Origin of the sequence: Sporosarcina sp. FA15, from assembly GCF_051550195.1 — a bacterium.
GTDB classification, from domain to species: Bacteria; Bacillota; Bacilli; order Bacillales_A; family Planococcaceae; genus Sporosarcina; species Sporosarcina psychrophila.
Genome location: NZ_CP188818.1, coordinates 1213602 through 1328944 on the forward strand (window position 1 = coordinate 1213602; position 115343 = coordinate 1328944).

The following is a 115343-nucleotide window of genomic DNA, read 5'->3' on the forward strand; positions in this document are numbered from 1 at the left end:
CGCAATGGACGTCATGCCTCCGTCAGTATAATCATGTGCAGATATTCGGACGAACAAGGGACCTTGCCAAACAGTGCGAACTACTTCGATAATTTCACGTAACAAGCGATAGCGGTTTACTGCAGAGCCGCCGTAATCATCCGTCCGTTTATTCGATAAAGGCGACAAGAATTCATTAATAAGATAGCCATGTGCACCATGGAGTTCAATGACGTCAAACCCGGCTTTCTTCGCACGAATTGCACCTTCCTTGAATGCTTGTACAGTCGTTTTTATATCGTCTATAGTCATTTCAACAGGAGATTTATACTTTTCATTGAATGCAATTGCGGACGGTGCATAAATATCGCCGTCGACTGTCGCTTTACGTCCAGCATGTGCGAGCTGGATGCCCGCTTTCGCGCCATGCTGTTGCATGAGATGGACCACTTCTGTTAATCCCGCAATATGGTCGTCGCTCCAGATGCCAAGATCTTGTGAAGAAATCCGTCCCGCAGGTTGTACTGCTGTAGCCTCAACAATGATAAGACCAACTTGACCGACTGCACGTGTGGCGTAATGAGTCTTATGCCAATCCTCAATCATTCCGTCTTCGTTATGGCTCGAATACATACACATCGGCGACATAACGATGCGGTTTTTAAATTCAACATCGCGTATTGTAACTGGTTCAAATAACTTTGCCATGTTTTTAACCCCCTAAATGATTAATACGATTAGTATAACAAAGGCGGGAATATAAGGCGGGGGTCCCGACTTGGAAAGATGATTGGCATTAACACGATTTCACAAAAAAGTGTCAGTGAATGGCCCCCTATATAGCAGGAGAAGTTATCATCATTCTAGAAGAGTTATCTATCAAAGGAAATTAGGTGGAAAATGGAGGCTTTATTAGTTATAGATGTACAAATGGAATTTTGAGTTTCGGTAATTTTTAAGAGGGCTGTCAATAATCAAGAATGTTATTAAGGATTTCAAGGAGAATGGAAAACCTGTTATTTTCATTAGGCATTGGTCAGACGTAATTGAAGTATTGGATTACGAGGAATTTGTCAAAGAGTATAAACTATCTAACTTACGTTGAAGCAAAGATATGACTTAAAACAAATACAGTGGGGGAATAAAAGTGAACATAAAAATTACAGAGCAGATTGCAAAAATTCAAAGTAGTAATCATTTCTCAGGTACTGTATTTGTTAAAGATGGGGAAAAGATTTTGGCAGATGTAAGCTATGGTTATGCCAATCGTTCTGAACAATTAAAAAATCAAAGAACATCTCGATATGGAATAGCGTCTGGATGTAAGCTTTTCACCTCAATTGCAATTTGTCAGCTTGTAGAAGAAGGAAAACTATCTTTTGATACGACTTTAGGAGAATGTCTTGATTTAGATTTTCCATATTTAGACGAAAAGATAACCATCCACCATTTACTGACGCATACTACAGGAATGCCAGATTATTTCGATGAAGAAGTCATGGATGACTTTGAGGAACTGTGGGTCAAAAATCCGATGTATCACTTAAGACGTTTGAGCGACTTTTTGCCACTTTTTCAAAATGAGCAAATGAAATCTCCGAAAGTAGGGCGGTTTCACTACAATAATGCAGGTTATATTTTGCTAGGTTTGATAGTTGAACAAGTAAGTGGACTTGTCTTTACTGACTACGTTGAAGAACGTATTTTTAAAGAAGTCGGCATGTTAGAATCAGGATACTTTGCGTTTGATGCTCTTCCGCAAGGGACTGCTTTAGGGTATATAGATAATTCAGACGGAACATGGAAAACGAATATTTATTCACTACCAGTAAAAGGCGGTTCGGATGGCGGAGCATATGTAACAGCAAAAGATATGGTTAGGCTATGGGAAGCCTTGATGAACCATCGACTTCTAAATGAGGTACTAACCAATCAGTTACTCACGGCTCATACTCAAGTCGATGAAGATAGCTTTTATGGATATGGCATATGGATTAAGAAAAATGAAAAAGGTGTATTTAAGTATCATGTAATGGGCTATGATCCTGGAGTTAGCTTTCACTCCGCTTATTTTCCCAATTCATCTCAAATAGTTGTTGTATGCTCAAACAAGTCAACAGGAGCATTTGACATTATGAATGGAATTGAAGAGGAACTGACAAGGTTCCAAGCCTTTAAATAAAAAATGACTTGAACCTTATTAAAATTGACGAAGAGGAGAGTGGGAAAGTTAGATATGGGGATTTTTTTGATTGGGGAATATCTTAAAAGTGAAAGAGTAATAATGCGAGAAATTGAAGAGAAAGATTGGGTAGATGTTCATAAATATGCATCGCAACAACTAGTGTGTCAGTACCAACCGTGGGGACCAAACTCTGAGGAGGAATCTGAAGAGTTTGTAAAACAAGTTATTGTAGATGCCAAAAAGAAACCAAGAAGTCGATTTGTATTTGCCATAATTTTAAGGGGAAACGGAAACATGATTGGGGCAGCTGAGTTAAATATCCAAGATTATAGCAATAAAATCGGAGAAATTGGCTACATTATAAATCCAGATTTTTGGGGAATGGGATATGCAACAGAGGCAGCGAAATTGGTAATTGAATTCAGTTTTAAAAATTTTAATCTCCATCGTATTTATGCGACATGCGACCCAAGAAATGTTGCTTCATCAAAGGTGCTAGAGAAAATAGGCATGACAAAAGAAGGTAGAATGCGTGAGGATTTACTACTAAAAGATGGATGGCGTGATTCCCTTTTATACAGTATTTTAGTTCATGAGTGGAGTGGAAAATAGAGTGCTAAATTTTCACCAAAAGATGATAAATAACTTTAATACCGAATCGATTTCTGTGCAAAAAAACGAGTGAAAGTTACTACTATATATAAATATAGTTTTGACTGATAGAAGGGGAAATTATGAATAGAGAACATTATTTATATGAAGAATTTATATGTATTTCTGGATTATTAAACCAACAGTTAGACATTGTACCCGTCTTATATGGTTCATTAGGTCTTGGAAAAGTAACAAATATCGACTTTTCTCCTCAAGATATTGATATACTTGTGCCCTTAACTTATTTAGAAGAAAAATGGAAATTTCTCCAACATACCATGGAACAGCTAGGCTATAGAATGGTTAACTTACAGGAACATGAATTTATTAAAAATGATATTAAAATTGGGTTTGCTTTTACGGAAGATTTATTGGAATTTGCGGATGTAGATTATACAAGTTTAAACCTATTTGAAGATGCTGGTTCAGAATACTATTTACCTACGATTTTGGATTTCGTTAAAGTCTATAATAAATCGCTAGAAGATGGCTATAGAAGAACAAAAAATAACAATAAGGACTTGGATAAATTAGAGATTTTAAATATAATTATACAGAATACATTATAATTACAATGAATATAAGTTCTCAAAATGGCATAGTCTAAATAAGGAAATAACTTACATAAAAGTAACTGGATTAAGTTTTACAATCGAAATAATTTTTGGGGCAACTCATTATTCACAAATCCCATATGTAATGCATGGTGACTCCTTTACTTGTAATAATCCACTGTAGTGTATCGCTGACGTTGTGATACAAGTATGGTTAACATGACCACGAAATACGTTTATTTATTATTTGCATTTACACACACACTTCTCTATAATCAATTCAAACCTTATATCAAACGGCAATGACGAGGAAAAGTAATGAGACGATGTTATATAGAGAGCTTCTGTTGGTGGAAATGAAGCAAACTAGTCTGATGAACATGATCTCCGAGCTTTGCACTGAAAATCCGCGGATGAGTAGGCTGCAACAAGATTTGGCACTTGTTACAAATGTCAAAGTATACTCGCAGGATTTGTAGCGACGTACTTACTAAGACAAGTGGCGTGAGCTATTTGTGAACTAAGGTGGTACCACGAGTGAAATATTAACCTCGTCCTTATCGATACGATAAGTGGCGGGGTTTTTTGTATGCCCTAAAAAGGAGGAATTCGTTTGAGCATTTTAATTGGGGGTGCGTGGCCATATGCCAATGGGTCATTGCATTTAGGCCATATCGCAGCGTTGTTACCGGGGGATATTTTAGCGAGGTATTACCGACTAAAGGGTGAATCCGTCTTATATGTGTCAGGTAGCGATTGTAATGGTACACCTATTTCGATTAGGGCCAATCAAGAAGGGCTAGCGATTCAAGATATCGCAGATCGCTATCATCAAGAATTTATAGAAAGCTTTGCGATACTGGGATTTAGTTATGATTTTTATTCCAGAACGGATAGTCAACAACATCATGAAGTTGTCCAGCGGATTTTCTTGCAGCTACTTGAGAATGGATATATTTATAAAAAAGAGATTGAACAAACGTATTGTGAGTTTGACCACCAATTTTTACCGGATCGGTATGTGGAGGGTGTTTGTCCGAACTGTGGACATCCATCTCGTGGGGATCAATGTGATAATTGTTCAACCATCCTTGATCCGCTTGATTTAATTGACCGTAAATGCAAAATTTGTGGCAATGAACCAACCACAAAGGCAACGGAACACTTCTACTTTTCATTAAGTTCATTTCAACATGAGCTAGAAGAGCAAGTTAAGAAGGTTCGGGCAAACAAAGCGTGGAGAGAAAATGCCATCCATTTATCAGAAAGATATTTGACAGAAGGTTTACATGACCGCGCTGTGTCCAGAGATTTACAAAATGGAGTTAGTGTCCCAGTACAAGGTTATGAGGATAAAAAAGTATACGTTTGGATTGAAGCAGTATCAGGTTATTATTCGGCCAGTCAACAATGGGCGATTGACACTAATCAAAGTGATGAAGCTTTTTGGAATGAAGAGACCGTATCTTACTATGTACATGGGAAAGACAACATTCCCTTCCACTCGATTATTTGGCCATCTATTTTATCGGGTATTGGAAAGGACGCTTTTCCAACACATATCGTTTCAAACGAGTACTTAACATTAGAAAAAATGAAACTATCAACGAGCAAAAACTGGGCTGTGTGGGTTCCCGCCATTTTGGAAAGTTATGATCCTGACTCCATTCGATACTTTCTAACTGCAAATGCACCTGAAAATAGAGACGCTGATTTTTCGTGGCGTGAATTCATTTTCAGTCATAATTCTGAGCTTCTTGGTGCTTACGGTAACCTCGTAAATCGGACGTTGAAGTTTATTGACAAATCATTTGAAGGGGCTGTTTCTGGTAACCTGGATTTAGATATTGTAGAAATGACTCAATCTAGATATGGTGAGATTGGTCACTTGATTGAACAAGGTCATTTCAAACAAGCGATTGAAACGATTTTTGAAACCATTCGCTTCGGAAATAAATACTTTGATACAAAACAACCTTGGAAAGAAATCCATGAGAACAGGGAAGAGTGCAAGAATATTTTACTTACATGTGTGCATATTATTGCAAATTGTGCTCAGTTATTATCGCCATTCCTACCTTTTTCAAGTGATAAAGTGAAAGCAATGTTGAATTTAGCACCATTTACTTGGGAACCCATAGAAAAATCAATATATCAAACCTTTCAAGTAAGTCCTTTATTTGAACGAATCGATTTAAATCAGATTGAGATCGAATTAGAAAAGTTGAAATTGAATGCAATATAAGTATAGACCAGAGAAAAATTACTAGACTAAACTGCGGGCATATTCAAAGTTAAACCGCTATTCCACTTTAAATAATCAGACAACAATGGCAGCATAAGTGTTTTCAAACATCTAAAATAAGGGGGATGTTCAATATGTATTCCTTGTTCTGAATAAAATTAATCAAGATTAAATTGTTACTATAATAAATATACGGACCAAGAGTGGCGTTATTATAGGGGGGGAATTCACATGATAGTAGAGGACCGGATAGCTAACTGGATTGAATCTTACGATCGAAATGGTTATTTGAATGGCTCCATACTAATTGCTTCTAACGAAAACATTCTTTTTAACAAAGGCTTTGGTATGGCTAATTGGGAACATAAAGTGCCAAATACGCCTACTACTAAATTTCGCATAGGTTCCCTTACTAAGGCTTTTACAGCAATGGGCATATTTCAATTACATGAAAAGCAGAAATTGAACATAAACGATTATGTTGGTAAGTATCTTCATGATTATCCTAATGGTGATCGAATCACGATTCTCCATTGCTTAACGAATAGCTCAGGCATTCCCAATTATACAAGTTTTGCGGATTTTTGGTCTAGTACTATGAGACTTCCTTCGACTTTAAATCAGCTTATTGACTCATTTAAAGACAGGGATTTGGACTTTGAACCTGGAAGGAGTTTTGGCTACTCAAACTCGGGCTACACGTTGCTAACGGCTATTATGGAAATAGTTTCAGGCATATCATATGCAGATTATATACAGGAGCAAATATGCCATCCATTGGGCATGTATAATACAGGCTGCGATGATGGAATAAGGGTCGTTCCTAGTTTGGCTTCTGGTTATTCATTCTGGGAAGAACCGATTCACCCAGCATATGCTGACTTGTCATTTCCATTAGGATCCTATGGTCTATATTCTACAACGGAGGATCTATTTATTTGGGATAAGGCATTAAAATCATTCAAAATACTTAACAAGGAACTAACAGAGAAAATGTTTACTCCAAATCTCAGTTCATATGCATATGGTTGGATGAAATCCGAAGTTTTTGGAAAAAACTGTGTGCATCATTCTGGAGATATCAGCGGTTTTTGTAGCGATTTTCTCAGATTTGTTGATGATCAAGTTACTATTATCTTTTTGAGTAATATGAATGTTACGCCTGTAAAACATTTAAGTCTGGAAATTGCGAAGACTATTTTTGAGGAAAAGACATCTTTACCGCTTCCTGCTGTACCAATTCCGTACACAAACGTAGAACCTATAGTAGGTAAGTATCTATTTGGAAATGAGGACAACAAAGTCCTAGATATATCTGTTGAGAAGGGAGAACTCTTTTTAACTGTCCCTAAAACGTACGGAGCGATTTATAAATTCAAACTGGTAGCAGTTAGCCACGACTCCACCAAAACAACTTTTTTAACTGAGATGATTAATGAGCAACTTGTATTTTATAATTCAATATCAGGTGAAATAGGGAGTGTGCAATATATGGATTGTACTGGGAAAAATCAAATGTTGAATAAGGCTGAGTAGTTTGTAGGTAAACATTAAAGGTTAATGTAAAGAACTCAGATTCTACTCGCGGCAGCAGGGTGCAATCTAAGTGCATATCATTGACTAGTTATTCCGTAAACAATTTTCCTGAAAGCAAATAATCTTCCGAAACACAAATGTGAATTTAGAATATTCATAGCAAAAAATGGACTTGCTATGCAGATATGATTTCAAAAAAAATCCGAGAAGTCGATTTGTCTTTGCAATACTTTTAAAGTAATACGGAAAGATGATTGGCGCAGCTGAGTTTAATATTCGAGATTGTGGAAATAAAACCGGAGAAATTGGTTATATTGTGAATCCAAATTATTTGGGAATAGGATATGCAACAGAAGTAGCGAAATTATTAATTGGATTTGGTTTTAAAGAATTCAATTTTCACCGTATTTATGCGACCTGTGATCCAAGAAATGTTGCTTCTTCGAAGGTGTTGGAGAAAATAGGAATGATTAAAGAAGATAGAATGCGTGAGGATTTAGTAATGAAAGATGGATGGAGTGATTCTCTTTTAGATAGTATTTTAGTGCCCGAATGGGACGGGAAATAAATAAATAACAGTTCATCAGTACTTCAATAGTGATGCTGCTTTTTTAAAATTGAGGGGATAGCAGAGCGGATCTATAGTTTCAACAGTGAAGCATCGTTAGAATGTACTGTGGTTGTATTCGGCCGGTATATTTTTTGCATACCTACTTTGTAAAGTCTTTATTGAAAAATAATCGTCAACTAATTCCCGCCTTGATTGAAAGGAAGGTAATAGTTGGCTTTTTCTACTATCGCATTAATTACTATCAAATTTTTTAGTATTGACAAAATGAATGAGACTGTTTAGACTGAAAATTAAGATTCAACTGGCATACCACATACCAGTGGGAGGAGATGGAGAATGAGCCTATTCATAGTACAGCAGTCCCTTTCTCTTAAGCAACAAGCATATGAAGGGATTAAAAATGCAATTGTTTTACACGAAATCCTTCCCGGCAGTGCATTGTTCGAAAGAGACTTGAGCGAAAATTTAGAAATTAGTAGAACGCCTGTAAGGGAGGCAATTCTATTATTAGAGATGGAAGGGTGGGTGAAGTCGATACCAAGAAAGGGGACTTTTGTAAGTAAAATAACGGCCTGGGATGTCGAAGAAGTGATTCAAATTAGGAAAGCGCTTGAAATTCTTGTTATAGAACTACTTATCTCCAAGATTACGGAGAAAGATATCGAACAGCTCAATCATATTTATGTGAAACAGCTTGAGCATGTAAAAGATAGTGGACAATTCATATCGGTGGATAAGGACTTTCATATCTATTTGGCTGAATTGAGTGGAAATCATCGCCTGGTAAATTTAATGAGCACAATTAGTGATCAAATAAGGTGGTTTGGTGTTAGTGCGTTGAATTTACCAAATCGAAAAGAACAGACTTTAAAGGAGCATGCCTGGATAATTGAGTGTTTGAGAAATAAAGAAGTTGAAAAAACAAAAGAGGCCGTGTTAGAGCATATCGAGCACACTCGGGTTGCTATTCTATCTAGTGTTAGTTTAAGTGATTAAGTAATGATTTGTATTCCAATTACTTTAGGATATAGGATTAAGATTTGAATAGTATGTAAGCACTTACATTAGGGGTGGAGGGGAATGTATGTCGAAAATTTCAGCAAATTTAATAGAAGATGGGGAGAGTAAAGAAATTGAAAAACCATCGCGTGTACGATGGTGGTTGGCTTTTATGTTTTTCCTTATTGGATTGATTGCTTATATGGATCGATCAAACATCGCAATTATTGCAAAGCCAATGATGGAAGATTTGAATATGAGCAAAGTTCAATTCGGTATGTTAGCATCATTATTCTCCTTAGGCTATGCACTCTCTCAAATTCCTGCTGGAATAATTGCGGAGCGTATTGGGGCAAGGAAGATTGTAATGATTGCCTTGATTTGGTGGTCAGTATTTACTGGGTTAACGGCGATTGTTAAATCTCATGGGTTATTAGCGCTCGTACGTTTTATGTTTGGGGTTGGGGAAGGTCCGATGTATCCGGGAAATGTAGTCTTTAATACGCATTGGTTTGCACAACAGGAAAAAGGGCGGGCTGCAAGTGCGCTGTTAGCGGGATCTTATTTTGGTCCAGTGATTGCACCCGTGATAACCGTGGCTATTTTTCAAGCATGGGGATGGCAAGCGGTTTTTTATATCTTTGGAGCGTTGGGCATTCTGGTCGCATTAATCTGGTATATAGTTGGTCGGGATAGACCGGAGGATCATCCTTTCGTGAACAAACAAGAATTGAAACAGATCATGGAGAATAGAACAGTTATGGGGGATAAAAAGACTCTTGCTCCTTGGAAAAAGTTCTTGAAAAATGGACGTTTCTGGGCGCTAGGTCTTCAATATTTTATTGTTTTGTATATTATTACTTTCTTCCTAGTCTGGTTGCCAACTTATTTGATGGAAGCTAGAAATTTTTCGCTAGGCGAAATGGGATTCGCAGCTAGTTTCCCTTGGTTAGGTATATTTATCACAGTTATGACGGGTGGCGCAATTTCGGATTTGTTAGTGAAGAAAGGGAAGTCAAAAATGATTGCAAGAGGTTCGCTTGCGATAGCTGGGTTAATCGTCTTTGCTGGATCAATGTATTTAGCAGCTTATGCTACTGTTCCGTGGATGAATGTATTATGGCTGACAATCTCTTTGGGAGCTTTAGGATTTCCAGTAATCGCTTCTTGGTCAGCAGTAATGGACTTGGGGAATGAATTTTCTGGTTCCGTGTCAGGTTGGATGAATCTTTGGGGAAATCTTGGCGCTTTTGCATCTCCCGTACTATGTGGCTGGCTTGCACAAAACATCGGTTGGGAGGCCACTTTGCTAGTGAGTATTGTACCTGTATTTTTTGCTATTCTACTTTGGTTTGGTATTCGTCCAGATCATTCGTTAACTTAATTATTTGCTATCTGTGGCATGCCACATACCACAGACTTAAAAGGAGGAAATAAAATTGAAGTATGCAATTTATCAAATGGAAATTGTAGCCGGAAAACCGTCTGAAAACAGAAGAAAAGTAATGGAATGGGTGGAAAAAACAATGGAATCCACATCCCCGGATATCCTCGTTCTTCCGGAGATGTGGACTACGGGTTATACCTTATCTATTTTGGAAGAAGTGGCAGAGGAAACGGGGCAGGATACAATTCCCTTCTTAACAGAGATTTCGAAGCGTTTCAATGTGAATATTATTGGTGGTTCAGTTGCGAATAAAAAGAATGGTTGTATTTACAATTCTTCTTTTGTCGTAAATCGACTAGGGGAACTAGTCTATGAATATGACAAAATTCATCTTGTCCCTATGTTGGATGAACATCTTTACTTAGAAGGAGGAAAGAAAAAAGTAAGCATCTTTGAATTGGACGGCATTAAGATGGGGCTCATTATATGTTACGATTTACGTTTTCCAGAACTCTCTAGAGAACTTGCGCTTAAAGGAGCTGAAGTACTTCACGTTGTAGCGGAGTGGCCAACAGTCAGAAAAGAACACTGGCATACCTTGCAAAAAGCGAGAGCAATTGAAAATCAAATGTTTGTCGTTTCATGTAATTGTGTTGGTACGTATAACAATGTTGAATATGCTGGGATGTCCATGATTATAGATCCCTGGGGAAGTGAACTTTCCATAGGGCAAGAACAAAGCGAGGAAACGATAGTAAATGATTTAGCTTTAGAACTTACCGCAAAAGTACGAAAAGATGTACCGGTATTTTCAAGCAGGGTCCCAGAACTATACTAAAGAAGAAAAGGACGTGACGAAAGATGGAAAATAAATTAATAATGAGCATTCAAAGTAGTGAGGAAAAATTAGAGATTTATGTAGAAAATATATTTAATGCAGGATATGCAGGAGTGGATCAGGAGAAAGTACAAGAACATATCGATGAATTGTCGAAGTTAGGCGTCGCAACCCCTACCACCATTCCTACATTGTATCCAGTATCAAATCAGCTGGCTACGTATGCAGACACGTTCCAAGTTCAACATCATGAAACAAGCGGAGAAATTGAGTATGTATTAATCTGGTCTAATGATGAAATGTATGTCACGGTAGGGAGCGATCATACTGATCGTAAACTAGAAACTTTCAGCGTTCCGATGTCTAAGCAAGCGTGTCCAAATATTTTAGCGCAGGATGTTTGGAAATTTGAAGATGTAGCAGATCATTGGAGCCAAATTGAGTTAACATGTTGGATAAAATCCGATGGCAAAGAAGAGCTATACCAAAAAGGTACTTGTGGTGATCTAATGTCACCACAAGCGTTAATTGAGAACTTTAAACAAATGAACATTGACCAAAATGGAAACATCTTTTATTCAGGAACAATCGGAACAGTTGGAAGTTCGTTAGCATATGGAGATGAATATGTAATCGAAATGAAAGATCCTGTACTTGATAGGCTGATAACACACCACTATCGGTTGGAGTATTTACTAGAAGAGATTGGATAAAACGGTGGAGCCCGAGAAATGGGCTCTTCTTTTTTTATATCCATTAAAGCTTTGTGAAGCGAATTTAACTTTACAGAAACCGTATGTTGAATAGGATTGCAAATCATACGGTACAAAAGGGGTAGGTTAAATTGGAAGGGGATTATTTCCGCGGCAGTTGTTCCAAAATACAAAAGGTTATGATAATATCTATGTATCTATGAAAGGTGGAGTTTATTATGAAAAAAACTACTATTATCTTTGGATTCAACGTCTTAAGGGAAATGATCGGCGACTAATCGGGTAAATCAAATTGTTTAAAAAGACTATTTTTAAATAAAAAGGAATGCTCGATTGCTCGTTCGAATTATAGGGGGAGCATTCATGTTAAATCAGCAAGGATTTAATTTATGGGCGAATGACTATGATCAAACAGTACAAGTGTGTGAAGAAAATAATTTGTATCCGTTTGCTGGATACAAAAAAATATTGAATACTATTTTTAATGAGGTCATGCAAAAGCAACAATCAACCATTTTAGATATAGGGTTTGGCACAGCGGTTTTAACGAGTCGACTTTATGAAAATGGGCATCGCATAGATGGTTTAGATTTTTCTACTCAGATGATTGCGGTAGCTCAGTCTAAAATGCCAATGGCAAATTTGGTGGAGTGTGATATTACCAAGGGCTTTCCTGATTCTTTTGAAGTCAATAAGTATGACTTTATTATAAGCACATATGCGCTGCATCATATTGCGGATGAAGAGAAAATCACCTTTATCAAGAGTTTGCTACCTCTACTTTCAGCGAATGGGAAAATATTCATTGGGGATATTGCATTTCATACACGTAAGGAGCTTGATATTTGTAGACATAATAGCATTGAATATTGGGATGAGGATGAGTTTTATTTAGTCTCCAATGAAATCAAATACTCGTTAAAAAACGTTTGTAAATGTGAATTTCATCGCGTATCGCATTGTGGCGGTGTATTCATGGTTACGAGGTAAATATAAAATTTATAGTCGAAATGATAAATTGAGTTGTTTCGGCAACTCATTTTTTCTGTAATTAATGAAGGTGGTTATTAACTTTGAACTCGTGTAAGAGTCAGTGGCATTTAATGGTTAATTTCGATTTTTCTACACTATAAAATAAGGAGGTTACACTACGTGAATATTTTAAAAGCGACTTTCAATTTAAAAGTATTCTAGGCGATAAATCTATCAATAAAGTATATTGATATGGGGGAAACATAATGAATGGACTAGCAGTATTAAAAAGATTCGGCTTTCAAACTCAAGAAGAACCGAAAAGTATTTATCCTTTCTCCCCGGTATATCGAGTTAACAGTGAAATGAATGATTTTATTGTTAAGAAAACACAGAGACCAATTGAGCGTGCACAAAGAATGATGAGGTATACGACCAACTTAAAAGAAAATGGAGTAAATGTGGTAACACCAGTTAGTTTAAGTGTGGAAAACCCTCAATCAATCGGAGAGGATACATATGTAGTTTATCCATTTATTAAGGGAGCGCAGTATTCCGGTAAAGATGACGAAATCATAGCAGCAGGCAAACTATTGGGGGAAATACACAGCCTTTCGCCCATGGAAAATACGTTTGAATTAGAAGAATATGATGTTTTTGATTTTAATGTGGACGAAGTGGCAGAGAGTGTTCAAAAGATAGAAAAATACGCTGCAGGTTATGATTTTAAAATTGAAGGTATTCAACTGAAAAAGAAATTAGTAGAAGTAGTTAATCAGCAAGAAGAATTGAAAAATAGCGGTTTGCAATTTGTACTCACTCCACATGACTTCAAAGCGAATAACTTAATCTATACACCAGATCCTTATTTAATAGATCCTGATAATGCCAGTTGGATTCCACGTATTTTTGATGTAGCATTAGCCCTACTTTTATTTCATAATGAATTATCAACCGCTCCAGACAAACCATTTACGCCTGAACAATGGCAATTATTCCTGCAAGGCTATAAAAAATATAGTAGTCTTACCGATCTAGATTACGTTTATTGGGAAAAAGCAGTAGAGCATGTTTTTCTAGATGAGGTTATGTGGTTAATGGCCGATGTAGAGGATGATTGGGCTAATCCATCCCAGAGACACCTTTTTGAAGGGCTTATCAAGATCGTATACGATCCTTCAAGCTATAGTCTAAATTGTTAGGTTAAGTCTGAATTTATTATGCGTATTTCAATGTTGCGGGAATTCTCGTTTGTGGAAAAGTAATTTTGAAGGTTGCTTTCCTATTGCTACACCATTGGAATATGCAATTGTGGAGGGAAGAATGTTTGAGTAGGAATGTATTTGAAGAAAAATTTGAGAAATATGCTGATTCTGAAATGTATGACCACTTATAAGTGGGGGAATATCAGTGAAACAGTCAGTGAGGGCATGAATCAAATCGTTTTCATGAAAGACGGAAAAGTGGTTTGTTATCTATATGGTTATCCTGAGAGTAATAAGTTTGGGATATTCTTTGAAGGTACAGATTCTGTAGACAACGTGAAAATTTTATATTCAGAAGATAACGAAGTTTTTGATGTGACGAAAAATGGAGATATTGTTTATTTAAAACACAGTAAATAGGATTCATTGTACTAGTGGAGAATTATGCATTTTTATTAAGGGGAGAACTTGATGCAGCAATTACCAGTTGTTGTACAGACCATTCTAAAGGACTACATCGCCTTGTTTCATGAGCGTTTACCAAACACACTCGAAGGATTTTATATCCAAGGATCAATTGCACTGAATGCCTATGTGAATGATTCAAGTGATATTGATTTTATTGCAATAATAAATCGCCGTTTGTCAGGAGAAGAAGTGGAAGTATTAGCCGAAATTCATAGTATTATTGCCAGTAACTATCAAAAACCAGAAATGGATGGAGTCTATGTTCTTTGGGAGGATATTGGTAAACTGGAAGCTGATGATAATATTTATCCTTTCTATAACGATGGTGAATTGAGTTATGGTGCTTATTTTAACTCTATCACTTGGTGGATACTGAAAACGAATGGAATTAGCATTTTAGGTCCAGAACCAACTGCGCTAAGATTTGAAGTTGATCCACAGCTCTTAGTTTCTTATGTACATGAAAATATGAATACGTATTGGGCACAACGGATCCAAAGAATTGAGAGTTCATTGGGACAGTTACTTCATCTATCAGCTGAAGAGATTGATTTTGAAATTGAATGGTCGATTCTCGGATTGTTACGCCAATATTATACCTTAAAAGAACATAACGTACTATCAAAACTTGGTGCTGGCGAGTATGGATTGCTGCATCTACCAGAGGAATGGCATCAGATAATTAAGGAAGCAATAAATGTTCGTAAAGGTGCTGGGATCGAGTTTTTCACTTCTGATGAGCAGAGAATTGAAATGGCTTTAAGATTTTCGAAGTATATCATTAGTTACTGCAACAGCAGCTTAATCCAAAAACGTATAGTATGATTTAATGTCAATTTTCTCGCTTTTCAACTTACTGCTACTGAAGGGGATTTTTATGGCTTACAAAATTGTGTTTTTCGATGTTGATGGAACAATAACGCACCATGAAGATGGGAGTATTTCAATTAATACTAAAGAAGCAGTCAAAGCATTAGTGAACAAAGGAATAAGGGTAGTAGCGGCAACAGGAAGACCATTATCTATGTGCGAAGAAATAAAAGCACTAGGAATAGATACGTTCATCACTGCGAATGGAGCGTATGTCAAACACAATCACCAGGTTATTCATAAAGTGCCGATGGATAAAAATGTGATTCAAGATGTCGTTGAATTTTCCTACACAGAGAATCAAGGTCTTTCATTCTTCACTGAAGATTTTAGCATGAATGGTGTAAAAGATACTGAAATAGTAAAAGCGTTGAAGGAAACTCTATCATTGAATAACTATCCTACAATAAATAAACTGATTTATAATCAAGAGGTTTACTTAATGTGTTTGTATGCAACTGACGAAATAGTTGAGAAATATATTCAAAATTTTCCGTATCTAACATTTAAGAGATGGCATCCTTATGTATTGAATGTACTACAAGAAGAAGTATCTAAATCATTAGCCATTATAAAAGTTTTAAAGTATTTCGACATTGATAAATCAGAGGCTATTGCGTTTGGTGATGGAGAGAATGACATAGACATGTTGGAATTAGTAGGACTTGGTATAGCTATGGGGAATGGGAATGAAAAAATAAAAACAATTGCAGATTTCGTAACTAAAAAGTCAAGTGAAGACGGAATTGAGTTCGCGTTGAAAAAGTTTGGAGTGATTTAATTGATAAATATGTTTCAGTATAATTGGCAAATCAGAGAAGACTGGTTTAAGTGGTGTGAAACCATTCCATACGAAGAACTCACTAAAAAACGTATGGGGGGTATGCAGAGCATAATACATAATCTATTTCATGTAATTGACTGCGAACAAATATGGGTTAATCAAATGCAAGGTACATCTGTCATCATTAAAGATATAAATAGAATATCAAGTCTTAATGATGTTAAGTCATTTTCTAATCTAACCAAACCAGCAACAGAGAGCTTCATAAAATCACATACGTCTGAATCTGAAGATAGAACTTTGGTAGTAAAGAGTAGAAATGGTACTACTAATTCATTCTCGTTTGATAAAATAATTACACATATACTATCACATGAAATTCATCATATTGGACAATTATCTGTTTGGTCTAGAGAAATAGGATTGAAACCTGTATCGTCTGATTTACTATTTAGAGATTTAATTTAGTTAACAATTAAATTCAACAAACTGTTAAAAAAAACGATTCCACCATGTTGAAATGGGGAATCGTTTTTTCGTTTAGTGAGTAACATAACTCGATCTATCAATATTTTTTATTAAGCATATGAATGCAGCCCAGCAATTACAAGGTTCACGAAGACTTGATTGAAAATAATTATTCCAAAACCAATGACTGCCATCCAAGCAGTTCTTTCTCCTTCCCATCCTTTCCCTACCCTTAAATGTAGCATTGTGGCATAAAATAAGAAGGTGATTAAAGCCCAAATTTCTTTCGGGTCCCACCCCCAGAAACGGCTCCAAGCAAATTGGGCCCAAATCATAGCGAATATCAGTCCACCAAGTGTGAACAAAGGAAAACCAATGATGACTGCTCGGTAAGTAATTTCATCCATAGAGTTCGCATTTACTTTATGAGTAAGTGGTTTGAGTAGAGAAATGATTTTTCGCTTCGTGAAAAGACGAATCACTGTGTAGAGCACAGTCCCTACAAGGAATGACCATATTATTGTATTCAATTTTAATGCATCAATCGAGTTTGGAATCTCTATAATACCGTTTTTTTGATCGACAGCCTCATAAGAATTCGCATCCACTGATTGGACAACCACTGAGTTTTTAGGAACGGTAATGGCTGGTAATTTATAGTTATAAACGTCCACCTCAGATTTATGATTTTCGAATTGAAGATTTTTAGTATAACCGACTGCATTAAATGTGCTAGTCATTAGAATGAAGCCCAATACAACTACCATAAAATACATGACGAGCTCCAAACAGAATGTATTCTTGCTTTTTTCAGTTGGATTAACTATTTTTAAAAGGTAGATAATACCTGTAACAAAAGATATGGACAATACCGCACTAGAAAAGGCTACTGTTAGTACGTGTATTGTTAACCAATTACTTTGCAAAGCGGGAATAAGGGGCGTTATATCTTTCGAAAATGCATTTGCATAGCCCAGAATTAGCAGTGCTATCGGAAGAGCAAAGAGTCCAATTACACTTTGGCGATATAAATAATACATAATCAGGAAACTTCCAACGAGCATAATGCCAAAGAAAGTCATGAATTCATAAAGGTTGCTAACTGGTGCATGTCCGGCAACAGACCATCTAGTTATAAAATAAACAATCTGTAAAATGAAACCTACCCAAGTCAGTGTTATTCCAAGTATTGAAAATATCTTTCTTTTCGACCTAACTGCTAGTCCTAAAGGAATAATTGCTAGTAAGTAGATAAAAAAGGATATATAAAGTGCTGTACTGCTTAAACTGATTAATGAACTTGTAGACAAGATGGAACGCCTCCTCTTACATGTTTTTAAGATCTCTTTAAACTACAACCTGAGTAGAATGACTGATGTTTATGCATAAGTCTGATTTTCAATACCGATAGTAACCTCCAACTCACTGTTAATATTGTTTATCTGATTTACTCAGATAAACCAATTTAATCCAGTGTAGCATTCGCAAATTCGAAATGGAGGAAGAGTTCCGACAATTTCATGACTTGAAGTCATCGTATGAATTAGGTTTTACCATTCGAGATGTATTATTGTTAATTTCGGCCCGAAAACCGGCTGATTATGTAGGTTCCTTGATTGCTAGATAGTCGACTTATCATATTTTAAACAACCGTATGATTTCATCGCCCCAATACAGTTTTAGAGCTATTCTATATAACGGTTGAAAAACAAGATATTGTATTAGAAGACTAATAGTAAGCCTTTTCGAAATAATGAGGGATGGACTTTTTATTTTTTGATTTACATACTGCATGGGGGTATGGTAAATTGAAAACATTAATAAAACAGGAGGTGTTCAAAATGAGGGGTCTAATGCAAGTACAAGGGATGTCTTGCACTAGTTGTGTCAATTCAATTGAGGGTGGTGTTGGCAAACTTATCGGTGTGTCTTCTGTCAAAGTCGATGTATGTGGTGATGAGGTTGTGGTGGAGTTTGATAATGCTCAAAGAACTGAAGAAGGCTATAACGTCATCTAATTTCAACATAAGTAAATCAACAGTTTCAAACGTCATGTACGGGTAGAAAGTAGTTTAGGGGATTATGCCTTTAGGTATAATCATTCTTTTTAAATAAATTATACCCCAATTATGTATATGGGTAATCTACATAATTATAGCCAAACATAAATGAGTAGCTCGACAGTTATACTGGAGAACGACTAAAAGATAAGGAGTGATTTATCATGCATGATCACGACCACGGACATCATCACAGTCACGCTAGAGAAGGAAATAAAAAAGGACTTGCGATAGCATTTATAATTACTGCCGGGATTATGCTGTTAGAGTTTTTTGGAGGTTTGCTGACGAACAGTTTGGCTTTACTGGCCGATTCGGGGCATATGTTGAGCGACGCGGGGTCATTGGCGCTAAGTTTAGTGGCAATTTGGTTTGCTGCGCGGGCGGCTTCACCTAAAAAAACATACGGTTATTATCGATTTGAGATTTTAGCGGCATTATTTAACGGGGGAACGTTGTTTGTCATCGCAGGAATGATTGTTTATCATGCGTATGGACGTTTCTTTGAGCCACAGACTGTTGCGAGTGGTTCGATGATTATCATTGCGTTCATTGGGTTAGCGGCCAATCTACTTAGTGCTTGGTTTTTAATTAGCAAAGGCGATGTGAAGGATAATGTAAATTTACGCAGTGCCTATCTGCATGTCCTTGGCGATGCACTTGGTTCTGTCGGAGCAATTATTGCCGGGATTGTTATGTACTTCTTTGACTGGTATGTTGCAGACCCAATTATCAGTGTTGTCGTGGCGTTGTTAATCCTAAAAGGTGCATGGGGGATTATTAAACAGACGATTCATATTCTAATGGAAGGGACACCGATTACAATTGATCAGCAAGAGGTCAAGCAGACATTAGAAGCGATCGAAGGAGTTATCAATGTACATGATTTTCATGTATGGACAATTACATCCGGATTGGATTCACTTACTTGCCACCTGCTAATAGAGGATAATCAAGATGAACAGCGCATACTTCAACAAGCGATTCAACAAATCGAGAAGCAGTTTAAAATCATGCATACAACGATTCAAATTGAAAAGTCTGATTTGCAACATGCAACACCTATCGTGTAACTAAAGAGATGAAGGAGGATTTAGTTTAGAGAAAATGGTTAAACTAGCAGGGAATGGTGGAATCGCATTTGGATCAATATTAAATTCCGAGCAACTAGCGGTAATGGAAGATTATGGGGGAAGGCGATGAACTGGAGTTGACGACGTCACAGCAACTGTACATTGAGGTAGTGGAAAGAAAAGTTGCAGGGATGACGGATCGATTTAAGGCAGCCGAAAAATATAGTGAACATGGCAAAAGAAGGGAATCTTTTTTCAAATTCGTGCATTATTTTGAGGAAAATAACCTAAAAAGCGAACTCGTTGACCCACACCAAGTAAAATGCTAATATAGGGGTACGGGGTATGCGCACCTGCTTAAGGAGGCAAAATCATGGAGGAATCAACCAAAACAACAGTCCAACCAAATAAACAACAGCTTCTTAACCGGTTAAAACGTGTAGAAGGACAAGTAAGAGGCGTTCATCAAATGGTCGAGAATGATCGCTATTGTGTCGATATTTTGCATCAGATTAGCGCGATTCAATCAGCCATGAACAAGGTTTCTTTAGCCTTGTTAGAAGATCATACACATCACTGTGTAGTCAATGCCATTAAAGGTCAGAATGGTGATGCGGCTATTAAAGAATTGATGGACGTTATGAAAACAATGACGAAGTAAAAATGCTCCTCGCTTGACATACCTAACAGGGGTATAGTAAGTTTAGGGTAATAACAAAAACAGGAGGTTTTTAATTTGAAAGAAACGTTAAAAGTAGAAGGCATGTCATGTAATCATTGTGTTAATTCAATCGAAACGAGCGTTGGGGAACTTACGGGTGTTTCAACAGTCAAAGTAGATCTTGGCAATAATGAAGTATCAGTAGAATTTGACAATGCAACTACATTTGCGCAAATCAAGGAAACGATTGAAGAGCAAGGCTACGAACTCGTTTAACGAATAGACTGTCAGCTTACACCACATGGGGGTATATAGTAGTAGAAACGATTATACTTTTTGGTATGATCCTTCTTTTTGAAATAAATATACCCCTACCGAGTATTGGAGGAGAGACAAATGGCTACTTCTGAAAAAACGTTACAAATTACTGGAATGACTTGTGCAGCATGTGCGAATCGCATTGAAAAAGGGCTCTCAAAAATAGAGGGTGTTGAGAAAGCAAACGTTAACTTTGCATTGGAAAGTTCAACAATCGTCTACGATCCAGCTAAAACGAATTTCAATGAGTTTAAGGCGAGAGTTGAAAAACTTGGATTTAACGTCGTTCAAGAAAAAGTAGCTTTTGACATTTCAGGTATGACTTGTGCGGCATGTGCGACGAAAATCGAAAAACGTATTGGCAAGATGGATGGTGTTTCCAACGCAAGTGTTAACTTTGCGCTAGAAACAATTGCAGTCGAATATGATAGTAAACAAGTTGAAACAACAGAGATGATTACGGCCGTTAAGAAAATGGGCTATGAATTAATTCCAAAACAAGATAGCAAAGACAAAATGGATCACAAGGAACAAGAAATCAAAAAGCAAGAGAAAAAGTTCATTATTTCACTGATTTTAACGATTCCATTACTATGGACAATGGTGGCGCATTTTGAGTTTTTATCATTTATTTATATGCCCCATATTCTAATGAATCCGTGGCTTCAGCTTGCATTTGCGACGCCTGTTCAATTTATCATTGGCGCTCAATTTTATAAAGGTGCTTTTAATTCACTACGGAATAAAAGTGCCAACATGGACGTATTGGTTGCTCTGGGTACGAGTGCGGCATACTTCTATAGCCTTTATTTATCGATTGAATGGATGAATAATGGCAAAGTTGGAAGTCCCGAGCTATATTTTGAAGCGTCCGCTGTCATCATTACATTAATCGTACTTGGTAAATTATTTGAAGTTCGTGCAAAAGGTAAAACGAGTCAGGCGATTCAAAAGTTGCTAGGTTTACAAGCTAAAACAGCGAGAGTCCTAAGAGGTAGCGTTGAAATGGAACTGCCGATTGAAGAAGTTATCGTGGGAGACACAATTCTTGTGAAGCCAGGTGAAAGAATTCCGGTGGATGGCGAAATTATTGAAGGACGTTCAGCCATCGATGAATCGATGATTACAGGTGAAAGTATCCCAGTTGATAAAGTTGCAGGTGATAAAGTCATTGGTGCGACAATCAATAAGAATGGTTCATTGCAAATCACAGCAACAAAAGTTGGAAAAGATACAGCATTGGCACAAATTGTAAAAGTAGTGGAAGAAGCACAAGGTTCGAAAGCTGAAATCCAACGTTTAGCAGACAAAATTTCAGGTATCTTTGTACCGGTTGTTGTCGTTATCGCAGTTGCAACGTTCCTAATCTGGTTTTTCATTGTAACACCAGGCGATTTCCGTTCGGCATTGATACCAACAATCTCGATTCTAGTTATTGCTTGTCCATGTGCGTTAGGTTTGGCAACGCCGACATCGATTATGGCAGGGTCAGGTAGGGCAGCTGAAATGGGCTTACTCTTTAAAGGCGGAGAACATTTGGAAAATACCCGTTCAATTGACACTGTCGTGTTGGATAAAACAGGTACAGTGACAAAAGGTCAACCTGCGTTAACAGATATTACAGTGACAGCAGGCTTTACAGAAGATGAAGTGCTGCAATTAGTTGCAACAGCTGAAAATCAGTCCGAGCATCCTTTAGCACAAGCCATTGTTTTAGGCGTCAAAGAAAAAGGGTTATCACTACTTGATGTGTCTGATTTTGAAGCGTTACCGGGCTATGGTATCCGGGCAAATGTTAGTGGTAAAGAAGTATTAGTCGGTACTAGAAAATTGATGAACGACTATAAAATCGCTATTTCAGACTCGAATGCTGCTATGGAAAAGTTTGAAAGTGAAGGGAAAACAGCGATGCTGATTGCTGTGAATCATAAACTTGCAGGTATTGTGGCAGTCGCGGATACAGTGAAGGAAACATCGAAAGAAGCCATTGCTAGAATGCAGGCATTGGGTCTTGAAGTAATCATGCTGACAGGCGATAACCAACGAACTGCGGAAGCAATAGCTCGTCAAGTTGGGCTATCTCATGTCATTGCAGAAGTGTTACCAGAACAAAAAAGTGATGAAATTAAAAAATTGCAAGACCAAGGTAAGAAAGTTGCGATGGTTGGGGACGGTATCAATGATGCGCCAGCACTTGCGATGGCGAATATCGGAATGGCTGTCGGAACAGGTACAGACATTGCGATAGAGGCAGCAGATATTACACTGATGCGTGGAGACCTTAATAGTGTAGCTGATGCGATTATTATGAGTCGCAAAACGATGCGCAATATTAAGCAAAACCTATTCTTTGCATTCTTCTACAACACAATCGGAATTCCTATTGCGGCAATTGGTTTATTAGCCCCTTGGGTTGCGGGGGCAGCGATGGCATTCAGTTCGGTGTCCGTTGTATTGAATGCATTGCGCTTGCAAAAAGTGAAATTGTAAAAGGAATGAAGCCATGCGGAAATTCTGCATGGCTTTTTTTAGTTTAGAGGGGGATTTAAGTGTAAAAATAGGTAACTGAAATTGTACACTAGACCTATGTGTTCAGATTGCCAAGATGCAAAATCTTATCTAGCTAAGCAAAAAAAGGATGTAATAATATGGGTTATGAGTTACGATAGGCCTTAAGATTATTCAATGATTGAAGCTGATAATGAGCAATATTTTGCATAGACTGATAACAACAGGGGAAAGTGGGGATTAGTTTGCTAAAAAAACCAAAGAAACTGCAACCAGGAGATAAAATTGCAACAGTAAGTCCTTCTTGGGGAGGGGCAGGTGATTCAGAACTTAGATGGCGTTATGACCAAGGGGTTAAAAGAGTAGAAAGTATTTTTGGCCTTGAGGTCCTCCCGATGCCGAATAGTTTGAAAGGTTCAGAGTACCTTTATGAACATCCACAGGCTCGTGCAGAAGATCTAATGACGGCATTTAAGGATAAGAGCATTAAAGGAATCTTTGCGAATATTGGTGGGGAAGAAAGTATTCGTTTACTTCCATATATTGATTTCAACATAATACGAAAAAACCCGAAAATATTCATGGGTTATTCTGATGTGACGATTACTCATCTGTTTTGCCATAAAGCAGGTATATCTTCTTTTTATGGTCCGGCGATTTTAACTGATTTCGCTGAAAACGTTGAGATGGATTCCTATACAATTGATATGTTGAAGCAGATACTTTTTTCTGATGATGTTATCGGTAAAATTAAACCCGCTCTAAAATGGACGAGTGAGCATTTGGAATGGCATGAAAGGAATAAGAATAGACGCCGGAAAATGCTACCAAATCATGGATATGAAGTGCTTCAAGGGTCGGGAGTTGTACAAGGAAGATTGATTGGTGGGTGTATCGAGGTACTAGAATTCGCGAAGGGTACAGAGATTTGGCCCGAACAGAAGCATTGGAAGGACAGCATTCTGTTCTTCGAAACATCGGAGGAAAAGCCCGAACCTAGTTTTATAAAATACTGGTTGCGTAATTATGCTGCACAAGGTATTCTTCAAATGGCAAATGGTATCGTTTTTGGGAAACCACAGGACGAAAAATATTATGAATCCTATAAAGAAGTTATTCTTCAGGTCATGAAAGAGTATGGCTTAGAGTATTTACCGATTCTCTATAATTTGAATTTCGGCCACACAGAACCAAAAATTGTTTTGCCCTACGGTGTGATGGCAAAGATCAATTGCGATAAGGGGACTTTTTCGATTTTGGAGAGCGGGGTAGAATGAGGTAAGTGGTACTATCATTGTTGGATAAAAGAGTTGCTGATCAATTTAATTTGATCGGTAACTCTTTTTTCATTAAAAGAGTTCGTTTCACTGTATTAATTCCAACAATTCATTCAATTAGGGTACAATAGTAAATAAGAGTTTGACTTTACGAGGATGAATTAGTGTGGGGACAGAGTATCTAATCTGGATTGGTAGTCTAGCCTTATATTTCGTGAAGATAAAAGAGGAATCCACGATATTATAGGTGGTACGTATGTTGCCACCGTTAAACAGGGCGAATAGTGGTGTGAAAATCGAATTGAAGGACGTGTTGATTATCAAAGCGATTATATTTGATTTTGATGGGACTTTAGCGAATACCTTACCCATTTGTTATTATGCTTTTCAGTGTGTCTTCAATGAGTTTGATAGTAGAGATATTTCCATAGAAGAAATAAAGGCAATGTTTGGCCCGTCAGAAACTGGGATTATTCGAGAGAACCTATCCAATAGTAATAAAGACGAAGCTATTGAGTTGTACTATGCAAAGTACTCTGAACGCCATAACCAATTAGTTACACCACATAAGGAAATTGTTGATCTAGTAAAGCACTTAAAAGAAGTAGGACTCAAAATTGGGATCTTTACTGGAAAGGCAAAAAGAAGTTTAGATATATCTTTGAAAGCTTTACAGATGGAGGGGCTGTTTGAAGTCATCATAACAGGGGATGATGTGAACAAACCAAAACCTGATCCAGAAGGGTTATTAAAAGCTTTATCTCTTTTAGGTGTCGAAAGCAGTGAGGCACTATTTATCGGAGATAGTGATGCAGACATAGATGCTGGCGTTCAAGCGAATGTACATACTGTAGGCGTTCAATGGTTACCTGATTATCATTCAATGGAATTTACGATTGAACCTGATGCTATCTTTAAAAGTGTAACAGAATTCATTGATTCTATGAAAATTGGTGTCACTAATGAGTACTAAATGGTTGGAATGGGCGAAGAGAATACAAGCAATATCTCAATCAGGATTAACCTTTTCAAAAGACATGTATGATATCGAGCGTTATGAAGAATTACGCATGATTAGTGCAGAAATCATGGAAGAACACACAGGGGTAGAAATGCAAAAAATCAAGGATTTATTTATGAATGAAACAGGTTATCAAACCCCTAAAGTCGATGTTCGTGGAGTAGTTTTTAAAGATAATACGATATTAATGGTAAAAGAAAATATGGATAATAGATGGTCTTTACCTGGTGGTTTTTGCGATATAGGGTTGTCGCCGTCTGAAAATATTATAAAGGAAATAAAAGAAGAATCTGGCTATGATGTAGTTCCTACGAAACTGCTTGCTTTGTTCGATAAAAATAAACATCCGCATCCTCCGCAACCGTATCATTATTATAAAGTTTTTATTCAGTGTGAAATTGTTGGAGGTATTCCAGCTACCGGAATCGAAACGAGTGGTATTCAGTTTTTCTCTGAAAACAATATACCAGATCTTTCTGAAGATAGAGTGATAGAATCACAAATAAAAACACTTTTTGAGTTTTCAAGGGACCCTGATAAAGAGACGTTGTTTGATTAAATAGGGGGATGGCAGGCTTGAAAATCAATAAAAAAAGGGTTAGTAAACTTTTAGAGATATCTTTTTTCACTGTTAGTGGAGTCTATTTACTAGTAGCAGGGTTAGGATTAATTATCATGATATTTTTTACTAATTCTTATTTTTCGCAATGAAGATGTGATTTATGCGGCTATTATTCTAATACTTTTTAGGAGAAAGAAAGAACTAGCTTTCGTTAACGGGGACTATAATTTTATAAATGAACAGATGAGCCCCTGTTATTATAATTCTTATACTGTTCATCAGAATAAACATCATCGTTTAATAAAGCTATAAAAAAAATGATTTATTGAACGACGGAAAGTGAGATTTAAATGAGAATAGTTGACGTTAAACCTTATGATGAACAATGGGTTTCAAACTTTGAAGAAGAGTCCCATAAATTGCATGAGATTTTCGGTTCTGAAATTATCGAGATACACCATATCGGCAGCACTTCTGTAATTGGACTGCTGGCAAAGCCCATTATAGATATAATGCCGGTAGTGAGGGACATTAATCGAATTGATGAATTTCACAAGGCAATGGTTGCCATTGGCTATGATCCAAAGGGGGAAAATGGTATACCCGAACGTCGATACTTCCAAAAAGGGGGAGATAATCGAACTCATCATGTTCATATTTATGAATCCGGGAATTCTGAAATTGAACGTCATCTTGCATTTCGGGATTACTTACGGGCACACCCAGATGTTGCTCAAAATTATGGGGATTTAAAAGAGAAGCTGTCTCAACGTTTTCCCTATGATATTGAATCATACATTAAAGGAAAAGAACAACTAGCATTGGAGATTGATAGAAAAGCGATAGCTTGGTATAGTTGATTATTTCACTTTGTTAATAATGACCAAGCATAAAGGTAGGCATGAAAATAATGAATTCCTCAGTAAAATATAAAATCAGAACGCTTTTAGGCTTCACTCTATTCATTATCATAGTGGGCTCTCTGTCATATCTTGCTGTCTACAAGCTTTCATTTTTACCAAATGGTTATGATATTGTTTCACAGCAAAAAGACAGTGTAATCGTAAAAAAATTTAATATAATTGGGTTAGAAAAGGATATCATTACCTTATCATTTTCTGAAAATAATTTGTGGAAAATTGAAGAATTGAACTATGGAATAAAGCGGCAGAAAGATTTTTGTTGGTTTCTATTTACTGCAAGTAGCATTTCGATTCTCATTCTTATTTTAAAATTGCGTAAGGGAGAGAAGTTTTGGAATGCAGTCTGGGGAAGTCGTATTTTTTTCGCTACACTGTTTCCGTTACTTATCCTCATGAACTCTTTGAATAGAATACAGGATTTTATTTCCTAAAGTCACTTACTATTTGAAAAAGCCAAATAGATTTATTTGGCTTTTTGTGAAGAACAACGATTTTCGAAGCTTTAATTACAATAAAATCGTTTATAACGATAATGATAATATGTAGACTAAAACAGAGCAGATTATTGATATGGATGAACAAATAAATGGTGAAGGGGAATACGCGATGAAAATTAACAAGCAAGAAATTAATGTTAACGGGGCGACCTATATAATTAGGTCTGCAATACATAAAGATGCTCGGGCTTTGTCTGAAATTAGATTACAGATTGATGAAGAAACTCAAAACCTTGACAGAGAAAAAGGTGAGGATTTCATAGATGTACAAGGTTTTGAACAATTAATCAAAGCAGACAGAGAAAATAAAAGGAACCTTTTTTTAGTTGCTGTAGTTCATGATAGGATTGTCGGTTTTTCAAGATGTGAAGGAAATCAATTGAAACGTTTTGCTCATAAAGTAGAATTTGGTGTCTGTGTTTTAAAAGATTATTGGGGCTATGGCATTGGCAAAAATCTTTTAAAAGAGTCCATCGCTTGGACTGACTCAAATGGAATTAAAAAAATAACCTTAAATGTTCTTGAAACAAATGAAAAAGCGATAAACCTTTATAAAAAGTTTGGTTTTAAAACCGAAGGCATTCTAGAAAATGACAAAGTCCTTTCCGACGGCCTATACTACAATACCTTAGTTATGGGAAGATTTAACGTATGATGACTTGTGCACAGTTCGTGTTTTAAAGTGAAAAATAGAATGAAACAACTTTACTGTTCAGGTGCACTAGTGAAAAAACGGTATGGCAACTGCCTGCCGTTTTTTTATGGAATTATTCAAGGCTTTTTAAAAACCTTCTAATAGGGCATCTCGTCTATTAATTAGGGAGGAGGGCTGAATATGGAAGAATTGATCGTTGGAGCGTTTGAAATAGAAGACAAGGAAGTACTAATGGATGAAATTATGAATCGGCATGGACAGGATATATTAAGGCTTGTTTATTCTTATGTCAGTAATAAAGAGGTAGCAGAGGATTTAACGCAGGATATCTTTATAAAATGTTATAAATCTCTTCATACATACAGTGGCAAATCAACGTTAAGAACATGGTTGTGGCGAATTGCTATTAATCATTGTAAGGACTTCCTAAAAAGCTGGTATAACAGGAATGTCATTATTACCGAAGATGAACCAACACATAATAGGACTACAAAAGAAATGATTGAAGAGGTCGTGATCCAGCAGGAAGAGGATGACCAATTAATCTCTGCAATCATGACACTGCCCATTAAATACCGAGAAGTGATTTATCTTTATTATTACGAGGAATTGCTAATCAAAGAAATCGCCTTGGTCACTGAAGTGGGCGGAAATACTGTTAAAACTAGACTTAGACGTGCTAAGGAACTTTTAAAAGAACGATTGGAGGAATAAGTAATGGATGATCGTTTAAAAGGGCTGAAAAAATCAATGGATGCTAGTACATTTAGCCAACTCAATTTTACCGAGCAACATCGCAAGGGAATTCGGGACAAAATCAGCAAAAGTGATGACAGTGAAGAAGACATCTTATTAGCAGTTATGCAACTGCTAGTTCATGAAAAAACGGGCTATGAATTGGTGAATTTCTTGCGCGGACGAGGAATTCGTAAATTTGAGGATAATGAAGGAAGCTTATATGCCTTGTTGCACAAGCTAGAACAGGATGGCAGTTTGCAATCCTGCTGGAATGAGTCGACTATTAAATATTATCAATTAAACAATAAAGGTAGGAAGTTATTACGAAAAACAGAGAAACAGTCTACAACTAAACGGTTTACTCGGAAAGGTTTAGTGGAGGGGTGACAAACGAGTGGGAAAAAGAAGACTATCATTTTTAAACGAAGTTAGGGATCAAATTAAATCCAGAGAGGCGAAGGATTTTGTAGAGATAGAATTAGATTATCACATAAAAGAAGCGAAGAGACACTTGTTAACGAAAGGGAGAGATGAGACAGAGGCAGAAGAAAAAGCTGTCGGGCAAATGGGGAGTCCGGTAATGCTTGGTCAACAGCTGAACAAGCTTCATCGGCCAAAGGTGGATTGGCTGACTGTCGTTTTATTGATAACCACTATGGGGATAGGGTTTTTGCCACTGTTTTCTCTTGGTTATATGAATAATGGACATTTTGCAATTTATAAGATCATCTTTGTCCTTCTCGGTGCTGGGGTAGCTTTAGGGTTAATGTTGATTAACTATAGGGAATTGGAAAAGTTAGGATGGTTGTTTTACACAATAGGAGTGCTTGTCCTCATAATGATAAAAGCTCTTTCTAAAGGCTTTGTATTTGGGACATCTGTAGTAGAGATTGGTCCAGTAACAATTGAAAGCGTAATGTCTATTCCGTTCTTTTTCATTGCATGGGCATCCTTTATCAATAACAAAAGGTTGAAAATTTGGCATTTGGGCATGTTGTTTGTCCTTTCTTTTTATTTACTCTTTACGATACCTAGTACTTCAACTGCCTATATATACACTGTCATGGTGTTTGCGATGGTTTGGTGGAGCAAATATAGTAGGAAAACTATTCTCGTAATTACGATACTAACGTCTAGTTCATTCATTATTTCTGGCTTAATCCTTTGGCCGTTATTAGCATTTTATCAGAAACTAAGGTTACTGGAATTTATCAATCCAGAAAAATATCCAACTGCTACGACATTGTACATTAAAGAGCGAATGTCCCAAGCAGGATGGTTTGGTAATTCAATGAATAAAGAGACCATAGTAGATGCTCACACCAATTTTGTTTTTGTGAGTTTTACTTATCATTATGGTTGGCTTTTTGGAATTGCACTTGTTGTACTTCTTTCGCTGTTTGCAAGTAGGATAGTGGTTGTCTTGCGTAAAATCAAGGATCCATATGGGAAACTTCTACTGATTGGTGCGATTGCTCTTTATACAATCCAGTTTGTTAGCAATATTGGAATGTCACTCGGATACTTTCCGATGATCTCTATGTCATTGCCATTCATCAGTTATGGATTAATGCCAATTCTATTGAATGCCTTTTTAATTGGGGTCGTATTAAGTGTCTATCGAAGGAAAGATTTGACGTCGAGTCGTTTTAGTCATATTGAAAGTGGGGAAATTTAGTTATATGTAAACTAGTTCGATAAGATAAAAGGCAAGCTTCTAAAACTTGAACGATAGCTCGAATAGTAGACACGTTTTATAAAAGTGACCTATTATTCGAGTTTTGCGTTCCACTATTTAGTGCAAAATGAATAGCTTTAAGACTGCGCCCCTAACTCACGAGAACGCGCCTCCGCTTTTCCGATACATTGCGCAATCGTTTCTTTGAACATTCCGTTCTCCAACGCATTCAATCCAGCTTCCGTAGTTCCACCTGGGCTCGTCACGTTTTTCCGTAATTCCACGGGCTCTGTACCTGTTTCTTTCAACATTGCCGCTGCGCCTTCAAGCGTTTGGATGATAAGCGCGCGCGCAATGTCTTTTGAAAGACCTTTACCGATCGCTGCTTCCTCAAGTGCTTCTGCTAAATAATAGACATATGCAGGGCCGCTACCGGAAAGAGCAGTGACGGCATGTAAGTCATCTTCTTCTACTTCTTTCACCATTCCGATTGACTCTAAGAGACCGAGGATATGTTTTTTCAACTCCTCGCTAATCGCATGATTCCACGCGATACCACTGGCAGATTTTCCGATTGTAGCGGAGGTATTTGGCATGGAGCGTGCGATAGGTCTTGCACCAAGACCATTTTCGATTGTCTGAATTGAAACGCCTGCAATAACCGACAAAACCGCTGTTTTATCGTCCAAATAAGGAAGTGCATCCGCCATCGCCTGATGGATATCTTTTGGTTTCGTCGCAAGAACGACGAGATCTGCATTTTTCAGCGCCTCTTTTTCCTTGCAGACAATGGATACACCATATTTATTGTGTAATGAAATTAGCCTTTCATCATCAGATCTATTCATAACAAAAACATTATGAGGTACCACTGCACCTTGTTCCACAATTCCTGCAATAACAGCTTCTGCCATAGAACCGGCACCTATAAATACAATCGTTTTCATTCAAATTACCCCTTTCATTCCATTAATAAAAACGTACGCACCTAGGCGCTGAAATCTGGACAATAAAAAAATGCGCTCTCGTCCCTACTAAATAAGGACGAAAACACATGTTTCCGCGGTACCACCTAAATTTACCGGCATAACACCGATACATCTCGTTCTTTCTTAACGCGAAAGGCACGCCTGTGTTTCCACAGCAGCTCAGAAGGAGGTTCGAAGCGGGAGAGGGGATGTGGCTTTCAGCCGGTGACCACATTTTCTGTTCTCCATTGCCGCAACTACTTGTCTTCGTCAACGCCTATATGTACTTGAATTAGACCGATTATTGCACGTCGTCTAAAAAAAGTCAACTATCTAATTTTTATCGAGTTATCGTTAGGTCATTTTCAAGATAAAGTAAATCGCAATCATAATCGCAATAACTATCCCTACGGCAATCGATACTTTCACGGCACTCACAGGGGATTTCCCGCTTACTTTGCCAGTTTGTCCATTGACGAGGAAGCGATAGACCTTATTGTTGAACTGGAATGATGAAATCCATAAAGGCAATAGAATGTGTTTGTAGGTAATGCTGTCATAGTCGGTGGAGACACTGACTATATTAACAACATCGCCATGAACTCTGCCGTGTATACCACTTGTAATTCCATCGTCTATGACAACTTTGGCATCATTCCATCCATCCTTCAATGGAATTGAATACTTTTCTGCCAAAAATCCAGATAAATAGTCCATTTTATAATCAACAAGTCCATTTAGATGAAAAGGTTCCACTTTATCAATCAATCCACTGGCCACATTACGTGAAGCTTTCACCAATACATCATCGAAGAACTTGCTATAATGACCATGTTCTGTACGCCACCTGATTTTTCTCACTTGTTCTGTTACTTGTTTGGGTTTGCCATCTTCAATTACAGTCCGTGTTTTTGTAACATAATAATACGTACCAATTTGTACGACGTAGGATGAATTCGTCTGAGAATCGAACGTCCAGTAAGGAATATAAGCACCAGCCAAATGGTCTAATTTATACGATTGGATCAGCTTGGAAGGAGCAAAATATTTCTTTTTCATCCACACCTTGAATTTTTCGACCGCTACGTCTTTTGTAATTTGAAAGGGGAGGACCAAAGCTGGTTTGATACCTGCGTGGTTTTCCGTTACCGCAATATGCGACGATCCACAAAACGAGCAAAAATCTGCTACCTTATCTTTATCTAAAAGGGTTTCGGCACCACAATTTCCACATTTGAAAACTCGCTTTTCATCATCCCAACTGTGGTCTTCTTTTTCTAGTGCCTGTAAGAAATCAAGTTCAATCGTGTTTTCTCGCGATGTCGTGATTTCTTTTTCACTCCCACAAAATGGGCATTTAAGTGTTCCACTTGAAGGGTCAAAAACTGTATTACCACCGCAGGAAGAGCATTTATTCACTTCCGTTTGTTCAACTATCATCGCTTCCACACGCTCATTGTTTTCTAAACTGGACACTCGAACACCTCTCTATCCATCACTGTTGCAGATTGTCGCCACAGTCCCCACAAAACTTTGTATTCGGGGCATTTACCTTGCCACATTTCGCACATGTTTTTTCGGTCACTTTTTTTGCGCCACATTCCCCGCAGAATTTTGCATCTTCATTTATTGCCGCCTGACAGCTAATGCATGGCACTTTTTGCTTTTGTACAGTTTCCCCACATTCGCCGCAAAACTTTGCGTTCGTATTAATGAGTGCCTGACAATGAGGGCAAGTCATTTTTTCTGGTTTCGGTGCTGAAGGCGAATTAGTTTGTTGATGGTTGCCTTGGAGAGCGTTTGCCATCACACTGCCAATCGCAGCCCCTGCACCAATGCCTGCACCTGCACCTGCTAATCCGCCGCCTTCATTTTGCGCCGCATCTCTAATTGCTTCTGCCGCCTGGTATTGCTGATACTGATTCATGTTACCAATAACACCCATTGCAGTTTTTCGATCCAATACTTTTTCCACTTCTTCAGGGAGTGATAAGTTTTCAATATACAACGAAGTGATTTCAAATCCGAATGTACTGAATCGTTGCTTCATCTTCTCTTTGCCTTTTTCACTTAATTCGTCGTAGTTCATCGCTAGATCTAGAGCAGCAATATTCGATTCAGCAAACAGATCTGTAAGTCCCGACAGCACCATTTTTTTCAACTGACCCTCAATGCTGCTGGTGTCATAGGATGCGCTCGTGCCAAACAGTTCTTTTAAGAAAACAACAGGTTCGGATACGCGATATGAGTATATGCCATAGCCACGTAATCGAATGACGCCAAATTCCGAATCGCGCATCATGATTGGATTCGAAGTGCCCCATTTCTGGTTGATGAACTGCTTCGTATTCACAAAATAGACTTCCGCTTTGAAAGGGGAGTCGAATCCAAACTTCCACGACTTTAATTTCGTTAAGATGGGCATGTTTTGTGTGTATAATAGATGACGTCCTGGCCCAAATACATCCGCAATTTCACCTTCATTGACGAAAATGGCAACTTGTGACTCCCTAACGGTTAATTCTGCACCCATTTTTATTTCGTTGTTTTGGACGGGGAAGCGGTAAACCATTGTACTTGCGTTTTGGTCCGTCCATTCAATGACTTCAATAAATTGACTTTTGAAAAATCCGAATAATCCCATGCTTAAGCCCTCCTAGTAATTCTATATCGTCGTAAATAACTGTTAAAATAGATACTTTGATTATACCATTTTAAAACTTCATGGTAGAGAATTGATTCAAAAGATGACGCTTGCTACTAAAAAAGGTACAATGGACTGAATACTCATTCATATTAATAAAGGGGATTTTACATATGATACAGAAAATTGTTATACCAACACCATTCGCAGTTGGCGATGTAAATGCATTTCTGATAAAAGGAGATACATTGTCACTCGTTGATGCGGGGCCGAAAACCCCTGAAGCATTTGAAGCATTGCAACAGGGCATCAAGGAAGCTGGGTATGCATTCAACGATATTGAACAAGTCATTTTGACACACCATCATCCTGATCATGCTGGCTGGATTGACGCGTTTGATAACGCTAAAGTTCTTGGTCATGTGTATAACGATTTATGGCTCAAACGGGATGAAGCTTTTTTCCGCTATCATGATGCGTTTTATCTCGATTGTCTTATCGAAGAAGGAGTGCCTGAGCAGTACCTTGGTTGGGTTAAGAAGATGAAACGATCCACTGCACTTATGGGGGAACGTCCACTGGACAGTATGCTTGCCGAGGGTGATGCGCTTCCGGGGCATCCTGGCTGGACAGTTATGGAAACACCTGGCCACGCTCAAAGCCACATCGTCTTATGGGATGAAGAGAATAGAACAATGATTGGTGGAGACTTAGTGCTTGAAAAAGTGTCTTCAAACCCGCTTATTGAACCACCACTTAATCCTGCACAGGGACGGCCGCATTCTCTATTGCAATATAACGAATCGTTGAAACGTATACTGACATTGCCTGTAGACATTATTTATACTGGGCATGGCAATGAAGTACGGAATGCTCACGAACTTATTGAAAGTCGACTAGTGAAACAGCGCGAACGTGCGTTAAAGGTACTTGCTATGATGAACGATGGCTCAAGGACAATTTTCGAATTAACCCGAGAACTGTTCCCGGCTGTCTATGAAAAAGAACTGGGTCTTACACTCTCTGAAACGATTGGGCAAACTGATTACCTTGTCAATGAAGGGCTAGCTCGCGAAACAAGGGATGAAGGCGGCGTCCTGCATTATGAACAAGCATAAATCGATACTCATAACAGGTGCGACTAGCGGGGTTGGGTACGCACTGACTAAACGGCTGTTGGCAGTAGGTTACGAGGTGTGGGCGACAGGTAGGGCACTTGCCGTTTTAGAGGAGTTGCAACGTGAAGGTGCGAATACGATACCTGCGGATTTTTCGAAAAAAGAAGATGTTGAGCAATTGATGGCAAAAATTGGTTCACCCGATGTCGTCATCTTTTCGGCGGGCGTTGGTTCATTCGATTTCGCTCACGAAACGTCTGATGAAGCAATTCAAAGCATGATGACAGTCAACGTAATCGCACCCATGCAGCTGACTAAACTTCTGTTGCCGAGCATGATGGAACGCCGCAGCGGACATTTGATTTTTCTAGGTTCACAAGCCGGAAAAGTGGCAACACCCAAGGCTTCTATTTATGCTGCGTCTAAGCATGCGATTATCGGCTATACGAACGCGCTTCGTATGGAAGTGGCTCCATTCGATATCCATGTGACAACTATTAACCCAGGTCCGATTGACACACCCTTTCTGGATCTCGCGGATGAAACAGGTACTTATCGCACATCACTTGGCAGGCATTTATTGACTGTGGAAACCGTGGTCGATGCGGTGTTTAAAACAGTAGGGAAACCAGTTCGCGATGTGAATTTACCTTGGTATATGGGTGTCACGAGTAAACTCCACGCAGTCGCTCCGACGCTTGTCGAACGGTTGGGGCGGAAGTATTTTATGAAGAAATAATAGGAATAAGCATTTTGCGAAAGCCGGCGTAATTGCCGGCTTTTTACCTTGAAAAACATATTTTTTGAAGAAAAATTTTCTGAAGCAACAAAGGATCGTGAACAACTTTAGAAGTTGTTAGAGTATCTACGAGGAAATTACATTATTTACGTTATAGACTTAATTCGGATCACTCGAAGTACGCAGAATTTATTTGAATTGATTGATTTAATACGAGGGAAAATGCAAGATTAAATCACTCAAGGATACAGGGCTAAATTTATTAGAAAATAATCCATACAGCCCAATTCCATTAAAGAACCGGATAATAGAATAGCAAGGGAATTTGACATGTCACCTTTAGGTGCCCTATAATAAATAAGACAACAAAAGGTGTCGTAATTATTATGAAGTTTAATCAGTGACGTTATAGGAAATATTAATGAAAAGGCGGGGCTGATTTTGAACGAAAAAAGTCAAGTGAGGGATGTTTATGACGCTGTTGCCGATCCAACAAGGCGAAAGTTAATTCAAATGTTGGCGGATGTTGAAGAATTACCCCTACATGAGATAACCGTTCATTTTCAAATGGGGCGTACAGCAGTATCTAAGCATTTATCGATCCTTAAAGAGGCGAATCTAGTAATTGCTCGAAAGGTCGGTAGGGAAACAAGATATCGGCTGAATGCAACCCCGTTGAAAGAAGTTCAAGATTGGGTATCCTTTTACGAAGGATTCTGGAATGAAAGAATTGCTAAATTAAATCTTTTATTGGAGGAGAAAAAATGAAATCAGATGTATCATTAGATTATCAATTTACAAGTTCTATCGAGCAGGTGTGGAATGCTTTAACGGATTCGGACACACTTGCGAAATGGATATGGGATAATGATTTTAAACCAGTCGTTGGACATAAATTCCAGTTTCGGACAGAGCCTAACGAATGGTGGGATGGCATTGTAGATAGCGAGGTGCTCGAAGTGGACGAGCCTCATAAATTATCTTACACTTGGCTAAGTGCCGGAGAAAGCACTACTGTTACATGGACTTTGAAAGAAGGTTCAGATGGAACTGTCCATCTACATTTCGATCAAACTGGATTTAGTGAAGCAACAAAAGCACAACCAGGAGCCATCGAGGGAGCTACATATGCTTGGACGCAAATGGGTGAGCAACTCAAAAAAGTATTAGCAGAACTGTAAAAATGATTTCTTCATCCTTTATGATGTCTGCTTTTCAGGACTAACTTTATTATAAAAATAATCCATTCTTCAACAATATGGCGCTTTTCCGGAACATGGAAAGCGTCATTTTTAATGGAAGTAAGGATTAAGTAATCTAACAATTTTTGTTTGAATTATAATTTAGCAAACGTGGCAAGACTAAATTTAGAGAATGGAGAGGACAATACTGTGAAAATAAATCAATTAATTGCGAACAATATTAACAACTTAGATGCAACACTACCAGTAGATAAATCGTTAGGAATTGCTGGTTTGTCTGGATCTGGCAAAACAACTTTTTGTCAAACAATTGGTGAAGAATCCAAGAAGCGTCTCGTTTCCTTATTGCCAAAGTCTGAATATCAGTATTTATTTCCCCGTATTATGGAAACCAATTTCAGTGCCATCAAGATGGAAGAAATGCCTTTAGTCCTTTTTCTCGGAAAATCAGCGATTTCTTCCAATCCACGTTCTACAATAGGTACACATACAGGCGTATTTAAAGACATTCGTGTTACCCTTGCTGAAAAATTTGAACTGTCTCCAGAAGTTTTTTCATTTAATAATGAGCTAGGCTGGTGTCCAGGTTGTAAAGGTCGCGGAACTACTAAAAATGTCGAATGTAAAAAGTGTGAGGGCAGGCGCTATAATCCTGAAGTTGAGCAATATAAGATAGATTTATTGGAGCAACCACAGAGCATTTCTGATATCAACAACTTAAGCATTGAATCAATTCTTTCTCTCGGAGAAGAATTACATATTAGTGAAGCGAAACAACATATTCTTAAAAATATTATCAATATGAATATTGGTTACTTAACTTTAAATCGCATTATGGGTACATTGTCAGGTGGAGAATTAACACGACTTTACTTGGCAGAATTCATGGCAACAAGTGAAAATACGGTAATTATAATTGATGAAATCTCCGTGGGTCTTGATCACCAAACACTATTGAAAATTTTAGCAGAGATTAAGCAATTGGGGTATAAGAATCAAATTTGGCTCATTGACCATTCTGACACGGTGCTCGATACAACGGATCAGCAATTGTTCTTTGGGCCTGGTAGTGGTAAATATGGCGGGAAAATTGTTGAAGAATCCCCACGTCCAAAACCAATCTCTTCGGAACGAAATCAAGCAATGCCAACGGAGTACTTTCAGTTTCATGATCTTTACTGTCGTAATATTCAAATGGCTGAAATTCAGATTCCCCAAAATAGACTTATAACCTTTACGGGTGAGTCTGGATGTGGTAAATCTACACTTGTCAATGAGTGTATGGCCAAAGATTTTCTGAAGCGATATCCAAAAGATAAATTGGTAATGGTGGGGCAAAATCGCAACCAATCGATTACCAGTCGGTCAACAGTTGCGACTTTTCTTGATATTAAAAGGAAACTCAAAAAATATAGTGAAGAAATTGATGATATTTTTCAGCGCTCGATTGAAGACATTATTGATGAACTGCCGAATGAAGACATCGCTTATAAACGCCTGAGCCTATTAATTAAACTTGGACTTGGTTATTTGACGTTGGAAAGAAAAACACAGTCTTTATCGAATGGTGAATTTCAATGTGTCCATTTAGTTTCTGAGCTGTTTGCCAACTCGAGAAACCCCCATACGCTTTTTATTTTCGACGAGCCTTCAAAAGGGTTATCACAAAATATTTTAAATCAATTCATTGATAGTATTAGGATCATTCTGCAGGATGAATCTGTCTCAATAATTATGATTGAACATAACTCTTATATGATGGAAAGCTCTGATTTTATCGTTGATTTTGGTAAAAGACAGCTTGCACCTGTTCAACACCTTGATATTGTGAGTCATGATGATTATTATCGTCAACAAAACAGGACGGATAGAGTTACTCCGTTGCAAATTTCTTCAACCATCCATCAACAAAATGGCGTAAACTACTTAAAAGAAAATCAAATTGCCTATTTTAAAAATGCAGAAAACGTCTATAAGGGCGGTATCTTAAAAAGCTTATCATCAATGGCACGGTTGATTTATGGTGAATACGAATCCGAAACAATTGCACCCGTAATCGCCATTGATTTGGAACGACATTTGTATAGTCAATATAGTTTTCTCTATGAAATGGGTGGATTGATCAACCATATTGTAGCAGCTCATCCGACCAATAAAAATACGCAGCGCTTCGATTTCTATAATCAAGACAATCATTGTCCAAGTTGCTCGGGCCGCCGAGTGATTGAAAAGTTTGATATAGATGTTGTGATTCAAGACAAAAACGCTCCGTTCTGGGATGGCCTATTGCATCCAGATGTGATGGAGGTATTAAAACATTATCAATATTCAAGATTGGAATTCATTTTTGATGAAATTAAGAATGAACTCGGTCACGATATGAGTAAAAGTTATAATGAAATGACAAAAGAAGAAAAGCATACCTTTTTATATGGGTATTTAGAAAAGTCGTTTTATGATAAAGCAGCTAAGGCACAGAGAACATGGCAAGGCTTCAATAGTATAATTGGGATGTATATGTTTATTTCGAAATCGATTATTAAAGAGCATATGAAAGCATCCAAAGAGATAATATCATGTCCGATTTGCGAAGGGTCTGTGTTAAACCATCATAATCAACTCAAGTTTGGAAATACGGATATTCGTGAGATTATAAACCAGCCGATTGATCAAGCATTGAAAACGGTAGGAGCGTTACCTGAACTGATAAAATTGAAATCTATTGTCGGCGGAGATATGACTTTGACTGAAGATGTCTCTTTACTGCCTAGGGAAACACAAGTCGCGCTGAAAGTATTTGAATTGGAAATGGCAAGCTTTGCTGGTTATGAAGTGGTGTTACAAAATGCCTTACCATTCTGGGATAAAATTAGCAGCAATATCGAATCCATCAGCACGAATAACCAGGTTACGATCTGCGATTTTGATAAGATCACTGAGACCAGAGAAACGATCATTGATAAGTATTTCACCAATGGAAAATATAAAAAGCTTGTCTATGTCTATGAAGCCTTTGGATATAAAAAAATTGTAACCCAAATTAATAAAATTAAAAAAAGTCATCCATGTCCATTCTGTAAAGGAAAGAAAGTCATTACAGAAGATAATCTCCATGATGGCGTATATAAATTAACGATCCCATGTGTGAGTTGTAATGAAAGTGGCATCACTGAAGAAGGACTTCAGGAAGTTGTCGAAGGTATAGCAGTTGAAACATGGCTTACTGGTAAAGTAAGTGATGTTGTTGAGAAAAACCTATATACTGAGGCCGTTGCAGATATTCCAATCTTCAATCGTATACGTGAGTTAAATAAACGTGATTTGATGGCGGTTTATCAATGCTTGGCTTAAAAGAATATTAAAAGTTTCAATCTAGATAGATGAAAGAACTTCATTAAAGCCCAATTTCTCTATTTTAATTTTCAGAGAAATTGGGCTTTTTAATTTATACTTTCCTTAACGTTGATAATCCATATTTTACTGCCAGAACCTCTAAAAATATAATTAACGGTTGCTTTAGATTATTTTGAATAGTGTATATACACCCGATAAACGAAACCTCGCTAGTGCATATAAAAATACAACGCTCGCTACTAGTTTGTTCTCCACTTATAAAACACTCCCGTATAAGTATTACTGACATCAACTAAGGAGGAGGGATAGCTTGAAATGATGAAGAAACATCGCAACCGATAATACTATTGATATATGTACTAGCGAGGTGTATGATTATTAAAAATATTAGGGGTTGTCTAATTATGAAGTTGCCTTCGTTTCAGCAAGCTGTTGGATTTAGTGTTGGTGATGCCCTATCCTTGTTCTTGTTAAGAACTATTCTTGAACGAGAAAATTATTCAAAAGCACTCTATGAACACTTCAACTTGGATTTCCCAGGACGTTCCATTTCCTATGAATATGTCGCACGTACTACCACCGCTTTAGAAAATAATGGTTTTCTTTTTTCCCGAACAGAAGGCCGCAAAAAGGTCTTTCAAATTACTGAAAAAGGAAAAGCTCGTCTTCTGGAATACGAAACTATTTATGCACTTCGCTTTAGTGAAGTTTCGACTGTTATAGATAGGTTCTATTACTTTTTAACTAAAAATGGATCGCTACCACAATCCTCGATTGAGCCACTACACGCAGACTTTAGATTATTTATATCAAAATTGCTATCTGTAAAGGATGTTGTACGATTTATGGCTCTGCGACTTAGCTTAAATCGTCAATCTTTTCATATGGCCGAGGTTCAAGAGCAATTGAATAGTTTGTTTGGTTGGTCTCCATCTAATGGCTATTTGTACAATATAGCACGTGAAATGGAAGAAACAAATTTATTGGTTGGTTTCTGGCCAGATGAAAGAAGAACTATTCGTAAATTATATAAAACGGATGAAAGTGAGCAATTCTACATAATCGTATCAGCTTCATTGACTGAACGAATCATCCAAGTTCGTAGATACTTACATTACGTTTTAAAAACGGTATGAATTACACATCTATTTAGCATATTTGTAATTGAAATAAACACAAGTAGTGTAGTTTTATGATAAAGTACTAGTAAGATATATCGGAAAATTCAATCTCGGGAAGGGTGTTTAATTTGAGTAATGTAGATTTGAAAGCACGGTCACCGTGGTCAACCTTAAATCAAGTTCAAAGTGTAAGTCTATCTCCACCTGAAGTGCAATCCATTAACGGTGAAATAAGCATACCAGGGAGTAAAAGTCTTACGAATAGAGCGTTGATACTAGCAGCTTTAGCTAACGGAACTTCAACATTATCCGGAATCTTAAAAAGTGATGATTCATATTGGTGTATCGATGTACTCAATAGCCTTGGCATCAAGACCGAACTAGAAGGGGATACGATTACCGTTCATGGCAATAATGCAGTTTGGCCAAATGAAAATGCAGACTTATACATTGGGGCTGCAGGCACGATTGCTCGTTTTCTTCCTGGTGCATTAGCAGTTGCGAAAAACGGAAATTGGGTTATTGAGGCAAGTAACAGTATGAGTGAACGGCCAGTAAAACCTTTAATAGACGTACTTACCGCAATGGGAGCAAAGATCGACTATCTGGATAAAGATGGTTATTTCCCTCTCCGTATAATAGCAAATGAACTCACGGGAGGTTCAGTTAGTATTTCTGGAAAGATTTCAAGTCAATTTATAAGTGGCGTGCTACTGGCAAGTCCGTATGCAAAAAAAGCTGTAACTGTAACGATCCCTGATCACATTGTTCAGCCAGACTACGTTGAAATAACACTAAATCTAATGGAGAAATTCGGAGTACAAGCCCAATTTACTGAAGACCTTAGGGAAATTGTTATTCCTCAATCAGAATACAAGAGCTGTGATCTCGATTTAGAAGCAGATGCTTCAACTGCAAGTTATTTTTTAGCCTTAGCAGCTATTACGAATGGTCGCATTAAGATTACCAATCTTTCACCCGAAAACAGTCAACCTGATATTAATATGATTAATGTCTATGAAAAAATGGGGTGCACTGTTACTAGAGGAGAAGGCTTTATTGAGTTAGTTGGAACACCTACGTTGAAGGGCGGGTTTGAGATTAGCATGCTCGATATGTCAGATCAGACGTTGACATTAGCCGCAATCGCTCCATTTGCAACGGGTCCGATTACTATACGAGATGTGGAACATATTCGCTATCATGAATCCGACCGAATTAGCGCTATTTGTACAGAATTACAAAAGTTAGGCATTAAAGTCGAAGAGTATAAAGACGGGTTAACCGTTTACCCAGGAACACCACAAACTGCAACATTGGATTCCTATGACGATCATCGAGTGGCAATGTCATTAGCATTGATTGGCGCAAAGGTTCCAGGGGTATTCATTAATGATCCAGGGTGTGTGTCAAAGACTTGTCCAACTTTTTTTGACTTACTGCAGCAATTAGGTGTGAATGTTGAGTATTCAAATTGATTGGTTGAATAAGGGCTTTTGATCAAGAGAGTATTCATGCAATCGAGAAAAGCATTGCTACGAACAGGGAATTAACCAGTTGAAAACAAATAGGAGATAATGAAAATAATATGATTAAAGGATTATACGAAGCCCATTTACCCGTAAGTGACCTAGAACGCTCAATTAAATTTTATGAAAGTTTAGGATTAGAATTTGACCATAGAATAGAGGCTCGAGTAGCATTCCTTTGGATAGAAAAAGACAAAAGTTGGTTAGGTTTATGGCAAACAGACAAAGTAAATCTCGACTATCACCCATCAATCCGACATATTGCTTTCCATGTAGAACTAGAAGATTTACGGAATTCGCGAAAATGGCTTGCAGAAAGAAATATCGAGGCTAAAAAAGCGTTTGGTTTTGAACCAATCGAACCATTCGTTATGCTTAACGAGAGATATGGCCATGCCAAAATACATTTTAATGATCCAGATGGAAACAGTTTAGAATTTATCTGTAAAGTTGAGAAAAACAATCCTAACGTAACCAGTAATATGTATTTGAGCGATTGGGAGAAAGCTAATTTCACTCCTAAATAAAAACAGTCCATTCTTAATCAAACAGTCCATCATTTTTATCCTAAAGGGGTAGCATTCAGCAAATCCAAATTAATAATTTGGATTTCTTAGTGTTGTCAGTGAGAAATAAACCTTTATTTACTTCTTAAAAGCATCAGATGGTATTAAATGAAAATGAATTGTCTACAAGGAGCGTTATTTAATGAACGAACAATCAAAGATTGATGAAATATGCATTGGCCTACAGGATAAAGGCATAATTAATCTCAATAAACAAAGAATTACTAAAATGAAGAGTGGAACGACTGATGGCCTTGTCTATAGCGTTTCGGAACATAACGTACCCAAATATGTGCTTAAATTGGATCATCCACAACAAATCAATTTTGCTAGTCGTTTTTTTCATACGTATCAAAATGTTCGTCTACTTCCTAAACTCTATTATACAGATCCTGAAAAAAAGTTTATTCTGTATGCGTATATAGAAGGTACTACTCATTATAATCGTGGTTCAAAAATAGAATGGATGACCCTTTTGGTAAATGAACTATTTAATCACTACGTCAAATACGATCAGAATGCCAGCTGGGGAAGACTAGATGGAATACCACAACAAACTTGGTATGATTTCAATAGAAGTAGTTTGGAATCAGCGCGTACAAATATAAGGGATTTATTGCCGAATGAAGATTATTTTAAGGTGGAATCAATAGTTGAACGAATAGCTTCGGTTGAAAAACAGGAAACTAAATACTTGCTTCACGGGGATACCGGAGTTCACAATCTTGTGTTTCAAAATAACACACTTAGCGGAATTATAGATCCATCACCTATGGTAGGTCCTATAATCTACGACTTTACCTATGCATTTTGTTCATCATCTGATGACTTGAATATAGAAACATTGCTTTCAACATTCTCATTACTTAAACAAGTGCCTATAGAGGAAACAAGACTTATAGAAGAAGTTATTTTCCAACTTTATACGCGGATCGGAATTTGTATTAGGGTCCATCCGCATGATTTAGAGGGCTATCTTAAAGCTTGGGAATACTCGAAACAACTGAGCTAGCAAGTGCTTTACAGATAAATAGAAAGCGTCACAAAGGGCAGCTCCATAAGTCGGAATTTCAACGACTTATGGGGCTGCCCTGATTTAATCTCTAAATATACTCCCCAAAACCTTCCGATTTCCACGAATGAATTGCATGACGTTCCTTCTCGAAGACCTTTTCCAAGTAAATCATTGTCGTTTCAATCTTCTCGTGTCCAAGGGATCGCATGATGTCGTAATTAACATGAATTTAATGTATGCCCAAAAAAGCCCTGAGTCCTTGGTATGTATAGGTTTCAAGGTTTTTTTATCATATCCGATTCACTTTGAAAGTGCGATTAACGCAATGCATTAACTGTTATATTCCTAGAAGTACCAGAAGCTGAAGATGCAACTTGAAAAACCATCTTACCAGTTTATCTATCATTCGGATTTTTATACCAATCTAATCATTTATAGTAAGCATATTCTTTTTCGACATTAACCAAAAAATCCAAGTCATCGTAAATTTTTAGAAGCAGTCGGGCTTGCTGGATACAAGTGGTTGCGTTGGTTCTTCCTAACTTATTATTGCAAATGGAAATTCTAGCAAAACAAACCGCAAGTGATTGGTATGACATCGATTTTTTATGCTTTTGAATAATTATAGTTAACATTTCTAACGCTTTTAAAAAGTCTCCCTCTTTAATAAGTAATAATGTGAGATTAATTTTAAATGAAATTATTAATTTTTGTGAATTCTGAAATCCATCATAAAGTTCAAGTCTTTCAATAATACGAGAAGAAATTGCAATTGCAGTATCATTTGGAAAGAAATATAAAATTGTATTAATTAGAAGAATATCACTTAAATACCATTGATTAAGTTTTGAAAGCCTATTCCAAACTGGTTCAACAATTATACGAACGATATTAATATCATTCTTAATATTAAGGGATATTAGTGCTTCACATATAAGTTTAATATCCAGTAATAAAATGTTTTGGTGTTTTTTTAAAGCATTATTAATTTCTATTTTTATCTTTTCCAATGCAGTTACATCATTATAGGGTAATGAAAAGAAGTTATTGATTATTTGCTGAACCTGTCCATGTTTGAAATCATTATTAATAAATCTTACTTCTTCCAAAGTCATATCTAATCTATCCAGAAAATTTATATAGGCAATAGAATGAACATCTGATAGTTCAGCTTCAAACTTAGAATATGATGACTGGGAGAGGATGTCTTTAGCAACATACTTTTGTGTATACCCTTTATTTATCCTTATTTTTTTTATTGTATTTCCATTCAGCAAACTATTTCACCTCAACAATATTCTTTTTTGAATATTATTTAGCTATTTAATATTCTTACTTTACTATAGATTCAGGGGGTGCACAATGGAATTTATACTAGTTTTGTTAGATATATGGATTATTGGAGGTGGTTAAAAGAATTGACCGGTAAACCAAAATAAATTAAATTTAGAAAGCAGGGTGCAAATTTCATGCGTAAAAAAATAATTTCTTTATTCGTAATACTTATTGTATCTCTTAATTTGGTATCCCAAAGTGCATATGCTAATAGCGATGGAGAAATATTAACACCTATTAGCAGTGAAGAAACATTAACACCTAGTGCTGTTATTAATCCTGGTTCTGCTGCGGTTGGCGTCACGTTAAAAACAAATCAATTTGTTGCTGTATCGGATAGTATAAAGATTATTGACGGAACAGGAAATGTGTACATGCAAGCAGAAAATGGAGCTGTTACAGTAGGTATTTATTACGTTTATGCTGGTGGTCCTGATAAATTACTTAAAGAATATGTAGTTCTACCAGGAAAAACTTTAAATACTACCATAAAAGACATGGTACCAGCAACTTATGTAATTAAAGTATATAGAGGAAACCCGGATATCACTAATACTTCGGCTTTTGGTTATCTTGCAGACTAATAATGAAAATAAAATTTACTCGCTTGATTTAGTGAGTACTGAATATGCCAAAAAGGGGAATGGAAAATATGTATAAAAAGAAAATCATGTTATCTCTAGCATTAGCAGTATCTTTTTTAGCAACGAATCAACAAAATAATGTCAAAGCAGAAGAAGTCAATGACCAAAATATTGAATTTAAGAGCACAATACCTGAGGGTTACTATGATGAAGTTTTGGAAGGACAAAAAGATACCGCTGAATACATTAAAAATATGCAGTTAGAAAATCAAAAACTAACTAACTCCGATGTAGAAACTTTTGCTGTACCTATACCAGATGGCTCTATGGGGAATACAGGCGATATTCTTTATACTCCAAGTGGATTTAGTTCTACATCCCTACCTGTAGGAGGCCACGCAGCAATTGTTGTTGATCGTTATTCAACAATAGAAGCTATGGGATTAAGGCAGGATACTGATGGGGTGAGATATTGGACGAATAACTTTAAAGAGCGATATAAAGATGCTCGGGCTTATACAGTAATTGGCGCAACTGCAAGTCAAAAGCAAAGTGCAGTTAACAATGCTAAATACGAACTTTATGATCCTTATAACTATTCATTCTATGAAAAAACTAGAACAGATGCTTTCTATTGCTCACAATTAGTATGGAGAGCTTGGTATGACCTAGGAGTCGAACTAGATTATAATGGAGGAACTGCAGTCTGGCCTATCGACTTAACTAAAGGCAGTAAAGTGAAAGCAATTTAAATAAGTGAAAAAGAAAGCAGAATTTGCTTTCTTTTTTTAATAGGGGAATGTGAAATGAAAAAATCTATCTTAATTACTGTAATCCTTTCTCTGCTATTTATGCTGGGGTGTAATCAGAAACAAAAAGAAGACTTTGTACTATTGGAAAGTAATTTAACAGATGAAGACAGTAAGTTGTTGTTCTTAGATTCTAATCTCAAGGAAATAGAAACAAAAGTGATTAAAAGTAATGGGTTAACGTCATTGATCAATGATGAAGAAAAATTGTTATCAATAAGCCCTTATAAATCTGAGTATATTACAGTTAGTAAAGATGAAATAGATATAACTGACTCTAAACTCCCTCACCCCTTATTTATGATTCCGTTTAATAATGAAAAAATGTTTGTCTATAATTATGATAAAGAAAATGATATGAATTATTATACTTATAAGATGGAAGGGCGAAAAGGTTCAGAGCCATTCAGACTAAAAGGAATTCCTTTTTCAATAACTTCTGATAAAAAATCATTATTTATTTACAGTAGAGATTTTACAGAACCTATTGAAAATCAATTTACATTAAGTGTTGTCGATACTATAGACAATAGCATAGTCAAAGAATTAGTAATAGATGGACCTTTGGTTTCGTCCGATTTGTCTGTTCATGACAATCAGTTATATATATCCCTGGTAGACATGGATAATGGTGATAGTTATATATATACATTGAACCTTGAAAACTGGCAGTTGGAAATAAAAAAATTAAAAGAAAAAATATTCTTGGAGTATATATACAGAAAAATAACGTTTATGCTATATATTCTAACTCTGGGAAGTCATTATTAATTAAATATAATAATGATTTTAGTAAATTACTAGAAAGTACGGAAATAGGGTATACTATTGAAAAACCGAAGTTTAGTAAAGATATGATGTATTTTATTTCAAATAAAGATGATAATTCTACTTTTTTTTCTTTTGATTTAAAAAAATTAAAAATCAATAATGTCACGGAAATCCCTAGTTCAATTATAGATTATGTTATTCTAAGTCAATAAAAGAGATACTAGAAGATTAAGTAAATAGAGAGGTTGATTACAAATGAAAAGGAAATTTAGTATTTATTCATTATTACTAATTATTATTGGTATTTTCATGTCGATTATGTCGTTCCCTCCATTGAATATAACTTTTCTTGGATGGACTGGTATCTTTATTGGATTTAGTATTTACCTACTTGGAATCGTACTAGGTTTTATAGCTATATATATAAAAGAAAAGGGTTTCTTGAAGTACATATCTGTAATCTCTATCTTATTCGGAATTGTATTTGTGACATTTATATTTGCTATTGTTGGTCAAGTATAAAAACAAAGAACTTTGACGGTAATTATTACTTGTTTACATTATTTATCGATGTTCTCTTAGGTTACGGGGCTAAAAAGGGAGAGGACAATAAGTAATTTGATTTTAAAACAATCTGGCGCGATTGTTGGACAAATGTTTTTTAAAAAAGGGTGGCTGCGGTTACTCTTTTTTTATTTCGCCAGTGGAAAAAATAACGGGAAGTGTCAACGATACATTCTTAAAGTTGAGTAATAAAGATGAATCTTTGTGGTAGAAATTGAAGGGTTACAAGGGCTTCTCACGATGTGAAGCCCTTGTAACCCTTTTTATATGTCTTGTTTTGTGATGACGACTTAAGAGGAGTACCTTCGCGCAACAGCTCTAAAACTACGGTTTTAGTTCTGTTATGTGAGTTTTTTTATGCTTAGATGTATTCCCCAAATAAGTTTGGTTTCCATGCATGAATCGCATGGCGTTCTTTCTCAAAGATCTTCTCCAAATAGTTCATTGTCGTTTCAATCTTCTTAGAACACGATTAAAAGGATCCAAGATACTCAAGCCTACCTCAAATGAGGGGAGTGAAGTAGGTCTGTTTTATTATGTTCAAGTTCCCAAGGAGTACACAACCTACTCTACACCTCTGCTATATAAAAAATATAGCAGTATAGACCAAGGCATTGGTCTGTACTGCTAAAATTGGTATGTATTGATACTTTTAAAAAACCTGTATAGCAAGGAATCAAAGTTATGAAAAAAATTCAGTCACAGGAGTATTTTTTATATTCAAGTTGAATCATCTGTTTAAACAACTCATCCTCATAGATTTCTAAGAGAAGTTCTATTTTTCGATTGATTGTGTTTTCTTTTCCCCTTGATGTATACGAATAACATATTGCCATACGATTATAACAAACTGCTAATGGTTTATAGGATAACTCTTGCAAATGTGATTCTATAAGTTTTTCCAATCTATTAAGTGCTTCCGAAAACATACCGTTTTTAATGAGTAGTAACGATAAATTGAGTGTAAGAGTTGATCTTAGCCTTATTGCTTCTTCAAAGTTTTTATAAATTTTAAGTCTTTCCAGAAGTTTATCTGTAATATATATAACCACATCATCATCAAAAAAGTATAAAATTACATTCATCATTTGTATATCCAATAAATACCATTGATCATAGTATGAGATTCTTTCCCATACTTTATTCACTTTTTCTCTTGCCTTCTTAAAATCACCAGTAGTCTCTATAATTAATAGAGATTCGCAGATACTTCTCAATTCCTCTAAGACAATATTTCTATTTCCAAAAAGATGATATTCATCTATTGAACTTATAACTTTAGAAATTTCAGTCTTATTATTATACGGTAAACGGAAAAAACTTTTGACTATTTCTGTGGGTTTATTGAATTGATAATCATTATGAATATAACTAAGTTCATCAGTGGTTAATTGGAGTTGTAACAAAAGGTGCATGAAATTTGTCGAAAGAATATCCGATTTGTCAGATTCGAAATTTGAATAGGTTGCTTGTGTGAATAAGTTTCCTGTAACCTCTTTTTGAGTATATCCTTTATTTTTTCTAATCTTCTTAATTGTCCCGCCATAATTCGACATAATTCCCTCCATTTATTATTTTTCTTATATTTTGTAATTATACCGTACTTTAGATTTATTATATAAGAAAGGAGGGAAATAAATTGGAAATTATTTTTATTATTTTAGATATTTGGTTGATTTCTGGAGGCTGAAAATTAGTTTAATTAATTTTTTCATTTGAAATAAGCTTGATAAACAAAAGTGAGATTCATCCACAATAAAAAGGAGTGAGAAAAATGAAAAAAAGCGTATTTGTATTTTTATTAGCATTAATTGCTTTAGTGCCTAACTCTGTATTTGCATCTAGTAACACAGGTAATTTTGAAGAAATAGTAATTTTTGAACAAGAGGAAATTACGGACAGAGACAAAATTGTAGAAAGGGCTATTAAAGGAGAGACAGATGTAAATGATTTTGATTTTGAAGTGGTGCCTTCTGTAACTGAAATCACTACCAAAGATGGCTTGAAAAATGCAATTGAGCCATCTTTAAGTAAAAGTGACTCGAAAGATATAAATGAAGAAGACTTTGAAGTGTTTAAAACTACACAGAAACTCAAAGAAACTCAATTATCAGACGGGTCAATAGTTACTGATTATGTAACAAATGCTGTAGTAGTATACGATGAAAGATCATCGGGTACCAAAACAGACGGTTCATATACCGTAAGTGGTGAAGTGTCTATCCGTTGGCAGCAAATGAATGACGGGAAAATCAAATGGAAAGTTTTTAGCACCAAAGGAAGTTGGACAGTATTAGATACAGCTTTTTCTCTATCAAATAGAAAAGTGCACTACGGACAAGTGGGATTAGAGGCATGCATCTATAATGATTGTAATGAAGTTAAATCCCCTACCTCAAATTCTTACCTATATCACGCTCCAACAACTTGGCCGTGGTTGAGCATGTTTACTGGAGCAGCCAGCGTGTCATCTAATACTTCAGTTAATGTGAATAGAGGGTCTTCTACATTTGTGTTCAACGTTCAAATAATAAAACATGGTAACTCGGCTGTCGATTAATCAGGAAAAAACCATTTTGAATATTGCATTCAAAATGGTTTTTTCTTTTGCTATTTTATTTTTTAAATTATAATTCAATATATTATGTGTTTTATGTTATAATTGCGAATATCTAGAGAGTTAACGCGTGTGAGAATTATAATCTTTAGCTTATTTCTATGAAAAGGTATGAATTTTCACCTTTGGAAAAGTAATGATTTTATATGATAATTAATTTTCTGTTCAGCATTAGGGACTAATTATTAATCTATTAATAAATACAGTAGAAAGGAGAATTTCATGAATAGAATAAATTTATTGATTTTAATAGTTTTCGTTTTATTAACAGGTTGTTCTAGACAAGAAACCATTCGAGCTGCTGGTGAAGGTGAATATTGGAAAGCGCATGTGGTATACGAAGTGTCCAATTCAGAACTCTCTGATAGAGGGGGGATTGAATATACAGGAGATGAAGAACTTATCTATGTCACTTTTGCGGTAATTACTAGCACCGGAGCTAACCGGAAGGGAGAACGATATCCTGAAGAAAACCAAACCGCTATATCTTTTGGAACGTCCGTAACTAATCATCCACCAACTAAAGATGAAGCAATTATTGACTTAAATCACACTTATATAGAAATTAAATGGCAGACTAAAACTGGAGATTATGAAGAGAAAGTAGAATTGAAAGTTAATTAATTCCGAAAATACTGTATAACAAAGCCTGGACTTTAATAGTCGAGGGGTCACAGGAGCAGAAAAAAATAGTTGTACAGTGAAGTAACTTAGCATAACCCGTCCTTAATTTAGAACGGGGTTATGCTTGTTTTATGTTTTGGTTTTAAATTTAAATACCATTATTTTTACAAATGGGTAGCAGTACGCAAATGATCTGGCTTGTTTTTTTAGGGTAAATTTGATTAGAACTTTTAGTCGAAAGTTGCGGTAACTGAAATGATGATTGATGACAATGGCGATTATGGTATAATAGACTCATAAATCATATGCGACTCAAGAGGAATACCCTCGCGCAACAGCTCTAAAACTACGGTTTTAGTCCTGTTGAGCGAGGGTTTTTTTATTAGATATAATCCCCAAATATATCTGGCTTCCATGCATGAATTGCGTGGCGTTCTTTCTCAAAGATCTTCTCCAAATAGATCATTGTGGTTTCAATCTTCTCATGTCCAAGACTTCTCATAATATCGTAAATATCTACGCCATTTAGCTTTGAGATGATTGCGAAGGCATGGCGGAATACGTGTGGGGTGATCTTCATCGTTTGATCCGATAACTTCAGCTGTTCTAAGCTTGTAATCTCCTTTTTCACATACTGCGATAAATAAGAGGGGGAATATGCTCGTCCTGTATTCGTTGTAAAAAGCGGATCATCCAGATGCGCTCGTTCGATTGGCAATAGGCCCCGTGCATTGCGAAAACTACGAATGCTATGGACCACTTTCTCTTTCAACGGAACATGCCGTCTCTTATTGCCTTTCCCCAACACATCCAAATAATAGCCGCTTTGAATAGAATCCACTTTTAAGTCTTTCACCTGCAAGGTACAAAATTCTTCATTCCGAATTCCGGTTGTTGTTAAGACGTGAATAATCGTAAACATGATTGGTTGCTGCATGTCTCTAAATGTATTCAGTAGCATTACGACATCGACTGGTCCTAAATCCCGATTAGGTCGATCATCTTTTCGAACGGTCGCAATCCGTAATCCCTGGTGAATCGGTTCCTGAATATAGCCCACACGATGCAGAAATGCAAAAAATGCTTTGAGTATCGTTGTTTTCCGTTCTAGCGTTGCAGGGGAGTATGCCCCTTTGCTCACCACATACGGACTTTCAGTTGCTAACCACTCTTGATACCTTCTTAAATGACGTGATTGAAGTGATTTAAACAGAGAACCTTCTATTATATAGGCGACATCTACATCAATTTCTGTACTGTATGTTAAGAGCTGTTCGATGAAGAGCAAAAGTTCACGCTCATACTCTCTAACTGTCCTCTCCGTCCGATCATTTTTTTGGTTCAAGTGGCGGCGTTCGTAAAGAAACCATTTCATCATGTCTGGATCCGTAAAATCATGAAAAGCCTTTTGTCCATCTTTCTCTGCTTCATCTAAACGATTTTGAAGAGCCGGCAAAGTTGATAGATCCTGTAGCTCCATTTTTAAAAAACTTATTTGCAACTGTTTAGTTACACTCACTGAAAATACGATAGACTTAACACCCCTTTATTCAATTCATCAAAATACGCATTATGTCTCTTTAGAATACAATCATTATTTTTATCGCTAATTCCACTTTTTAAGTCAAACTATTTATAATAAAACGAAAAGTTAGTGTGTCCTGTAAATAATTCGAAAATAGTCAGTTACAACTATTATATTTACCTTTAAAATAGTAAAGATTTAACACTCTTTATTCTAAATCTATATATTTCTAACAAGTCCCTATAGAAATACATTCAACATTTAATTAGATACTTTAATTTTCAATCAACCTATCTATTTTAACACAACTTTAATATAACATAAAAAAACAGTTCCTTTGTTTATGTATAATATTTTATTGATTAAATTCTATTGTATTTCGATATGATATTAAGTTGCTATTAAAGTTGAGTTATTTTATAGTATATAAGAATTGAATTTATTATTAATCGAATTATGTCACTGACTTTATCATTGTGAAATTAATTGAATTACTAAATATAATTTAGGCTATGTCAAATAAAGTAGTAACGCTCATTTAATTTTATTTATTAAGTTTATGCACTTAAGACAGGAGAGATTGAATTGAATGATTGGTACACAAGACTAGAGGTAGCGGATATACTTGGTATATCGAAGGCTACTGTCTACCACTATGCGAAACAAAAGAAAATCATTAAAATAGAAGACCCACATCGCCTGATACGAGAAGTGAGGTACAAACGGGAAGAAGTCGACACACTTGCTGCAGAACGACAACGCAATCAACCGATGGGGCTTCGGCCTTCTGAACTCGCTAAACAATTGGGCGTGACAACGCAGCGCATTTATGCCTTAATTCGAGAAACTGATTTACCCGTGGATGAATTGCCTGTTGGAGATGAACGCACAATCTATTCCATTCCAGATGAAACGGCGGTATGGATCACACAAGAAATCGAACGGACAGCGTCTGTGCGGGGGACACGGGTTGAATTTTATGATGCTAAATTTGACATCGTACTATACCAGCTTTTCCGTACTCAACAAGGACAAGATATGCGTGTATTGCGTAACGACAACCAGGAATGGGGCTTCTATTTACAATCGCGGACATGGATTCCTTTTACGAATGGTATCCATATTTATCAGTATGAAGCGGTGTATCCGATTCATCGTCCGAATAGTAGAGTTAAAGGGTATACAGACTTTTCACTACCAAAAGACTTACAGGAATCGTTTGATTTCCTTGATTTCGTCTATCAAATATGGGGGATTGAAAACATTCGCATCCGTGAGCACGACACACATATTGATTTGTCGATAAAAAGCGGAGAAATTGAGCTATCTATACCTGTTCCGGAGATACTTACAGAAAGTATTTTAAAGAGATTTCTCGTATTAGGCGATGTTGTAATTAAAGAAGGCGAGTGGACGCTTATTAGCGGATACAGGCGCACGACATTTGATTTACCAAACAATCTGCTGGATAAATTGCAGGAGATTGCCAAAGAAAAAGACCTGTCAATGAGTGAATATGTGGAAGAGGCAGTGCGGGAGAAATTTGAAAGGGAAGAGAAAATGGAATGATAAATATCTTTAGTAACCAAAAAACGAGCTGATATTTAGCTCGTTTTTTGGTTATGAGGATTATATAAGGAACAAAGTGTCAAGTTAAGTGGGATAGAAAGCTAAACAAATTCAAGTTACATAATATTATTATGTAAACTAATAATTATTTTCAACCTCGGATAACAGTTCAAAGAAAACAAGTCAAACTATTAGCTGGACAAAAAGAAAGGCTGGTTCGAGGACAATTACAAATCAATTTGTGGTAAAGTTGATTAATTCAGAAATATAATAATTATAAGGGGGATTCACGTATGAGCATTCTAAAAGCAACAGGAAATGACCTTGATTCATTAGCAGAACTATTGGACTTATACAGAGTATTTTATCAACAAAAATCAAATATTAATGGTGCAAAAGAGTTTATTAAAGACAGATTAAGCAACGAGGAATCTGTTATTTTTATAGCCTTTGATGAAAATAATCCTATTGGCTTTGTTCAATTATACCCTTCTTTTTCGTCTGTTAGTCTGAAGCGGACATGGATTTTAAACGATTTGTATGTAATGGAAAGTGTTCGTGGCAAAGGGTTTGGCGAAAAGTTAATTAAAAAAGCCATTTCATTTGCAGCGGACACAGGTGCAAAAGGAATATTACTTGAGACCAATGTAGAAAATATAACAGCACAAAAGCTTTATGAAAAAATCGGTTTCACGAAAGAAAAAAACTACTTCTATTTCTTTTCAATTTGAGAAAATACTAGTACCATTAAATATCTAACACAGAAAATCAAAAGAAGTTTTAGGAGGGACTTAATACAATCCGAAAGTCTTCATTATCAGCATCCTTATCTACGGAGGTTCTTACATGAGTAAACTACATAAACTAGATTATGAATCACCGATTGGAGTAATTGAAATAATAGGTACAGATGAGGCTATATATTCAATAATGTTTTCTGAAGAGGATAGTGTGACAAATAGGATGCAAGCAGAAACTCCCGCGTCTTTAGTGGATTGCTATGATCAAATTGAGCAATATTTTAAAGGTGAGCGTCACGAATTTACATTTCCTTATAACTTTGAAGGAACAGACTTTCAAAAATCAGTTTGGAGCGCTTTGACAAAAGTATCCTGCGCCGAAACGGTATCCTACAAAGATATTGCTGTTTCAATTGGGAATGAAAAAGCCGTCAGGGCAGTAGGAACTGCAAACGGAAAAAACAAGCTAAGTATCGTGATTCCTTGTCATCGAATTATCGGTTCTAATGGGAAATTAACAGGTTATGCAGGTGGTTTGTGGAGAAAGGAATGGTTACTTCAGCATGAGAGGACCTTTTACAAGGCATAACCCACATCCTCTAGGACAGTGTTGTTCGTGAACTCTTTCAAGCAATCGTCCTTATGATCGCTTCGCTATTCAAATCGCATTAGTACAAATGAAATAATCCGCCCTTGAGTCTCCAAGAAAATGAGCGGATTATTCTGTAGAGTTTGCTAATCGCCTTTGGAGCGATATTATGTTATTAAAGATCGTTTGGTAGTTGCACATCAAACGGTCTTTTTTACTGTGTATTACTTTACCAATGATATCCGTCGTACTCTTCGCATTTTGGTAAAAGAACTCTTAATCTGTTTTCTTTTGTTTCAGAATCAATACCAGAAGGAAGGGAGTACCAGATGTGGATGCCACTACAAGAAGTGTTGGAAAATCAGTCATTGTATAAAGTATCCATCAGCCATACCTAATGCACGTGTTCGTCCACATGCTCTTTCGACACGCTTAGAATCGTAAAGCTTTCAGCGGATGAATCACATCCTTTAAGTGTGTAGATAAATAATTGTTGCCCTTCCTCTTCTAGGAGATCCGTACATGTCATATTCGTTTTGACGGGATCCTTGCCTCTATTTTTATTTTTTGAACGATCTATCTCCAAGTGGATCGTGGAGTCTTGGAAAGAAAGATTATATAATGTTGGATCTCCTTCAAGCGTGTAATTCGCAATACGGACTGTAGCTGCTTCCTCCATCTCCATACTTTCCAAGAACGATTCAAACGCCGGATAGTTATAGACAGGCCCGTGCATATTGACGATATCACCGTTTAGAACAGCTTTTTCACTAGTATACGAACAAGCTGAACTGACTATCATGGCTATTAGTACAAGTAAATATAAGTGTATTTTGTTCCTCATATTTATTACCTCCTTACGATCCGCTAGCGTTTCACCTCAATTATATGAAGAAGCAGCATACATTATCCCATTTTGAAAACTAAAACTACTTCTGAATCCGAATTATTTGAATCTCGGACCTTTTATATTGTTCAGACTTTTGCTAAACTAATCAAAGGTCTAATTTTAATGAAAAGTAGGGGGAGTAGCGTGAAGGTTTTATTACAGCTTGGCTGGTTTTTTAAACAGCGCAAGAAGCAGTATCTTTTCGGGATTGCGATGCTTGTTTTCGTTTCCGTATTGCAATTGTTGCCTCCGAAAATTATCGGAATTATCGTCGATGATATTACAAAGGGTTCTTTAACAGCTGAAGGGCTCACAAAATGGCTTATTATCCTAGCTGTAGCAGGTATCCTCATGTACATTGCGCGCTATTATTGGCGTGTTATGATTTTTGGTTCAGCCGTTTTGTTATCCAGAACAATGCGTGAAAAGTTATTCAATCATTTCACGAGAATGTCGCCATCTTTCTACCAAAAAAGACGTGTAGGAGATTTAATGGCTCATGCAACAAACGATATAAATGCTGTGCAGCAAACAGCCGGTATGGGGATTTTGACACTGGTCGATTCCATCTCAACAGGTGGATTTGTCATTTTGACGATGGCCATCACCATCAATTGGAAATTGACATTAATAGCACTTATTCCACTGCCATTCATGATTTTCCTGACAAGCTATTATGGAAAACTATTGCGCAAGCGATTCCGGTTTGCCCAAGAAGCATTCTCGAATTTGAATGACAAAACGCAGGAAAGTATATCTGGCATTAAGGTCATCAAAACATTCGGTCAGAAAAACGAAGATATTGAAGATTTTACAAGCCTGTCTACAGATGTCGTTGGTAAAAATATGCGTGTCGCCAAAGTAGATGCATTATTTGATCCGACGATTACAGGGATATTTGCAATTTCATACATTTTGTCTTTCTATTTTGGAACGAAGTTTATTATTGCAGGCGACATGTCAATTGGAGACATGGTAGCGTTCAGTACATACCTTGGACTTCTTGTCTGGCCAATGCTTGCATTCGGCTTCCTATTTAATATTGTAGAGCGTGGAAATGCATCTTACAGCCGGATTACAGAATTGTTGTCCGTTGCACCAGAAATTAAAGACGTAACGGGTGCGATTGATAGAAGACCAGAAGGCGATTTACACTTCGATATAGACGAGTTTAAATTCCCAGGTGATGAACGCGCTGCATTGCACAATGTTCACTTCACGTTAAAACGAGGAGAAACAATGGGCGTTGTGGGTAAAACAGGATCAGGTAAAACAGCGATTTTAAAACTATTGCTTAGAGAGTTTGAAGGATACAAAGGAAGTATCGTCTATGGAGACAAACCTATCAATCAATATAAGCAGCAACGTTTAAGAGAGTCGATCGGTTATGTACCACAAGATCACTTCCTATTTTCAACGACACTTGCTGAAAATATAGCCTTTACAAACCCTAGAATTGGAACAGAGAAAATTCATGAAGCTGCACGGCTTGCGCATATCCATGAAGACATTTTAGGATTTACGGAAGGATATGGCACTATTGTTGGAGAACGTGGTGTATCGTTATCTGGTGGTCAGAAACAGCGAATTTCCATTGCCCGTGCATTAATTATGGAACCCGAATTACTGCTTTTGGATGATTCCTTATCGGCTGTCGACGCCAAAACGGAAGAAGCGATTTTACAATCACTCAAACAAACACGTACAGGCGAGACGACAATTATTACCTCTCACCGATTAAGTGCCCTCCAACATGCACATAAAATCATCATTCTGCATGAAGGTACGATTGTCGAAACTGGAACGCATGAAGAACTACTCGAAATGAATGGAAGATATAAAGAAATGTATGACCTGCAGCAACTCGAAGTGCTTGTCGAACAAGGAGGCGAGGAATAATGTCAGCAGAAAAACAACCAAAATTAACAGCGAAAGATCAATGGGTTGTCTTAATAAGATTGTTGCGTTATATCATCCCTCATAAAAAGAGCGTAATTATTGCGCTTGTCCTGCTTGTTTTGACGGTCGCGGGCAGTATCGTAGGACCCTTAATTATTCAACAATTCATTGATAACCATCTAGCTACCATGAGTTTTCAAAGGAGTCTCATCACGAATATCGCAATTGTCTATATAGCTATTCAGATATTCATGGTTATCGTCTCTTATTTTCAGTTGATACGTTTCCAAGATATTGCACTGAAAATCATTCAGCAAATGCGCATCGACGTGTTTTCAAAGGTACAAGGGCTCGGCATGCGTTATTTTGATAAAACACCTGCTGGAAGTATCGTGTCACGTGTGACGAATGATACGGAAGCAATCAAAGAAATGTTCGTCAGTGTCATTGTCACGTTTTTACAAGCTATATTTGTAATTATTGGCGTTTATATTGCATTATTTTCACTTAATGCAAAGTTGGCGTTTATTTCCTTGTTATTATTGCCTTTGTTTTTAGCCGTTATTGTCGTCTACAGACGCTATAGTGCTGATTTTTATCAAGATATTCGTGAGCGATTAAGTCAGCTCAACGCTAAAATAGCTGAATCATTATCCGGAATGGGGATGATTCAAGCCTTTAGACAGGAAGATCGGTTAGAGGCAGAATTTGATGATATTAATGAAAAACATTTCCGTGCGGGAATGCGTAACATCAAATTTGACAGTGTCCTGCTGGGCCCAGCAATCGATTTGCTGTACGCTGGAGCAATCATTTTTGTACTCGGATACTTCGGATTTTTATCACTTGCCAGTCCTGTGGAAGTGGGGATACTCTATGTATTTACAACTTTGATTGGCCGTTTATTCCAACCTGTTCAACAAGTAATGCAACGATTATCTATTTTCCAACAAGCGATGGTTGCAGCATCGCGAGTCTTTAAGTTAATGGATGATCCTGATATGGAACCGGAGCAACAAGATAATAAACAAGCCGAAATTCAAAATGGTAAAATCGAATTCCGTGATGTATCGTTTTCCTATGACGGACAAGCCGACGTACTGAAAAATATTTCATTCACCGCGAATGCAGGTGAGACTGTTGCCCTCGTCGGTCATACCGGTAGCGGTAAAAGCTCCATCATCAACTTGCTAATGCGTTTCTATGAATATGAGCGTGGTGGTATTTATATCGATGATGTTTCGCTGAAAGAATACCCGAAAGAAGAATTGCGGAAGAAGACAGGACTTGTCTTGCAAGACCCGTTTCTATTCTACGGGGACATCGAAAGCAACATTCGTTTACATGATAAGGAAATGACGTCTGGGGAAGTAAGAGCAGCAGCTGAGTTCGTCCAAGCAAATGAATTCATCGAAAAACTACCAGACAAATATGCTCAAAAAGTAACAGAACGTGGCTCCACATTCTCAAGTGGGCAGCGCCAGCTAGTTGCATTTGCACGTACAATCGCGACGAATCCTAAAATTCTCGTTCTCGATGAAGCAACTGCCAATATCGATACAGAAACAGAAGTGGCAATTCAATCGAGCCTTGAAAAAATGAGAAAAGGGCGCACAACAATCGCAATTGCTCATAGGCTCAGCACAATTCAAGACGCAGAACTAATTCTCGTCCTGCACAAAGGCGAAATCGTCGAACGTGGAACACACCAGGAATTATTACTGAAAAAAGGGCTCTACCATAAGATGTATCTCCTTCAAAACAATATTTTGGAAGATGTTATCTGATAAATGACTTGAGCTGCAGTGGGTGGCCCATGCAATGAGGAAGGGTTGAACTACCTCCTTCTATGCACCCGTAGCACGTGGCGAATTTAGATTGCCTTCATATTGTCACGAACTAAAACCGCCTGCCCATATTGGGTAGGCGGTTTTTAAGCCGACAGTATATAGGTTTTAAGCAGTCATTGCAGCGAGAGACAGAGACCTGTGACTATGTTCCGCGGAATTGTCATAAACTGTTCACAGACATATTAGACGTAATTTGACGCTTCTTTTGATACGATTGAGGAAGAAAAATTGAAGGGGAGAGAATAATGGCAACAGACTTAAATCTATTTCTCGCTTTCGGTGCCGGTTTCTTAAGTTTCATCTCTCCGTGTACATTGCCGCTGTACCCAGCATTCATTTCGTATATTACGGGCATGTCACTGGATGATCTAAAATCGGATTCGAAACGCATGAGCAGAAGCGGTACACTACATACACTGTTCTTTTTAATCGGATTTTCAATTATTTTTGTCGTACTTGGTTTCGCTACGTCGTTGGTAGGGACATTTTTTGTAGAAAATCAAGAAATACTAAGACAACTCGGGGCAGTCTTTATGGTGTTATTTGGCCTTATGATTGCAGGTGTATACACACCTAAGTTTCTTATGGGCGAAAAGAAACTACAGTTTAAAAACCGTCCTTCTGGTTATTTTGGGAGTGTATTAATTGGGCTTGCATTCGCCGCAGGTTGGACACCGTGCTCAGGACCGATAATCGGGGTAATCATGGGACTCTCTGCGACAAACCCAGGATCAGGAGTTATCTATATGCTGATGTATGTCTTCGGTTTTGCGATTCCATTCTTTGTTCTGTCGTTCTTTATAACGCGTCTCGGTTGGATTCGGAAAAATAGTGGCTTGATAATGAAAATTGGGGGCGCCGTCATGATTGCATTCGGAATTTTGCTGTTCTTCGATGGATTGACGTATTTAACAAGTTTGCTCAGCCCAATTTTCGGAGATTTCCAAGGTTTTTGAGTTGAATGGGAGGGATTCCGATGAAGCAAATCGGATCATTCGGTGAATGGATGGAATACGTTGAAAGAGAAAGCGCGTTACTCCTTTTCGTGAAAACCGATAACTGTTCAGTCTGTGAAGGACTATACCCACAAGTGAAAGCACTTAAAGTAGACTTTCCAATTCCATTTTATACAGTGAATGTGGCAGAAGTGCCAGAAATAGCGGGACAACTTTCGTTATTTACAGCGCCAGTTGTCCTCCTGTTCAATGAAGGGAAAGAGTATGCGCGATTTGCACGTTTTATTCGAATAGAAGAATTGAAGTATCGCTTGGGGGAAATAATATGAACGAACTAATTGAAACAGTTTTCACAAAGGTGCCCCCGGTTTACCTCATTATCGGTTCAACCGTACTTGCGCTAGTTATGGGATTGATTGCGCTGATTGTTAGGACGAAAGCGGCGAAGAGACCTGTTACCCCACTGAAGATCATCTTGCCGCCCCTCTTTATGTCGACGGGTGCGCTGATGTTCATATTCGAAGAATTTCGGGTGCCGCTGTCCCAGGTGCTAGAAGCCCTCCTTGTTGGGATACTGTTCTCAATTATCTTGATAAAAACGACAAATTTCGAACGTAAAGATGACGATATCTATATGAAACGGTCAAAAGCATTCCTATTTATTCTACTTGGGCTTCTTATTGTTCGGCTCGTCGGGAAACTGCTTCTAAGTAATACAATAGATGTAGGGGAACTGGGCGGCATGTTCTGGATTCTTGCATTTGGCATGATTATCCCTTGGCGGATTGGTATGCTTATCAAGTACAATAAAATAAAAGAAGGTAAACAAGTAAAAGGTGTCCGCAATTAAATGCGGACACCTTTTACTTGTTCCTTAGAAAATAATGAAATCTCGCACAGGGAATAATTTAAAACTCAGAGATTTTAGAAGCCCTTTGAGCCACTTTTGTTCAATCAAAATAAATGTTCATATGGTGTTAGATCAATCTTCATTTCGGCCATTTTCTTGCGCAAAAATTTATGGTCCCGTTTTGGCGTTGCTTGTATATATCCGCGGACAATAAGATCGGAATCAATTTTCTTCGCATTTTCCTCAAGTGCTATCTCGCCAATCTTACCCGCGATTTTTTGCTTCGCTACGGGGCGGAATAATTCCGGTACTGGGACAACTAGCTCATTCAACAAAAGTTTCGCCTCGTCATTCCAAAGGTGCAGAGAGCTCTCCACATAATGCTCTTCCCAGTCAAGTGTAGATTTTCCGTCCGCTTTTGGGAACACTTTCAAAAATTTCCGGAACATGAAAAAGCCGCCGATGCCGAATAGCCCTATGAGGACAACGCACCAGAAAATGATGAACCACATAAATAGATCTTGCTGCAACAGTCTTCACCTCTTCCATTCTATTCACCATTATAAGAGCTTTTGTAAAAAAACACACGGACAATGTATTCCTTTCTTTAATTTCAGACTATATAAGGACACAAAGAAGGTGATAGTCATGGCAACCCGCAAATTTAAGAATGCGGTTGGAGGAATTTATTCTGATGCTTTCGAGGTAAATGACTCTCCACTTTTTTTCATTTTATCCCGCATTAACGGGCAGTAAGACCCCCATTTCAAGTCTTCAAGGACACAAGAAGAATAAGTGGGGGATGAAGCCCCCCCTCTGATTGAAGATTAACTTTATCTCTTGCACCGAATCGAAACGAAACTTGTCGATATATACTATGTACTCTTTTCCTTAAAGATGAAGTGAACTTCACAAATAAGTCACGGATTCGTCATGGAAGCAATCAGCTCCTCGCTTGTTTGAAGCCATTACTTCCGATATGATGAACGTATCAATTGATAGTGGAGGAAGACAAATGAGAAAAAAACTTTTACTACCTTATGTATTACTTGTAGTGCTTATTTTAAGTGCGTGTTCTGCTGGTGGGTTCAAAGCGGAGCATAATTATAAAATTGAACCGTTTGAATTTACAAACCAGCACAATGAAAAGGTTTCATTGGATGATATGAAAGGGAAAGTATGGCTGGCACAATTTGTTTTCACTGTTTGTACAAGTGCATGTCCGCCGATGATGATGAACATGGCAGACCTTGACAAAAAACTTATTGATGAAGGCATTGATGATTACAAAATCGTATCATTCAGTATTGATCCCGATGTGGATACACCGGAAGCGATGCAAGATTACCTTGACTTGTATGACGTCCTGGATCAAAGCAGATGGGAAATGCTGACTGGGTATACACAAGAGAAAATTACTGACTTCGCTGCGAAGTCCTTCAAGACGCTTGTTGCTGATATACCTGATTCGGATCAGGTAATGCACGCAACTTACTTTTCTCTTGTCAATCAAAAAGGGGAAGTCGTCAAAACCTATGACGGTATGACAGATGTACCATTTGATGAAATCGTCAAGGATATGAAAGCACTTAGTAAAGAAGGTGCGTAACTAAACAAAAGCAATACTGGATCTAACGGGGTGGAAAGATGAAAAAACAAAAACGTAAAGGCTTATCTATAAAAATGAAAGCAATGCTTATCATCCTGCTTATCCCGATTACTGTTACTATCTTCATATTAACAGCTATTATTTGGACAGGTTTGAACAATCCAGAACTCATTCGGAAATCTGCAAGTGCATTGCTCGACATAGGGGAACGTCACACTGCAACGTCAATTCCGGAAGAGTACATTCCTATCTATAAAGAGGCGGCGGAGGTTTATGGTATCCCGTGGACACTCCTTGCAGCACATCACCGCATTGAAACGCGGTTTTCAACGATGGATCCGCTTCTTTCACCCGTGGGTGCAGAAGGACATATGCAGTTCATGCCTTGTACATTTGTCGGCTGGACTTACCCGGGATGTAGCGGTCTTGGAAAAGGCGAAATTCCTGAAAAAGACAAGACAAATCCCGCTATCATCAAAGAATACGGCGGATACGGTGTCGATGGGAATGGTGACGGCATAGCCGATCCATATGATATCGAAGACGCAATTTTTAGTGCCGCCAACTATCTTTCAAAAAGTGGCGCAGCAGATGGAGACTTGGAAAAGGCTATTTTCAATTATAACCGCAGTGAAAAGTACGTACAGGACGTATTGCGATTTTTCAATGAATTCGAAGTCCAACGAGTTGACATGGAAGCAGCCAATAAATAAAATTAAAAAGATGGACCGCCAGTATATTAGGGTCCATCTTTTTTTTGCTTTGTAAATTATAAAATTCTTGGCCTAGGGATCACCTATGAAAGGCGATATTTCACGTCTAGACGTGGCAGGCGTTTCCGCTTTTGTTCTTCGTTATTAATTGGAATTATGAAGATTTACGCATTGATTTCATAATAAAGCTCACAATGAACACAAGGATAATCGCTCCAATGAAAGCAGGGAAAATATAGAAGTCAGAAATTTTCGGACCCCATTGCCCAAGTAGCATTCCACCAATCCATGCACCAATAATACCAGCGATAATGTTACCAATAATTCCACCTGGGATATCTCTTCCCAAAATCATTCCTGCAAGCCAACCGATAATCCCGCCAATAATCAAAAACCAAATGAAACTCATACTGTCCATCTCCTTTTTAGTAATTTAAAATTTCCTCTATAGTCTTTGCAATAACCTTTATTACATGCCTTTAAACATCTTGAAGGAAAAAATTACCGAAACTTCAAGAGTGTTAGCGGACAACAGTAACACCTAGCGTATTTTCAAAATGACGAAGTGCCCATGCATGACCTGCAGGATCGAAGCTCGCAACACCTTTTTCGTGGACGACAATATCAAATCCGCGGTTGTATGCATCGACAGCTGTATGAAGGATGCAAATATCCGTACAGACACCAACCAGATGCAATTCGGTAATTCTGCGTGCTCGAAGAAGCAACTCCAAATCTGTGCCCGCAAATGCACTGAAACGTGTTTTGTCCATCCAATGGATTTCTTCTTTGCGCTCATCATACAATTGTTGAAGGGAACCATACAGATTCCTGCCGGTAGTCCCACGTATATTATGTGGAGGAAATTGTTTTGTTTCAGGATGGTACAAATCGTCTAAATCATGCACATCAACTGGCATCACAACGAAATGATTGTCGTCTAAAAATTTCCCCGTTAACTCGGTGATATATTTTTCCAAGTGAATTCCCGGTTCTCCGCATGTAAGCGCACCATCTTCAGCCACGAAATCCATTGTATAATCAATAACTAACAACGCTTTCTTCACTTTATAACACCCCTTTTCATTCCATCATGCCATAATTTAGTGACTACTTCATTAATTTCTGCTAAAAGTGTTCCAAACGCTCCAAAAAGGGGTATGTATTATTAAGTGCTCCCTTCACCGCAGCTCGTCAAATTCACAGAGACGAAATATGCGATTCCCTAGCGTACTTTTGAAGCTTGCATCGAAGAAATTCATGACTTCATGCATGCACATCCATTTTGCGTTCATCCCCCAATTGAATACATAGTCGCTACTGATGATGATGTTCTTCTCAGTCCCACGCAAGAAGAGGTAACGGAGTTCATCGTGTTTCTTATGTACAAAGAATTGGACGCTTGCCTCTAAATTTAATGGGTATACATGCTAATCGAGATATACAACGGGCGGCCACATTTCAAAAAAGTGAACGATTTGAAGAATGAACAAATGCGGAAACTGTCACCAAATCTCAAATGGTTCATGAACATATCCGACAGCAATATGATCCTTGTCGCGTTTTTATGACAAATTACTTGCAAACTATCTTACGTATTATGAAGAGTTCTTAAGAGGGAGGGGAGTCATAACATTAACTTATGATAGACTATAAAGTTAATGTATTTTACTTATGTGGGTTGATATTATATGATGAAGTAGAGAAAAGACGCTTATTTATAGCCTTTTCAGTAGTTTTCAGCAGATAGAAGGAGGAATTCAATAATGGCAAAAAGCAATTTGCACAACAGCCGTACGTCATTCGATCTGAACGGTAAGACATATAACTATTATCGTCTTGCCGCACTCGAAGAAGCCGGTATCGCTAAAGTTTCCAATCTACCTTACTCGATTAAAGTGCTACTTGAATCCGTCCTACGTCAACACGACGGCTATGTCATCAAAGACAATCATGTCGAAAACTTGGCGAAATGGGGGAAAGATGCGGACGCGGATGCAGAAGTACCATTCAAACCGTCACGCGTTATCCTTCAAGACTTCACGGGTGTACCTGTTGTTGTTGACCTTGCATCACTTCGTTCAGCAATGGCAGCAATGGGCGGCGACCCTAATAAAATCAATCCTGAAATTCCAGTTGATCTTGTTATTGACCACTCTGTACAAGTTGACCGTTATGGTTCGGCAGAAGCGCTTAACCTGAACATGGAACTTGAGTTCGAGCGTAACGCAGAACGTTACCAATTCCTAAGCTGGGCACAAAAAGCTTATGACAACTACCGTGCAGTACCACCTGCAACAGGAATCGTTCACCAAGTTAACCTTGAGTACTTGGCAAATGTTGTCCATGCAGTTGAAAACGAAGATGGCACATTCGAAACATACCCGGATACACTTGTAGGAACTGACTCCCACACGACGATGATCAACGGTATCGGTGTTCTTGGATGGGGTGTTGGTGGTATTGAAGCTGAAGCGGGCATGCTCGGACAACCTTCATACTTCCCGATTCCAGAAGTTATCGGTGTAAAACTTGTTGGTCAGCTTCCAAACGGAACGACAGCAACTGACTTAGCGCTGAAAGTGACACAAACACTTCGTGCACATGGCGTTGTTGGTAAATTCGTTGAGTTCTTCGGACCAGGTGTTGCACACTTACCACTTGCAGACCGTGCAACAATTGCGAACATGGCTCCTGAATACGGTGCAACATGCGGATTCTTCCCAGTAGATGAAGAAGCACTTGATTACATGCGTTTAACTGGCCGTGAAGATAGCGATATTGCAGTAGTTAAACAATACCTAGTTGAGAACGATATGTTCTTCACTGTAGAAAACGAAGAACCAACATACACTGATGTTGTCGAAATCGACCTTACTGGTATTGTAGCGAACCTTGCTGGACCGAAACGTCCACAAGATTTGATTCCTCTTACAGAAATGCAAAGCTCATTCAACGAAGCAGTTGTTGCACCTGAAGGGAACCAAGGTTTCGGATTCTCTCCTAAAGAGCTAACGAAAAAAGCTACAATCGAATTCGAAGACGGACGTTCTGTCGAAATTAAAACAGGTGACCTTGCAATCGCTGCAATCACTTCATGTACAAACACATCTAACCCATATGTTATGTTGGGTGCTGGACTTGTTGCGAAAAAAGCGGTTGAAAAAGGACTTACACCACCAGCTTACGTGAAAACATCACTTGCACCAGGTTCAAAAGTCGTTACAGGGTACCTGGAAGATTCAGGACTTAATGTGTTCTTGGATCAAATCGGATTCAACACAGTTGGATACGGCTGTACTACATGTATCGGTAACTCTGGACCGCTACTTCCTGAAATTGAAAAAGCAATCATGGGCAACGATATGCTAATGTCTTCAGTTCTTTCTGGTAACCGTAACTTTGAAGGACGTATTCACCCACTTGTGAAAGCAAACTACTTGGCTTCACCGCCACTTGTTGTTGCTTATGCACTTGCTGGAACAGTCGATATCGACTTCGAAAAAGATCCAATTGGTAAAGACAAAGAAGGCTTTGATGTCTTCTTCAAAGATATTTGGCCTACTACGGAAGAAATTCAAGCAGTTGTTAAATCAACAGTTACTCCTGAGTTATTCCGTAAAGAATATGCACGGGTATTCACTGAGAACGAAGCATGGAATGCAATTGAAACTACAGACGATTCATTGTATGATTTCGATGAAAACTCAACGTATATTCAAAACCCACCATTCTTCGAAGGACTTGCAAAAGAACCGGCTGACATTCAAGCACTTTCAGGGCTTCGTGTCATTGGTAAATTCGGCGATTCAATCACAACGGACCATATTTCACCTGCAGGCGCAATCGGTAAAGATACACCGGCTGGTAAATACTTGATCGACAATGGCGTAAGCCCTCGTTTCTTCAACTCGTACGGTTCACGCCGTGGTAACCATGAAGTAATGATGCGCGGTACATTCGCTAATATCCGTATTCGTAACCAAATTGCGAAAGGCACAGAAGGCGGATTCACGACTTACTGGCCAACAAAAGAGATTATGCCAATTTATGATGCTGCTATGAAGTATCAAGAAGAAGGCACGGGTCTTGCAATCATCACTGGTAAAGACTACGGAATGGGTTCTTCACGTGACTGGGCTGCGAAAGGTACATCACTTCTCGGTATCAGAACAGTTATCGCTGAAAGCTACGAGCGTATTCACCGTTCAAACCTTGTTATGATGGGCGTACTTCCACTTCAATTCATGAAAGGCGATAGTGCTGAAACACTTGGCCTTACTGGTGAAGAAGAAATCAACGTTAATATCGCAGAAGGCGTTAAACCACGCGACATTCTGAAAGTAACAGCAACTGCGAAAAACGGTTCTGTCAAAGAATTCGACGTACTAGCACGCTTTGACTCAGAAGTTGAAGTTGACTACTACCGTCACGGCGGAATCCTGCAAATGGTTCTTCGTGATAAAATGAAAACGAACTAATTTTAATAGGTAGAGGTGTCCGATTTAATCGGGCACCTTTTTTCTGCTTAGACTTCAGTTCAGCTTTTTCAGCATGGCTTTTGTATAATGGGTAGTGAGGTGATGGTAGTGTTTATCAGTGAAAAAGAAATTGAAATCAGATATGCAGAGACAGATCAGATGGGAATCGTCTATCACGCGAATTATTTAGTATGGATGGAGATTGGACGTACGAAGTTGATTGAGGACTTAGGCTATACATACGCGCAACTGGAGGCAGATGGCTTCTTGTCGCCGGTGACGGACTTATCTATTCAATATAAGGCAGCGATGAAATACGGACAGAAAGCGACTGTACGGACCTGGGTAGAGTCACACGGAAGGCTACGTACAACTTATGGCTATGAAATCCTCCATGAGGACGGCACAATTTCAGCAACAGCAAAATCGGAACATGTCGTCGTGAGAAAAGGCTCATTTCGTCCCGTTTCCCTAAAGAAAATCGCGCCAGATTGGGATGCTAAATATACAGAAGTGAAGCGATGTAAAGACTAATGGCATTTGGGATACAGCGTGTAGAACTGCAAGCTTGGAAAAAAGCAGTTAGTGAAGGGGAAATGGCATTTTTAACTCATTACTGGCTTGATGAACGCTTTCCAGGATGCAATACAGTAACCAAAGCAGGTTGCGCAGATATCAGCAAACTTGTCGAATGGGGCAAGCAATATGGATTGAAGCGGGAGTGGATCGATATGAGGGAAGATTATCCTCATTTTGATTTGTTTGGTAAGCACGAACGAGACATTTTACTTAAAGAAGGACTCCATAATCAATTAAAACGGTTCAATCTACTTTAATGAGTGTGTTGTATAACAGTTTCACGTTTTTTGGAGTTAATAATTGTCTATTGTCAGCAAAGCCTTACCTACTCATAAATAAATGAAGAAAAGCGTGAGGCATATGGCCATCACGCTTTTTCGTATGAATAAATAAGTTCATGCAGTTTAGGATCCACATTGACATGTAGGTCATGACCAAGGAAATACCATTTGTCTCGGCTTTCGATATAATAACGAACACTATTATGCTCTGTTTCAATGGCTACTTCATCCGGTTGCTCTTTCGTTACACCAAGTGAAAAGCCTGCCTGAATCGAACTGGATCCACCGTATCTTGCAAAAAAGCGGATAGCATCACCAGGTTCAGCTTCCATCTCCTCTTTAAACCACAAAAGCGCTTCTTTCGACAAAATAATCTTCATTGGAAACACCAGCCTTTCCGTTGCTACATCCATTGTATTATAACCACTTCACTTTTGGCTCGGTTCCTGCTTTGATCCGACCGATATTCTCCCGGTGACGATAGAAGATAAAGGCACCGAAAAGACCAATCATCACCATCAAATAAATATCGCCTGTTCGGAGGTAAAAATAGATACTGTATACAAATCCAACGACAGATACGATCATTGATGATAAGCTCACCATTTTCGTTACTTTTAAAGCGATGAAAAATGTTGCGAGCACAATGATGAAAACAGGCCATTCATAGGCAAGCAACACACCGCCGGATGTCGCTACAGCTTTGCCACCTTTGAAATGGGCGAAGACGGGATACATATGTCCGACGACTGCAAGAAGTCCTGGAATAAGAGGGTGGACGCTAACACTGTCGAAAATAGGCAAGAGCGGCAATAATGCAGCTGCAGTACCTTTTAAAATATCCAGAATAGTTACGGTAAGTCCCGCTGTTTTGCCGAGTACACGGAAGGTATTCGTACCACCTAGGTTGCCGCTACCATGTTGTCGGATGTCGGTCTTGTAAAAAAGTTTCCCAACCCAGAGTGCAGAAGGAATTGAGCCAATTAAATAAGCAAGTAGTAAAAGTATGATAAGTTCCATTGACGTACTCCTTTTTTAGTTTGTCTATGTATAGACCTAGTTTAGCAGAACCGTGAAGTTGCGACAATGGGCTTCATGTGAAGAATGAGCGAACCAAGTTAAGCAGTTATAGCCTAATTTCTGATTTTTGTACCCCTAACAGCTGATTTGAGAGACGAACAATTTCCTGTCTTCGTTGCAATAAAAGTCTATCTTCTATACAATTAATTGAGCAAGCTTCCGAAAACGTTGATTTGACAAGCTTTAAAGGAAGCAGTACGATTATATAATAGAGAACATTTGTTTGATGGAGGTTGCACTTTGACGAAAAACGTAGATAATTATACGTATGATGATGATTCGATACAAATACTTGAAGGCCTCGATGCAGTACGAAAAAGACCAGGTATGTACATTGGGTCAACTGATTCCCGTGGACTTCACCACCTTGTCTATGAGATTGTAGATAATGCGGTAGATGAGGCGCTAGCGGGATTTGGTAATGAGGTAGACGTTACACTTCATAAAGACGGAAGCGTCAGTGTGCGGGACTACGGGCGGGGGATGCCAACAGGAATTCACCAGTCGGGTAAACCAACGACAGAGGTAATCCTGACCGTTCTCCACGCAGGCGGCAAGTTCGGACAAGGCGGATACAAAACAAGCGGTGGACTTCATGGCGTTGGCGCATCTGTCGTAAACGCATTGTCAGAAAAACTCGAAGTCACGATTTTTCGTGACGGCAAAAAGTTCTGTCAACGCTTCGAAAAAGGTGGTAAGCCAGCCACTACACTTGAACAAATTGGAACAACACGTGAAAAAGGGACGCTCATTCATTTCAAACCGGATGCGACGATCTTCTCTACGTTAAAATATCATTATGAAACGATTAGTGAACGCTTACGGGAGTCTGCATTCCTGTTAAAAGGCTTGAAAATCGAGCTAAAAGAAGAAGGAACGGACAAGCATGAAATCTTTCAATACGAAACTGGCATTGAAGCTTTCATCTCTTATCTGAATGAAGAGAAGGACGTTTTGCATGAGGTAGCTTACTTGGAAGGCGAATCAGAAGGCATAGAGGTCGAATTTGCGTTCCAATTTAGTGATGGTTACTCAGAAACGATTTTATCATTTGTGAATAACGTTCGAACAAAAGACGGTGGAACACATGAAACCGGTGCCAAAACCGGTATGACACGTGTATTTAATGAATATGCAAGAAAAGCGGGTTTATTAAAAGAAAAAGACAAAAACCTTGAAGGTGCGGATATCCGTGAAGGTATTGCGGCAATCGTATCAGTCCGTATACCGGAAGAAATTTTGCAGTTTGAGGGACAGACGAAAGGCAAACTCGGGACAAGTGAAGCAAGAGGCGTAACCGATTCAATCGTTTCGCAAAAACTTCTGTATTTCCTTGAAGAAAATGCAGATTTAAGTGCGTCCCTCGTACGTAAAGCAATTCGGGCGCATCAAGCACGTGAGGCGGCGCGAAAAGCGCGCGAAGATGCGCGTTCAGGTAAAAAGAGAAAAAGATCAGATACACTACTATCGGGTAAATTAACACCTGCGCAATCCAGGAATGCTGCGAAAAACGAACTCTACCTGGTCGAAGGTGACTCTGCCGGCGGCTCTGCAAAACAAGGACGGGACCGTGTATTCCAGGCAATCCTTCCATTACGTGGGAAAGTACTCAATACTGAAAAAGCAAAACTCGAGGATATCATGAAAAACGAAGAAATCAATATGATTATCCATGCAATCGGGGGCGGCGTAGGATCAGACTTCCAAGTCGCAGACATCGCTTATGATAAAGTAATCATAATGACGGATGCGGATACGGACGGTGCACATATTCAAGTGCTGTTGTTGACGTTCTTCTACCGTTATATGAAGCCGCTAATTGAAGCAGGAAAAGTATATATTGCATTGCCTCCTCTTTACAAAGTTTTCAAAGGGACAGGGAAGAGCGAAAAATTTGCATATGCATGGACTGAAGGCACAGAACTTAATAAAGCGATAGAGAAAGTCGGCAAAGGATATATGCTCCAACGCTACAAAGGTCTTGGGGAAATGAATGCCGATCAGTTATGGGAAACGACTATGGATCCTGAAACACGTACATTGATCCGTGTAACGATTGAAGACAGCGCTACAGTTGAACGTCGAGTAACGACACTAATGGGCGATAAAGTAGAGCCAAGACGACGCTGGATTGAAGAGAACGTCGATTTCGGTACACAGGAAGAGCACAATATTTTAGACAACGAATTTTTGCACGTTGAGGGGGATTTTGAATGACACCATCAGAAAGCTACCAAGACCTTCCCCTGGAAGAAGTGATCGGTGACCGGTTTGGACGATATAGTAAGTACATCATCCAGGACCGGGCATTGCCTGACGCACGCGATGGCTTAAAACCCGTTCAGCGGCGTATTTTGTATGCGATGTTCCACGAAGGTAATACACATGAGAAAGCATTCCGGAAATCCGCAAAAACAGTCGGGAATGTCATCGGGAACTATCATCCACACGGTGACACATCCGTCTACGAAGCAATGGTACGGATGAGCCAAGATTGGAAACTGCGTCATATGTTAGTGGAAATGCAAGGAAATAACGGTTCAGTCGATGGAGATTCGGCTGCTGCAATGCGGTATACAGAAGCACGCCTTTCCACAATAGCAGGGCAAATGCTACGTGACCTGGGTAAAAATACTGTCGATTTCATACCAAACTTCGATGATACTGAACCTGAACCAACTGTTTTACCCGCAAGATATCCAAACTTGCTCGTCAACGGTTCAACAGGTATTTCTGCAGGATATGCGACGGATATCCCGCCACATGCGCTTCATGAAGTACTTGATGCGGTCCTTATGCGGATGGACAAACCGGATGTTACGGTCGATGAATTGATGACAGTTATCAAAGGACCTGATTTTCCAACTGGCGGTACTATCCAAGGAACAAACGGTATTAAAACAGCCTACGAGACCGGAAAAGGACGCTTTATCATCAGATCGAAGTCGTTCATCGAACCCTTAAAAGGCGGTAAATCGCAAATCGTTGTGACGGAAATCCCATATGACGTTAACAAGGCAAATATGGTGAGGAAGATGGATGAGCTTCGTCATGATCGAAAACTAGATGGTATCGCAGATGTCAGGGACGAATCGGACCGGACTGGCCTCCGTGTTGTCATAGAGCTAAAAAAAGACGTCGACGGTAATGCGATCTTGCAATATCTTCTTAAAAATACAGACCTGCAAGTGACGTATAACTTCAACATGATTGCCATCTCTGGGCGCAGACCGACATTAATGTCACTGCCGATGTTGCTTGATGCCTATATTGGCCATCAAAAAGAAGTTGTCACACGTAGATCCCAATATGATATCCAAAAAGCGCAAGACCGACTCCATATCGTCGAAGGGCTTATGAAAGCTTTATCGATTTTGGATGAAGTAATCAAAGCGATTCGCGCATCAAAAGACAAACGTGATGCTAAAAATAATATCATCTCGAAATTCGAATTCTCCGAAATACAAGCTGAAGCAATCGTTTCGCTACAGCTTTATAGACTGACGAACACGGATATTACTGAACTTCAGCAGGAAGATGCTGAACTCCGAAAACTGATTGAACAGCTTGATGCAATTTTGAAAAGTGATAAAAAACTTTCTGCAGTCATCAAAAAAGAGCTCCTTGACATCCGTAAACAATTTGCAGAACCAAGACGCTCTGTTATCGAGGAAAAAATCGAAGAAATTAAAGTCGATCTTGATATCCTTGTTCCAAGTGAAGAAGTTATTGTATCCGTCACAAAAGACGGCTATGTGAAACGCACTAGCGTCCGCTCTTACAGCGCTTCAAACGGCACGGGACAGGAAATGAAGGAATCCGATTATACGCTATTAGAAGCGCCAATGAACACGCAGCATCATCTCTTGCTGTTCACTTCTGCAGGGAACTATCTCTATCAGCCTATTCATGAGTTGCCAGATATTAGATGGAAAGATCTTGGGCAACATATCTCAAGTATCATCCCACTCGGGCAAAATGAAACGATTGTTGCAGCGATTGGCCTTGAAAACTTCGATGAAGAAGCGTTAATCGTCACAGTATCGCAAAATGGGCTAATCAAACAATCAAAACTTGCCGATTTTAAAGTCCAGCGCTATTCAAGGTTGTTTAAAGCGATGGGCGTGAAAAAGGATGATGTAATGATTGACGCAAGGCTCGTTAAGGGGGACGAAGATGTTATCCTCTTCACACAGCAAGCCTATGCGCTACGCTTCCCGCTTACTGAGTTATCAGTAACAGGTATTAGGACTGCCGGTGTACGTGGCATTAACCTTAAGGACGATGATCTGCTTGTTGCTATGGAGATTAATTCAGATGACGGGGCTTCCGTCTTAATCGCGACACAGCGAGGCAGCGTGAAAAGAATGGGCTTAAAAGAGCTCGAAAGTGCTTCCAGAGCGCAAAGAGGTATTGTTGTTCTGAAGGAACTGAAGTCAAATCCGTATCGTGTTAGCGGGGCGTTAATGGTGAAAAATGATGAAATTATTGTTTTAGCGACGGAAAAGGGAAGTAAAATCCCTATCTTAGCAGGATCATTGCGACCAGTTGACCGCTATTCAAACGGTAGTAGTTTAGTCGATGAGAAAAAAGATGGCAGCATAACACATATCTACAAGGATCCAAAAGCTGAAATTGAATAAATAACTTTAAAAGTCATGGGAGTATCTTCCCATGACTTTTAATTTTTTCTAACGTATAATAGTTCGATAAGCGAAACAAATTGCACGTTCAAAAAGAGAACTTGTACTAGATAGGTTGAATGATTGATTTCATTGAATTACGCTTCGGCTACCACTGTCAGGCGCCTACGCTAGTTTATATACCGCATTCAATTCTTCAACCTATATAGAATATGGCACACCCTATAAAAGTGTGAACTTTTTGAGTAATTATTAATAATAGAACGGGGATAGGGTATGTGGAAAAATAGAAACATTTGGATAATATTAACGGGGGAAATGATTGCAGGCTTAGGATTATGGACGGGAATAATCGGAAATCTCGAGTTTATGCAAGAAAAAATCCCTTCCGATTTCGTTAAAGCACTAATAATGTCAGCAGGACTTCTTGCGGGAATTATTGCGGGACCGCTAGCAGGGAAAATCATAGACCAATCAAAGAAAAAAACCGTACTTCTTATATCAGGCGCAGGGCGTATGCTCAGTGTTATCTTTATGCTGATTGCTATATCAACCGGATCTGTTTGGTGGATGGTTGCATTCATGGTTAGCATTCAACTATCTGCTACCTTTTACTTCCCTGCACTGCAGGCAACCATTCCGCTTGTCGTCAAAGATGATGATTTGCTGACGATGAATGGGTGGCATATGAACGTTGCTACGATCTCACGTGTGCTTGGCACGGCCTTAGCGGGCATTATGCTCGTCTACTGGTCGCTTATGTCGCTCTACTGGATATCTATGATTGCTTACGGGGCCCTACTACTATTTACAATGATGTTGCGCATCGATGAGGGAGAGGGAAGAGAGGCCAAAGTGAAATCGGTGGGTAACAAGGGTGGATTCATGGAAGTTTTTCCTGTGTTGAAAGCATATCCTGCTGTCGGCATGACACTCATTATGACGCTTATTCCATTGCTTTTCATCGGATCATTCAATCTAATTGTCATTAATATTAGTGAAATCCAGGATTCTGCATCGATTAAAGGACTTATTTATACATTTGAAGGGGTAGCATTCATGGTCGGAACATTTGCCGTGAAGTATATTTCTAAAAAATGGCGCACGACGACAATCTTATTTTCCTTTGCAACGATGGTAGCAGTAGCAGAATTCATGCTCTTTTTTGCAGACAGTATAGTAATTACGTTAAGTGCTTTTGCCGTACTTGGATTTGCCTTAGGTTGTTTTTTCCCAACAGCAATGGTTATATTTCAGAAACAGATGCCAAAAGAGTACCATGGCCGATTCTTCTCGTTCCGCAATATGTTAGAACGGGTTATGTTCCAGGTCGTTTTACTAACAGCAGGTGCATTTCTCGATATTATCGGATTGCAATCAATGGTTATCATTTTCGGATTAATCAGTTTAAGCATGACAGCAATTTTCTTTGTTCAGATGAAAAAAAGAAATATCATATTAGAACAACCCAAACAAATCGCCGCAAAAAGTATTTAACTTTTTGCGGTTTTTTCTATACATAATGTAAAAAACGAACTTTCCATTTTGGAAGTTCGTCGGCATTTAATCTATGGGTTTTAATGTATCTAGCAATAACTTTTCAAGGAAATCTTCACTTGTTACTGCACGTATCATAGCTCGCATGTATTCGTCACGATCGATTTTGTCATATGTCCATAGAAATCTTTTGGACTTCGCAAAGGCTTCTAGGAAAATACGAATTGTTCGACCATTGCCTTCACGAAATGGATGTAGCATATTCAGCTCTGATTTGAAATAAGCCAACCTTTTAACTGCATACTCTAGAGTATCCCAGTCAGGTTCATTGTCTAATTGAGTGAATAAACTAGACGCGTATGCCTCCATATATTGTACTTGGCAAAAACGCGTATTACCTTTCATCAATTGCACATCTCGGAATTGTCCTGCAAACGAGTAAATGTCTTGGAATAGATGGCGGTGAAGTCCGACAAAATTGGTGAGTGAAAAAGCCATGATGTTGTATGCACCTTGTTCAATTTGAGTTGCACGAATCGAGAAAGTAAACGCCTCAGCCTGCTCAAGCTCAGCAAAATTTGTCATACCTAACAAATTTGTCGTTAAAAGATAATCATCATTTTTAAATTCATTGTATTTCGCCATTTGCCAAAGCTTCCTTAATCAAAGCAGGCGTTACTGGAATACCCGAATTGACAATTTCAAGAGCTTTTTGTTGCAGCGAATGACTTAAATGTAAGTTTTCAAGCTGCATATTTTTCAATACGCGATTAAACTCAGGAGAATTTAATTGAATTTCCTTCACACTAAACGACTCCTTTCTATACTCTTTAATTATAAGCTTTTTAGCAGAATTTATCCACTTAATCAAGTGGGGTTCAACTTTTCACCCCATAATATCCACATTATTGCCCCAAAACTAACTATTTCTAACCACCCAAATTTGGTAAGCTTAAATTAGAAGTTTAGGGCATCGAAGAATACAGGGAGATTTCAATGAAAATTTGGAAGAAGTACTCACTTCTGTTAAGTGGTATAGGCGTTTCATTTTTTGGAAACTGGGTTTATTTAATTGCGTTAAATATTTTAGTACTTGATATGACTGGTTCAGCGGCTGCGGTCGCAGGGATTTACATTGTCGGACCAATTGCACGAATGCTGACAAATTTCTGGGCAGGTTCCATCATCGATCGTGTTAATAAACGAAAATTGATGGTCTTAGCAGATGTCCTAAGGGGTTCGCTTATTTTACTTGTTCCATTTCTTGATTCGCTGTGGATTGTCTACTCCATTCTATTTGCGACAAATATCGCTGGAGCATTTTTTGGTCCAAGTTCGACCTTTTATATCACAAAATTCGTGGTTGAAACCGATCGAAGAAGTTTTAACTCGATCATGAGTATGATGAATTCAGGTTCATTTTTAATCGGACCAGCACTAGCCGGTGTACTCATCGCCTTATTTGGTACAACTTGGTGTGTGATTTTAAACGCGGTTACGTTCTTTTTCTGTGCATTTTGTATTGCAAGGTTGCCTGACGTAGAAAATGAAAACTTAAATCAACGAGAGCCAATTACTTTGAAGATACTGATTTCTGATTGGCAAGTTGTAAAAGGGTTCATTAAGCAGGATCCTTATTTTATGAAGGTTTATTTGCTGTTCCAGACCTCGCTTATGATTGCTTTTGCATTAGATTCCCAAGAGGTCACATTTATCAAGCAGGATCTAGCACAGTCTGACCAATTATATGGCCTCATCGTCAGTATTGCAGGTGTAGGTGCATTAATAGGCGCAGCGGCTTCAGCCGCCTTTGCAAAGCGCTTCTCATTGCAATTGTATTTAGGTATTGGAATGGTCTTAACAGCAGTTGGCTATTTGTTGTTCTACAGTACAGTTGATTTTTTGACGGCAACAGTGGCCTTTATCTTTTTAGGATTCTTTATGGCATTTTGCAATGCAGGCTATGATACTTTTTACCAGAAAAACGTACCGACAGCGATCATGGGACGTTTTGGTAGTTTGGCGTCGATGCTCCAAAGCTTTATGCAAATTGTATTTACCTTTACCCTAGGACTGATGTCTGAGTGGTTCTCACTACAAACGGCAGCTATTGGATTCGCTAGTATCGCAGTAGTCATGACGCTGTTGCTTTGTATTCAAGTCTTTAGTCAGCGGCATAAACATTATTATGAAGAAGCAGATTGAGGGAACTAAGTAATGTAACTTAATCAATAGGGAAGAAGAGATTTATGTTGGTATTTATCGATGTAATAGGTGCAGGTTACTTTACTTTGAAAGGGGTGATTACATGGTATTAATACGATATGCACATGGAACAGATTTAGCTGATATAATTTCTCTTATGTCTGAATTAGGGTATGAAACAACCGAAAGGGAAGTAACTAAAAGATTATCGAAGTTAAATAGCAATCCTGATTATCATACTCTTGTTGCGGAAATTGATAATCAAGTAGTAGGACTACTGGGATTACACATTGGGCTATCATATGAATTTAGTGGTTGTTACGGTAGAGTTGTCTGCTTAATAGTGAATCAACACTATAGAAAAAATGGTATTGGTAAACAGCTCATCGCAAGAGCAAAAGAAATCATTATTGAAAAAGGTGGAAGTGCAATCACTTTAAATAGCGGAAATAGAGCTGAAAGGGAAGATGCTCACTCATTTTATTTGAAAAATGGTTTTACTGCTAAAAGTACAGGATTTGTAATGAAGTTCAGCTGATTTACTTTTTTAAATCAGCATAGAGTGACTTAAAAAACATTCATCAAGCATCGGTAAATGCTTGATGAACGTTTTTTAAGTTTTTTTACAAGGACAGGAACCTCTAAACACTTGGACACGAGGTCCGAGTTCACCACATATATTCCCCAATGACTAGTAAAATCCATCTTTTAATCTGTGCTACAGAATGAAATACAACATATCGGCATCCTGAATTTGTAGAGTTAACATTACAGACGCTTTAATCCTGCAATAACATACTATAGCCACTAAATATAAAGATGTATAGTTACATGAGAAAACGTGAAAGGAGTTTACTCATGAATATTACATCTTTTTTAATATACTGTTTTATTATTACTTTCACACCAGGACCGACTAATATCGACATACTATCCACTGTGAATAAGCATGGGACAAAAAGGGCAATGCAGTATACATATGGAGCAACGATTGCTTTTGATTTATTGCTTGCCCTATCTGCTATGTTGAATACAATGCTTATAACGGTAATTCCGAAAATTTTGATTGTTATGCAGATAATCGGAAGCATTTATATGCTCTTTCTTGCTTATCAAATCTGTAAAACGGATAAATCAAAACAAACCGTAAACCAGACTGGGACCTTTATGTCAGGATTTCTCATGCAGTTTTTAAATCCAAAAGTAGTAACATTTACAATGACTGTATTTCCTAGCTTTATTTTGCCCTATTATACCGCAATTCCTGCGGTAACAATAAGTGTTATAGTTATAACAGTTATTGGGTTTTTAGCATTTATGACATGGGTTCTTTTCGGTACAATCTTCAAGAAGTTTTTACAGAAGCATGAAAAAGTTGTTAATATTATTATGGCATTATTTTTAGTTTATGCTGCAATCATGATATGGTTGTAGGAATGCTAATGTTGAGGTGAATTAAATGGACAAATTTATCTATAAAAAATCGGCGGGTATTACTGCGTTGGCTGCAAGTATCACTGACTTTACATATAAAAAGCACTCTCACCAGGAGTATGCAATAGGGGTAACATTACGTGGTATTCAAGAGTACAATTTAGATGGCAGTTTACAATTATCCTATCAAAATGGTGTGATGCTTTTTAATCCAGAACAGGCACACGACGGAATGGCACATGATGAGACAGGCCTTGATTATGTCATGCTCTATATTGAACAACAACTGCTGTTGGAGGTCATTGAGAAAAAGGATTTGGTGCGTTTTTCAACCCCCATTGTGTATGATCATGGACTTGAACAAAGAGTATTACGTCTATCCCATGCGATATTAAATGAAAAAGACGAGACTTTGTGCAGTGAATTACTAATATCCCTCACAGATAGCCTAATTCAAACTAATCTTTCCACGGACACTAAAAAAGACGACTCTCTAATTAGAATAGCAAAGGATATGCTGCATACCAACTTGGAAACTGTCATTAAACTTGACGAGATCTGTGCAGAGCTTAATATATCGAAGTTCCAGTTTATCAGGTTATTCAAGGCTCATACTGGTATCACACCATACCAATACTTTCTTAACTGCAAGATAGAACATGCAAAGCAGTTATTAGGTAAAAATGGAGATATTTATTCAGCAGTAGCTGAATGTGGTTTTGTTGATTTAACCCATTTTAATAGACACTTTAAAAGCGTCTATGGAATAACGGCATTTGAATATATGTCTCATTTAAATTAAAGAAAAGATTTTCGTATTAATTATTATTTCATCACCAATGTTAATGGAATAGCATGCTGAAATACTACTAGACAGATATCATATTGTTAGACTTGGTTCTTGTCAGGTCGGTGTGTAAATAAGGTTAATTCAAATCTGATAGATGTGGCAGAAAGAATTGTTTAGTCATTGAATTTAAGGAGGAATGGCTTCTGAAAAAATCCAATATTATTTTCTTTGAAAGAAAATTTCCAAGTGCAAATATGATTCTTATTAAGGATCAGCTCCCGATTCTTATTGATACTGGTTTTGGAAGTGATGTGAAAGATACTGAGCTATTAATTAAAGAAGAAGGTGTTTCACCAGAAGAATTACATCTCATCGTTAACACGCACTATCATAGTGACCATGTAGGCGGCAATTATCAACTTCAAAAAAATTATGGCGTTAAGATTGCTGCTCATAAATGGGAAGCCGATTTAATTAATTCTTGTGATACTGAAGCATGCGGTTCAGAATGGTTAGATCAGCCTGTGGAACCTTATCGGGTCGATCTAAGGCTCTTGGATAACGATGAGATTAATACGGGAAGGAGAACCTTCAATATCCTGCATACACCTGGACATACGTTAGGGCATATTTCTTTATATGAACCTGAAGAAGAGATATTAATTTGCGGGGATCTCTTTCACAAAAATGATATCGGATGGTTGAATATCTTTCGCGAAGGTGTTTCATCTATCCAACGATCACTAGAAAGTTTGGATCGGTTGTCTATGCTCCGGATTCAGCAGGCATATTCAGGGCATGGACCTCAAATGGAGAATCCCCTGGCCGCCATTGATGCAGCGAGGAAACGGTTTGAAAAGTGGCTTAGTATGCCAGACAAAGTTTCATGGCATGCCTGCAAGAGGATTTTTTCATTCACACTAATCATTAAAAACGGATTGGCAAAAGAAGATATCGGTAACTATCTACTAAAATGTGGCTGGTTCCAAGATTTTGCACGCTACTCTTTCCAGCTTCAGCCAGAAGAATTTATTCAAATCCTGCTCGATGAAATGATTCGTTCCGGTGCAGCTAGCTGGCACAACAATTATTTAATCGCTACCGCGCCATACCAAGCACCACAAGAGAAATGGATGAATAAGAACATAAAACCTAAAGATTGGGAACCCCATTACTTTCTCACATAAATAAAATAGGTGGGAAGTGGATGGAAAACTGTTGAATCTTACCTGATAGTAATAGTCTCTTTTTATAACGAAGAAGGATAGTTGAATACCGCTCTCAATAGTCATAATATTCACACCTAATAAACGACACAGTATAAAACCTTCAGGGGGGAAATTTATATGCCATTAAAAGTAGGAGATATAATTACGTTTGAACGGTCATTTACAGTAAGGGATGTTGAATTATTTATAGAGATTTCAGGTGATGAAGGGATTCATCACTTGACCCCAGATGAACAAGGAAGACTTGTAGTTCAAGGGTTACTAACGGCAACTTTGCCAACAAAAGTGGGTGGAGACAATAATGTGCTAGCTCGTACGATGAATTTTGAGTTTTTAAGGCCTGTTTTTACTGGTGATACAATAATTTGTGAAGTTAAAATCGAAAAATACGAAAGGCAAGAAAATAAAAACAATAGAACAGCTATTACTGCATCTTTTGTATGTGAAAATCAGGATGAAAAAGAAGTATTAAAAGGGGACTTTTCAGGCGTAATACTTTAACATTTTCAACTTTCATGAAAACTCTCGTAACAGTCTGTGGTACAGTGTTTTTGCTGTATGGATGACAAATGGGTAGCGTTAGTAATTATCAGGGTCTTGTAATTAAGATGACGAAAGACGATTGAAAATTAAATGGATTAGCTAATATTTATTAGATGCCTGAATAAATAAGTGTTAACCAATGAATCCATAGGGTTTTGTACAAATAAACTAAACAAGAAAGTCTAATTAGTATAGGTTTTCTTGTTTAGTTAGTTTAAACATTCTTGTCATTGTACAATTTCCGTTTTATCTCACTGTTTCAAGTATACTTATCGAATGAAACGCAACTACCGATAATATATATTATGACCATGTAGTTCTATGAACTCGTAAATTCATAGCTCTATCCTGTATCTATGACTAGATTTCTTTGCATCTTCAACATCTATGAACTGAACGCTATATTCTATCACATCATTTAGGAATAACTTATGCGCTTTGGCAAACTGCTTAACCTCATTAAGCAATTCTTTATCACAGCTGTTATTGAATGCTATTCGATCTTTTGGCCGAGTATCTTTATTATATGAGATTTGATTTTCAGACAATAATGACTGTAATCCACTTTCAATTAAATAGTTAACATGCGTGTTATTTTCTTTTGCAACGGATCTAAGTTCTTCCAATATTGATTGACTAATATTAGTGACAAAATTGGTCCTTGCTGTATCCGTCGTTTGAATCAATCTGCCATCTACAAGCTTCCACATAATTAATTCACTCCTTATCAAATTTCAAATTTAATTCTGGACTCTTTACTTACTATATGAAATAACGTTGTGACATTCGCTGTCTTTTGTGTAAGATAAAATTATCAGATGCTGCATTATTATATATAATTTCCGCAAGTTTTGGAAGCTCGTATTTGCCTTTTACCCAAATACGATAAATATAATTTCCAGCCGGACTTACTGTTATCGTAATTTCTGAACGTAATTGCCATGATTGAAATACGAACAAGAGCCTAGCTGCAAAATCCTGACTGCCTGACGTAACATTCATAACGTAACCTGATTTTTGTACCCAGCCATCCCCATCAATAACGCCTCTTACAAACGACGCTAAATATTCTTCTGGCACATTGGGAAATGGAACTGATAATGATTTATTAGAAATTATCCCCAACATTTTAAGATCCTTTTTAATCTCTTTAGAATTAATGATTAAAGTTAGTGTAGTTTTTGTTGGCCCTGTAGCTGCAAGCACATAGTCTGCCTCCATGTACTTGGCAATCAATTGAAGAATACGTTCATCTTTTTGAGAAAAGTATATGCTATGGAGTTGTTTATTCACATGTCCATCTGTCACGAATAAACCTAACACCCAAGCCATTTCGTGTGTCCATACTTTAAAATAGTCTTCATTCACTTTATGCTTTCTAGGTTGGCCAGAGTATTGTTCTCGATTCATTGAAATCCCATGCTTATACATCACATTCCGAATTGCCCGATCGGACAGGCCGACGATTGGACCCATTTCTTTAAACGACATGCCACTTTTATACATTTTAATAATGGCTTCGTCTGTCATACCCGGATTTCTCGACACAGCCTTCACTTCCCTCCTATTAGCTTGATAGATGAGCCATTTCTTAATAAATGAACGATTTTTCGTTGATTACATTCAATACCCTCAACAAAATATGCTCATTTACAGGGTATAGAACTAGTGTTCTATTCGGGCTATATATACCCAAATTACGAGTTTTTAAACAAAAGAATCTAAAATAACTTTTTTCTTGGATAATATAGACTGGTTTTGTTTAAAATATCGTTTTGTTTCCACAATAAATTTCGAACATGGTTTCTTACCTCTCAATTATGTTCCTACCGATAGGAACATACGTTCAACCCTCGTGATTTCGGCACTTAAATTAGAATAATCCAATTTACCCCAAAACCAAAACCACGTGTGCTCTTGGTTTTTCCACAATGAATAGCCGTATAGACCAATGTTTTCGCCTGCAGTAGGATTGCTGAAAAAAATAGCATTCCCTTATTTAACAATTCTGCTTCGTTATTACGGACGACTTTCGCTTCCGCCGCCTTCTCATTAATTTGTACTCCTACGAGCTGTAGAGCATCTGATTCTTCGTAATAGGCTAACTATATTCTTTTTTGAGATCGCCTGCTTATACGAGCTTGTACGCTGGTCTGCGATGAAGATTTAACATCGTTTGAACACATTGTTAGTTAAAACCTTCAAAACTTAAATTTCCTCAACAGTTAACTTACTTTCAACCTCATTAAACAATAGTTGTTTTTCCTCTGCCGTTCAGTCACTTTGTGTTTTTAATTAGTGTTCTTTTAATTCGCTAATATAACAAACGCTTACTGCATTGGAAATGTTACATGATTGGTGTTAGTTGGATAAACGCTGTATGCTCCACTATTTTCATTTCCGCCCCCACTATATCCTGGTTCACAATATCAATACGCATTTTGAGTTGACCGAACTTAGCGCCTTATTTTTTTGATGATGTTAATAGAGTTAAGGTGCACTTAATTGATCGACTTCGAGACTTCATAAAGAGTCTGTTAGGCCGCCTTATCAAAATTCATTTTAATTGCCCAAAAGCGACTTCTCGATTGTCTTACGTGCCATTACCAATTAAGGCGTTGGATTGTATGAACTATTATCGACTTACTTAAACTCACAATAGCTCATTTATCAATATTTTATATATGGGGTTTCCAATTTATTGAGTACATTTCCCATGAAAAGAAGGTCCATTGCTATTTTATTAGCAATGGACCTTCTTTCTTTTATAATGCTTTTACCGATTTGACCTAAGTAATTGACAATAAAGCGGAATTCCTTAATAAGCGCATTCTCTTCCGCCGCCATTTGTATTTCCTCACTATTACTTAGTATCTATGTAGTCAATATTGAGATCTGCTTTTATGATTGAGTACATATATAAATCATCGAATTTACCACAAGTAAATTCATAATGTCTCAGTAATCCCTCTCTTCTAAATCCTTGCTTTTCTACTAGCTTTTGTGACGGGAGATTCGTCGGTTCAATTAAAGCCTCAATTCTTTCTAACTGATAGTGTTGATAGCCATACTTAACAACGGCTTCCAATGCTTCACTAGCAATCCCTGTACCCCAGTGATCTTTGCTTAATTCATATCCGACTTCAGCTCGATGATGTTTGGTAAGCATATTAAGAAAGCCACAACTTCCTATAACCTCACCAGAGTCTTTTAGCGTAATCCCCCATCTAATTCCTGTACCATCTTCGTATATCGATTTATACCACCTTATTTCATTCTGAGCATCTTCTACTGTTTGGCAAGGTGCTAACCCCATAGGTGTCACAACCTCTTTATCCGATAGATATTTAAACACATCATTAGCATCCTCTGCTGTTACTTCTCTTAAGATTAATCTTCTAGTTCCAATTATCGGAAATTCTTTTCCCATCAAATTTACCTCTTCTCCATAAAGTCTAATAGTTAATGCAAAATTTAATCCCATTCTGATAGATACGATAGATGGTCCAAGTATATCTAATGGGCTTAGGCAGTCTAAACGATTTTAACTTTCACCCCAAAAATAATATTCATATTTAGTGAAATCCATCTTATGTTTCAATGATCTTTGAAAGAAATCCTTTCGTTCTATTGTTATATCGAATCGACCAATCACCGGATGCTCTTCTGACAAATTAAAAATCCTACGATATTCATCCAAAGGCACCGCATTAAGCTCTTCCCCACCTACAATCAATTTACTATCAGCTGCAATTTCATTCCATTCAACCGACCTTATAGTATCTTCCTCGGATAAATTATAGGGTGAAGTAAATGGCTCAACAAATAAACCACTTCTTTTAGCAAAATCAATTGCAGACAACGAATTTTCGCTGGTCCCAATATACATATAATAATCCCAACCAAAATGAACAAAAAAGTTATCTTTAGAATAGAACTCGCAAGATGAAAAATTCCGTAAAATCATCTTACAAATAGTCCGAATTTCTTTTATGGTTACAACCGCATCTTCTTCTAATTTTACATCTTCGAATCCTAGCTCATACAGGTCAGAACATTTATCTCCCTGTGATATATCGACTTTATTTAACCGTAGAATTCTCAATGTGTTACGTTTACTATCGATTAAAAATCGTATAACCGTGTCCACATATGCAGCTTCGACCCGAAGATACTCCTCTAAAGTAAATTCATTCCCATTAATCGTCTTTCCTATTTCAGAAGGACAAGTCCACTCCTCTACTAATGTATAATAGCCATCCTTATCTCTAAAGTCAGGATTATACTTTGTAATGCGCCATTGGTGATTGATTTTAGTCATCAAATTTACTCCTCCTATTGTAGATTAACCCGATTAATTAGAGTATCTACTGTTAGACCATTCTGTGACTACTTCATATATAACGGCCACTCGTTGTTTGAACTGTAATTTCACTACCCACTAAAATTGCATATGATGTCTGCATAATATTGGATCATTTTAACGTATTGCCTTTTAAATAATTTTGCATTAATTCGTTCGGAATCTTCAAAGCTTCGCTCCTATTAACAGCAGGTGCGGTTAACATTTGACCATTTTCAGATGACCAACCACGATTAGATAGAACCGTCTCATTCTTTTGAAATGTGGCAACGGTAACTTCACTAAAGTTACTATTCGTATAAAGTACCCCATAACCATATGTGCCTGGACGTCCATTTTCGATATAACCATATACGATGTGTCCTCCACCGTTATCTAGAAACTTAATTTCTAACCCCCTTTGATCTTCCGGTACTGGTATCTTCTCGTCATCTATATCAATGGTTCCTTTGAAGGTTTTGGATCCTGTGATACTCTGATATAGTTTCCCGTCAATATGTATAGTTATAGGCTTCGTGAAGTAATTATTTTCCGCCCCCAACTGATATTTTACTCCTTCTAAATTAACCGTATATTGTTTTGGGAAAGCTTTCAAACTAAGGATTACACCGAACGTAACTGCAATTAGCAATGGAATCACGAAAAATTTATTCTTCAACAAATAGCCCCTTTCCTTTGTTATTATAATTAAATAGTTCGCTAACTAAAAATGAAAAAAGTCGCCTTTACATCATGTAAAGACAACTCTAATTCATTATTTGAATTGCGTTAAGGACATATAAAGGCTTTAACGTACGTGATTCTGGTAACTAACCCTATCCGTCTCTTTCAACTCAGCCAGCGAAGCCGACCCTATACCGAACATTGCCATCCGTAGTTCCAATTCCCTCGTTTCCATCACTTCCAAGACATCCTCCATAGACTGCGTGGCTTCCTTCAGAATCGATCTGCCGAATCCGACCATGTCTGCACCAAGTGCAATGGCTTTGGCTCCATCTAGGCCAGTATGCATTCCACCGCTTGCGATTATTGGTTGCTCCACAATTTTACCCCTTACCGAAGTAATGCATTCGACTGTTGGGATGCCCCAATCACTGAACGCTTCAGCTGCTTTTCTCTTTACTGTAGATGTTGAACGAAACTTTTCGACCTGACTCCATGATGTGCCGCCTGCCCCCGCTACGTCGATAAAGGAAATGCCTGCATCGCATAAACGTTTAGCTGTGGCCCCGTCAATTCCCCACCCAACTTCCTTCACACCAACTGGCACTCCCAACTCACTGCAAAGTCGTTCAATTTTCTCCAATAAATCTTTGAAATCCGTATTTCCTTCTGGTTGAATCACTTCCTGAATACTGTTCAAATGGAGGACAAGTGCATTCGCCTCTGTTATGTCAATGATTCGGCGACATTCATCTACGCCAAAGCCATAGTTAAGCTGAACCGCGCCTAAATTAGCGATTATCGGGATGCTCGGTGCATATTTCCTTACTTGAAAAGAAGCTCGATGTTCCGCACTTTCTATCAGCGCTCGTGTCGAACCCAAAGCTAATCCCCAGCCTCTTTGTTCTGCAGCTTCGGCAAGATTCCGATTAATTGTTTCTGCAAAGGCAGCCCCGCCCGTCATCGAACTGATAATAAATGGTGTTTTGCAATCATGACCTAAAAATGTCGTATCGATTGCGATATCATTGAAATTGATTTCAGGCAACGCATTATGGATAAATTTAACCTTCTCGAAGCCGGTTGTGATAGTGTCACCCGTTACGTGCTCATTCAACGTGATTTGAATATGCTCTGATTTTCTTTGGTTAATTGGTATAGTCATTTGAAAACACTCGCCTTTCTCCATGGTGTTAGTGATTACTCATTAATTACTTTAATTAGTAGAAGTCACTGTATTGCTCTGGTGCCTCTCCCCTTGTCTCTTGCACATAAGGATTAAGTATTTGTTCAGCATTCTCGTTTATGTCATCTACTTCTATTAAAAATGTCCATTCGTCACCATAATCGTAAATATACAGAAACTTTTGCCTCGTGATAAAACCAACAGCACAAATTTGTATTTTAGAAGCATCCGCATGACCAAAGTCATCATTAGGAGATGCGATACAATCATGTGACCATTTTTCACCATCCATGAAAAAAGAATACAGATGATCATCGTCAAATTCAAATGCTTTGATAATGATTTGATGGAAATCGTCCATTGTATGCTTAGCTGAAAAAGTTAGTTTTCTCCATATTTTATTTGTTAGTGAAACCTTAAACGTGTAACGACCATCAATGAATTGCTTTCGGTTTCTAGGCAAGGTATGCATCAATTCATCTTTTGAAAATAAATTTATAAAAGGTTGAAAAAATGGCTGGGCGCTTTGGTCTTCATCGGATAAATACGCACCGAATCTCCCATCTAATATTGAACCTGGTATAACATTGAACTCTCCATCTTCCCGACGCAACGCGATATTCCATGCACATACGTTTCGCGAAATAAGTAAAATAGGCATCATTTGAGTACCGAACTGCGTAACCTCAATCTTTTTGGCGTAATATACACTTTTGCTATCACGTTGTTCTTTACGTTCTACATCCTCTTCGCAAATCCATAAACCCAACCACTCAAAATAGAGATTGAAGTAATACCAATCATATGTACAACTTGCTAGTATCCGCCCGACATCGGTTTTGGGTTCTTCACTACCCAAGTTCGTCCTGGCTCATCCCGACTTAATATAGAAAACACTTCGGGGAGCGTTAAAGCTATTGAATTATGTTGTTTATCCTGAAGTCTCGCCCAATTCACATCGACCCAGAACGTTTCGAGTAAAAAAAGTATTTTTCTACATCTGTTAATTCTTTATACAAATCCATTCTTTCTGTTACTTTCAGTTGGAGCGGTCCCGATTTTACCGACACCTTTTCCAGCAAACATCCGCTTAAAGCCAAGTGATAGATGAAATGGATGAAAGAATAATAGGCCTGTTCAGTATACGATGTACAATCCTTGGTTCTTATGGTCATACGTTCATTAATCGCGGGCAGATGCTTTCTTGATATGTACTCTTTTGCCTTTGTTAGCTGAACTACATGTCCGCTTATATAGCTAACAAACTCATCAAAATCAGCTACTAAGTTGATTGGAATTGATTCATTATTCATAGCGTTCAATTTTATAACCCCTTTTCCCGTTGGATCAGATAGGATTATTATTATTCCAATAGACAATTCCTAAAATGCTTTCCTACGCTTTTGTCTAATTATACAATTTCCTCACTCGAAGTTGTAGTTTCGTCTCGCCTCTTAGAGTCATCACTGGTTAAGAATACGAAATGATGGCTGATAAAGAGGAAAGGCGATTACATATCTTATAAGGAGTGAATTTATATATAAGCGAGTACCTCTTTGAGATTGTCCAGAACGTAAATGTTTTTCATATTGGAAGATGAACCTACCCCTATTCCAAACCCCTTCATCTTCATGTTGATAGTTAGTTCTACATCAACGATTGAGTCGCCAATCATAAATGATTGATCAATATTAATATTTGGGTATTTCAGTATTGCATTCATAATCATCCCGGTTTGAGGTTTTATACAATCACAACCTTCATCCCTACTGTGAGGACAGTGAAATACATCCAGGATTTTTATTTTATGACATGATAATTCATATAGCATCTTTGCTGTAATGTCATGGTACTGCTCTAATGATATAAATCCTTCGTTTATTAGATATTGGTTCGTGATGATAATTATTTCATAGCCTCTTTGGTCAACGCTCTTTAAAGTCTGAACTGAATCGGCTAAAAACACAGGATTCTTTATATCCGTCCACTTGTGGTCAGGATAGTCTTCAATAATAGTCCCATCCCTATCAAAAAATGCGACCTTCAATTAAATCACTCCTTATTTTTTCATTGATTCATGGGTGATAACACCGCCTGCCTCGTCAACTTGCGTGAAGCTGAAAACTCAAGTAGATTTTAACAAGAAGCCAATTCGAGTATAAAAAATTTGGAAGTCGGCTAGTAAGCGATGTAAAATAATAAGTGAGTTTCTAGGGTGGTAAAGATCGGAACTATTCCCTTTAAGCTATTTACTTAAATCCAAATATACTAATTAGTTGTCAGGGGCGCAATTCAAACGTATAATGAGGATATAGCTTGACTAGAATAAAAAAAGATTGATCGATGTTGTCGCATCGATCAATCAATGCAATAGTCGGTTCCCTACAAGGGGATCAGCACTTACGGAGTGAGAATAACCCATCCCTATGAGCCGTTAACTCAAGGATGGGTTATTTTTTATGGTTAAATGACAGAATCAACACAATTAAAGTTGCGAAAGCTACAGCAAACATTAACGTTTCAAAAACTGACATCGACATCACCCCCTTTCATGGGGAGTGAGCCGACCACCCTTGAGTCACCTATTCTATTACCTCTTAATTATACCATACAGACGTTCTTAGATTAACTAATAGTTCATGATGAAATAACTCTTCCACTTTTGTCTGCCAGTACTTCCCCAACGATAGTCTCTTCAGATTTCATACTTCATACCGTCCCGCTGTTATTAAACCAGATGACTAACCATTCGTTATCCAAGTAATACACCACCTAACTTCCCTGTTTATCTTAAATATCTATTCTAACGACTTTTTTAATACATAACTCACTTTGTCATACTCCATTTTCTCTTCATAGAACCTATGTGCGTCTGTTCGTTGCAAGCCTGATGACAGCGCAACACTTTCATAGCCGTTGTCTTTTGCCCACTTATGGACATAGGTAAGTAACTTCTCCCCATACCCACTAGACCGTTTCGTGGTATCCGTCACCAAATCACAAATTCAAATGAATCGACCATAATAAAGTGTGATTATTGGCTTGAAACCGATTACTGCAACGATATCCCTTTCACTTTGTACACAGACAGTTGGTAACGATCTTTCTCTGTGCTTCACAGACTAATTCCAAGTAGGTATCTTCATCCAAATGTGTTCGCAACTGCCTCATAATCGGATATGCTTCAACAATTTCGTTACGTGTTTGAAGCTCCTTAATCGTTAATTCATTCCTCACGCACAGCAACCCCTTTTTCATAAATATACCATGCGGTTTCATTGCAACATGATTAAATTGTTTGCCGAGCTCATTCGAGAATACAAATATCCAAAAGCTTATTCGAATCAAACACTTGAAAGTTAAACCCCTCAAACGTATAATAAGAATAAGATTAGAATACAATAAAAAAGACCGCTTGGTGCGCTAACACCAAACGGTCAATGTAATAAGCAGGTTCCCTACAAGGGGATTGGCAAAATGACAGGGATAACCCATCGAGCCTTTAACTCAAGGATGGGTTATTTTTTATGGTTAAATGCAAGTACCAATACGATCAATGTTGCAAAAGAAATTGCAAACATTAACGATTCGAATACTGTCATTGGCACCACCCCCTTTCGTACGGAAGTGAGCCGACCACCCTTGAGTCACCTATTCTATTACTCTTCTATTATACCATACATACGTTCCTCCAAACCCAAATTCCACTATTCCTGTATGAAAGATTTATACCTCTATCATCATTTTTATGTAAATATAAAGGCATCTAAAAAGATGCCTTACATTTAAAATGAAAAAGTCGTTTAAAGTAGCCTTGTAAGCTTATCTATCCCTGCAGTTTTTACATACTTTAATGAGTTCTTTCGCTTCCGTTTTATGATTGTATAATAACTTAATTCTATTTCGAGTACACAACGGACAGTCTCCTCTTCCTTTTGAAGGGAGCTTTTTTATTGCTTTTCCTCGGTTTCTTTTCGCCATGACCATCCACCTCCAGAATGAAAATTCTTCTTTCTCTTTATCTAATGATGGCATGGGGAGATCTTATGGGTATTTTAATAATTTATTTATGAAAAACTATTCTTGATAATTAGATATCATGATTAGGAAGTCCGTTAATTGCCATAGTCCGTCCTTTTTTACTGAGATTATCTACAAGTAGTGACATATATATATTCAATCATTTAACAGCGGGAATAATACCTGCAAAAATACAAAAAGAGGTATTTCACACTCTTGCAATACTATCCCCCGTCCCTTTTGAATATCATAAAAGAGTTGAATATATGAGGAGAGAACTATATGCAAATTCATGTAGTACATCCAGGGGAAACATTATGGTTGATTGCACAACGTTACGGCGTCACCGTAACTCAAATCGTGACAGCCAACCAGTTGGAAAGTCCAAGCAAACTAGTAAGTGGGCTGGCTCTAGTCGTTCCAACACCTACTCAGACACATACTGTACAACCTGGTGAGAATTTAACACAAATTGCACAGCGTTATGGTACAACTGTCGAAGAAATTAGTAAGATAAATCAAATTCAAAATCCCAATATGATTTTATCCGAAACTATTTTAACCATCCCCGCCCATAAACCAGTTATTGATGTGAATGCCTACACAATCAATACTGGGGAAACAGGCGCTAGGGAAATTCAAGAAGTTGGCCAATATTTAACCTATTGGATGCCTTTTGTTTATACGATTCGTGAAGATGGTGGGCTAAGTACCATCGACGATACCGCTATGCTTCAATCTGCCGCTGCCGAAAGAGTTGTTCCTGTGATGGCCATTACAAATTTCAGTGCCACGGCCGCTGGATCTAGTCTGGCGCATTCAGTCCTTGCAAGTACTGATATTCAGGATGTTTTATTAACAAATATTTTAAAAGTCATGAAAGAAAAAGGCTATCAAGGATTAAATATTGACTTTGAAAATGTGTTGCCGGCCGACCGTGAAAACTATAACCAATTTTTGCAGCGTGCAGTGGATCGCTTGCATCCGGAAGGTTATTCCGTCTCAACAGCCCTTGCTCCAAAGATTAGCGATGAGCAAAAAGGGGTGTTATATGAAGCACATGATTACGCAGAACACGGAAGAATTGTCGATTTCGTCGTATTGATGACCTATGAATGGGGTTATCGATTAGGTCCTCCACAGGCAATTTCACCGCTAAATGAAATAAAAAGGGTGCTGGATTACGCTGTTACCGTAATACCAAGAAACAAAATCTTGTTTGGTTTTCAAATCTATGCGCGCGACTGGTTACTTCCTCATGTGCAAGGACAAGAGGCAGAAACATTTAGCCAACAGGAAGCAATTCGCCGGGCTATTCAATATGGGGTGGCCATTCAATATGACCCAATAGCGCAATCACCATTTTATCGCTACACGGATGCAGAGGGGCGTAACCACGAAGTCTGGTTCGAAGATGCCCGCAGTGCACAAGCAAAGTTTGATGTGGTAAAGGACTATAATTTACGCGGAATTAGTTACTGGGTTCTTGGTTACCCATTCCCGCAAAATTGGTTGTTACTGGAAGACAACTTTACTATCCGAAAAATACGCTAGTTTTCATTATCGATACTTCCAATAACCTTAACCGTACAGAGTCACTGAACATAGGATAGGATACCCGATACTTGGAATGGAGGCACTCTTATGCACTATAACCCTTATCCACACTGGGTCAATCCTTATTCTAATCCACGGTGGCTGTACAACGAGCATGTTCAACCACAGACCGTTTTAAGACCGCCAAGTCCTTTTCCATCTATAAATACGCAAGTGTTGAATACTTCGGCCCTAAGATTTCAAGAATTATTGAAACAAGCGGATTTATTAGCAAGCAAGATTGTTAACTCTAAAGAATTCGCACATGAGTTAATGGAAGCAGCACAACTATCAAATACAAAAAAGGTAGATGAATTAATTGTATCAACAGGCATCACATTAAAAATCAAAACATATTTTAGTCCAACTGGAATTCGTATTGAATTAAACAACGACGAAAATCCAGGTGAATGTTGTCATTTACTAATGACATTAAAGTGGTAAGGTTGAGGAATCTTTTTTGTATTCCGGACATAATTCACGCGAAATTAGATTGATTAGAATAAAAAAGACCACTCAATCAGCGTAACAACTGCTTACCAATAAGCTTAAATAACCCATCCTAATGAGCTATTTACTCAGGGATGGGTTATTTTTATATCGTTTTGAATTGTCAAATCTGTCCCTATAATCATTGATTAAAAAGGACTGATTTCACTAACACTAACGAGGACAAGTCTATTTCAAACGAAAGGAGTCTTCCTCTTGAAACAACAGTCTGATAAGAACCAAGCACATACGGAGCAACAATTCCAAGGTCAAAAGAAACAAGCACTACAAGCAATGCAACAGGCAATGCAAACGATTCAGTTGAGCACTTCATCGACTGACCTCCAATTGTTGCAACAAGCACAGCATCAACTTCAACAAGCATCACAGCTGCTGAATCAAATGCAAGGGACTGCGGTTACCAAATCGACTACCGCAGTTCAGCAACAATTGGAGCAAGTTCGGCAACAAATCGAACAGGCTGCGCAAACCTTACAGCTTATCCACTCGCTAAATAGTGGAAATAATAGCTTCAAAAAAGATTAAAAACCTGCCATCGACTCATTCAACCAGTCGAAGGCAGGTTTTTCTTTTCAAGTAACGCCGCTTTTACTGCTTCTTTAATCTCCTGATAGCCCGTACACCTGCATAGATTCGACTGAAGCCACTCTTCAATCGTCTCATCTTCAGCGTCAGGATGCTTTTCAATAAGGGCATGTGCATTGACGATAAACCCTGACGTGCAGTAGCCGCATTGAATGGCCCATTTCTCAATGAATGCTTTTTGAACCGGAGAATCCAACAACCCCTCGATTGTTATAATTGGTTCATTTACCGCTTCAACTGACAAGGATAGACATGAATGCATTGGTTCCCCGTTTACAAGGACTGTACAAGCCCCACAATCGCCGTTTTCACATGCTTTTTTTGCACCAGTTAAGCCAAGTTGCTCGCGTAATGTATGCAAAAGCGTATCGGCAGACCGGATGACCGCGTCATGGGTTTCACCATTCACAAGAAGTTGAATAATTGTTTTTGTTGTATCAATGGAATTGATCACTTTTTCCCCTCCAAAACTTCAAACGTATCTACTAACAGGTTTTTTAACACGAATCCACGGTAAGCTGCGGATGCATGCGAGTCATCCACAATTGATGCTGGAAGATGGGAGGCTATTTGTTCTATTCTTTCCCTCTCAGATAATGAATCATCATTAACAATCGCTTCTATCTTCTTTGAACGAAATGGAAAACTACACAACCCGCTAAAAGCGACACGGATTTGGTTCTCTTTCAACAAAGCCGCCAAAGTGACGACAGGATAACCCACTTTAGTCATTTGAGTCCGTTTCAAACTAAGATAAGGCAAATCGATAAATGATGCATCGACGATAATTTGAACAAGGAATGTGCCTTCATCTAAAGTCATCTTTCGATCGAATATTTTTTTCAATGAAACAACTTTTTCTTCTCCCTGTGAGGCAATCTTCACCTTTGCATCCGCTAATAGAAATGGTAAAACGCCTTCCCGATATATCAATTGACTATTTATATTACCGCCTATCGTAATTTTGTTTCGTGAAGAATGATTGGCAATTTGCTTAACAGTTTGGCTTAATAAGGGAAACAGATTTGTTTCCACCAGTTTATTTAACGAAATCGCCGCACCAATAATAAGCTGCCCTCCCTGGATTTCACATATATTGCATTCAGGAATCCCTTTAATATCAATTACCACATCGGCATGCATTTTATTCGTCCGTGCGAACGTAATGAATTCTGTTCCTCCTGAATAATAGATAACTTTTTTCCGGAGACTAGTCGCTGTAATATACGTCTCTATAGCTTCCGCAATGGTTGAAGGCTTATAGTAGTTAAAATCGAATGCAATCATTGTCCGCTCTCCTTCTTTGTTTTCCATATTAATTCTGGAATGAGCGGTAGTTCGTTCAATTCAACTTGCGCAGCCTCGGAAAGTCCATTCGCTAACGCCGGTGCCATACCGATTACTCCGTGTTCCCCGATTCCCCGTGCACCATACGGTCCGTCCGCAAATGGTGTTTCGATAAAATCGACCAAATACTCTACCGGCTGTTCCCCGTAACGAAGCATATGATAAGTGCGCAGATCCGCGTTTTCTACTACCCCATTTTCATCAAAATGAAACGATTCACTGCTAGCAAAACTTAACCCTAAATACATGCCGCCCCGCATTTGCTGCGTCGCCATCATGGGATTAATAATGGTACCGCCGTCAAGCACCGTGACAGCTTTAAGTATTTTGTACGTGAAATTACGTTCATCCAATTCGACTTCTACCGCCTGTGAACCGACAGACCACCATGACCCCGGTTTCCCGAAACCAGTCTCCTTATCCATCGGTGTCAAATGGCGCTGAATATAAGAACCAGTTCCTATAATCTGCGCGCCTACCGCATGGCCGCTAGGTAATGTGTAACCTAAAGCAATGTCCTTTATTTCGACTCCGTAAGCGGGGTCAGGTACTAAATAGACGCGTCCGCCTCCCACTTCCAAATCCTCTTCAGAACATTGCAATACGATGGAAGCCGTTTTTTTCATTTGCTTAATTGCACTTTCAGCGGCAGCTAGTACTGCACGTCCCGCCAAGAATGTCGTGCTGCTCGCTACGGTGCTCCATTGATGTGGATCATACTGTGTATTCACTTCCATGATCACGTGAATTTTATCCATCGGCATATTCAACTTTTCAGCAAGAATCTGTGCAAGGGTGGTTTTCGTTCCTTGTCCAAGCTCAATCGCAGCACAGTTTAAATTCACAGCTCCATCTGGTTCAAATGTGATAACTGCTCCTGCTTGGGCATTCGTCGCAGTCTTCGACGTTTTCCAAAACAAACTGATTCCCTTTGCGCGCACTAAATTTTCACCAACTGCGATTCTTTGCCCTTCATCCCAGCCAATCAATTCTTTTACTCGAATAATACATTTTTCAGTATCCCCTATATTATTTGTAGTGAGTACTGTTTGGGTAGGTGTTGTGTCTCCGGGTTTAATCACATTCAATATTCGTAATTCAATCGGATCCATATTCAATTGCTTAGCTAATATGTCCATCGTTCTCTCAACAGCAAAAGTCAGCTCGGGATGCCCATAGCCTCGGTATGACGTTGCGAACGGATGATTCGTATACATGCAGTAGGAGTCACACCATACATTTGGAACATTATATGGCCCCGTACAATCGAGTGCAATTGCCTGCGTTATACCCGCCCCATGGTCTGTATAAGCACCTGAATCAACGAGGAAGGTATACTGTCCCGCCATCAATTTCCCTTCTTTCGTCACACCCAGTTTTATCGTTGCATCAAGTCCGATATGACACGGGGCGGTTATCAAATCCTCTTCGCGCTCATACTGTAGCTTGACCATTTTCCCACCGACAGCTTTCGATGCCAAATAAGCAAGTGGCTCTAATTGAATAGCTCCTTTCCCACCGAAAGCACCACCAATCAACGGGATGTGAACGATAACATTACCTACTTCAATATTAAAAAACTGGTTAAATACCTTTTTTATCATATAGGGGGATTGAGAACAGGAATGGATAATCACTTTCCCGTCCGGATTGATCTCCACCCGGGTACTTCGCGTTTCCATCGCGGCATGATCGGAAAGGTTGAATGAATAAGAAGCCGATATCGTTTCTGCACAATTCGCCCAGATAGTTCCGATATCTCCTTTACGGATTTTAATGTGACTGCCGATATTTGTACCAGGAACAGGATAGACGTTATCGATTATTTTTGTATAGTCTCCGGAATTGTCATGTACTAATGGTGCGTAAGCTTGGAATGCCTGCTGGACTGAATTCACGACGGGGAGCGGTTCGTATTCTACTTTTACCTTGTTTGCCGCCAGTTTTCCTTGATGTTCAGAATCCGCCACAACAATTGCTATCGGCTCCCCATAATACCGCACCTTGCCGAATGCCAATGGTGGGCGGTCTGCAAGAATCGGGCCAATATGAAATGGGAAAACCTCTCCTGTCACGATTGCACGCACGCCAGGCATTTTCCACGCTTCAGTCGTGTCAATGGATTTGATCAAGGCATGTGCTTGAGTGCTTTTCACAAGTTTCGCGTGCATTAGGCCAGGTACCGAATAATCCCCAACATATCTAACTTTGCCCGTCGATTTTTCTACCACATCAATTCGTTGTTCAGACTTGCCAACCGTTGTCCATATTTTATTCGTCATTCACAAACGCCTCCTGGACAAAATTTAACGTGCAACAATAACAAGTGTATCCGTGTCAACTTCATGCGCTGAAGCATCCATTATCTTCTCTAGTGTCATGCTGATTTTCTGTAATTCCTTTTGATCTTTCACAATGAAAACAGGCGCGCCGCCGCCCTGTAGTGATTCTGGTTTTATCGTGATGATAGCGACAATCTCTGCATGCTGATTTTCCAAACCACTCAACTCCTTATAGTACAGACTCCAGATTACTGTCCTTTAAACGTCACGCATTTTAGATTTAGTTCCCCTATTTTCCTTTATCCGCTTCTTTAGGCATCCGGATTGCACTATCCAATACGGGGACATTGTCTAATACGGCCTTGATTTGATGGAAATCTTTTTCACGCGGCAAAAAGAACAATGCGATTCGCCCGTCCTCCATATCTCTTTTCGTAAGTGGAATCAATGCCGGTTCACCGGAATCTAGATAACTGCCCAGTACAGTAGCAACATGGTGCAACATTGCTTGTCGCTGCCCTAGGAAGGACAAAGTGACAATACTGTTTTGATTTTTCGGGATGATAATTGCACCAACTGCCTTTTCGGTAATTATTTTTCTTGTATCTTCCAGTCCTACATTTTTAATAAGGATATCACCCACAAAAAGCGTCGGACCTTCAAAACGAATCTCTGCTTCTGTAACATCCGCGATTGCATTCAATAACTGTCCTGACATATTGAACTTCACCATGACTAGCATGACAATCCCACCGATAATTCCCAACCAGAAGGAAAACACAGCACACAATGTAGTGATAAGAGCCGTGAACATCACTAAATAATTCCGACTTTCAAACGCTTGTGCCATCCCCTCAATAAATGGCGTCCCACGCTCTACAAGTTCGAAGTTATCGATATTTTGAAGTGACTCCCTTTCCATCTTCCGAACTTCACGAAACTGTGTAGCAGCAAGACCAAGGAATGTCACGGCAGTCCAATCAGATTCCAACACTGCTGGAATCGCTACGGCACCGATGAATGCCGCAATGAAACCAAAGGAAAGGTGAATGATTCGCCCTGTCGGATACGTTGGGTATTGCCGAAAATCAGTACGTAACAAGAGTGTTCGTGCCACAAATCCAAAAACAATTCCGACTACGACCGGAAGTAAATAGTTATCCAAATACTACACCCCCGAAAAGTTATATACTTCTCTCGCATTCTAACCAAAACAACGACAGATTATAATGTGGTAACGATATTAGAGAATGAATAGAAGGTTAGCTAAATGGCGACAGTGGGTGGAAAGAAATGAGGTGTGGATTTGCAATCGATTCAGCAAATGATTGAAATTGTTTTGATTGATACCCAACCCGTTGTACTTGCGATGATTATTCAGGTGGAAGGATCAGCTTACCGGAAAGAAGGTACTTGGATGCTCATTCAAGAGGATGGTACACATACAGGTATCATCAGCGGTGGTTGTCTTGAAAGTGATTTACATAATCGTGCCATAGAAATGTTTAATACAGGAAAAGTAGAAATTGTTCACTATGACTTAAGTGCTAAAGATGACCTTGGTTGGGGGCGTGGTGCGGGATGCAATGGAGTTGTCTCAATATTTGTGCGCGATATCGATAATGATTTCCGGCACTTTCTAACCTTAATGCACAAACAGTTCTTGGCCATGGAACCCGTTTTATTTATCCAATCAATAAGTGAGTTTGACAACTATGCATTTTTAAATGAAAGCAAAAACTGCCTCGACCACTGGCAAAGTGAAATCCCCTTCGAACTAGATGCCTTCACTCCGTTTCAAAACAAAGTAGGACAAAAAAGTAAGGACGACGAAGACGAAATGATGTATTTTCAACTTATATGGCCTCAACCTGCCCTTTATATAATCGGTGCAGGCGTTGATGCACGGCCGCTTGCACGACTTGCTGGAAACGTTGGGTATGCGGTTCATCTGCTTGATTCTCGGAGTGCACTTTGTAATGAAATTCATTTTCCTACTGCAGTATCTTTTCAGGTTGGCGACACCGAGAAACTAATTGACAATATCTCTTTAAGTCCACTCGATTCAGTTGTCATTATGACGCATGATTTCCAGTTGGATGCGAAACTAATGCATAGACTCCGCGACCATCAATTATTGTACCTTGGTATTTTAGGGTCAAAAAAACGAACTGAACGTTTACTAGGCGAAGAAATTCCCAATTGGATTCATTCACCTATAGGGCTTTCTATTGGTGCAGATGGACCTGAGGAAATTGCTGTTAGTATTGTAGCAGAACTTATAGCAGTTAGACGCGGGGGAATTTCATGAAAATCGCAGGTATTTATCTTGCCGCTGGAAACAGCAGCCGTATGGGGAGTAATAAATTAGCACTACCTGTTGGAACCATGACAGTAGGTAGCTTAGCGCTTGAAACAGCTTTGAAATCATCGCTCGATAAAGTCTATATCATTACAAAGGATAAGGACGATGCAGATTGGCTTCCCGCTGAAATGAAACTAGATGCGAAATGTTCATTCATAAAATGTCCAACTGCACATCATGGCCAATCCGAATCATTGCGCTACGGCATTCAACAGGCACAAACTGATCGCATGGATGCCATCATCGTCATATTGGCGGATCAACCTTTTATCACCGTCCAAATGCTCGAAGAAATGATTGCGTGCACGAAGAACAACCAGATGTGCAGATTCGTCGCTACCACATATGAACAGACAATCATGCCGCCTGTCCTTTTTTCGTCTTCCATGTACAACGAACTGATGGAGTTACGTGGAGATAAAGGAGCAAAAGCAATTTTACAAGGTGATTTTCTCCAAAAGGGAAAGCTATTACCCTGTGCTGATAAGAGGCTAGTATTCGATGTCGATACAGAGGCTGATTACGAAGCACTCCAATTAATAGAAAAAACGAAATGATAGAATGTATCCTATCATTTCGTTATCGTTATTCTTCCATTATCCGTTCTTAATTTAATTAAATTCTCACCATTTCCGAACTTCGTATGTTTGTTTTCATATCCAAAAACATTGATTCTTCCGTTGTCCGTTTTAACGTCAATCGTAGCATTCATCGGTTCCTTTTCAGTTTGAATCTCGATTTTACCGTTATCTGTCGTTAATTCAATCGGTCGATCTAAATTGTTTGTTACAAGGGAAATTCTCCCGTTATCTGTTCTTCCGACAATCGTACCGTCAACATGATCTAGTATAATTGCACCGTTATCAGTTTTAACATTGACAGCTGTAGCATCAATGGTTTTTAACTCAATCGTGCCATTGTCTGTCTCCAGTGCCAACTCTTTCGTTTGAATATTCTCCACTTTGATCCGCCCGTTATTGCTTTCCGCTTGAATTCGATCATACTGTTTTTCAGGCACTTTCACGATTAGCTTTAAGTTTAACGAGGATAAGCCAAAGTTAATGAAACTTCGCCGCTTTTCTTTGAACTGAACAGATAGTGTGTTTTCTTTTACAACAGCCTCGAAAATGAATTTCGACCTTTTCTTTGTCTTCCCTGAATACGACACTGTCGTTATCGAATCTTTGGTTGGCACGATCTCCACCATTGCATTGGTCGTCAAAATTTCAATACTCGTAAATGATTGATCATCAATCACTTTTTTCTTGGCGTTATTTTCAAAGTGATTCCCGGAATTGAACACCAATGCAATTCCACCAACAATAAGCAATACCAACGCTACGATAATGAACACTTTATTTCTAATAAACATTTTATGCCAAACCTCCTTATTTATGATTTTAAGTTTTTTCTGTATCCGAGGTTCTTTGCATTAAACGAAGCCGATATGAATTCATAGCCGCTTCCCCGAGCTGGTCGAGCAGATTATAGTTGGCAAACGCGCCGACAATCGCGCCGAAGCCAGGAATTAATTGAAACATTTTCACTAAATCAATGTAATCTCGGTATTCTTGCTGAAAGTCCCTCCAATCCATATCAGCAATTAACAGTTTCTCTTCTTCCCAATTCTCAATAATAGATAATGTCTCTTTCCTTGTTTCCTCACTTGAAAATGCAAGTTGGAACACATGTAAAATGAACAATCGCTCTTCATATTCATTCGTATCAAATCCATAAACCGCAGCGGCTTCAAACAGAAACTTCATTTTAATGGATAATAGCAGCGGAAAGTCGACAAGGCCAAGCATAATTCCCCCTGCTCCAGTTCCCGCACCTTCAATGACAGCAGTTTTGCGGAATGACGAAAGCTTTTCCTTAAATAACTCATCCCTCTCATATAGACTTAGCACGGTTGATTGCCTTTTTTTCGTCGTGATAGTAGAGCCGACCAAAGTGGCTTTCACCATGTTTTTTATGCTCTCTGTCATTACCTGATGAAACTTTTCTGGAATAAGACCATTCACTTTCATTTGCGCTTTTTTTGACGTACGGCTAATAATGCCTGATCGCTTTGTCATTTTCCGCTTCCAAAAATGCAACTCCTCTTGAACTTTCATCGTATAGTCAACCATAATTCTGTACCCTTCTCTCTGTTGCAATCAATTCACTGATTACAATTTAGTATAATGGATAGGATTTTAATTCAAATGGACCTGAGAAGTGATTGCAACTCAGTCTTAAGATGTAGTTAACGTGACCCATCACGAAAATGCCACTTTCTAAATAGTAGCCACAAACAGACGAAGATCAAAAATGCTACTCCTTCGAGCGCTATAATGTACCACGGATAGGGTCCTAAGTAGTCAAGCAAACTTCCGTTGACTGGTTTTTCCCTTAAGAACATATAGTTGCCTTGGAAAAACACATTAACCGCAAATATAAGTGGCAACAACAAGTTTAAAATAATCATTGTCTTGATAATTCCTATAAAAGTAGGTCTGTATCCTTTCATCCACGTAAAGTATAGTGCCGTTATTATGATTCCAATATGCGTGTAAAAAAAGTGGAAATACCTGAAATGCGGGAATCCAACATCTAATACAGGAGTCGCCATCGCTTGAAGCGCCCCTCCAATACCTGCAAAAAAGATGAAATCATACAAATGCCTATTCCCTGTCCATAAGAGAACAATCGCAACAAGTAAACTAATACTGCATAATTCTAGCGGCAACGAATCGCTAAATCCCCATCTCCCAGTTACAATCATCCAAACATGATAAAAGACTTCCATTACCAATAAAGTCAACGCAAAAAGGCGTTCATACTTCGACGACACCGACCATCGCCTTCTTAAAATAAATAACAATAAGATGGATAGGCACAACACGCCTATTGCCGCCATATGCTCCATTGAAAATAGTAAGAAGGAAGGTTCACTATAGCCAGCCATCCTTGTACCCCATTTCTGTAAGTCCTTTTATCTTGATCTATAAACAATATCCACTTTACCGACCTTATTATCCATTTTATACGTTTTTGCTGATTCCGGATAGCCTATCTTTATGTAAGATACCTTCATAGCGACAGGAAAACCATTGAAATACTCGGAGTTGCAAGTAGGCGTAGTCATCATGTATCCAAAGACTTCTCAGGATCCTTCAATATGTTTTGTTGACACATATGAATAGCTTTCAAAATTGGGCCGCTCATATTGTCGTTAGCAATTACGCGTATCTACATTTCATACACGATTAACTGTTCATTGCCGAATATTTCATCGAACGAAACGGGTTTTCCATTGATAAAAAGGTTTATCGTATCATATTTCTCTACCGTTTTGATTTTATATAATACTTGATATTTTAATTTGGTGTTTGAGTAGTCAGAATCATATTCTTGATTGATAAACACGTTCAATGTGTCTTGTTGAGCACTTACGTTAAAGTCACTAAAATAAACTGCATCATTTCCTTGAGTAACGTAAATTCCATTTATAAATACATACATATTTTTTTCACCATCAAGGTAGAGATAATTACCATTCTTCACTTCAGCATATTCAATAAATTCCTGTACAGCATCATTTGCATTACCTATGCTTATTTCTGAAAATGAAAAATCCGAATTGCACCCGGTTAATAGTAACATCAGAACAATTAACGATAATCGCTTTTTCACAACAGCGCTCCTTGTAATAATAGTTTACTTCCGTCTTATACCTATTTCGAAAATAGCATAGCCTAAATCATTTAATGCATCCTTTATCAATAATACGTTGTTAACGACGTAAAAATCTCATTACTCGAAAGTTATTTAATGTGGTTATAATACATAGTCCCATGGGATGTTCTTTTGTATAAAGTACATACTAATGAAACAGTCTGTAGAATGATTTCTGATGTGACCAGTTCTCAACTGGGGCTACCTATGATAAACTCAAGTTAAATTAACTTAATTTATTGAATAGATAAACAACTACATCATTCAACTTACTAGCAGAATTGATAAAGAAATCATTGAAGGGTGAGAGGTATTATGGGTTCAAGAATAATGCATTTGGTTATTGCTAATAAAATTGCAGAGCGTCTATTGATAGAAGATAGAACATCATTCTTACTTGGAGGCATTGCCCCGGATGCAGTTTCTCCTAAAGACTTGTCACATTTCTTTAAGGGTGAAGTACAAGATTATTCAAGATACATTGATTATAAAGGATTTCTATATAAATATAGTTCTAAAGCAGAAAGTCATTATTTATTGGGGTATTTCACACATTTAATCGCTGATGATATATGGCTGAAAGGTTTTTATCTTCCTTGGTTGAAAAACAGAATGGAAGCTAATAAAGAACTATTAAATTTATACCATAATGATTTTCGGCTACTGAATGGAAAATTACTAGAATACTATGATTTTACGGATGAATTGAGAGAAATGCTCAGTTATCCCCCTACAATCTTTGATTTGCAAGAGGTTAAGTCCAAAGAAGTTGAAGAGTTCATTCCTTATATATTAGGCGATATGGAGTACGATAAGGAAGTTATAAATGAAAAACTTAATGTATTTTCGTTTAATCAGATAGTTGGTTATATAGAGACATCAGTTAATAAAGGCTTATTGAATATAAGATCTATACTAACTTAATTTATTTTTAAATTACATTTGATTCATTATCAATAATATTGTTTAACTTTGCTTAAAAATTAAAAACAACGTCCCTTATGAGATTGCATGTTCTCATAAGGGACGTCGTTTTTATTATATTTCAAAGCCTAATTGTTAGATTGTTATTCAGCCTAATACGCATATTTTATCGACAAATCCGCCTCGAAGTAATAGACTCTCGAGCAATGGCAATTAATTTCCTGAACGGCTTGGCATCAAAGAAGCGAAATCACCTGGGTGTATCTGGTGTAACTCATGACGGGCACAATTTATTTGCTACACCACTTATCGATCCGGCAGATAAGTGTAACGATTCCATAAAGTTTAATTAAAATTGGTTCTGTTCGTCAAATTTCATATACGTATTGTATAAAAGAGTTTGATAAACTATCACACCATCGCTTGTACAAAAAGCAATTCCACTGTGAATGTATATTAATTCAATGGAATATCAATTTCCACCTTGCCGTCCAAATACAGCGGATAGCTATTAATATTCAGACGAATTGGATTCACTTCATTCTCAAAATCAAATGTAGAGACTGCTGTGATATAAGGTGCTTCTCTGTTAGCATGCATTTCGATTAAACTATTACTTAAATCATTGCCTTCTTTGTCAAATATTCCAGCCAATAGTAGCCAACCGCCAGGTGGATAAGTGACTTCCAATGTATTGCGGGATGGCACTTTCACAGCAATATCCAGTTCACTTGGCACATACAGCACTTTCTGTTGCTCAAAATCGACCTCGATATAATCCGAGCCTTTTGGAAGTGCTTCGATTCTTTCCATTACTAACGTTAGTTTTTTCGGCTGCCTGAAGTAATTGCTTTGCATGAATAAACCTACTTCGCCGTCACGCATTTGACCGCCTTCGCCATTTCTTAGTTGACCCCAATCTTCACCATTCTCATCAATCAAACGAACCGATGTAAATTTTAGTAAATGCATCGTGTTTTGTTCGTCAGTAGCTAGTCGGATTTCTGCGCGTAACGGCGAAATTTTCAACTGTTTAATGTCAATTGTTTGACCATCTACGACAACAGATTGGTTCACTTCATATATTTTTGGTTGTTTAATGGGCTTGGTGAGTGTGAATGGCACGGCGAACTTTGTCTCTGCTGGATCACTCAAGTCCAAATTAAATTCAAATGACCTATTGGCATACGATAATTCATCGGCAGACGTAATTTCAACTTTGTCTTCCTGTACAGTCCTTTCACCCGATCTAGAGACATTGTATGAACTTACGACACCAAATGGAATACCTTGTTGAGACACCTCTAAAGAAGTTATACTCACTTTGGAAAGATCAAAGCGGGATTCAAGCTTATAGAATATCGTCATGCCCGAATGATCAGCTACGACATTCTGTAAAGTCAAGGTATAGTCGCCTTGCGTTACCACAATTCCGAGTTCTTCATAGTAATTATTTTCTACAATGTCACTAATTCCTTTATCATAAGCAATCATGCCAACGACAGAAGAAAACCCTGGAATTTTGGCCACCGCCTGTGCAAACACAGGAGAAACGCGAATCGACGTCACAAAAAGTAGCAGTACAATAACAGCTACACTGGCGACTGAATACAGACGGCGCTTTCTCTTCTTGGTCAACCGATGCTGATGGATGGCCTTTGTACGTGCTTGATGCAATGCTTCTTTAGGAATTTCAATCGCTTCCAATTCCTCAGTTAGCTTCTGCCAGTCCTGCTCATTCAAGTTGGTCATTTATAGTTCCTCCTTTGCAATGAGTACGCGTAATCTTTTTAACGTCTTATGTAGCCTTGATTTCACAGTACCTTCGGGAATTTGCTTCAAGTGTGCAATTTCTCCGTTCTTCAGATCCTGGAAGTATTTTAAATAGATAAGTTCTTGTTGTTCTGTTGGCAGACTTGTGATAATATCGGCCATTTCAAATGGTTGATGATCTGTCGACGCTAGTTCAATTTCATGATTGTAGACTAATTTCTCTTGTTTCTTTTTCATATCTAGGCAAATATTGATGATAATTCGGACAAGCCAGGTTGCTATGTACGTTGGTTCTTTGACGGTATGCATCTTTTTTAAAGCTCGATACGTCAGCTCTTGCATAGCTTCAACAGCATCATGCTCATTTTTCAAATACGCATAAGCCGTACGATAGAGCGTATCTTCATGTTGTGCCAACAGCTTCACCAACGCCCGTTCATCACCCGCAATGGCCCTTTTCGCCAAATCCAGCTCCATACTCCCACCCCCTGTTACCTATTAGACAGCTCAAACTGGTAAATCGTTCATTTTATTTTTTTCAATAAAAAACGAGTTCAACTAAATTTAGTGAACTCGTTGCTTAACTCCTTCTATTAGTTAGCAAAATAATTGGTGAAACCTCATAACTTGAGTGAATTAACTCTTGTGACCATTTATCTTTTGGATTAAAGAGACATTCGCCAAGATTGAAATTAGGAATAAAAGCAATGATTCCATCGAATATTATATATTCTTTGTGGCAAGAAGGAAAACAACTATTCAGATTACCAAATTTACAAGAGAGTCCCCGTTAAGTGAAGTAATACAGACAAAATCCATGTTTCATTTCACCAATATGGATAAGTTATTTTTTTACCCGTCCTTTTTGCTCGAATTATTGTAATTAATTAATAACAATCTCAGCTCAATTATTGAGCGATATAAAATTTCTTATCGTATAGAGTACGATTGAATAACAATAACGAATTTTTAATTTAGCGAAAAAGACGGTAAGGCTACCTATCACTCTCCGCCGCTTTATCGGATGCTTTTTGGTACATCCATTAGAGATAATATGGAAAATTGCAGTGTTTGAATGAGTGACAGTCCCGCAAAATAGCTGCTCATCAATTTAACTTTCGTGATATATCAAGTTAGGTATTTTTCGATGATTAGTAGCCTGTTCAAATGCATAGGCAAGTTTTATTAATATCCCTTCATTAAAAGCAGTACTTGCCAAAGTTATACCAAAAGGTCGTCCACTTCTCATATAGCCCGCAGGAATAGCAATGGAAGGATACCCAGCTTTGGCGCAGATCGTTGAACCTATATAGGATGGAAAAAGAATAGCATCTAGATCATACTTTTTTAAAGCAGAATCAATTCCTATCTGAGAAAAATATAAATCATCCAGTTTTGCCTTCAAATATTCAGGATTCCTAAGCGTGTTAGGCAATCCAACCATTTCCTCCAACTTATTCTGTCCATATTTTAATGCTCTATCTGCAGCACTGTTATTAAACTGAATCAATTCAGTTATAGAGTGTACAGGCAAATGAGAGGGAAGCTTGGAAAGATAATTTTCTAAGCTATGTTTCAACTCAGATATTAATACCACCCTTTTCCACTCTCTATGAAAAGAAGGGATTTCGATATCCTTAATGACCATAGCACCTTCTTCACTTAAGATTTGAATGGCATTCTTAAATAATTCATCATCGTATTCCTCAGATTCATAAAACTTTTTAGAAGCGTTGGTGAATACACCTATTTTAGCACCCTTTAACCCCACAGAATCCAAGTAAATTGAATAATCCTGTTGTTGCCTTCCTTCACTTTTATGAGTTGCAGCGTCAAGTTTATCGACACCAGCTAAAGCTCCTAATAAAATTGCTGCGTCCGCAACCGTTCTTGCCATTGGTCCTGCCGTGTCTTGAGAATATGTGAAAGGGATTATTCCAGTACGGCTAATCAATCCAACAGTAGGTTTTATACCTACCACCGAGTTTGTAACCGCCGGACTTAGAATAGAAGCATCTGTTTCAGTGCCAACTGACAATACTGTAAAATTTGCCGCAACTGCCACAGCAGAGCCTGAGCTCGATCCACCAACATAAAGTTCAGCATCACCATATGGGTTCAGTACTTGCCCACCTCTGGAACTATAGCCTGCCCACATTGTATTCGACATCCCATTCGCTAATTCTGTCATATTTGCCTTACCTAAGATCACCACACCTGCTTTGCGAAGTTTTTCAACAAGGAATGCATCTTCACTACTACTATGACTTTCTAATGCGATAGTTCCTGCACTCGTATGCATGGAATCATTTGTTTCAATATTGTCTTTAAGTAATACAGGAATACCATGTAAAGGTCCTCTAACACCCTTTGTTTTTCTTTCGTAATCTAGTGCTTCAGCGATAAAGATTGCATCAGGATTTATTTCAAGGACAGAATTTATTTTTGTACCATCTTGATCATACTTTGCTATTCTATAGAGGTAATACATGATCAACTCTTTTGACGTTACTTCTCCGTTTTCCATAGCTGCTTGTATATCATTAATCGTTAATTCTTCTCTAAAAAAATTGTTGAAGTTAATTTCCACTTTACCCCTCCCTCAAACCATTTTCATTTCCCTTATTTAATTGTCATAAGTCATTTTTCTATTTTAAATCATATGTTCTTTTTTTGAAGACACTTTTCACGAATGCCTCTTTATGGTCATTTAGTTACTTGATAATATGCTTCAAGTAGTTCTTCAACTAGAATGCCATTGATTTTCATACCGGAAAACTCACTTTGTTGTATATCAATATTCTTAAGATTACAGTCAATAAACTTGCTTCCTTCGAGATCGCACCTCTCAAAAGATAGTGGTGCTTTTGTTTCACCAAGATTTGTATCAGTGAAATGAACCCCGCCCAATGTAACCAGCATAAATTCACTGTTTGATAGATTTAAATCAGCAATCAGAGTATCTCTTAGATTTATGTTTTGAAACTTTGAATGGCTAAGATTGCAATTGTTAAAATGGCTTTTCATCAGATTACTATTACCAAATGAACTGCCTGTTAGGTTAACCTGATAATAATCGGTTTCAACCATACCGCAATTTTCATACTGTATGTTAGAAAGGTCTTTATTTTGAACTTGAAAATTCCTAATTTCTAAACTTTGGCTTTGTATATCAACTCCTAACGAAACACTTTTTTTCCGCTTTTCGTAACCGTATTCCTCTTCCGTTTGAAAGGTTTTCTTAAAACCCAATTTTTCGTAAAAGTAGTGATTATTAAGTTGTCTACTAGAGGTTTCCAGGTCCCAAGTTAAAACATTAGGGAACGATTCTTCTAATAAACCAATGACTTTTGAGCCTATGCCTTTCCCTTGAAATGCAGGAATTATAAATAAACGGTCAATTCTCCCGTGAGTTTTCCCCGACAATGTAACAACAACACCACCGACAATCTCTCCATTACAGATAATCTTATAATAATTCAATTCTCTAATCATATATTTAGCAGCTTCGATTGAAGCATAGTTTGATGGTTGGATATTATAATCAATAATATCCTCTTGTTTTGTCAGCCATTTTCTAGCCTCTTCATCAAATGTTTTTTTCTTAATCTTCGTTAATAGTTCCGCATCAGCTATTGATGCCTTTTCAATAGTTAACATTGGCATTTTTAGGTTCTCCTCCATTTTCTTTTCCCGCTTCCATTTTATCATAATAATCCTAATGTTTTATTCAATTGAAGAAAAACACTGCATCCACGTAAAAACGACACGACTATAAGCGATCAATGCTCATAGTCGTGTCGTTTTTAGTTTAGATTAACGTGTAATAGCCGTAATCCTCTTCGTGAAGTCCATCTCAGGATAATATGCTTCTTTTACCAATAAATTAGGCCCTAAGCAGTTAACCGCGGGACAATGGCAACCAATCGTTTTTGCAAGTGGGCGCTCAAGCCAGCGGTCGAGCATTACAGGAAGCGATTCCGTTTGAATATTGCCCATTGGCGGTGTATCACCAAAATCCGTGACAATCACATCACCAGTGAAAATATTGACGTTCAGACGGGATCTGCCATCTGGGTCATTACGTACTGATACGTTTTTACTGTTGTAAATTCGTTTTAACAGCGCCAAATCATCTTCGTTATCACTGCACGCATAAAATGGCAATGTACCAAACAGCATCCAGACATCTTCGTCACGATGATCCAGTAGCTCATGAATCGCTTTCCGCGTTTCATCTAATGAAAGCACTTCAAGCTGAGAAGCGAAATCACTTGGATACATCGGGTGCACCTCATGGCGCGCACATTTCATTTCCTCTACGACTTGTCGATGAATATGTTCTAGATGCGGCAACGTCCGTTTATTCAACATCGTTTCCGCTGAAACCATGACACCTGCTTCAGCCAATGCTCGGCTGTTATCGATCATCCGCTGGAATTGCTCAGCGCGACGCTCTCGAGGTGGTTTACGTTCCATATTAGCGAATCCACCGTCCACGAAGTCGTCAACTGTGCCCCAGTTATGTGAAATATGTAAGACGTCCAAATAGGGTGCAATTGCCATATAGCGGTCGAGTGGCATCGTTAAGTTCGAATTCATTTGTGTACGGACTCCACGTTCATGCGCATACTTTAATAACGGTAGAACATAGTTCTCTACCGACTTTTTAGAGAACATCGGCTCTCCGCCTGTGATACTTATAGTTCGTAATTGTGGAATTTCATCTAGGCGAGACAGTAGCAATGCTACTTGTAATGCGTCAGGATCTTTATGCTGTAACATATACCCGACTGCACAATGTTCACAACGCATATTGCATAAATACGTCGTCGTGAATTCAATGCTAGACAATGTCAGTTTACCATGCTCCTGTACATCCAAGTATGCTTCCCATGGATCGTAAGCAGGCGTCATTTTTTTGAGTGTTGCTACATCAGTTTTCATTTTTTATTAACTCCTATACGTATAATAAGCTACTAAAATAGTATGCACCTCAAGTGGACCTTTCGCAAGGCATAAAAAATACCCTATCCAAGAAATCAATTCGTGGATGGGGTATTTCTACCTCGTCTAGACTTAAGTGCCTCTGAACAGGCGCTTCCGCTTTTGTCTCGTCCAGACTTCCAGCGCCTTGCCCCTCGAGTCACTTCAGTCTTGCTGATAAAGGCAAAGAGCGCCTTTATCTTCAAGCCTTCCAGTGCTAATCGGGGCAGAACAGACGCTTCCGCTTTTGCTGTTACACTGCAGGTTTATTAGAAAACTGGCTGTTGTACAAATCTGCGTAAAAGCCGTTCTCTTCCAACAGCTCGTTATGTGTTCCTTGTTCAATTACCTTCCCTTGATCCATTACGATGATTAGATCAGCATCCCGGATCGTTGAAAGACGGTGAGCAATGACAAAGCTCGTTCTCCCTTCCATTAAGCGGTTCATCGCCTGTTGAATGAGGAGCTCTGTCCGTGTATCTACACTCGACGTCGCTTCATCCAAAATCATAACAGGAGGATTTGCCAGAACGGCACGAGCTATCGTAATAAGTTGCTTTTGTCCTTGAGAAATGTTAGATGCTTCCTCATTCAAGACTGTATCATAGCCCTCCGGCAATGTTCGAATAAAGTGATCGGCATGAGCCATTTTGGATGCAGCGAAAATCTCATCATCCGTTGCGCCCTCTTTCCCGAAAGCGATATTGTCTTTAATCGTCCCATTAAAGAGCCATGTATCTTGTAGAACCATTCCAAAAGTCGTTCGAAGATCTTCACGTGACATATCACGTGTGTCGAGTCCGTCAATTGTAATCTTCCCGCCGTTCAGTTCGTAAAAACGCATTAATAAATTAATCAATGTCGTTTTCCCGGCACCAGTTGGCCCTACAATGGCGACTGTTTGACCTGGGCTCACGTCAATGTTCATATCTTCAATTAACAAATCGTCCCCGTAACCAAAGTCGACTTGTTCAAATGTCACTGTACCTTCCGCACGCGTTAAACTCGCTATTGTAACTTCTTTTATTTCTTCTCCCTCATCAAGAAGTTCAAAGACCCGCTCCGCTGCGGCGACAGTCGACTGAATGATATTCGCGATATTTGCCGTTTGCA

General features: G+C 38.1%; 118 protein-coding genes, 1 pseudogene and 2 other annotated features (2 of these 121 cut by a window edge). Of the genes and pseudogenes, 76 read left to right on the forward strand and 43 right to left on the reverse strand.

Annotated features, from left to right (window positions below; translation table 11 throughout):
- Positions 1–687 carry the 5' portion of an NADPH dehydrogenase NamA gene (gene namA, locus ACP8HG_RS05740; protein ID WP_438298325.1) on the reverse strand. It extends 333 nt beyond the left edge of the window, so the window shows 687 of its 1020 coding nt (coding positions 1–687); it begins with the start codon at positions 685–687; its stop codon lies beyond the left edge, outside the window.
- A gap of 439 nt (positions 688–1126) precedes the next feature.
- Between namA and ACP8HG_RS05745 the strand changes: the two genes are divergently transcribed.
- The 16 genes from ACP8HG_RS05745 (at position 1127) to ACP8HG_RS05820 (ending at position 16428) form a co-directional block, all read left to right on the forward strand.
- Positions 1127–2161, forward strand: a complete 1035-nt coding sequence (locus ACP8HG_RS05745) for a serine hydrolase domain-containing protein (RefSeq protein WP_438298326.1) — start codon at positions 1127–1129, stop codon at positions 2159–2161.
- Positions 2162–2215: 54 nt separating this feature from the next.
- Positions 2216–2776, forward strand: coding sequence for a GNAT family N-acetyltransferase (locus ACP8HG_RS05750; RefSeq protein WP_438298629.1), 561 nt, complete (start codon positions 2216–2218; stop codon positions 2774–2776).
- Positions 2777–2898: 122 nt separating this feature from the next.
- Positions 2899–3387, forward strand: coding sequence for a hypothetical protein (locus ACP8HG_RS05755; RefSeq protein ID WP_067209151.1), 489 nt, complete (start codon positions 2899–2901; stop codon positions 3385–3387).
- 278 nt (positions 3388–3665) lie between these two features.
- Positions 3666–3934 (forward strand) — a binding site (T-box leader).
- Positions 3935–3985: 51 nt separating this feature from the next.
- Entirely contained in the window at positions 3986–5617 is a 1632-nt protein-coding gene (gene metG / locus ACP8HG_RS05760; RefSeq protein WP_399632255.1) for a methionine--tRNA ligase, read from the forward strand.
- A gap of 231 nt (positions 5618–5848) precedes the next feature.
- Positions 5849–7153 carry a serine hydrolase domain-containing protein gene (locus tag ACP8HG_RS05765; protein WP_438298327.1) on the forward strand — a complete coding sequence of 435 codons (1305 nt, stop codon included), beginning with the start codon at positions 5849–5851 and terminating at the stop codon, positions 7151–7153.
- Positions 7154–7403: 250 nt separating this feature from the next.
- Positions 7404–7721, forward strand: coding sequence for a GNAT family N-acetyltransferase (locus tag ACP8HG_RS05770; protein WP_255428419.1), 318 nt, complete (start codon positions 7404–7406; stop codon positions 7719–7721).
- A gap of 339 nt (positions 7722–8060) precedes the next feature.
- Complete coding sequence (locus ACP8HG_RS05775) at positions 8061–8720, forward strand: GntR family transcriptional regulator (RefSeq protein ID WP_187044807.1); 660 nt, start codon at positions 8061–8063, stop codon at positions 8718–8720.
- Positions 8721–8808: 88 nt separating this feature from the next.
- Complete coding sequence (locus ACP8HG_RS05780; RefSeq protein ID WP_438298328.1) at positions 8809–10107, forward strand: MFS transporter; 1299 nt, start codon at positions 8809–8811, stop codon at positions 10105–10107.
- A 55-nt stretch (positions 10108–10162) separates the two neighbouring features.
- Complete coding sequence (locus ACP8HG_RS05785; protein WP_438298329.1) at positions 10163–10948, forward strand: carbon-nitrogen family hydrolase; 786 nt, start codon at positions 10163–10165, stop codon at positions 10946–10948.
- Positions 10949–10971: 23 nt separating this feature from the next.
- On the forward strand, positions 10972–11661 hold the full coding sequence (locus ACP8HG_RS05790) for a DUF2848 family protein (protein ID WP_438298330.1): 690 nt from the start codon (positions 10972–10974) through the stop codon (positions 11659–11661).
- A gap of 363 nt (positions 11662–12024) precedes the next feature.
- The gene (locus ACP8HG_RS05795) at positions 12025–12651 is read left to right on the forward strand and encodes a class I SAM-dependent methyltransferase (protein WP_187044810.1); all 627 of its coding nucleotides are present in this window, start codon (positions 12025–12027) and stop codon (positions 12649–12651) included.
- Between the two features lie 248 nt (positions 12652–12899).
- Entirely contained in the window at positions 12900–13835 is a 936-nt protein-coding gene (locus tag ACP8HG_RS05800; protein WP_438298331.1) for an aminoglycoside phosphotransferase family protein, read from the forward strand.
- Positions 13836–14015: 180 nt separating this feature from the next.
- Positions 14016–14258, forward strand: coding sequence for a hypothetical protein (locus ACP8HG_RS05805; protein WP_438298332.1), 243 nt, complete (start codon positions 14016–14018; stop codon positions 14256–14258).
- 51 nt (positions 14259–14309) lie between these two features.
- A complete protein-coding gene (locus tag ACP8HG_RS05810) occupies positions 14310–15131 on the forward strand; it encodes an aminoglycoside adenylyltransferase domain-containing protein (protein WP_067209169.1) in 822 nt (273 codons plus the stop codon).
- A 52-nt stretch (positions 15132–15183) separates the two neighbouring features.
- On the forward strand, positions 15184–15957 hold the full coding sequence (locus tag ACP8HG_RS05815; RefSeq protein ID WP_438298333.1) for a Cof-type HAD-IIB family hydrolase: 774 nt from the start codon (positions 15184–15186) through the stop codon (positions 15955–15957).
- A 9-nt stretch (positions 15958–15966) separates the two neighbouring features.
- Positions 15967–16428, forward strand: a complete 462-nt coding sequence (locus ACP8HG_RS05820) for a DinB family protein (RefSeq protein ID WP_338656851.1) — start codon at positions 15967–15969, stop codon at positions 16426–16428.
- Between the two features lie 110 nt (positions 16429–16538).
- On the opposite strand, the gene ccsB is transcribed toward ACP8HG_RS05820, so the two are convergent.
- The gene (gene ccsB / locus ACP8HG_RS05825; protein WP_187044816.1) at positions 16539–17738 is read right to left on the reverse strand and encodes a c-type cytochrome biogenesis protein CcsB; all 1200 of its coding nucleotides are present in this window, start codon (positions 17736–17738) and stop codon (positions 16539–16541) included.
- Between the two features lie 531 nt (positions 17739–18269).
- Here ccsB and ACP8HG_RS05830 point away from each other — a divergent pair.
- The 15 genes from ACP8HG_RS05830 (at position 18270) to ACP8HG_RS05900 (ending at position 30399) form a co-directional block, all read left to right on the forward strand.
- Positions 18270–18446 carry a cation transporter gene (locus ACP8HG_RS05830; RefSeq protein ID WP_082786565.1) on the forward strand — a complete coding sequence of 59 codons (177 nt, stop codon included), beginning with the start codon at positions 18270–18272 and terminating at the stop codon, positions 18444–18446.
- Positions 18447–18652: 206 nt separating this feature from the next.
- A complete protein-coding gene (locus ACP8HG_RS05835) occupies positions 18653–19561 on the forward strand; it encodes a cation diffusion facilitator family transporter (protein WP_187044817.1) in 909 nt (302 codons plus the stop codon).
- A gap of 113 nt (positions 19562–19674) precedes the next feature.
- Positions 19675–19890: a hypothetical protein gene (locus ACP8HG_RS05840; RefSeq protein WP_255428421.1), complete on the forward strand. Its 216-nt coding sequence runs from the start codon at positions 19675–19677 to the stop codon at positions 19888–19890.
- Positions 19891–19934: 44 nt separating this feature from the next.
- On the forward strand, positions 19935–20222 hold the full coding sequence (locus ACP8HG_RS05845) for a metal-sensitive transcriptional regulator (protein ID WP_067209184.1): 288 nt from the start codon (positions 19935–19937) through the stop codon (positions 20220–20222).
- A 75-nt stretch (positions 20223–20297) separates the two neighbouring features.
- Complete coding sequence (gene copZ / locus ACP8HG_RS05850) at positions 20298–20498, forward strand: copper chaperone CopZ (protein WP_082786566.1); 201 nt, start codon at positions 20298–20300, stop codon at positions 20496–20498.
- 120 nt (positions 20499–20618) lie between these two features.
- Positions 20619–23030 carry a heavy metal translocating P-type ATPase gene (locus ACP8HG_RS05855; RefSeq protein ID WP_438298334.1) on the forward strand — a complete coding sequence of 804 codons (2412 nt, stop codon included), beginning with the start codon at positions 20619–20621 and terminating at the stop codon, positions 23028–23030.
- Positions 23031–23293: 263 nt separating this feature from the next.
- Complete coding sequence (locus tag ACP8HG_RS05860; protein ID WP_438298335.1) at positions 23294–24325, forward strand: S66 family peptidase; 1032 nt, start codon at positions 23294–23296, stop codon at positions 24323–24325.
- A 316-nt stretch (positions 24326–24641) separates the two neighbouring features.
- On the forward strand, positions 24642–25298 hold the full coding sequence (locus tag ACP8HG_RS05865; RefSeq protein ID WP_067213942.1) for an HAD family hydrolase: 657 nt from the start codon (positions 24642–24644) through the stop codon (positions 25296–25298).
- Positions 25288–25905, forward strand: a complete 618-nt coding sequence (locus ACP8HG_RS05870) for an NUDIX hydrolase (protein WP_399632278.1) — start codon at positions 25288–25290, stop codon at positions 25903–25905. The genes ACP8HG_RS05865 and ACP8HG_RS05870 overlap by 11 nt, the downstream gene beginning before the upstream one ends.
- A gap of 353 nt (positions 25906–26258) precedes the next feature.
- Positions 26259–26768 carry a GrpB family protein gene (locus ACP8HG_RS05875; protein ID WP_399632279.1) on the forward strand — a complete coding sequence of 170 codons (510 nt, stop codon included), beginning with the start codon at positions 26259–26261 and terminating at the stop codon, positions 26766–26768.
- Positions 26769–26818: 50 nt separating this feature from the next.
- Positions 26819–27262 (forward strand): hypothetical protein, encoded by a 444-nt coding sequence (locus ACP8HG_RS05880; RefSeq protein WP_067209197.1) that lies wholly within the window; start codon positions 26819–26821, stop codon positions 27260–27262.
- 175 nt (positions 27263–27437) lie between these two features.
- Positions 27438–27983, forward strand: a complete 546-nt coding sequence (locus ACP8HG_RS05885; RefSeq protein ID WP_438298630.1) for an N-acetyltransferase family protein — start codon at positions 27438–27440, stop codon at positions 27981–27983.
- A 180-nt stretch (positions 27984–28163) separates the two neighbouring features.
- Entirely contained in the window at positions 28164–28697 is a 534-nt protein-coding gene (locus ACP8HG_RS05890; protein WP_438298336.1) for a sigma-70 family RNA polymerase sigma factor, read from the forward strand.
- A 3-nt stretch (positions 28698–28700) separates the two neighbouring features.
- Positions 28701–29108 (forward strand): PadR family transcriptional regulator, encoded by a 408-nt coding sequence (locus ACP8HG_RS05895; protein WP_438298337.1) that lies wholly within the window; start codon positions 28701–28703, stop codon positions 29106–29108.
- Between the two features lie 7 nt (positions 29109–29115).
- On the forward strand, positions 29116–30399 hold the full coding sequence (locus ACP8HG_RS05900) for an FtsW/RodA/SpoVE family cell cycle protein (RefSeq protein WP_438298338.1): 1284 nt from the start codon (positions 29116–29118) through the stop codon (positions 30397–30399).
- Between the two features lie 137 nt (positions 30400–30536).
- On the opposite strand, the gene proC is transcribed toward ACP8HG_RS05900, so the two are convergent.
- From proC to ACP8HG_RS05915, 3 genes are all read right to left on the reverse strand, one after another.
- Complete coding sequence (proC, locus tag ACP8HG_RS05905) at positions 30537–31346, reverse strand: pyrroline-5-carboxylate reductase (protein WP_438298339.1); 810 nt, start codon at positions 31344–31346, stop codon at positions 30537–30539.
- 90 nt (positions 31347–31436) lie between these two features.
- Positions 31437–31650, reverse strand: a binding site (T-box leader).
- 71 nt (positions 31651–31721) lie between these two features.
- On the reverse strand, positions 31722–32843 hold the full coding sequence (locus ACP8HG_RS05910; protein WP_067209211.1) for a Lar family restriction alleviation protein: 1122 nt from the start codon (positions 32841–32843) through the stop codon (positions 31722–31724).
- Positions 32844–32862: 19 nt separating this feature from the next.
- On the reverse strand, positions 32863–34011 hold the full coding sequence (locus ACP8HG_RS05915; protein ID WP_067209213.1) for an SPFH domain-containing protein: 1149 nt from the start codon (positions 34009–34011) through the stop codon (positions 32863–32865).
- Between the two features lie 173 nt (positions 34012–34184).
- Between ACP8HG_RS05915 and ACP8HG_RS05920 the strand changes: the two genes are divergently transcribed.
- The 10 genes and pseudogenes from ACP8HG_RS05920 to ACP8HG_RS05965 all read left to right on the forward strand — a co-directional run bounded on the left by ACP8HG_RS05920 (position 34185) and on the right by ACP8HG_RS05965 (position 44652).
- Positions 34185–35129, forward strand: a complete 945-nt coding sequence (locus ACP8HG_RS05920) for an MBL fold metallo-hydrolase (protein WP_067209216.1) — start codon at positions 34185–34187, stop codon at positions 35127–35129.
- On the forward strand, positions 35116–35868 hold the full coding sequence (locus ACP8HG_RS05925; protein ID WP_197485396.1) for an SDR family NAD(P)-dependent oxidoreductase: 753 nt from the start codon (positions 35116–35118) through the stop codon (positions 35866–35868). The genes ACP8HG_RS05920 and ACP8HG_RS05925 overlap by 14 nt, the downstream gene beginning before the upstream one ends.
- Before the next feature lie 54 nt (positions 35869–35922).
- Positions 35923–36151: pseudogene (locus ACP8HG_RS05930) on the forward strand (recombinase family protein); the annotation flags it as partial.
- 158 nt (positions 36152–36309) lie between these two features.
- Positions 36310–36636 (forward strand): ArsR/SmtB family transcription factor, encoded by a 327-nt coding sequence (locus tag ACP8HG_RS05935; RefSeq protein WP_067209217.1) that lies wholly within the window; start codon positions 36310–36312, stop codon positions 36634–36636.
- Positions 36633–37049 (forward strand): SRPBCC family protein, encoded by a 417-nt coding sequence (locus tag ACP8HG_RS05940; RefSeq protein WP_438298340.1) that lies wholly within the window; start codon positions 36633–36635, stop codon positions 37047–37049. The genes ACP8HG_RS05935 and ACP8HG_RS05940 overlap by 4 nt, the downstream gene beginning before the upstream one ends.
- A gap of 210 nt (positions 37050–37259) precedes the next feature.
- Positions 37260–40421: an ATP-binding cassette domain-containing protein gene (locus ACP8HG_RS05945; protein ID WP_067209221.1), complete on the forward strand. Its 3162-nt coding sequence runs from the start codon at positions 37260–37262 to the stop codon at positions 40419–40421.
- 407 nt (positions 40422–40828) lie between these two features.
- Positions 40829–41560 (forward strand): hypothetical protein, encoded by a 732-nt coding sequence (locus ACP8HG_RS05950; protein ID WP_438298341.1) that lies wholly within the window; start codon positions 40829–40831, stop codon positions 41558–41560.
- Positions 41561–41673: 113 nt separating this feature from the next.
- Complete coding sequence (gene aroA, locus ACP8HG_RS05955) at positions 41674–43023, forward strand: 3-phosphoshikimate 1-carboxyvinyltransferase (protein ID WP_438298342.1); 1350 nt, start codon at positions 41674–41676, stop codon at positions 43021–43023.
- Positions 43024–43133: 110 nt separating this feature from the next.
- On the forward strand, positions 43134–43601 hold the full coding sequence (locus ACP8HG_RS05960) for a VOC family protein (RefSeq protein WP_438298343.1): 468 nt from the start codon (positions 43134–43136) through the stop codon (positions 43599–43601).
- Positions 43602–43782: 181 nt separating this feature from the next.
- A complete protein-coding gene (locus tag ACP8HG_RS05965) occupies positions 43783–44652 on the forward strand; it encodes a phosphotransferase (protein ID WP_342538209.1) in 870 nt (289 codons plus the stop codon).
- 431 nt (positions 44653–45083) lie between these two features.
- Here the strand turns inward: ACP8HG_RS05965 and ACP8HG_RS05970 are convergent, their stop codons facing one another.
- Positions 45084–45932 carry an Rgg/GadR/MutR family transcriptional regulator gene (locus ACP8HG_RS05970; RefSeq protein ID WP_338652350.1) on the reverse strand — a complete coding sequence of 283 codons (849 nt, stop codon included), beginning with the start codon at positions 45930–45932 and terminating at the stop codon, positions 45084–45086.
- 192 nt (positions 45933–46124) lie between these two features.
- Here ACP8HG_RS05970 and ACP8HG_RS05975 point away from each other — a divergent pair, with 192 nt between their 5' ends.
- The 4 genes from ACP8HG_RS05975 to ACP8HG_RS05990 all read left to right on the forward strand — a co-directional run bounded on the left by ACP8HG_RS05975 (position 46125) and on the right by ACP8HG_RS05990 (position 48676).
- On the forward strand, positions 46125–46574 hold the full coding sequence (locus ACP8HG_RS05975) for a hypothetical protein (RefSeq protein WP_067209243.1): 450 nt from the start codon (positions 46125–46127) through the stop codon (positions 46572–46574).
- Positions 46575–46642: 68 nt separating this feature from the next.
- On the forward strand, positions 46643–47326 hold the full coding sequence (locus ACP8HG_RS05980) for a YiiX/YebB-like N1pC/P60 family cysteine hydrolase (RefSeq protein ID WP_067209245.1): 684 nt from the start codon (positions 46643–46645) through the stop codon (positions 47324–47326).
- Positions 47327–47380: 54 nt separating this feature from the next.
- Positions 47381–48154 carry a hypothetical protein gene (locus tag ACP8HG_RS05985; RefSeq protein WP_438298344.1) on the forward strand — a complete coding sequence of 258 codons (774 nt, stop codon included), beginning with the start codon at positions 47381–47383 and terminating at the stop codon, positions 48152–48154.
- A 255-nt stretch (positions 48155–48409) separates the two neighbouring features.
- Positions 48410–48676, forward strand: a complete 267-nt coding sequence (locus ACP8HG_RS05990; protein ID WP_067209249.1) for a hypothetical protein — start codon at positions 48410–48412, stop codon at positions 48674–48676.
- 737 nt (positions 48677–49413) lie between these two features.
- Here ACP8HG_RS05990 and ACP8HG_RS05995 read toward each other — a convergent pair.
- Positions 49414–50274: a helix-turn-helix domain-containing protein gene (locus ACP8HG_RS05995; RefSeq protein ID WP_067209252.1), complete on the reverse strand. Its 861-nt coding sequence runs from the start codon at positions 50272–50274 to the stop codon at positions 49414–49416.
- Positions 50275–50492: 218 nt separating this feature from the next.
- On the opposite strand from ACP8HG_RS05995, the gene ACP8HG_RS06000 reads away from it, so the two are divergent.
- Together ACP8HG_RS06000 and ACP8HG_RS06005 are read left to right on the forward strand one after the other, a co-directional pair.
- Positions 50493–51278, forward strand: a complete 786-nt coding sequence (locus ACP8HG_RS06000) for a hypothetical protein (RefSeq protein ID WP_354313049.1) — start codon at positions 50493–50495, stop codon at positions 51276–51278.
- A gap of 279 nt (positions 51279–51557) precedes the next feature.
- Positions 51558–51959 carry a hypothetical protein gene (locus ACP8HG_RS06005; RefSeq protein WP_067209255.1) on the forward strand — a complete coding sequence of 134 codons (402 nt, stop codon included), beginning with the start codon at positions 51558–51560 and terminating at the stop codon, positions 51957–51959.
- 382 nt (positions 51960–52341) lie between these two features.
- On the opposite strand, the gene ACP8HG_RS06010 is transcribed toward ACP8HG_RS06005, so the two are convergent.
- Complete coding sequence (locus ACP8HG_RS06010) at positions 52342–53478, reverse strand: tyrosine-type recombinase/integrase (RefSeq protein WP_338656711.1); 1137 nt, start codon at positions 53476–53478, stop codon at positions 52342–52344.
- Between the two features lie 591 nt (positions 53479–54069).
- Here ACP8HG_RS06010 and ACP8HG_RS06015 point away from each other — a divergent pair.
- The 3 genes from ACP8HG_RS06015 (at position 54070) to ACP8HG_RS06025 (ending at position 56382) form a co-directional block, all read left to right on the forward strand.
- On the forward strand, positions 54070–55053 hold the full coding sequence (locus tag ACP8HG_RS06015; protein ID WP_438298345.1) for a helix-turn-helix domain-containing protein: 984 nt from the start codon (positions 54070–54072) through the stop codon (positions 55051–55053).
- Positions 55054–55346: 293 nt separating this feature from the next.
- Complete coding sequence (locus tag ACP8HG_RS06020; protein ID WP_067209263.1) at positions 55347–55784, forward strand: GNAT family N-acetyltransferase; 438 nt, start codon at positions 55347–55349, stop codon at positions 55782–55784.
- A 115-nt stretch (positions 55785–55899) separates the two neighbouring features.
- Positions 55900–56382, forward strand: coding sequence for a methylated-DNA--[protein]-cysteine S-methyltransferase (locus tag ACP8HG_RS06025; protein WP_067209264.1), 483 nt, complete (start codon positions 55900–55902; stop codon positions 56380–56382).
- Between the two features lie 394 nt (positions 56383–56776).
- Here the strand turns inward: ACP8HG_RS06025 and ACP8HG_RS06030 are convergent, their stop codons facing one another.
- The gene (locus tag ACP8HG_RS06030) at positions 56777–57226 is read right to left on the reverse strand and encodes a DUF4362 domain-containing protein (protein WP_187044830.1); all 450 of its coding nucleotides are present in this window, start codon (positions 57224–57226) and stop codon (positions 56777–56779) included.
- A gap of 189 nt (positions 57227–57415) precedes the next feature.
- Here ACP8HG_RS06030 and ACP8HG_RS06035 point away from each other — a divergent pair, with 189 nt between their 5' ends.
- The 5 genes from ACP8HG_RS06035 to ACP8HG_RS06055 all read left to right on the forward strand — a co-directional run bounded on the left by ACP8HG_RS06035 (position 57416) and on the right by ACP8HG_RS06055 (position 62826).
- Positions 57416–59170, forward strand: a complete 1755-nt coding sequence (locus tag ACP8HG_RS06035; RefSeq protein ID WP_338656705.1) for an ABC transporter transmembrane domain-containing protein — start codon at positions 57416–57418, stop codon at positions 59168–59170.
- Complete coding sequence (locus ACP8HG_RS06040) at positions 59170–60957, forward strand: ABC transporter ATP-binding protein (RefSeq protein ID WP_067209270.1); 1788 nt, start codon at positions 59170–59172, stop codon at positions 60955–60957. The genes ACP8HG_RS06035 and ACP8HG_RS06040 overlap by 1 nt, the downstream gene beginning before the upstream one ends.
- Positions 60958–61265: 308 nt before the next feature.
- Entirely contained in the window at positions 61266–61976 is a 711-nt protein-coding gene (locus tag ACP8HG_RS06045) for a cytochrome c biogenesis CcdA family protein (RefSeq protein ID WP_067209272.1), read from the forward strand.
- Positions 61977–61996: 20 nt separating this feature from the next.
- Positions 61997–62305: a thioredoxin family protein gene (locus ACP8HG_RS06050; protein ID WP_067209275.1), complete on the forward strand. Its 309-nt coding sequence runs from the start codon at positions 61997–61999 to the stop codon at positions 62303–62305.
- Positions 62302–62826 carry a CcdC family protein gene (locus ACP8HG_RS06055; protein ID WP_187044833.1) on the forward strand — a complete coding sequence of 175 codons (525 nt, stop codon included), beginning with the start codon at positions 62302–62304 and terminating at the stop codon, positions 62824–62826. The genes ACP8HG_RS06050 and ACP8HG_RS06055 overlap by 4 nt, the downstream gene beginning before the upstream one ends.
- Before the next feature lie 104 nt (positions 62827–62930).
- Here the strand turns inward: ACP8HG_RS06055 and ACP8HG_RS06060 are convergent, their stop codons facing one another.
- Positions 62931–63338, reverse strand: a complete 408-nt coding sequence (locus ACP8HG_RS06060; RefSeq protein ID WP_156476164.1) for a DUF2621 domain-containing protein — start codon at positions 63336–63338, stop codon at positions 62931–62933.
- Positions 63339–63841: 503 nt separating this feature from the next.
- Here ACP8HG_RS06060 and ACP8HG_RS06065 point away from each other — a divergent pair.
- Both ACP8HG_RS06065 and ACP8HG_RS06070 read left to right on the forward strand, forming a co-directional pair.
- Positions 63842–64435, forward strand: coding sequence for an SCO family protein (locus ACP8HG_RS06065; RefSeq protein ID WP_438298346.1), 594 nt, complete (start codon positions 63842–63844; stop codon positions 64433–64435).
- A gap of 38 nt (positions 64436–64473) precedes the next feature.
- A complete protein-coding gene (locus ACP8HG_RS06070) occupies positions 64474–65148 on the forward strand; it encodes a lytic transglycosylase domain-containing protein (protein WP_067209284.1) in 675 nt (224 codons plus the stop codon).
- Between the two features lie 154 nt (positions 65149–65302).
- On the opposite strand, the gene ACP8HG_RS06075 is transcribed toward ACP8HG_RS06070, so the two are convergent.
- Positions 65303–65557, reverse strand: coding sequence for a GlsB/YeaQ/YmgE family stress response membrane protein (locus ACP8HG_RS06075; RefSeq protein ID WP_438298347.1), 255 nt, complete (start codon positions 65555–65557; stop codon positions 65303–65305).
- 112 nt (positions 65558–65669) lie between these two features.
- On the reverse strand, positions 65670–66215 hold the full coding sequence (locus ACP8HG_RS06080) for a cysteine hydrolase family protein (RefSeq protein ID WP_187044835.1): 546 nt from the start codon (positions 66213–66215) through the stop codon (positions 65670–65672).
- A gap of 180 nt (positions 66216–66395) precedes the next feature.
- Here ACP8HG_RS06080 and ACP8HG_RS06085 point away from each other — a divergent pair, with 180 nt between their 5' ends.
- From ACP8HG_RS06085 to ACP8HG_RS06100, 4 genes are all read left to right on the forward strand, one after another.
- Entirely contained in the window at positions 66396–66560 is a 165-nt protein-coding gene (locus ACP8HG_RS06085; RefSeq protein WP_438298631.1) for a D-arabinono-1,4-lactone oxidase, read from the forward strand.
- A 354-nt stretch (positions 66561–66914) separates the two neighbouring features.
- Complete coding sequence (acnA, locus tag ACP8HG_RS06090; RefSeq protein ID WP_067209291.1) at positions 66915–69629, forward strand: aconitate hydratase AcnA; 2715 nt, start codon at positions 66915–66917, stop codon at positions 69627–69629.
- A gap of 108 nt (positions 69630–69737) precedes the next feature.
- Positions 69738–70163, forward strand: coding sequence for an acyl-CoA thioesterase (locus tag ACP8HG_RS06095; RefSeq protein WP_067209295.1), 426 nt, complete (start codon positions 69738–69740; stop codon positions 70161–70163).
- A complete protein-coding gene (locus ACP8HG_RS06100; protein ID WP_067209298.1) occupies positions 70163–70465 on the forward strand; it encodes a hypothetical protein in 303 nt (100 codons plus the stop codon). Before ACP8HG_RS06095 ends, ACP8HG_RS06100 begins: the two co-directional genes overlap by 1 nt.
- Positions 70466–70575: 110 nt before the next feature.
- On the opposite strand, the gene ACP8HG_RS06105 is transcribed toward ACP8HG_RS06100, so the two are convergent.
- Entirely contained in the window at positions 70576–70869 is a 294-nt protein-coding gene (locus ACP8HG_RS06105) for a HesB/YadR/YfhF family protein (protein WP_067213944.1), read from the reverse strand.
- 37 nt (positions 70870–70906) lie between these two features.
- Positions 70907–71509 (reverse strand): glycerol-3-phosphate 1-O-acyltransferase PlsY, encoded by a 603-nt coding sequence (gene plsY / locus ACP8HG_RS06110; protein ID WP_067209301.1) that lies wholly within the window; start codon positions 71507–71509, stop codon positions 70907–70909.
- 300 nt (positions 71510–71809) lie between these two features.
- Between plsY and parE the strand changes: the two genes are divergently transcribed.
- From parE to ACP8HG_RS06125, 3 genes are all read left to right on the forward strand, one after another.
- Positions 71810–73786, forward strand: coding sequence for a DNA topoisomerase IV subunit B (parE, locus tag ACP8HG_RS06115; protein ID WP_067209303.1), 1977 nt, complete (start codon positions 71810–71812; stop codon positions 73784–73786).
- Positions 73783–76212 carry a DNA topoisomerase IV subunit A gene (parC, locus tag ACP8HG_RS06120; RefSeq protein WP_438298348.1) on the forward strand — a complete coding sequence of 810 codons (2430 nt, stop codon included), beginning with the start codon at positions 73783–73785 and terminating at the stop codon, positions 76210–76212. Before parE ends, parC begins: the two co-directional genes overlap by 4 nt.
- A gap of 276 nt (positions 76213–76488) precedes the next feature.
- Positions 76489–77709, forward strand: coding sequence for an MFS transporter (locus tag ACP8HG_RS06125; RefSeq protein ID WP_187044838.1), 1221 nt, complete (start codon positions 76489–76491; stop codon positions 77707–77709).
- 66 nt (positions 77710–77775) lie between these two features.
- On the opposite strand, the gene ACP8HG_RS06130 is transcribed toward ACP8HG_RS06125, so the two are convergent.
- Together ACP8HG_RS06130 and ACP8HG_RS06135 are read right to left on the reverse strand one after the other, a co-directional pair.
- The gene (locus ACP8HG_RS06130; RefSeq protein ID WP_438298349.1) at positions 77776–78354 is read right to left on the reverse strand and encodes a Fic/DOC family protein; all 579 of its coding nucleotides are present in this window, start codon (positions 78352–78354) and stop codon (positions 77776–77778) included.
- Positions 78338–78514, reverse strand: coding sequence for a Zn-dependent hydrolase (locus ACP8HG_RS06135; protein ID WP_149579513.1), 177 nt, complete (start codon positions 78512–78514; stop codon positions 78338–78340). Before ACP8HG_RS06135 ends, ACP8HG_RS06130 begins: the two co-directional genes overlap by 17 nt.
- Before the next feature lie 191 nt (positions 78515–78705).
- Between ACP8HG_RS06135 and ACP8HG_RS06140 the strand changes: the two genes are divergently transcribed.
- The 6 genes from ACP8HG_RS06140 (at position 78706) to ACP8HG_RS06165 (ending at position 83868) form a co-directional block, all read left to right on the forward strand.
- Positions 78706–79914 carry an MFS transporter gene (locus tag ACP8HG_RS06140; RefSeq protein WP_399632328.1) on the forward strand — a complete coding sequence of 403 codons (1209 nt, stop codon included), beginning with the start codon at positions 78706–78708 and terminating at the stop codon, positions 79912–79914.
- Between the two features lie 103 nt (positions 79915–80017).
- The gene (locus tag ACP8HG_RS06145) at positions 80018–80452 is read left to right on the forward strand and encodes a GNAT family N-acetyltransferase (RefSeq protein WP_438298350.1); all 435 of its coding nucleotides are present in this window, start codon (positions 80018–80020) and stop codon (positions 80450–80452) included.
- A gap of 320 nt (positions 80453–80772) precedes the next feature.
- A complete protein-coding gene (locus ACP8HG_RS06150) occupies positions 80773–81348 on the forward strand; it encodes a LysE family translocator (RefSeq protein ID WP_438298351.1) in 576 nt (191 codons plus the stop codon).
- Between the two features lie 25 nt (positions 81349–81373).
- Positions 81374–82150 (forward strand): helix-turn-helix transcriptional regulator, encoded by a 777-nt coding sequence (locus tag ACP8HG_RS06155; protein WP_187044844.1) that lies wholly within the window; start codon positions 81374–81376, stop codon positions 82148–82150.
- Positions 82151–82392: 242 nt separating this feature from the next.
- Positions 82393–83325 (forward strand): MBL fold metallo-hydrolase, encoded by a 933-nt coding sequence (locus tag ACP8HG_RS06160; protein WP_438298352.1) that lies wholly within the window; start codon positions 82393–82395, stop codon positions 83323–83325.
- Between the two features lie 159 nt (positions 83326–83484).
- Positions 83485–83868, forward strand: coding sequence for an FAS1-like dehydratase domain-containing protein (locus ACP8HG_RS06165; protein ID WP_187044846.1), 384 nt, complete (start codon positions 83485–83487; stop codon positions 83866–83868).
- A gap of 377 nt (positions 83869–84245) precedes the next feature.
- Here the strand turns inward: ACP8HG_RS06165 and ACP8HG_RS06170 are convergent, their stop codons facing one another.
- From ACP8HG_RS06170 to ACP8HG_RS06225, 12 genes are all read right to left on the reverse strand, one after another.
- Complete coding sequence (locus ACP8HG_RS06170) at positions 84246–84620, reverse strand: rRNA methyltransferase (protein WP_438298353.1); 375 nt, start codon at positions 84618–84620, stop codon at positions 84246–84248.
- A 52-nt stretch (positions 84621–84672) separates the two neighbouring features.
- Positions 84673–85458: an LAGLIDADG family homing endonuclease gene (locus ACP8HG_RS06175; protein WP_438298354.1), complete on the reverse strand. Its 786-nt coding sequence runs from the start codon at positions 85456–85458 to the stop codon at positions 84673–84675.
- A 1122-nt stretch (positions 85459–86580) separates the two neighbouring features.
- A complete protein-coding gene (locus tag ACP8HG_RS06180; protein ID WP_156476021.1) occupies positions 86581–86757 on the reverse strand; it encodes a hypothetical protein in 177 nt (58 codons plus the stop codon).
- A 16-nt stretch (positions 86758–86773) separates the two neighbouring features.
- Positions 86774–87340: a GNAT family N-acetyltransferase gene (locus tag ACP8HG_RS06185; protein ID WP_067209327.1), complete on the reverse strand. Its 567-nt coding sequence runs from the start codon at positions 87338–87340 to the stop codon at positions 86774–86776.
- Between the two features lie 114 nt (positions 87341–87454).
- On the reverse strand, positions 87455–88231 hold the full coding sequence (locus ACP8HG_RS06190) for a DUF7683 domain-containing protein (RefSeq protein ID WP_338656686.1): 777 nt from the start codon (positions 88229–88231) through the stop codon (positions 87455–87457).
- Positions 88232–88385: 154 nt separating this feature from the next.
- Complete coding sequence (locus ACP8HG_RS06195) at positions 88386–88931, reverse strand: hypothetical protein (RefSeq protein WP_187044849.1); 546 nt, start codon at positions 88929–88931, stop codon at positions 88386–88388.
- 129 nt (positions 88932–89060) lie between these two features.
- On the reverse strand, positions 89061–90101 hold the full coding sequence (fni, locus tag ACP8HG_RS06200) for a type 2 isopentenyl-diphosphate Delta-isomerase (RefSeq protein WP_187044850.1): 1041 nt from the start codon (positions 90099–90101) through the stop codon (positions 89061–89063).
- Between the two features lie 55 nt (positions 90102–90156).
- Positions 90157–90981, reverse strand: coding sequence for a plasmid pRiA4b ORF-3 family protein (locus tag ACP8HG_RS06205; RefSeq protein ID WP_438298355.1), 825 nt, complete (start codon positions 90979–90981; stop codon positions 90157–90159).
- A gap of 94 nt (positions 90982–91075) precedes the next feature.
- Positions 91076–91444, reverse strand: a complete 369-nt coding sequence (locus ACP8HG_RS06210; RefSeq protein ID WP_187044852.1) for a hypothetical protein — start codon at positions 91442–91444, stop codon at positions 91076–91078.
- Between the two features lie 212 nt (positions 91445–91656).
- On the reverse strand, positions 91657–92169 hold the full coding sequence (locus tag ACP8HG_RS06215; protein ID WP_438298356.1) for a D-glycero-alpha-D-manno-heptose-1,7-bisphosphate 7-phosphatase: 513 nt from the start codon (positions 92167–92169) through the stop codon (positions 91657–91659).
- A 751-nt stretch (positions 92170–92920) separates the two neighbouring features.
- Positions 92921–93115, reverse strand: coding sequence for a GNAT family N-acetyltransferase (locus tag ACP8HG_RS06220; protein WP_370569869.1), 195 nt, complete (start codon positions 93113–93115; stop codon positions 92921–92923).
- Between the two features lie 79 nt (positions 93116–93194).
- Positions 93195–93359, reverse strand: a complete 165-nt coding sequence (locus tag ACP8HG_RS06225; protein WP_370569870.1) for a hypothetical protein — start codon at positions 93357–93359, stop codon at positions 93195–93197.
- 1065 nt (positions 93360–94424) lie between these two features.
- Between ACP8HG_RS06225 and ACP8HG_RS06230 the strand changes: the two genes are divergently transcribed.
- The 3 genes from ACP8HG_RS06230 (at position 94425) to ACP8HG_RS06240 (ending at position 96773) form a co-directional block, all read left to right on the forward strand.
- Positions 94425–95696, forward strand: a complete 1272-nt coding sequence (locus ACP8HG_RS06230) for a LysM peptidoglycan-binding domain-containing protein (protein WP_438298357.1) — start codon at positions 94425–94427, stop codon at positions 95694–95696.
- 90 nt (positions 95697–95786) lie between these two features.
- Positions 95787–96182: a hypothetical protein gene (locus ACP8HG_RS06235; protein ID WP_255428426.1), complete on the forward strand. Its 396-nt coding sequence runs from the start codon at positions 95787–95789 to the stop codon at positions 96180–96182.
- A 261-nt stretch (positions 96183–96443) separates the two neighbouring features.
- On the forward strand, positions 96444–96773 hold the full coding sequence (locus tag ACP8HG_RS06240) for a hypothetical protein (protein WP_255428427.1): 330 nt from the start codon (positions 96444–96446) through the stop codon (positions 96771–96773).
- 19 nt (positions 96774–96792) lie between these two features.
- Here ACP8HG_RS06240 and ACP8HG_RS06245 read toward each other — a convergent pair whose 3' ends face one another.
- The 5 genes from ACP8HG_RS06245 to ACP8HG_RS06265 all read right to left on the reverse strand — a co-directional run bounded on the left by ACP8HG_RS06245 (position 96793) and on the right by ACP8HG_RS06265 (position 101627).
- Positions 96793–97284: a (2Fe-2S)-binding protein gene (locus ACP8HG_RS06245; RefSeq protein ID WP_082786816.1), complete on the reverse strand. Its 492-nt coding sequence runs from the start codon at positions 97282–97284 to the stop codon at positions 96793–96795.
- Positions 97284–98147, reverse strand: a complete 864-nt coding sequence (locus tag ACP8HG_RS06250; RefSeq protein ID WP_438298358.1) for an FAD binding domain-containing protein — start codon at positions 98145–98147, stop codon at positions 97284–97286. Before ACP8HG_RS06250 ends, ACP8HG_RS06245 begins: the two co-directional genes overlap by 1 nt.
- Positions 98117–100462, reverse strand: coding sequence for a xanthine dehydrogenase family protein molybdopterin-binding subunit (locus ACP8HG_RS06255; protein ID WP_438298359.1), 2346 nt, complete (start codon positions 100460–100462; stop codon positions 98117–98119). Before ACP8HG_RS06255 ends, ACP8HG_RS06250 begins: the two co-directional genes overlap by 31 nt.
- Before the next feature lie 24 nt (positions 100463–100486).
- Complete coding sequence (locus ACP8HG_RS06260) at positions 100487–100678, reverse strand: capping complex subunit for YIEGIA (RefSeq protein ID WP_067209356.1); 192 nt, start codon at positions 100676–100678, stop codon at positions 100487–100489.
- A gap of 73 nt (positions 100679–100751) precedes the next feature.
- Positions 100752–101627 (reverse strand): YIEGIA family protein, encoded by an 876-nt coding sequence (locus tag ACP8HG_RS06265; protein ID WP_067209359.1) that lies wholly within the window; start codon positions 101625–101627, stop codon positions 100752–100754.
- A 141-nt stretch (positions 101628–101768) separates the two neighbouring features.
- Between ACP8HG_RS06265 and ACP8HG_RS06270 the strand changes: the two genes are divergently transcribed.
- Both ACP8HG_RS06270 and ACP8HG_RS06275 read left to right on the forward strand, forming a co-directional pair.
- Complete coding sequence (locus tag ACP8HG_RS06270; protein ID WP_187044855.1) at positions 101769–102773, forward strand: XdhC family protein; 1005 nt, start codon at positions 101769–101771, stop codon at positions 102771–102773.
- Positions 102770–103384 (forward strand): nucleotidyltransferase family protein, encoded by a 615-nt coding sequence (locus tag ACP8HG_RS06275; RefSeq protein WP_067209363.1) that lies wholly within the window; start codon positions 102770–102772, stop codon positions 103382–103384. The genes ACP8HG_RS06270 and ACP8HG_RS06275 overlap by 4 nt, the downstream gene beginning before the upstream one ends.
- A 14-nt stretch (positions 103385–103398) precedes the next feature.
- Here the strand turns inward: ACP8HG_RS06275 and ACP8HG_RS06280 are convergent, their stop codons facing one another.
- From ACP8HG_RS06280 to ACP8HG_RS06295, 4 genes are all read right to left on the reverse strand, one after another.
- Positions 103399–104199: a DUF4097 family beta strand repeat-containing protein gene (locus tag ACP8HG_RS06280; protein WP_438298360.1), complete on the reverse strand. Its 801-nt coding sequence runs from the start codon at positions 104197–104199 to the stop codon at positions 103399–103401.
- 28 nt (positions 104200–104227) lie between these two features.
- Positions 104228–104959, reverse strand: a complete 732-nt coding sequence (locus ACP8HG_RS06285) for an EcsC family protein (protein WP_067209368.1) — start codon at positions 104957–104959, stop codon at positions 104228–104230.
- A gap of 116 nt (positions 104960–105075) precedes the next feature.
- Entirely contained in the window at positions 105076–105777 is a 702-nt protein-coding gene (locus ACP8HG_RS06290) for a YwaF family protein (RefSeq protein ID WP_438298361.1), read from the reverse strand.
- Positions 105778–106061: 284 nt separating this feature from the next.
- On the reverse strand, positions 106062–106475 hold the full coding sequence (locus ACP8HG_RS06295) for a hypothetical protein (protein ID WP_438298362.1): 414 nt from the start codon (positions 106473–106475) through the stop codon (positions 106062–106064).
- Positions 106476–106862: 387 nt separating this feature from the next.
- Between ACP8HG_RS06295 and ACP8HG_RS06300 the strand changes: the two genes are divergently transcribed.
- A complete protein-coding gene (locus ACP8HG_RS06300) occupies positions 106863–107471 on the forward strand; it encodes a zinc dependent phospholipase C family protein (protein ID WP_438298363.1) in 609 nt (202 codons plus the stop codon).
- A 456-nt stretch (positions 107472–107927) separates the two neighbouring features.
- Here the strand turns inward: ACP8HG_RS06300 and ACP8HG_RS06305 are convergent, their stop codons facing one another.
- The 6 genes from ACP8HG_RS06305 to ACP8HG_RS06330 all read right to left on the reverse strand — a co-directional run.
- Positions 107928–109223, reverse strand: a complete 1296-nt coding sequence (locus ACP8HG_RS06305; RefSeq protein ID WP_438298364.1) for a DUF4179 domain-containing protein — start codon at positions 109221–109223, stop codon at positions 107928–107930.
- Complete coding sequence (locus tag ACP8HG_RS06310) at positions 109224–109721, reverse strand: sigma-70 family RNA polymerase sigma factor (RefSeq protein ID WP_438298365.1); 498 nt, start codon at positions 109719–109721, stop codon at positions 109224–109226.
- A gap of 634 nt (positions 109722–110355) precedes the next feature.
- Positions 110356–111834, reverse strand: coding sequence for an amidase family protein (locus ACP8HG_RS06315; RefSeq protein WP_438298366.1), 1479 nt, complete (start codon positions 111832–111834; stop codon positions 110356–110358).
- A gap of 116 nt (positions 111835–111950) precedes the next feature.
- On the reverse strand, positions 111951–112910 hold the full coding sequence (locus ACP8HG_RS06320) for a GNAT family N-acetyltransferase (RefSeq protein WP_438298367.1): 960 nt from the start codon (positions 112908–112910) through the stop codon (positions 111951–111953).
- A 150-nt stretch (positions 112911–113060) separates the two neighbouring features.
- A complete protein-coding gene (gene yfkAB, locus ACP8HG_RS06325) occupies positions 113061–114191 on the reverse strand; it encodes a radical SAM/CxCxxxxC motif protein YfkAB (protein ID WP_067209383.1) in 1131 nt (376 codons plus the stop codon).
- A gap of 292 nt (positions 114192–114483) precedes the next feature.
- Positions 114484–115343 carry the 3' portion of an ABC transporter ATP-binding protein gene (locus ACP8HG_RS06330; RefSeq protein WP_438298368.1) on the reverse strand. Its footprint extends 1003 nt past the window's final position, so 860 of the gene's 1863 nt are visible here — the last part of the coding sequence; its start codon lies off the right edge, out of view — the gene reads right to left on this strand; it ends in the stop codon at positions 114484–114486.

What these genes read in the sequence shown, in the direction of transcription:
- ACP8HG_RS05750 (WP_438298629.1), top strand. Translation starts at nt 2,216, where the DNA reads ATGGGGATTTTTTTGATTGGGGAATATCTTAAAAGTGAAAGAGTAATA.
- ACP8HG_RS05755 (WP_067209151.1), top strand. Translation starts at nt 2,899, where the DNA reads ATGAATAGAGAACATTATTTATATGAAGAATTTATATGTATTTCTGGA.
- ACP8HG_RS05765 (WP_438298327.1), top strand. Translation starts at nt 5,849, where the DNA reads ATGATAGTAGAGGACCGGATAGCTAACTGGATTGAATCTTACGATCGA.
- ACP8HG_RS05770 (WP_255428419.1), top strand. Translation starts at nt 7,404, where the DNA reads ATGATTGGCGCAGCTGAGTTTAATATTCGAGATTGTGGAAATAAAACC.
- ACP8HG_RS05775 (WP_187044807.1), top strand. Translation starts at nt 8,061, where the DNA reads ATGAGCCTATTCATAGTACAGCAGTCCCTTTCTCTTAAGCAACAAGCA.
- ACP8HG_RS05780 (WP_438298328.1), top strand. Translation starts at nt 8,809, where the DNA reads ATGTCGAAAATTTCAGCAAATTTAATAGAAGATGGGGAGAGTAAAGAA.
- ACP8HG_RS05790 (WP_438298330.1), top strand. Translation starts at nt 10,972, where the DNA reads ATGGAAAATAAATTAATAATGAGCATTCAAAGTAGTGAGGAAAAATTA.
- ACP8HG_RS05795 (WP_187044810.1), top strand. Translation starts at nt 12,025, where the DNA reads ATGTTAAATCAGCAAGGATTTAATTTATGGGCGAATGACTATGATCAA.
- ACP8HG_RS05800 (WP_438298331.1), top strand. Translation starts at nt 12,900, where the DNA reads ATGAATGGACTAGCAGTATTAAAAAGATTCGGCTTTCAAACTCAAGAA.
- ACP8HG_RS05805 (WP_438298332.1), top strand. Translation starts at nt 14,016, where the DNA reads ATGACCACTTATAAGTGGGGGAATATCAGTGAAACAGTCAGTGAGGGC.
- ACP8HG_RS05810 (WP_067209169.1), top strand. Translation starts at nt 14,310, where the DNA reads ATGCAGCAATTACCAGTTGTTGTACAGACCATTCTAAAGGACTACATC.
- ACP8HG_RS05815 (WP_438298333.1), top strand. Translation starts at nt 15,184, where the DNA reads ATGGCTTACAAAATTGTGTTTTTCGATGTTGATGGAACAATAACGCAC.
- ACP8HG_RS05820 (WP_338656851.1), top strand. Translation starts at nt 15,967, where the DNA reads ATGTTTCAGTATAATTGGCAAATCAGAGAAGACTGGTTTAAGTGGTGT.
- ACP8HG_RS05830 (WP_082786565.1), top strand. Translation starts at nt 18,270, where the DNA reads ATGAGGGGTCTAATGCAAGTACAAGGGATGTCTTGCACTAGTTGTGTC.
- ACP8HG_RS05835 (WP_187044817.1), top strand. Translation starts at nt 18,653, where the DNA reads ATGCATGATCACGACCACGGACATCATCACAGTCACGCTAGAGAAGGA.
- ACP8HG_RS05840 (WP_255428421.1), top strand. Translation starts at nt 19,675, where the DNA reads ATGGGGGAAGGCGATGAACTGGAGTTGACGACGTCACAGCAACTGTAC.
- ACP8HG_RS05845 (WP_067209184.1), top strand. Translation starts at nt 19,935, where the DNA reads ATGGAGGAATCAACCAAAACAACAGTCCAACCAAATAAACAACAGCTT.
- ACP8HG_RS05855 (WP_438298334.1), top strand. Translation starts at nt 20,619, where the DNA reads ATGGCTACTTCTGAAAAAACGTTACAAATTACTGGAATGACTTGTGCA.
- ACP8HG_RS05870 (WP_399632278.1), top strand. Translation starts at nt 25,288, where the DNA reads ATGAGTACTAAATGGTTGGAATGGGCGAAGAGAATACAAGCAATATCT.
- ACP8HG_RS05875 (WP_399632279.1), top strand. Translation starts at nt 26,259, where the DNA reads ATGAGAATAGTTGACGTTAAACCTTATGATGAACAATGGGTTTCAAAC.
- ACP8HG_RS05880 (WP_067209197.1), top strand. Translation starts at nt 26,819, where the DNA reads ATGAATTCCTCAGTAAAATATAAAATCAGAACGCTTTTAGGCTTCACT.
- ACP8HG_RS05885 (WP_438298630.1), top strand. Translation starts at nt 27,438, where the DNA reads ATGAAAATTAACAAGCAAGAAATTAATGTTAACGGGGCGACCTATATA.
- ACP8HG_RS05890 (WP_438298336.1), top strand. Translation starts at nt 28,164, where the DNA reads ATGGAAGAATTGATCGTTGGAGCGTTTGAAATAGAAGACAAGGAAGTA.
- ACP8HG_RS05895 (WP_438298337.1), top strand. Translation starts at nt 28,701, where the DNA reads ATGGATGATCGTTTAAAAGGGCTGAAAAAATCAATGGATGCTAGTACA.
- proC (WP_438298339.1), bottom strand. Translation starts at nt 31,346, where the DNA reads ATGAAAACGATTGTATTTATAGGTGCCGGTTCTATGGCAGAAGCTGTT.
- ACP8HG_RS05915 (WP_067209213.1), bottom strand. Translation starts at nt 34,011, where the DNA reads ATGGGATTATTCGGATTTTTCAAAAGTCAATTTATTGAAGTCATTGAA.
- ACP8HG_RS05920 (WP_067209216.1), top strand. Translation starts at nt 34,185, where the DNA reads ATGATACAGAAAATTGTTATACCAACACCATTCGCAGTTGGCGATGTA.
- ACP8HG_RS05925 (WP_197485396.1), top strand. Translation starts at nt 35,116, where the DNA reads ATGAACAAGCATAAATCGATACTCATAACAGGTGCGACTAGCGGGGTT.
- ACP8HG_RS05940 (WP_438298340.1), top strand. Translation starts at nt 36,633, where the DNA reads ATGAAATCAGATGTATCATTAGATTATCAATTTACAAGTTCTATCGAG.
- ACP8HG_RS05950 (WP_438298341.1), top strand. Translation starts at nt 40,829, where the DNA reads ATGAAGTTGCCTTCGTTTCAGCAAGCTGTTGGATTTAGTGTTGGTGAT.
- ACP8HG_RS05960 (WP_438298343.1), top strand. Translation starts at nt 43,134, where the DNA reads ATGATTAAAGGATTATACGAAGCCCATTTACCCGTAAGTGACCTAGAA.
- ACP8HG_RS05965 (WP_342538209.1), top strand. Translation starts at nt 43,783, where the DNA reads ATGAACGAACAATCAAAGATTGATGAAATATGCATTGGCCTACAGGAT.
- ACP8HG_RS05975 (WP_067209243.1), top strand. Translation starts at nt 46,125, where the DNA reads ATGCGTAAAAAAATAATTTCTTTATTCGTAATACTTATTGTATCTCTT.
- ACP8HG_RS05980 (WP_067209245.1), top strand. Translation starts at nt 46,643, where the DNA reads ATGTATAAAAAGAAAATCATGTTATCTCTAGCATTAGCAGTATCTTTT.
- ACP8HG_RS05985 (WP_438298344.1), top strand. Translation starts at nt 47,381, where the DNA reads ATGAAAAAATCTATCTTAATTACTGTAATCCTTTCTCTGCTATTTATG.
- ACP8HG_RS05990 (WP_067209249.1), top strand. Translation starts at nt 48,410, where the DNA reads ATGAAAAGGAAATTTAGTATTTATTCATTATTACTAATTATTATTGGT.
- ACP8HG_RS05995 (WP_067209252.1), bottom strand. Translation starts at nt 50,274, where the DNA reads ATGTCGAATTATGGCGGGACAATTAAGAAGATTAGAAAAAATAAAGGA.
- ACP8HG_RS06000 (WP_354313049.1), top strand. Translation starts at nt 50,493, where the DNA reads ATGAAAAAAAGCGTATTTGTATTTTTATTAGCATTAATTGCTTTAGTG.
- ACP8HG_RS06005 (WP_067209255.1), top strand. Translation starts at nt 51,558, where the DNA reads ATGAATAGAATAAATTTATTGATTTTAATAGTTTTCGTTTTATTAACA.
- ACP8HG_RS06020 (WP_067209263.1), top strand. Translation starts at nt 55,347, where the DNA reads ATGAGCATTCTAAAAGCAACAGGAAATGACCTTGATTCATTAGCAGAA.
- ACP8HG_RS06025 (WP_067209264.1), top strand. Translation starts at nt 55,900, where the DNA reads ATGAGTAAACTACATAAACTAGATTATGAATCACCGATTGGAGTAATT.
- ACP8HG_RS06030 (WP_187044830.1), bottom strand. Translation starts at nt 57,226, where the DNA reads ATGAGGAACAAAATACACTTATATTTACTTGTACTAATAGCCATGATA.
- ACP8HG_RS06040 (WP_067209270.1), top strand. Translation starts at nt 59,170, where the DNA reads ATGTCAGCAGAAAAACAACCAAAATTAACAGCGAAAGATCAATGGGTT.
- ACP8HG_RS06045 (WP_067209272.1), top strand. Translation starts at nt 61,266, where the DNA reads ATGGCAACAGACTTAAATCTATTTCTCGCTTTCGGTGCCGGTTTCTTA.
- ACP8HG_RS06050 (WP_067209275.1), top strand. Translation starts at nt 61,997, where the DNA reads ATGAAGCAAATCGGATCATTCGGTGAATGGATGGAATACGTTGAAAGA.
- ACP8HG_RS06055 (WP_187044833.1), top strand. Translation starts at nt 62,302, where the DNA reads ATGAACGAACTAATTGAAACAGTTTTCACAAAGGTGCCCCCGGTTTAC.
- ACP8HG_RS06060 (WP_156476164.1), bottom strand. Translation starts at nt 63,338, where the DNA reads ATGTGGTTCATCATTTTCTGGTGCGTTGTCCTCATAGGGCTATTCGGC.
- ACP8HG_RS06065 (WP_438298346.1), top strand. Translation starts at nt 63,842, where the DNA reads ATGAGAAAAAAACTTTTACTACCTTATGTATTACTTGTAGTGCTTATT.
- ACP8HG_RS06070 (WP_067209284.1), top strand. Translation starts at nt 64,474, where the DNA reads ATGAAAAAACAAAAACGTAAAGGCTTATCTATAAAAATGAAAGCAATG.
- ACP8HG_RS06075 (WP_438298347.1), bottom strand. Translation starts at nt 65,557, where the DNA reads ATGAGTTTCATTTGGTTTTTGATTATTGGCGGGATTATCGGTTGGCTT.
- acnA (WP_067209291.1), top strand. Translation starts at nt 66,915, where the DNA reads ATGGCAAAAAGCAATTTGCACAACAGCCGTACGTCATTCGATCTGAAC.
- ACP8HG_RS06100 (WP_067209298.1), top strand. Translation starts at nt 70,163, where the DNA reads ATGGCATTTGGGATACAGCGTGTAGAACTGCAAGCTTGGAAAAAAGCA.
- ACP8HG_RS06105 (WP_067213944.1), bottom strand. Translation starts at nt 70,869, where the DNA reads ATGAAGATTATTTTGTCGAAAGAAGCGCTTTTGTGGTTTAAAGAGGAG.
- plsY (WP_067209301.1), bottom strand. Translation starts at nt 71,509, where the DNA reads ATGGAACTTATCATACTTTTACTACTTGCTTATTTAATTGGCTCAATT.
- parC (WP_438298348.1), top strand. Translation starts at nt 73,783, where the DNA reads ATGACACCATCAGAAAGCTACCAAGACCTTCCCCTGGAAGAAGTGATC.
- ACP8HG_RS06125 (WP_187044838.1), top strand. Translation starts at nt 76,489, where the DNA reads ATGTGGAAAAATAGAAACATTTGGATAATATTAACGGGGGAAATGATT.
- ACP8HG_RS06130 (WP_438298349.1), bottom strand. Translation starts at nt 78,354, where the DNA reads ATGGCGAAATACAATGAATTTAAAAATGATGATTATCTTTTAACGACA.
- ACP8HG_RS06140 (WP_399632328.1), top strand. Translation starts at nt 78,706, where the DNA reads ATGAAAATTTGGAAGAAGTACTCACTTCTGTTAAGTGGTATAGGCGTT.
- ACP8HG_RS06145 (WP_438298350.1), top strand. Translation starts at nt 80,018, where the DNA reads ATGGTATTAATACGATATGCACATGGAACAGATTTAGCTGATATAATT.
- ACP8HG_RS06150 (WP_438298351.1), top strand. Translation starts at nt 80,773, where the DNA reads ATGAATATTACATCTTTTTTAATATACTGTTTTATTATTACTTTCACA.
- ACP8HG_RS06155 (WP_187044844.1), top strand. Translation starts at nt 81,374, where the DNA reads ATGGACAAATTTATCTATAAAAAATCGGCGGGTATTACTGCGTTGGCT.
- ACP8HG_RS06160 (WP_438298352.1), top strand. Translation starts at nt 82,393, where the DNA reads ATGATTCTTATTAAGGATCAGCTCCCGATTCTTATTGATACTGGTTTT.
- ACP8HG_RS06165 (WP_187044846.1), top strand. Translation starts at nt 83,485, where the DNA reads ATGCCATTAAAAGTAGGAGATATAATTACGTTTGAACGGTCATTTACA.
- ACP8HG_RS06170 (WP_438298353.1), bottom strand. Translation starts at nt 84,620, where the DNA reads ATGTGGAAGCTTGTAGATGGCAGATTGATTCAAACGACGGATACAGCA.
- ACP8HG_RS06180 (WP_156476021.1), bottom strand. Translation starts at nt 86,757, where the DNA reads ATGGCGGCGGAAGAGAATGCGCTTATTAAGGAATTCCGCTTTATTGTC.
- ACP8HG_RS06185 (WP_067209327.1), bottom strand. Translation starts at nt 87,340, where the DNA reads ATGGGAAAAGAATTTCCGATAATTGGAACTAGAAGATTAATCTTAAGA.
- ACP8HG_RS06190 (WP_338656686.1), bottom strand. Translation starts at nt 88,231, where the DNA reads ATGACTAAAATCAATCACCAATGGCGCATTACAAAGTATAATCCTGAC.
- fni (WP_187044850.1), bottom strand. Translation starts at nt 90,101, where the DNA reads ATGACTATACCAATTAACCAAAGAAAATCAGAGCATATTCAAATCACG.
- ACP8HG_RS06230 (WP_438298357.1), top strand. Translation starts at nt 94,425, where the DNA reads ATGCAAATTCATGTAGTACATCCAGGGGAAACATTATGGTTGATTGCA.
- ACP8HG_RS06235 (WP_255428426.1), top strand. Translation starts at nt 95,787, where the DNA reads ATGCACTATAACCCTTATCCACACTGGGTCAATCCTTATTCTAATCCA.
- ACP8HG_RS06250 (WP_438298358.1), bottom strand. Translation starts at nt 98,147, where the DNA reads ATGGAAAACAAAGAAGGAGAGCGGACAATGATTGCATTCGATTTTAAC.
- ACP8HG_RS06255 (WP_438298359.1), bottom strand. Translation starts at nt 100,462, where the DNA reads ATGACGAATAAAATATGGACAACGGTTGGCAAGTCTGAACAACGAATT.
- ACP8HG_RS06275 (WP_067209363.1), top strand. Translation starts at nt 102,770, where the DNA reads ATGAAAATCGCAGGTATTTATCTTGCCGCTGGAAACAGCAGCCGTATG.
- ACP8HG_RS06280 (WP_438298360.1), bottom strand. Translation starts at nt 104,199, where the DNA reads ATGTTTATTAGAAATAAAGTGTTCATTATCGTAGCGTTGGTATTGCTT.
- ACP8HG_RS06285 (WP_067209368.1), bottom strand. Translation starts at nt 104,959, where the DNA reads ATGGTTGACTATACGATGAAAGTTCAAGAGGAGTTGCATTTTTGGAAG.
- ACP8HG_RS06290 (WP_438298361.1), bottom strand. Translation starts at nt 105,777, where the DNA reads ATGGCTGGCTATAGTGAACCTTCCTTCTTACTATTTTCAATGGAGCAT.
- ACP8HG_RS06295 (WP_438298362.1), bottom strand. Translation starts at nt 106,475, where the DNA reads ATGTTACTATTAACCGGGTGCAATTCGGATTTTTCATTTTCAGAAATA.
- ACP8HG_RS06300 (WP_438298363.1), top strand. Translation starts at nt 106,863, where the DNA reads ATGGGTTCAAGAATAATGCATTTGGTTATTGCTAATAAAATTGCAGAG.
- ACP8HG_RS06305 (WP_438298364.1), bottom strand. Translation starts at nt 109,223, where the DNA reads ATGACCAACTTGAATGAGCAGGACTGGCAGAAGCTAACTGAGGAATTG.
- ACP8HG_RS06310 (WP_438298365.1), bottom strand. Translation starts at nt 109,721, where the DNA reads ATGGAGCTGGATTTGGCGAAAAGGGCCATTGCGGGTGATGAACGGGCG.
- ACP8HG_RS06320 (WP_438298367.1), bottom strand. Translation starts at nt 112,910, where the DNA reads ATGCCAATGTTAACTATTGAAAAGGCATCAATAGCTGATGCGGAACTA.
- yfkAB (WP_067209383.1), bottom strand. Translation starts at nt 114,191, where the DNA reads ATGAAAACTGATGTAGCAACACTCAAAAAAATGACGCCTGCTTACGAT.